Genomic DNA, 115,343 nt, shown 5'->3' with positions numbered 1-115,343 from the left:
CCCTATTGTCCCCGAAAACGTTGAGGTTTGGTGCTCTTGAACGGGGCGACGCTGCTTCGGCGCGTCAGGGCTCCTCCCGAGACTTGGACCACCAAGCTACTGCCTCACGGCCAGCTTGAAGGCCGCACGCTAGCCGATCCTTTTTTGTTTGTCACTCTTTTCGGCAACAAATGTCTAAAACATCGGCTGGGAGTAAATCATCGTTTCAAACGGTGGACCGATCGCGCCAAATCACAACTGGAGCGCGAAAATTCTACCAGAGCGGGTGCCGAGGCTCGGCGCCGTGGAAGAAAATTGCCGTCAAGGTCAGGCAGACTGCCTGACAGACGATCATCGTTGCGCGGGCGCCACGTTTCTCAACTTTATCGGGGTACCGAGCGGGGCGACACGGCCGAATCGGCCGGATGCGCTACCCGTGACGCCGGGTGCGTGCTAGCTCTGCGCGCGGGAGCGCAAGCACGCATGAGGTCCAAGCGGCATATCGGGGTCTGGACGGTCTGGACGGCCGTGTATGCCTTCATGCTCAATGCCTTTCTGGCGTCATTCCTGCTGGCCGCGACGCCGACGGCGCTTCTGGCCGACGACCATTCCCTCTGCCTGACCGCCAGCCATGCCGCCGATCAGGGGCAGGGCAGTGACACGGACACCGCAGAGCGTGTCACCACCCACTGCAAGCAGTGTTTTCCGGGCCTTGCCGCGGCGATCTTGCCGCCGATCGCGCCCCATGCTTTTCGGCGTATCGCCATCACCGAGTCGCGCGAGGCTGCGTTCGCGCTGCGGCTCAGGCAGTTCGCGCGATTTACCCAGACCAGTCCCAGAGGTCCTCCGGCCCAGACCTGACGGCACGCGCCGCGGCGCGTGAGCTCGCCTGTCGTCATGTCTGATTTTCGGAGTTCTCTTGATGTCGTCCGCATCACATCTGGCGCGCCTGTGGTTGGCGTTGCCAGTGACCTTGACCCTTGCTCCTTCCGTATCTGCCCAGACCGCGGCCGATCCGCTGCCGCCCGTCGTGGTCGAGACGGCGCGCCAGCGCCCGAAGCCGGCGCCCCGCGTCAAGCGGCGTGTGGCGAGCAGCACGCCCCGCGTTCAGCAGGCGCGACCGACCGCCGCCGTGCCGGCGGGGCAGGTCGCGAATGCCGATACCCAGGGCGCCGGCGGCCGCTATCCGGGCACGCCGCCGGCCGTGAGCCGCTACCAGCTGCCGCAGCAATCCTTCAGCACGACCGCGAAGCAGATCGAGGAGACGGTCAACCTCAAGGATCCGGAAGACGCGATCAAATACATGCCGAGCCTGTTCGTGCGCAAGCGCAACGACGGCGACAACCAGGCGGTGCTGGCGACCCGAACCTGGGGGCTGAATTCCAGCGCGCGCTCGCTGATCTATGCCGACGATGTTCTGATCTCGGCGCTGATCGCCAACAACAACACCAGCGGATCGCCGCACTGGAATCTGGTGTCGCCGGATTCGATCGCGCGGATCGATTTCCTCAATGGCCCATTCTCGGCGGCCTATCCCGGCAACTCGATCGGCGGCGTGCTGCTGATCACCTCTAAGATGCCGGATCGCCTCGTGGCGTCCGCCAAGGAGACGCTGTCGGTTCAGCCCTGGAACCAGTACGGCACGAAGGATACCTACCTCACCAGCCAGACCAGTGCGTCGGTCGGCGACCGCAATGGCAAGCTGTCGTGGCTGGCCAGCGCCAACTATCTCGACAGCTATCAGCAGCCGCTGACCTACACCACCAACGGCACCATTCCGGCCGGCACGACCGGGGCTTTTCCGGCGCTCAACAAGCAGGGGTTGCCGGCGAATGTCGTCGGCACCGGTGCGTTGGCGCATTCACAGCAGACGGCGATGAACCTTCGCTTTGCCTACGACCTCACACCGCTGGTCCAGGCGACGTATGCATTCGGTGTCTGGAACAACGTCCAGACCTCCAATCCGCAGACCTATCTGCGGTCCGCAGCGACCGGTGCGCCGACCTTCGCGGGCATTTCGTCGTTCGCCGGCAACAAATACACCTGGGACCAGACCCACCTCAGCAGTTCGATCGGGCTGAAGAGCGATACGCGCGGGATCTATGATTTCGACATCACCGCCTCGACCTACAACTATCTGCAGGACATCCAGGCCAGTCCCTACACCGTCGCAGCGACCGGCGTCGGCTATTCGCAGAACGGCAAGATCACCCGCAACGACGGCACCAACTGGCAGAACATCGATGCCAAGGGGATCTGGCGGCCATTCGGTTTCGATGGCCCGCACGAGCTCAGCTTCGGCCTGCATGGCGACCGCTACGAGCTGAACAACCCGACCTATGCCTCGGCCAACTGGTCGGCGACGCCGTCGACCGGGACCGGACAGCTCTATTCCGCCGGATATGGCGAGACGCGGACGGGGGCGCTGTGGATCCAGGATGCCTGGAAGATCATTCCCAGCCTCAAGCTGACCCTCGGCGGCCGGCTCGAAAGCTGGCAGGCCCTCGACGGCGTCAACGTCAACACCGTGGCCAACGCCGCCGGCGTCATCGCCTCGCGCGCCACCATCAACCAGCCGGGACTGAGCGCGACGAATTTTTCGCCGAAGGCATCGCTGTCGTTCGACCCAAACAAGGACTGGAACGTCACCGTCAACTTCGGCGAGGCCTATCGCTATCCGACGGTCGCCGAACTCTACCAGAACGTGACCGTCGGCGGCGTGGCGACGGTGGCTAATCCGTTCCTCGCTCCGGAGCAGGACTTCACCACCGAGATCAACGTCGAACGTCGCTGGAGCGATGGACGCATCCGCTTCACGCTGTTCGACGAGCGCACCAACAACGCCATCATCTCGCAGACCAACCTCGTCACCAACCCTTCGACCGGCGCACAGGTCCCGACCACGACCATCGGCAACGTCGCGGCGATCCGCATGACCGGCGCAGAAGTCTCCGCAGACAAGGACAATGTCCTGTTCCAGGGGCTGCAGCTGTTCGGCAGCATCACCTATGTCAACTCGCGCATCGTCTCGGATCCGACCTGGGCAGGGACCAACCCGCTGACCAACCTGCCGGACACGGTGGTCGGCAAGCGCGTGCCCTACGTCCCGGACTGGCGGGCCAAGTTCGGCGCGACCTACCGGCCGAACGAGCAGTGGGCGTACACCATCGCGGCGCGCTACAGTGGCAAGCAGTATTCGACGCTCGACAACACCGACATCGTGCCGCACGTCTACGGTGCGTTCGACAACACCTTCGTCGTCGACATGAAAGTGCACTATGCGGCGACCAGGAACTTTTCGTTCGATGTCGGCATCGACAATGTCTTCAACGCCCAGTACTTCCTGTTCCACCCATTCCCGGGGCGGACCTATGTGATGGCCTCGCGCTACACATTCTGAACGCACGGCCGTGCCAGTCGTCCGCCGCCGCCGGTAGCGTACCGGAGGAGGCGGGCGGGGCGCTCGGGCGCGGATTGCGCCTGGGGCGGCAAATCCGCCCGGATCACGCGAAATTAGTCCTCAAAACGCCCGCCTGGGCCGTCAAAACGCGGTTTTCCGGCCCCCAACGCTTGTGTTTTGGGCCCCGATCCGGTTTCACTGCCTCGATCCCGGTCCCAAACGATTCTTGAGTGTTCCCATGCGATTGTCGCGTTTCTTTCTGCCCATCCTCAAGGAGACGCCGAAGGAGGCGGAGATTGCATCGCACCGCCTGATGCTGCGCGCGGGCATGCTGCGCCAGCAGGCCGCGGGCATTTATTCCTGGCTGCCGCTCGGCCTGCGGGTGCTGACGAAGATCGAGCAGATCGTCCGCGAGGAGCAGAACCGGGCCGGCGCCATCGAGCTGCTGATGCCGACGCTGCAGCTCGCCGACCTCTGGCGTGAGAGCGGCCGCTATGATGCCTACGGTCCGGAGATGCTGCGCATCCAGGACCGCCACAAGCGCGAACTCCTCTATGGTCCGACCAATGAGGAGATGATCACCGAGATCTTCCGCAGCTATGTCCGCTCCTACAAGAGCCTGCCGCTGAATCTCTATCACATCCAGTGGAAATTCCGCGACGAGCAGCGCCCGCGCTTCGGCGTGATGCGTGGCCGCGAATTCCTGATGAAGGACGCCTATTCCTTCGACATCGACCAGGATGCGGCGCGGCTGTCCTACAACAAGATGTTCGTCGCCTACCTGCGCACGTTCTCGCGGATGGGACTGCAGGCGATTCCAATGCGGGCGGAGACCGGTCCGATCGGCGGCGACCTGTCGCACGAGTTCATCGTGCTCGCCGACACCGGCGAGTCCGGCGTCTACTGCAACAGCGATGTGCTCAAGCTGCCGGTGCCGGGCGAGGACGTCGACTACGGCGGCGACCTCACACCGATCATCCAGCAGTGGACCGAGCTCTATGCCGCGACCGAAGACGTCCACGACGCCGCGCGGTTCGACAGCGAGGTCCCCGAGCCCAAGCGGCTGCACACCCGCGGCATCGAGGTCGGCCAGATCTTCTATTTCGGCACCAAGTACTCCGAGACCATGAAGGCGCTGGTGATGGGCCCGGACGGCACCGAGCGGTCGATCCATGGCGGCTCCTATGGCGTCGGCGTGTCGCGCCTGCTTGGCGCGATCATTGAGGCCTTCCATGACGAGGCCGGCATCAAGTGGCCGGAGACGGTGGCGCCGTTCCGCGTTGCGCTGCTCAACCTCAAGCAGGGCGGCGGCGATACCGACGTCGCCTGCGACAGGCTCTATGCCGCACTGACCGCCAAGGGCATCGACGTGCTCTATGACGACCGCGAGGAGCGGCCGGGCGCCAAGTTCGCGACCGCGGACCTGATCGGTATTCCCTGGCAGGTCATGGTCGGCCCCAAGGGCCTCGCCGAAGGCAAGGTGGAGCTGAAGCGCCGCAGCGACGGCGAGCGCGAACTGCTGACACCGGACGACGTCATCGCCCGGCTGACCGCATGAGTTTTTCACCGCGTGCTGCGCGGTGCCGAGGGTGTGCGACCAGAATTAGCCCCAATCGTGTGAAATCCGTGCGATGGATACGCCGATGAGTGAGCCAGTCCGAACCGCCCCCTTCGCCGCTTTCGAGTGGATGCTGTCGATGCGCTACCTGCGGGCGCGTCGCAAGGAAGGATTCATCTCGGTCATCGCCGGGTTTTCCTTCCTCGGCATCATGCTCGGCGTCGCCACGCTGATCATCGTCATGGCGGTGATGAACGGTTTCCGCAAGGAGCTGCTCGACAAGATCCTCGGCCTCAACGGCCACATTGCGGTGACGCCGCAGGAATCGCCGCTGACCGACTGGAAAGAGGTCGCCGAGCGCATCAACACCTTGAACGGCATTCGCCTCGCCGCGCCCGTGGTCGATGGCCAGGCGCTGGCGTCATCGCCTTACGGCGCCGCCGGCGTATTCGTGCGTGGCATCCGCTCGAAGGACCTCGACAACGTCACGTCGATTGCCAAGAACATCAAGCAGGGCACCCTCGAAGGCTTCGATGACGGGCAGGGCATCGCCATCGGCCGTCGTCTCGCCGACCAGTTGTCCGTCCATGCCGGCGACAGCGTCACCCTGGTGGCGCCGCGCGGCGCCGTGACGCCGATGGGCACGACGCCGCGGATCAAGCCCTACAAGGTCGCGGCGGTGTTCGAGATCGGCATGTCCGAATACGACGCGACGTTCGTGTTCATGCCGCTCACGGAAGCGCAGGCCTATTTCAACCGCAACAACGACGTCACCGCGATCGAGATCTACACCGACAACCCCGACAAGGTCGAAGCCTATCGCAAGGCCGTGATCGAGGCGGCGGGGCGGCCGATCTATCTCATCGACTGGCGCAGTCGCAACGCCACCTTCTTCAATGCGTTGCAGGTCGAACGCAATGTCATGTTCCTGATCCTGACCCTGATCGTGCTGGTGGCGGCGCTGAACATCGTGTCCGGCCTGATCATGCTGGTGAAAGACAAAGGCAGCGACATTGCCATCCTGCGAACCATGGGGGCGTCGCAGGGGGCGGTGATGCGGGTGTTCCTGATCACCGGCGCCGCCATCGGCGTGGTCGGCACCCTGGTCGGCTTCCTGGTCGGGCTGCTGATCTGCCTGAACATCGAGTCGATCCGCCAGTTTCTGTCATGGCTGACCAACACCGAACTGTTCTCGCCCGAGCTGTATTTCCTGTCCAAGCTGCCCGCCCAGGTCGACGTGGCGGAAACCGTTGCGGTGGTGATCATGGCGCTGACACTGTCGTTCCTGGCGACGCTGTATCCGTCGTGGCGGGCGTCGCGGCTCGATCCCGTCGAAGCGCTTCGGTACGAATAGGGCGGCTGCGATGGCTCAGGGGGACGAACACGACGCACCGGTGATTTATCTGCACGACATCCGCCGGCAATACCGGCAGGGCGAGTCGGTGCTCACCATTCTCGACGGCGCTAAGCTGGCGCTGTGGCCGGGCCAGTCGGTGGCGCTGGTCGCGCCGTCCGGTTCGGGCAAGTCGACGTTGCTGCATATCGCGGGGCTGCTCGAAAGCCCGGATGAGGGCGAGGTCTATGTCGGCGGCAACGCCACCTCGACGCTGTCGGACGCCGACCGCACCCAGTTGCGCCGCACCGAGATCGGCTTCGTCTACCAGTCGCACCGGCTGCTACCGGAATTCACGGCGCTCGAGAACGTCATGCTGCCGCAGATGATCCGCGGCCTGAAGCGGAGCGAGACCGTCAACCGCGCCAAGGAGATCCTGGCGTATCTCGGGCTCGGCGAGCGCATCACCCACCGCCCGGCGGAATTGTCCGGCGGTGAGCAGCAGCGTGTCGCGATCGCCCGTGCGGTCGCCAACGCGCCGCGGGTGCTGTTTGCCGACGAGCCGACCGGCAACCTCGATCCGCACACCGCCGACCATGTCTTCCATGCGCTGATGCAGCTGGTGAAGGCGACGCGGGTGTCGATGCTGATCGCCACCCACAACATGGAGCTGGCCGGGCGCATGGACCGCCGGGTATCGCTGCAGGACGGCCACGTCGTCGAACTCGAGTAGGCGCGCGGCCGGGCGGTCGTGCCGGCGGCCTTCGGAAAATACCGTCAGATTGATTGCGGGAACGATCCGCTCGGTCATGGCGACGTGCGTGAGCTGCGGACGCCGCCGACGTCATGGTGCGGCTGCGCGTATGAGTTGTTTGCGCGTCACGCGCAGCGCCGCGGAGCAGCGGCCAGAATTGGCCCCAATCGTGTGAGATCCGTGCGATGGATGCGCCGATGAGTGAGCCAGTCCGAACCATTCCCTTCGCCGCCTTCGAGTGGATGCTGTCGATGCGCTATCTGCGGGCGCGTCGCAAGGAAGGATTCATCTCGGTCATTGCCGGGTTCTCCTTCCTCGGCATCATGCTCGGCGTCGCCACGCTGATCATCGTCATGGCAGTGATGAACGGCTTTCGGACGGAGCTGCTGGACAAGATCCTCGGCCTCAACGGCCATATTGCGGTCCAGCCGCAGGCCGCGCCGTTGACCGACTGGAAGGAGGTTGCCGAGCGGATCAGCGCCGTGAACGGCATTCGCCTCGCTGCGCCGGTGGTCGATGGCCAGGCGCTGGCATCCTCGCCCTCTCGCGCGAATGGTGTGTTCGTACGCGGCATTCGCGCAGGCGACCTTGGCAACGTCACCGCGGTCGCGGAGAACATCAGGCAGGGCACCCTTGAAGGGTTCGACGACGGGCAGGGCATCGCCATCGGGAGCAGGCTCGCAGACCAGCTCTCTGTGCGCGCCGGCGACAGCATCACCCTGGTGGCGCCGCGCGGCGCAGTAACGCCGATGGGAATGACGCCGCGGATCAAGCCCTACAAGGTCGCCGCGGTGTTCGAGGTCGGCATGTCCGAGTACGACGCCACGTTCGTCTTCATGCCGCTCACGGAAGCGCAGGCTTATTTCAACCGCAACAACGACGTCACTGCGATCGAGATCTATACCGACAACCCCGACAAGGTCGAAGCCTATCGCAAGGCGGTGATCGAGGCCGCGGGGCGCCCGATCTATCTCATCGACTGGCGCAGTCGTAACGCCACGTTCTTCAATGCGCTGGAGGTTCAGCGCAATGTCATGTTCCTGATCTTGACCCTGATCGTGCTGGTCGCGGCGCTGAACATCGTGTCCGGCCTGATCATGCTGGTGAAGGACAAGGGCAGCGACATTGCCATCCTGCGCACCATGGGGGCGTCGCAGGGGGCGGTGATGCGGGTGTTCCTGATTACGGGCGCGGCGATCGGCGTGGCGGGCACGGTGGCCGGCCTCCTCGTCGGCCTCGTGATCTGCAACAACATCGAGGCGATCCGCCAATTCCTGTCGTGGCTGACCAACACCCAGCTGTTTCCGTCCGACCTCTATTTCCTGTCCAAGATGCCCGCCGAAGTCGACGTGGCGGAGACTGCGGCGGTGGTGATCATGGCGCTGACGCTGTCGCTCCTGGCGACGCTGTATCCGTCGTGGCGCGCGTCGCGGCTCGATCCCGTCGAGGCGCTTCGGTACGGATAGGGCGATAGCGATCGCTCAGCGGCTAATCGGCCGGCATACCAACAGGGCGACGCGGCGCTTGCCGTTCTCGATGGTGCCAAGCTCGCGTTGGGATGCTGCACCCGGCCGCGATCAGCATTCGGGACGGGGCACGGATCAGTCGTGGCGGCGGGACCGGTGACGCCGCCGCGGCGGCGGCGGGCCGTCGTCGAAAGGATCGGCGGCGGGGCCGGCGATGCCGCGCGCACCGAATGGATAGGCGGGATTGTAGAGACAGGTCGCGCCGATGCCGGACGCGCTGGCATTGCACTGCGCCATCGAGACGAAGCGGCAGCTCACGAGGTCGTCACGCCAGTGCAGGCAGATGGGATAGACCGCCGGCTGTGCCGCGGCCGGCATCGCACCGAGTGCGCCGCCGAACACGACGGCCGCGGATGCGGCCCACACCATCGCGCGCATCGGGTGACCTCCCGGCTATCGGCTTAGTAGTACTCGCGATACCAGTGCTTGCGCTTGCCGCGCGGACGGGGCGCGGGCTCGTCAACATAGGCGGCGCGGCCGGCATAGGCCGGGTTGGCAAGACAGGTCGCGCCCAGACCCGAGGCAGAGGCGGCGCACTGGCTGAAATTGCTGTAGCGGCAGTCCATCCGCTCGTATGGGCCGAACTGGCATACCGGATAGCTGCCTGCGGCGGCCGGCGTAGCGGCCATCAGACTTGCACCGATCCCGACGGCGAGGGCGGACATCGCGCCCAACACAATGCTACGCATTTCAACCTCCTGCCGACTCGCGGCGCTTCGAACTGTCCATTTCACCAAGCCGCTCCCGCCGATCCGCGTCAAGACACGTTTGCGCGGGGAGCGATGGGAGCAACGCTCGCCCCGCAGATTTGTGCCGGCGACCGCCGCTTTCGTTCAATTGGCGGTGTGTTGGCGATGGCGTTGCGGCATTTCGGACTTGCGGTGATCGTTGCCTGCGACATATTGGGCGGATGGGACGCTCATTTCACGTCATGATGTTTGCAGCCACGGCGCTGTGCTGCGCGGTGTTCGTCGGCTTTCTCGCCCACGACGCCTTCGGGATTTCCGATCACCTGATCCGGCGCGATGCGCTGGAGGGAGCGATGTTCCTCGGGCTGGCGCTGGTCTGTGGCGTGCTGCTGCCGCAGGACCGCCGCTAGTCGCGCCTCCCAGGGCTGCGTCCCCAAGACGGCTTCCCCAAGACGGCTTTCCCAAGGCTGCATACTCAAGGCTGCATCCTCAAGGCTGCATCCTCAACACTGCTTCCCGTGCTGCCCGAAGGGCTGCCTGCCAGGGTTGCTCGCTGGTTCCAATGCGCGCGTCCAGCCCGGCCGTTAACCACTGTCGGGGCCTGAGCGGGACTGGTTGTGGTGGCCGCTTGACTCTTTGAACAAAAAGAGAACAATGTTCCTCATATGTTCTTGATGGCCAGTGGGGCGGTCGGGGACGAGCGTTAGAGATCAGATCAAAGAGGTCCGTCATGTTGAGAACATTTGTCGAGGAAGCCGCCGCGCTGACGTCGATCGTTCTGTTCGTGGGAATGGTCGCGATCTGGGCCCAGGTGCTGCCGCAGCTCTGAGCCGCCGTCGAGGATTGAGGGGGATCGGACGGCCGCTGCCGCGATCGGCCGTGGACAGCTGGACGTCGAGACTTCACGATCGGTCGCCGAGTCGGCACAACACCGCCTGCGATCGATCGCGGGCCGGACGTTCGCCGTACGGCCGGTCCCCCGCGGGGACGTTCTCCAACTGATCACAGTTCCCATGGCCTCTGCCGGTTTCGTCCATCTCCACGTCAATTCCGCCTATTCGCTGCTCCGCGGGGCAATGAAGATCGCCAAGCTCGCGGAACTGGCGAAGGCCGACCACCAGCCGGCGCTGGCGCTTACCGACACCGACAACATGTTCGGTGCGCTGGAATTTTCCGACAAGATGGCCGGGTCGGGCATCCAGCCGATCGTCGGCTGCGCACTCGCGATCGACTTCGGCGACGTCGAGCCGACCTCGCGCAGCGTGCTCGCGAACAGTCATGGTCGCCTGGTGCTGCTGGCGGCGCGTGAGGCCGGCTATCGCAGCCTGATGCGGCTGAACTCGCGGGCCTTCCTGGAGACGCCGGTCAATCACGCCCCGCACATCAAGTTCGACTGGCTGCACGGCGAGACCGAAGGGCTGATCGTGCTGACCGGCGGTCCCGACGGCCCGATCTCCCAGGCCATCGCCGCCGACCAGGCGGGGCTGGCGCTGGCGCGCTGCGAACGCCTTGCCGAGCTGTTCGGCGACCGTCTCTATGTCGAGCTGCAGCGTCATGGCCTCGACAAGGAGCGCCGGGCCGAGCCGACGCTGATCGACATCGCCTATGACAAGGGCCTGCCGCTGGTCGCGACCAACGAGCCGTATTTCGCCAGCGCCGACGACTACGAAGCCCATGATGCGCTGCTGTGCATTGCCGGCGGCCGGCTGATCGCCGAGGCCGAGCGCGATCAGCTGACGCCGGACCATCGTTTCAAGACGCGCGCCGAGATGGCGGTGCTGTTCGCAGACCTTCCCGAGGCGCTGGCGTCAACGGTGGAGATCGCCGAGCGCTGCGCCTACCGGCCGCTGACCCGCAAGCCCATTCTGCCGCGCTTCACGGTCGGCGCCAGCAGTGGCGGCGACGCTGCGGCGGAAGAGAACGCCGAAGTGCGGCGGCAGGCGGAGGAGGGACTCGCGGCCCGTCTTGCCGCGCACGGCATGGCGCCGGGTCTGGTGGAGGAGGACTACACCAAGCGGCTCAACTTCGAGCTCGACGTCATCACCCGCATGAACTACTCCGGCTACTTCCTGATCGTGTCGGACTTCATCAAGTGGGCGAAGTCGCAGGGCATTCCGGTCGGACCGGGCCGCGGCTCGGGCGCAGGCTCGCTGGTCGCCTATGCGCTCACCATCACCGACCTCGATCCGATGCGGTTCGCGCTGCTGTTCGAGCGCTTCCTCAATCCCGAGCGCGTGTCGATGCCGGACTTCGACATCGACTTCTGTCAGGATCGCCGCGACGAGGTGATCCGCTATGTGCAGGAGCGCTACGGCCGCGAGCAGGTGGCGCAGATCATCACCTTCGGTACGCTGCAGGCGCGCGGCGTTCTGCGCGACGTCGGCCGCGTGCTGCAGATGCCCTACGGCCAGGTCGACAAGCTGACCAAGCTGGTGCCGCAGAACCCGGCCGCGCCGATCACGCTCGCCGCCGCCATCGAGAGCGAGCCCAAGCTGCAGGCGGTGCGCGACGAGGACCCGGTGGTTGCGCGCGCCTTCGACATCGCACAGAAGCTCGAGGGCCTCAACCGCCACGCATCGACCCATGCCGCCGGCATCGTCATCGGCGACCGCCCGCTGAGCGAACTGGTCCCGATGTACCGCGATCCGAAATCGGACATGCCGGTCACCCAGTTCAACATGAAGTGGGTCGAGCCCGCCGGCCTCGTCAAGTTCGACTTCCTCGGCCTGAAGACGCTGACCACGCTCGACGTCGCGGTGAAACTGCTGCGCCAGCGCGGCGAGATCGTCGATCTCAGCCAGCTCAAGATCGACGATAGCGAGAGCTACGCCATGCTGGCGCGCGGCGAAGTGGTCGGCGTGTTCCAGGTTGAAAGCCAGGGCATGCGGCGCGCGCTGATCGACATGCGGCCCGACCGTTTCGAGGACATCGTCGCTCTCGTTGCGCTGTACCGGCCGGGCCCGATGGCCAACATCCCGACCTACTGCGCGCGCAAGCATGGCGACGAGCAGCCGGAATACCTGCACCCCATCCTGGAGCCGATCCTGAAGGAGACGTTCGGCGTCATCATCTACCAGGAACAGGTGATGCAGATCGCGCAGGCGATGTCGGGCTACTCGCTCGGCGAAGCCGACCTGCTGCGCCGCGCCATGGGCAAGAAGATCCGCGCCGAGATGGACAAGCAGCGCGTGCGCTTCGTGTCCGGCGCCGTCGAGAACGGCGTGCCGAAGGACCAGGCCGACACCATCTTCGACCTCCTGGCGAAGTTCGCCGACTACGGCTTCAACAAGAGCCATGCGGCGGCCTACGCGCTCGTGTCGTTCCAGACCGCCTACATGAAGGCGCACTATCCGGTCGAATTCCTGGCCGCGTCGATGACGCTCGAAATGAGCAACACCGACAAGCTCTCGGAATTCCGCGCCGAGGCGCAGCGTCTCAACATCAAGGTCGAGCCGCCGTCGGTCAATCGCTCGGGCGTCAATTTCGACGTGCGCGACGGCAAGATCCACTATGCGCTGGCCGCGCTCAAGGGCGTCGGCGCGCAGGCCGTGCAGCAGATCGTCGAGGCGCGCGGCGACAAGCCGTTCACCTCGATCGCCGATTTTGCCGCGCGCGTCAGTCCGCGCGCCGTCAACAAGCGCGTGCTGGAAAGTCTCGCCGCAGCCGGCGCGTTCGACGATCTTGAACCCAACCGCGCCAGCGTGTTCGGCGGCGCCGACGCCATCCTCGCGGCCTGCCAGCGCAGCCACGAGGCCGTGACGAGCGGACAGAACGACATGTTCGGTGGCCTTGCGGACGCCCCGTCCGTGATCCTGCCTGGGGTCGAGCCGTGGCTGCCGTCCGAACGGCTGCAGCGCGAATACGACGCCATCGGCTTCTTCCTGTCGGGCCACCCGCTCGACGATTACCGCACTGTGCTCAAGCGCCTCAACGTGCAATCGTGGGCGGAGTTCTCCCAGGCGGTCAAGAATGGCCGCACCGCGGGCAAGGTCGCCGCCACGGTGGTGTCGCGCATGGAGCGGCGCACCAAGACCGGCAACAAGATGGGCATCATCGGCCTCTCGGATCCCAGCGGCCACTTCGAGGCGGTGCTGTTCTCCGAGGCGCTCGGGCAATTCCGCGACATGCTGGAGCCGGGCCTCGCGGTGCTGCTGCAACTGGCGGCCGAACTCCAGGGTGAGGACGTGCGCGCGCGCATCAACAATGTCGAACTGCTCGACCAGGCCGCGGCGAAGACCTCGATGGCGCTGCGGGTGTTCGTGCGCGATACCAAGCCGCTGGAGTCGATTGCCAAGCGTCTTTCTGCCTCCGAGGCAGCCCCGGCCGCCGCATCGCGGCCGCCGGGGCCGGGTTCGCGTCCCACGGCGCGGGCCGGCAATGGCGACGGCGAGGTGACGCTGGTGATGATGCTCGACCTCGAGACCGAGGTCGACATGAAGCTGCCGGGCCGGTTCAAGGTGTCGCCGCAGATCGCCGGTGCGCTCAAGGCGGTCCCCGGGGTCGTGGACGTCCAGACGATCTGACGCCGGCCAGACCGGGCAGGGCGTTCGTCTGGCCGCGGCTGCCGTGCCGCCATGCGGGTTTGCGATGGCGGTGGTGCTTTTCGTTCAACTGGTGTTCAGTTTGCGCCTCGCTCAATGTGGGGATCGCAGACTCAAACCACCGGGAAGAAAAGCCATGCCGCTCGCCCGCGTCCTTTCCGTCGTCTCGGCCTGTCTCATCCTTGCGCTGGCGTGGCCGGGCCTGTCGCCGCCGGCCTTCGCCCAGCAACAGCAGAAGCGGATCGCGCTGGTGGTTGGCGACGGCGCCTATGCCCGTTCGCCGCTCGCGACCGCGGCCAACGATGCCGGCCTGATCGCCCAGACCCTGCAGGCTGCCGGCTTCGACGTGACCGGTGCGCGAGACCTCGACGGCGATACCCTGCGCAAGAGTTTCCGCGACTTCGTGCAGAAGGCGGAGACGTCCGGTCCGGACACGGTGGCGATGATCTATCTGGCCGGCTATGGCGTGCAACTCGCCGGCGAGAACTATTTCATCCCGGTCGATTCCAACGTCACGCGCGACACCGACATCCCGACCGAAGGCCTGCGCATCAGCGACTATGTGCGCCAGCTCGCGGCGTTGCCGCTCAAGGCCAACATCGTGGTGCTGGACCTCGCGCGGCAGCAGCCGTTCGTCGAGGGCGGCCAGCCGATCGCCAGCGGCCTTGCTTTGGTCGAGCCCGATCCCAACACCCTGATCGCGTTCAATGCTGCCCCTGGCACGGTCGCGCCGCCGGAGCAGGGCTCCTACGGCATCTACGCGCAGTCGCTCGCCGAGATGATCCGCACCGGCGGGCTGCCGCTGTCGGAGCTGTTCAACCGCCTGCGGCTGCGCGTCAACGAGGCGAGCAAGGGCGCGCAGGTGCCGTGGAATGCGCAGAAGGCCGATCTGCAGTTCTCCTTCTTCGATCGTGCTCCCGACGCGCCGGCCGCCGCGCCGCCGGATCAGGCGATGGCGATGCGCGACCGCCCGATCCGCGACCTCGGCGTGCAGGATGCCTATGCCGCCGCGCTCGAGCGTGACACGCTGCAGGGCTATGAAGACTTCCTCGCCGCCTATCCGACTGATCCGCTGGCGAAGCGGGTGAGGGCGATCGTCGCCGCGCGGCGCGAGGCCATCACGTGGCGGCGCAGCTACCGTGCCGATACGCCGGACGCGTACTGGTCGTATCTGCGGCGCTATCCGCGCGGGCCGCATGCCGGGGACGCGCGCCGCCGTCTCGCCATTCTCACCGCGCCGCTCGAGCCGCCGCAGACCTTCACGGTGATGGACTACGACGTGCCGCCGCCGCCGCCGGACGAGGTCGTCTATGTCGACCGGCCGGTGCTGATGTTCAGCGATCCGGTGTTCGATTTCGCGCCGCCGCCGCCGCCGCCGGTGTTCTTCCTGCCGCCGCCGCCGCCGGACTTCGTGGTGCTGCCGCCACCGCCGCCGCCGATCGGACTGTTCGTGCTGCCGCAGCCGTTCTTCGTGCCGATCCCGGTCTATGTCCGGCCGCCGGTGTATGTCGCGCCGCCGCCGAACAACATCATCTTCAACAACATCCACAACACCACGATCATCAACACCGTGATCAACAACCGTCCTGCGCCGGGGGCTCCCGGCGCGCCGCCTCCGGGGGCGCCTGTCGGCGCGCCTGGTGGCCCGGGCGGTCCGGGACAAGCTGCAGTTCGGCCTGGCCTCGGGCCGACGCTGCCGGGAGCGGCGATGCAGCGGGCTTCGCTGATCCAGCAGGGCAAGCTGCCGCCGCCGCCAAGTGCGTCGATCAATCCGGCCGCGCGTCCCGGCGGTCCGGGGACCGCGCCGCAGCCGACCAGCGCGCCGGGCGGCGTGCCCGCGGTGACGCCTAATGTGACGCCAAGCACGGCGTTGCCCAAGGCCAATGCCCTGCCGGTTCCCGGCACCAAGGGCGCGCCACCGCCGCCTCCGGGGACGGGTGGCCCGGCGGGTGGTGCGGCGATGCAGCATCCCAACGCGACCCTGCCGGCCCAGCAGGCTCACCCCGGACCGGGGCCGGGCCCGACACCGCCGGCCGGAGCGACGCCGCCCCATCCGCCGGCCACGGCCGGTGCTCCGCCCAGCGGAGAGCCTCGCCCGCCGGTTGCAGGGCGCCCGGGGGGGCAGGGTCCCGGACCGAAGCCGGCCGTGACTGCGCCGACGCCTGTCCGCCCGTCGGTGCAGGCACCGGTTCGGCCGCAGGCCCAGCCAAGGCCACAGGCTCAGCCGAGGCCGCAGGTCCAGCGACCGGCGCCACCACCACGTCCGGCCCCCCAGCGTGCCGCCCCGCCGCCGCGCCCTGCGCCGGTGGCCCGGCCGGCTCCGCCCCCCAGGCCGGCACCGCCGCCGCGGGTCGCTCCGCCGCCGCGTCCGGCGCCCCAGGTCGCCCGTCCGCCGGCACCGCGTCCAGCTCCGCCGCCGCGGCCCGCGCCCAAGAGGTGTCCGCCGAACCAGCCCAAGTGCTGACAAGCTGATCGCGTCCCCCCGGCCGGGTTCCCTCACGGGGATCCGGCCGGGCCGTTTCCGGGCCGGCCGGGCCCGATTGTGACGGGAAATCCTTGCGTTGCGGCGGAGGCGCCGCTATACAGCGCGCCATCTCACACGGAAACATGGCTTTGAAGGCCGTCCGGTGGCATCCGGGCCGCGAGGCTCGTTATGCTCACACGTTTCCGGAGGAACCAACCGGAGAATACCAAAATGTCGATTCCTGATTTCTCGATGCGTCAGCTGCTCGAAGCCGGCGTTCACTTTGGCCACCAGGCCCATCGCTGGAATCCGAAGATGCAGGATTACATCTTCGGCACCCGCAACAACATCCACATCATCGACCTCGCGCAGACCGTGCCGCTGCTGCACCGTGCGCTGCAGGCGGTGAGCGACACCGTCGCCCGCGGCGGCCGTATCCTGTTCGTCGGCACCAAGCGTTCGGCGCAGGACGGCGTTGCCGATGCCGCCAAGCGCTCGGCGCAGTACTTCGTCAACTCGCGCTGGCTCGGTGGCACGCTGACCAACTGGAAGACCATTTCCGGTTCGATCAAGCGCCTGCGTCATCTCGAGGAGATGCTCGCCTCGTCCGAGAGCCAGGCCTACACCAAGAAGGAGCGCCTCGACCTGCAGCGCGAGCGCGACAAGCTCGATCGCTCGCTCGGCGGCATCAAGGACATGGGCGGTCTGCCCGACCTGATCTTCGTGATCGATACCAACAAGGAAGACATCGCGATCCAGGAGGCCCAGCGCCTCAACATTCCGGTGGCGGCGATCGTCGACACCAACTGCGATCCGAAGGGCATCACCTACGTCGTTCCGGGTAACGACGACGCTGGCCGTGCCATCAGCCTGTACTGCGACCTGATCGCGCGCGCCGCGATCGACGGCATTTCCCGTGCGCAGGGCGATGCGGGCATCGACATCGGTGCGCTGGCCAATCCGGCCCAGGAAGAGCTGCCGGCCGCCGAGGGCGGTTTCCAGGGGCTGCCCGGTCCGCGCGGCGTTGCCGACGATCTCAAGAAGCTCACCGGCGTGTCCGGCGCGATCGAGAAGAAGCTCAACGACCTCGGCATCTTCCACTACTGGCAGCTCGCCGAGCTCGACCACGACACCGCTCACCACATTGGCGAGCAGGTTGGCCTGCCGGGTCGTGCCGACAGCTGGGTCGTCAAGGCCAAGGAACTGACCGCGGAAGCGGAGTAACGATCTCAAGCCGAAATCTCCGGGATGGCCCTGTGGCCATCCCGGATCGGCTTTGAAGCTGATTTCGCGGCCAGGACATACTGGCCGGCTAGTGTCCCGCTTCGCAGGTCCGCTGCATTTCCGATTCGGGACGTGACGTCGTTGATGGTCGCCGTCGGGCGGGCGGCGTTCGCAGACACAAGGATATTCAAGATGGCAACGATTACGGCTGCACTGGTCAAGGAGCTGCGCGACAAGACCGGCGCTGGCATGATGGACTGTAAGCAGGCACTCAACGAGACCGCTGGCGACATGGATGCGGCGGTCGACTGGCTGCGCAAGAAGGGCCTGTCGAAGGCTGCCAAGAAGGCTGGCCGCGTCGCGGCCGAGGGCCTGATCGGCGCGATCGTCGAGGGCACCAAGGGCGTGCTGGTCGAGGTGAATTCCGAGACCGACTTCGTCGCCCGTAACGACCAGTTCCAGGGCCTCGTCAAGATGATCGGCCAGGTCGCGCTTCATTCCGGCACCACCGACATCGAGGCGATCAAGGCCGCCAAGGTCGGCAGCGCCACCGTCGAGACGGCGATCGCCGACGCGATTGCGACCATCGGCGAGAACATGACGCTGCGCCGTGCCGCTGCGCTGTCCGTCGGGCAGGGCGTGGTGGCGAGCTACCTGCACAATGCCGTCACCGACGGTCTCGGCAAGCTCGGCGTGATTGTTGCGCTGGAGTCGCCCGGCCAGGCCGACGAGCTCTCCGCGCTCGGCCGCCAGATCGCGATGCACATCGCGGCGGCGAACCCGGCTGCGCTCGAGGCTGCCGGCCTCGATCCCGAGGTGGTGCGCCGTGAGAAGGACGTGCTCGCCGACAAGTACCGTCAGCAGGGCAAGCCGGACAACGTGATCGAGAAGATCGTCGAGTCGGGTCTGAAGACCTACTACAAGGAAGTCTGCCTGCTTGAGCAGGCCTTTATCCACGACACCGGCAAGTCGGTGGCGCAGGCGGTGAAGGAAGCGGAGGGCAAGGTCGGTGGACCGGTGAAAATCACCGGCTTCGTGCGCTATGCTCTGGGCGAGGGAATCGAGAAGCAGGAATCCGATTTCGCCGCCGAGGTCGCCGCAGCCGCCGGACAGAGCTGATCCCAGGGCAATGGCGGCCCCGCAAGGGCCGCCATTGTTGTTTGATGCAACGGCCTTGAATCGGACGCGTCGCTTTATCTAGTTGTTCGGGTAGGATGTTTTGCCGGCTTCGGCTGGATCCGCCCGAAGGGGAGCGCACCATGGGTGAGCCGGTTTATCGTCGTGTCGTGGTCAAGCTCTCCGGCGAGTATCTGGCCGGACCGCAGCCTTTCGGAATCGACCAGCCCACCATCGACCGTGTCGCCGGCGACCTGATCGCCGCCCGCGCGCTCGGCATCGAGATCGCCGTCGTGATCGGCGGCGGGAATATCTTCCGCGGCGTGGAAGTCTCGAACCGTGGCGTGTCGCGCCCCACCGGGGACACCATGGGCATGCTGGCGACCATGATGAACTGCCTCGCGCTCGAAGCGGCGCTGGAGCGCAAGGGGCAGGCGGCCCGGACACTGTCGGCGTTCGTGATGCCCGAAGTCAGCGAACTTTTTACCCGTGCCGCGGCCAATCTGGCGCTGTCCGAAGGCCGCATCGTGCTGCTCGGAGGCGGCACCGGCAATCCGTTCTTCACCACCGACACCACGGCCGTGCTGCGCGCCGGAGAGATCGGTGCGCAGGCCGTGCTCAAGGCCACCAACGTCGATGGCGTCTACAGCGCCGACCCCAAGACCGACCCCGCCGCCAAGCGTTTCGAGCGCCTGACGCATTCGCAGGCGCTGGAAGGCGGGTATAAGGTCATGGATGCGACGGCGTTCGCTCTTGCCCGCGAAACCGGGGTGCCTATCATCGTGTTCTCAATCGCCGAGCCCGGCTCCATCGGGGCGATTCTCAGCGGAGGCGGCCGGGGAACCATCGTCGCAGGCTAGGCGACGCTCGCATGGCCGCGCCTCGAGGTGCGGCCGGCTCGACGAATTTTCGATCAGAGGACAACGACCATGGCAACCGGGACTTTCGATCTCAACGAATTGAAGCGCCGCATGCAGGGCGCGACCCAATCGCTGAAGCACGAACTCGGCGGCTTGCGCACCGGCCGCGCTTCGGCGTCGATGCTGGAGCCTGTGCAGGTCGAGGCGTATGGCAGCCACATGCCGCTCAATCAGCTCGCGACCGTCAGCGTGCCCGAGCCGCGCCTTTTGTCGGTGCAGGTGTGGGACAAGTCCATGGTGCACGCGGTGGAGAAGGCGATCGTCAACTCCAACCTCGGCCTGTCGCCGGCCACCGAAGGCCAGGTGCTGCGCCTGCGCATTCCCGAGCTCAACCAGGAGCGCCGCAAGGAGCTCGTGAAGGTCGCCCACAAGTACGCCGAAGCCGCGCGCGTTGCCGTGCGCCACGTGCGCCGTGACGGCCTCGACACCGTCAAGAAGCTCGAGAAGAACCACGAAATCTCCGAGGACGATCAGGAGCGTTTCGGCAACGACATCCAGAAGGCGACGGATGCGACGATCGCGGAGATCGATCAGCTCCTTGCCACCAAGGAAAAGGAAATCCTCACGGTCTGAGGCTGCACGCGATGTCCAACGCCGTTTCGTCCCATTCCGATGAGCCGGCCCGGCAAGATGCGCCGCGGCACGTGGCGATCATCATGGATGGCAACGGCCGTTGGGCCGCGGCGCGCGGCCTGCCGCGCGGCGAGGGGCATCGCCGCGGCGTCGAGGCGCTGCGCCGCGTGGTTCGCGCCGCGAACGACCTCGGCATTTCCTATCTGACGATTTTTTCGTTCAGTTCCGAGAACTGGTCGCGGCCGGCGACCGAGATCGGCGACCTGTTCGGCCTGCTGCGCCGTTTCATCCGCAACGACCTCGCCTCGCTGCATCGCGATGGCGTGCGCGTGCGCGTGATCGGCGAGCGCGAGGGGCTCGAGCAGGACATTCGTGCGCTGCTCGCCGAAGCGGAGGAGCTGACCCGGGCCAATACCGCTCTGACGCTCGTCGTCGCGTTCAACTACGGCTCGCGGCATGAGATTGCGCGCGCGGCCCAGCGCCTCGCGCGCGAGGTGGCCGAGGGGCGCCGCAGCGTCGACAGCATCACCGAAGAGGCGATCACCCAGAACCTCGATGCGCCGGATCTGCCCGATCCCGACCTGATCATCCGCACCAGCGGCGAGCAGCGCCTGTCCAACTTCCTGATGTGGCAGGCCGCCTACAGCGAGCTGGTGTTCGTGCCGATCCACTGGCCCGATTTCGATCGTGCAGCGCTCGAAGGCGCCATCGCCGAATACGCCCGGCGCGAGCGGCGCTTCGGCGGCCTTGCCGCCAAGACCGGATCGTGAGCCGCGTGCCGAAGGACAACGTCGCGCCCGTGGCAGGCGGCGAGCAGGGCGGGCGCAATCTCCTGATGCGTGTCGCCGCCGCGGTCGTGCTGGCCCCGCTGACTGTCGGCATCGCCTATCTCGGCGGCTGGCTATGGGCCCTCCTGGTGCTGGCCGCAGCCGTTGGTCTCTATGTCGAATGGCTGACGATCGTCGGCGCGGCGCGCAACACGGCCGTGCTGGTCGCCGGCGTCGTGGCGCTGCTGGTCGGCGGCCTGTGCATGGTCCACTGGATTGCGGTCGCCGCGGCCGTGATGGCTGCGGGCCTCGTCGTCGTCGCCATTGCCGGCGGAGAACGGCGGGTGTGGGCGGCCACCGGCCTTGCCTATGCCGCCTGCGCGCTCGTCGCTTCGGATCTCGTCCGGGGCGATGCAGAGACGGGGTTTCTGGCGCTGATGTTCGTGCTGCTGGTGGTCTGGGTCACCGACATCGGCGGCTATTTCGCCGGGCGGGGAATCGGCGGGCCGAAGCTGTGGCCGCGGGTCAGCCCCAAGAAGACCTGGGCGGGCGCGATCGGCGGGCTCGTCGGCAGTCTTGTTGTCGCAGCTGTATTTGCGGTGCTGGGCCTTGGCCGCATGGGGCCGCTGCTGGCGCTCGCCAGTGTGCTCTCGGTGGTCTCGCAGCTTGGCGATCTGTTTGAATCGGCAGTCAAACGCACGTTCGGGGTGAAGGATTCCAGCCACATCATCCCGGGCCATGGCGGATTGCTTGACCGGCTCGACGGCTTTGTCGCGGCGATCGTTTTCGCAGCGCTGGTCGGGGCCTTGCGCGGCGGTATCGATGGCGTCGGCCGCGGTCTTATGGTTTGGTGAGGACGATGAGCGCGGTACCTTTGAAAACTCTCGATCAGACGCGGCCCCGGCGGGAGCGTGTGGTCACCGTCCTCGGGGCGACCGGATCGATCGGCGACAGCACCATGGACCTGCTGCGCCGTGGTCGCGACCGCTACCGCGTCGAGGCCGTCACGGCCCACAGCAATGTCGAGGCGCTGGCCAAGCTCGCCCGTGAGTTCGAGGTCGGCTTTGCCGCCATCGCCGACGAATCGAAGTTCGACGCGCTGAAGTCGGCGCTGTCCGGGACCGGCATCGCCTGCGGCGCAGGCGAGGGCGCGGTGATCGAGGCGGCGGCGCGGCCGGCCGACTGGGTGATGGCCGCCGTCAGCGGCGCGGCCGGCCTCAAGCCGGCGCTCGCGGCGGTCGACCGCGGCGCCACCGTCGCGCTGGCGAACAAGGAATGCCTGGTCTGTGCCGGCGAGATCTTCATGGAGCGCGCGGTGTCGGCGGGCGCCCAGGTGCTGCCGGCGGATTCCGAACACAACGCCCTGTTCCAGGCCCTGAGCTCGGGCAATCGCGAGGAACTCTCCCGCGTCATCATCACTGCGTCTGGCGGTCCGTTCCGCACGTGGACGGTCGAGGCCATCGAACAGGCGACGCTCGAGCAGGCGCTCAAGCATCCGAACTGGTCGATGGGCCAGAAGATCACGATCGATTCCGCCTCGATGATGAACAAGGGCCTCGAGGTGATCGAGGCTGCGCACCTGTTCGCGCTGACGCCCGACGAGATCGACGTGCTCGTCCATCCGCAGTCGATCATCCACGGCATGGTCGAGTTCGCCGACCGTTCGGTCGTGGCGCAGCTCGGTGCTCCCGACATGCGGACCCCGATCGCCCATTGCCTGGGTTGGCCGGACCGCATTCCCGGGCCGGCGGCGCGGCTCGACCTCGCGGCCATCGGCCAGCTGACGTTCGAGGTGCCTGATCTCAAGCGCTTTCCGGGACTGCGCCTGGCATTCGACGCGCTGCGGGCCGGGGGCGGGGCGCCGACGGTCTATAATGCCGCCAACGAGGTCGCGGTCGCCGCCTTCGTCGCGCGCAAGATCGAGTTCGGCATGATCGCCCGCCTGGTCGAGGCGACGCTTGAGAAGGCGCTGGCCGACGGTGCGGCGAAGGCACCGCGGACCGCTGACGACGCGCTCGCCGTTGACCATGGCGCGCGATATATCGCTGCCACCCTCTTGCCTCAAATTGCCGCAAAGGCATCCTAAAGGTTATGACGCGGAGCCCCTGCGTTCCGTGACGAGGATCGGATGATCGACACTTTAGTTAATAACTTCAATATGTTGAGCCACCTCGTCGTTGGCTATGTCATCCCGTTCCTGTTCGTCCTGACGATCGTCGTCTTCTTTCACGAGCTGGGCCATTTTCTGGTCGCTCGCTGGGCTGGCGTGAAGGTCCTGACCTTCTCACTCGGCTTCGGGCCGGAGATCGTCGGCTTCAACGACCGCCGCGGCACCCGCTGGAAAATCTCCGCGATTCCGCTTGGCGGCTACGTCAAGTTCTTCGGCGACGACAGTGAGGCGAGCACGCCGTCGCAAGCGACGCTGGCGACGATGTCCGAAGGCGAGCGCGCCCAGAGCTTCCATTTCAAGAAGGTCGGCCCCCGCGCAGCCATCGTCGCCGCCGGTCCGATCGCCAACTTCCTGCTGGCGATCGTGATTTTCTCCGTCCTGTTCATGACCTTCGGCAAGCCCTCGATTACCGCCGAGGTCGACACGGTCGAGCCGGGCAGCGCGGCCGCTGTCGCCGGGTTCCAGCATGGTGACGTCGTCACCGCGATCGACGGAACGACGATCGAGAGCTTTTCCGACATGCAGCGAATCGTCGCCACCAGTGCAGGCGTGCAGCTGAACTTCACCGTCCGCCGGGGTAACGAGACCGTCGTCCTCCAGGCCACCCCGCAGATGAAGGTGATCAAGGACAGTTTCGGCACCCACAGCCAAGGGCTGCTCGGGATCCAGCGGGCGCCGGCTCCGGCTGAGCTGACCGCCAAGCCCGTTGATCCACTGACGGCGGTGTCGCTGGGGGTCGATCAGACCTGGTTCATCGTCAAGCAGACGGTGTTCTACATCGGTCGTCTGTTCACCGGTCAGGAAGCGGCCGACCAGATTGGTGGGCCGCTGCGAATCGCCCAGATTTCGGGGAAGGTGGCGACGCTCGGCCTGCCGGCCCTGATCCATCTGGCAGGCGTGCTGTCCATTTCCATCGGCCTGCTGAACCTGTTTCCGGTGCCGCTGCTGGATGGTGGTCACCTTCTGTTCTATCTGATCGAGGCTGTGCGTGGTCGGCCGCTGTCGGAGCGGGCCCAGGAGATGGGATTCCGTTTTGGCCTGGCGATTGTGCTGATGCTGATGATTTTCACGTTCTATAACGACCTGGTCCACTTGCCAGGTTCATGACAGGTCCATGTGAAAGTTCTCCCGGCGTGGCCGTTGGGCAACGTATTGGTGAGAAATTGGAAAAGCGGCATCAAACGTCGTTTGCCAGCCGGTGAAAATTGGCTACAAGCGTCGTCGAATTGGGGAATCTCTCGGCCGGCTGGGGAGCAGGGTCGAGACTTGGAATGATAAGGTCACTTGGCGCATGAAAGTTGGTCTGCGAGTGCTGAGGCGGGGCATGTTGGCCGCCCTGGTCATGTTCGCTCTCCCGGTCACCGGTTCGGTGACGGGAATGCTCGTTTCCTCGCCAGCTCTGGCCCAGTCTGCTTCATCGATCGTCGTCGAGGGCAACCGGCGTGTGGAGGCGGATACCATCCGCTCCTACTTCAAGCCGGGGCCGGGTGGCCGGCTGGACAGCGGCCGGATCGATGATGCGCTCAAGGCGCTCTACGAGACCGGCCTGTTCCAGGACGTGAAGATCAATCAGGTCGGCGGTCGCGTCGTCGTCACCGTGGTGGAAAACCAGGTGATCGGCCGTGTCGCCTTCGAGGGCAACAAGAAGGTCAAGGACGACCAGCTCTCGGCCGAAATCCAGTCCAAGCCGCGTGGCACCTTCTCGCGCCCGATGGTGCAGTCGGACGCCCAGCGCATCTCCGAGATCTATCGCCGGTCGGGCCGCTATGACGTCCGTGTCGTGCCGCAGGTCATCGAGCAGCCCAACAACCGCGTCGATCTCGTGTTCGAGATCACGGAAGGCAACAAGACCGGCGTCAAGACCATCAACTTCGTCGGCAACAGTGCCTATTCGTCCTACCGCCTGCGCGACGTCATCAAGACGCGCGAATCGAACCTGCTCAGCTTCCTGGGCAATGGCGACATCTATGATCCGGATCGCGTCGAGGCCGACCGCGACCTGATTCGCCGCTTCTACCTCAAGAACGGCTATGCCGACGTGCAGGTGGTCGCCGCGCTGACCGAGTACGATCCGGACGGCAAGGGCTTCATCGTCACCTTCAAGATCGAGGAAGGCCAGCAGTACCGCGTCGGTTCGGTGAACTTCCGCTCCAGCGTTCCCTCGCTCGACGGCAATACGCTCGCGAGCCTGTCGCGCGTCAGCGTCGGCTCGGTCTACAACGCCGAAGCCATTGAAAAGTCGGTCGAGGAAATGTCGATCGAGGCGTCGCGCCGCGGCTATGCCTTCGCGGTCGTGCGTCCGAGCGGCGAGCGCAACTTCGAGGCGCGCACCGTGTCGATCACCTTCGCGATCGACGAGGGCCCGCGCACCTACATCGAGCGCATCAACGTTCGTGGCAACACCCGCACCCGCGACTACGTGATCCGCCGCGAGTTCGATATCTCCGAAGGTGACGCGTACAACCGCGCGCTGATCGATCGCGCCGAGCGCCGCCTGAAGAACCTCGACTACTTCAAGACCGTGAAGATCAGCAGCGAGCCTGGCTCGTCCAGCGACCGCGTGATCGTCAACGTCGATCTCGAAGAGAAGTCGACCGGCGAGTTCTCGGTGTCGGGTGGCTACTCGACCTCCGACGGCTTCCTCGGCGAGGTCAGCGTCTCCGAGCGCAACCTGCTGGGACGTGGTCTCTACGCCAAGGCGTCGGTGCAGTACGGCCAGTATGCCCGCGGCTACTCGTTCTCGTTCGTCGAGCCTTACCTGCTCGACTACCGTGTGGCGTTCGGCGTCGATGTCTATCAGCGCCAGCAGCTCGCCAACAGCTACGTGTCGTACAACACCAAGACGCTCGGCTTCAGCCCGCGGCTCGGCTTCCAGCTCCGTGAAGACCTCTCGCTGCAGCTGCGCTACTCGCTGTTCCAGCAGGAGATCTCGCTGCCGTCGCAGCTCGCGAACTGTAACAACAACCCGGCGAATCCGTTCCTGCCGTTCAACCCGACGCCGACCCCGGATCAGGTCGCGGCCGGCAACCTCGGCTGTTACGCGGACGGCGAAGCGTCGCTGCCGGTCAAGATCGAACTCGCGCAGGGCCGCACGCTGACCTCGGCGCTGGGCTACACGCTGACCTACAACACCCTCGACAACAACAAGAACCCGAACTCGGGCCTTCTGGTTGACTTCCGGCAGGATTTCGCCGGCGTGGGTGGCGACGTCAGCTACATGAAGACCACGGGCGACGTGAAGTACTACCAGCCGCTGGTGGCTGACATCGTCGGCCTGATCCATCTGCAGGGTGGCATCATGAACCAGCTCGGGGACAAGAGCATCCGTATGCTCGACCAGTTCCAGATGGGTCCGCAGCTGGTGCGTGGTTTCGCTCCGCAGGGTATCGGTCCGCGTGACATCACGCCCGGCACCACCAACGACGCCATCGGCGGCACCATGTACTGGGGTGCTTCGGCCGAACTGCAGGTGCCGTTCTGGTTCCTGCCCAAGGAAGTGGGTCTGAAGGGTGCGCTCTATGCGGACGCCGGCTCGCTCTGGGGCTATAAGGGACCGACAACTTGGGCTCAGACCCTCGAAACGATGACCTTCTCGGACCAGAATACGGTTCGGTCGTCGGTCGGTGTCGGTCTGATCTGGGCGTCGCCGTTCGGTCCGCTGCGCTTCGACTACGCGATCCCGATGAGCAAGGGTCCCAACGATCGTGTCCAGCAGTTCCGCTTCGGAGGCGGCACGACATTCTAAGTGTGACCACGAGCCGGGCTGCGGCAGGTGGAATGACAGACCTGACATTCTTCGCGCAGCCGGCCGGGGCGACCCTGGCCGAGATTGCGGACTTGACCGGCGCCCAGCTTCTGGACGCCGGTCGCGCCGCTCAGCGCATCCGTGCGCTGAGCCCGCTTGAGGGAGCCGGACCCGGCCACCTGACTTTCTGCGACAGCAAGAAATACGCCGGACAGCTCGCCGCGACCCACGCAGGGGCGTGCCTGGTGTCCGAACGCATGGAAGCGAGCGTGCCGTCGCATGTGGCGGTGCTCAAGGTGGCTGACCCGTACCGGGCTTTCGTTCGGATGGGGCGCCACTTCTATGCCGACAGCCTGCGGCCGCAGTCGTCGTTCGGCAACGACGGGATCTCGCCCTCGGCGGTGATCCATCCGACGGCGCACCTCGAGGACGGCGTCGTGGTCGATCCGCTGGCGGTCATCGGACCCGACGTCGAGATCGGCGCGGGAACCGTGATCGGTTCGAATGCGGTGATCGGGGCCGGGGTCAAGATCGGGCGCGACTGCAGCATCGGCATCGGCGTCTCGATCATCTGCACCCTGATCGGCAACAACGTCATCATCCATCCGGGCTGCCGGATCGGCCAGGACGGCTATGGCTTCGTCCCCGGTCCCGACGGCCATATGAAAATTCCCCAGACCGGACGCGTTCTGATCCAGAACGGCGTGGAGATCGGCGCTGGCACGACCATCGACCGCGGCGCCATGAGCGACACCGTGATCGGCGAGGGCACCAAGATCGACAATCTCGTCCAGATCGGCCACAACGTCGTGATCGGGCGGCACTGCATCGTGGTCAGCCAGAGCGGCGTCGCCGGCAGTTCGATTCTCGGCGACGGCGTGGTGCTGGCCGCGCGCATCGGCGTCAGTGACCATGCCGTGATCGGCGACGGCGCCCAGATCGCGGCCCGCAGCAGCGTGGTCGGCGAGGTCCCGCCGGGCGTCAAATGGGGCGGCTCACCGGCCAAGCCCATCAAGCAGTTTTTCCGCGAGTTGTTCGAAGTCGAGCGTCTGGGACGGGAAGGATCACCAAGTGCAAAGGCGTCCCGGGCAAGGACGTCGGGTGCCGACGACAAGGAAGGGCAGGGTTGATGGACGCACCGATTACGATTGAGGCTGTGGACATTGCCCAGATTCTCAAGACGCTGCCGCACCGCTTTCCGTTCCTGCTGATCGACCGCGTTCGCGACATCCGCAGCGACTTCAGCGGCGTCGGCATCAAGAACGTCACGATCAACGAGCCGCAGTTCACCGGGCATTTTCCGGGCCGGCCGATTTTCCCGGGCGTGCTGATGATCGAGGGCATGGCGCAGACCGCCGGCGTCATCGGCATGCTGTCGACGGGCGAGACCGACCGGCCGACCGCGGTCTATTTCCTCACGATCGACAAGTGCAAGTTCCGCAAGCCGGCGCTGCCCGGTGATACCATCGAGTATCACATGCGCCTGATCACCCGGAAAAAAGCGATGTGGTGGTTTCACGGCGATGCCAAGGTCAATGGCAACATCGTCGCCCAGGCCGATATCGGGGCGATGCTGGCCGATTGAGGCCGGGCCGTCATCGGACGTAACAATTGATGATTCCGCACCCGGCTGGTTTCATCGTAGGTCCGTGGCGACGCCGCTTTCTGGGCGGGACCACGACAGAGCGATTTCTGGATAGCTGATTGATGACCAAGATCGATTCCACCGCCCGTATCGCGGACGGCGCCGTCATTGGCGATGGCGCGACCATCGGGCCTTACTGCGTGATCGGACCCAACGTGACCATTGGTCCGGAATGCGAGCTGCTGTCGCAGGTCTCGGTGTCCGGCCACACCACGCTCGGCGCCGGCTGTGTCGTGCACCCGTTCGCGGCGCTTGGCGGCGCGCCGCAGGACACCGGCTATCGCGGCGAACCGACCCGTCTGGAGATCGGCGAGCGCTGCACCATCCGTGAATCCGTCACCATGAATGTCGGCACGGTGAAGGGCGGCGGCCTCACGAAGGTGGGCGCGCGTGGCTTCTTCATGGCCTACAGCCATGTCGGCCACGACTGCCAGGTCGGCAACGACGTCATTTTCGCCAATTCGGCAACGCTCGGCGGCCATTGCGAGGTCGGCGACTACGTCTATATCGGCGGACTGTCCGCCGCCCATCAGTTCGTCCGCATCGGCCCACAGGCGATGATCGGTGGCGTGTCGGGGCTGCGCGGCGACGTCATTCCCTACGCCATGGTGAGCGGCCAGTTCGCGCATCTCGAGGGGCTGAATGTCGTCGGCATGCGCCGTCGCAAGTTCACCCACGCCCGCCTGCAGCTGGTGCGTTCGTTCTACCACGACCTGTTCCACGCGCCGGGCGTGTTCGCCGAGCGGCTCGCCCGGGCGCAGTCGCGCGCGGGCGAGGATCCCGCGATTGCCGAGATCCTGGCCTTTATCGGCGACGGCAAGAAACGCCCGTTGTGCATGCCGTCCGAGGTCTATGGCACGTCGGGCAGCCGGACCAGCGCCGAGCCGCAATGAGCGCGACGCCGTCATCCGCGTCGGTCGGGGTGATCGCGGGAGCGGGCAGCCTGCCGTTTGCGGTGGCGGACTCGTTGCGTGGGCAGGGCCGCACGCCGGTGATCTACGCCATCCGCGGTTTCTGCGATGCCGCGCGCGTGACCGCCTACCGCCATCACTGGGTGGCGCTCGGCCAGGTCGGGCGCCTGACGCGGCTGCTGCGTGTCGAAGGCTGCGGTGACGTCGTGTTCATCGGCGCGCTGGTGCGCCCGGGACTGTCCGAAATCCGCCTCGACTGGGGCACGCTCAAGGTCATTCCGAGCATCGCCGCGGCGTTGCGCGGCGGTGACGACCATCTGTTGTCGGGCATCGCGCGCATCTTCGAGCAGCATGGCTTCCGTCTCGTCGGCGTGCAGGACGTTGCGCCGGATCTGCTGATGCCGGCGGGACAGCTTGCGCGTGCCGCACCGGATGCGGCGGCGCGCGCCGACATCGACAAGGGGCTGGCGGCGCTGCGCGCCATGAGCCCGTTCGACATCGGCCAGGCCCTTGTGGTGATCGACAGCCATGTCGTCGCGGTCGAGGACATCGAGGGCACCGACGGCCTGCTGGCGCGCGTGAAGCGGCTGCGCGAGCAGGGGCGCATCCGCGCCAAGGCCGGCACTGGAGTCCTCGTGAAGGCGTTCAAGAGCACCCAGGATCTGCGCTTCGACCTGCCCACCGTCGGCCCGCGCACCATCGAGGGGGCGGTCGCCGCCGGCCTGCGGGGCGTCGCGATTTCTGCCGGGCGCGCCATCGTCGCCGAGCCGCAATCCATGATCGCCATCGCCGACAAGGCCGGCCTGTTTATCACCGGCGTCAGCGCATGACGGCACGACGTCGCATTTTTCTGGTCGCCGCCGAGGAATCGGGCGATCGCCTCGGCGGTGCGCTGATGGCGGCGCTCAAGGCGCGCTGCGGCGATACGCTGGAGATGGTCGGCGTCGGCGGCCATGCCATGGCGCGGGAGGGCCTCACCTCGCTGTTTCCGATCGAGGCGCTGTCGATCATGGGGCTGCTGTCGATCCCGCGAAAGCTGCCGATGATCCTGCGCCGCATTCGCGAGACGTCAGACGCCGTGCTGGCGCAGCCGCCTGACGTACTCGTGATCATCGACAGTCCGGACTTCACCCACCGTGTAGCGCGGCGGGTGCGGGCGGCCAATCCGTCGATTCCGATCGTCGACTATGTCTCGCCGACGGTGTGGGCATGGCGGCCGGGTCGGGCGCGCGTCATGCGGCGCTATGTCGACCATGTGCTGGCGCTGCTGCCGTTCGAGCCGCAGGCGCACCGCGAGCTCGGCGGGCCGCCCTGCACCTATGTCGGGCATCCGCTGATCCAGCAGCTCGACAGCCTGCGGCCGAACGCCGACGAACAGCGCCGGCGCGAGGCGTCGCCGCCGGTGCTGCTGGTGCTGCCCGGCAGCCGGCGCGTCGAGATCCGCCATCACATGCAGGTGTTCGGCGAGACGCTGGCGCGGCTGCGCGCCGAAGGCGTTGCATTCGAGCCGGTGTTGCCGACCACGGCGCATCTGCGCGACGCCGTCACGGCCGCGCTCGCCGACTGGCCGGTGCAGCCGCGGCTGGTGATCGAGGAGGCCGACAAGCGCGCCGCTTTCCGTATCGCGCGCGCGGCGCTCGCCAAGTCCGGCACGGTGACGCTCGAGCTCGCACTCGCCGGGGTCCCCATGGTCACCGCCTACAAGGGCAGTGCGTTCGAAGCCTGGGTGGCGCGGCGCATGGTCCGTGTGCCGACGGTGATCCTCGCCAATCTCGTGATCGGCGAAAGCGTGGTGCCTGAATTCCTGCAGGACGACTGCGTGCCGGAACGGTTGCTGCCGGCGCTGCGCGAGGTGCTCGGCGATACCGGGATGCGTCGCCGCCAGGTCGAAGGTTTTGCCCGGCTCGACGCCATCATGGCGACCGGAGCGCAGTCGCCGAGCGAGCGCGCCGCCGACATCGTGCTGGCGAATCTGCGCGCCTCGCCCGCCGCCTGAGGGGGCCGGCGCTCCGCCTCAGGGGGGCGCACCATCAAGAGACCGGGTTGAGCAGCGCGCGGCATCGCCGCCGTGCCCGGCGGCAAATCTGATCGCGGCCAGACTCACGTGTGGTGGCGACAAAGCAAAACGGCCAGCGCAGGGCGCCGGCCGTTTGTCGTCGAACGTCCGGATCGGACGTCTGTTACTTGCGCTTGTCGAGCGCCACGTAGTCGCGGCTGGTGTTGCCGAGATAAAGCTGGCGCGGGCGCGAGATCTTGTAGTTCGGCTCCTGGATCATCTCGTTCCACTGGCTGATCCAGCCGACGGTACGGGCGACCGCGAACAGCACGGTGAACATCGAGGTGGGGAAGCCGATCGCCTTGAGGGTGATGCCCGAGTAGAAGTCGACGTTCGGATAAAGCTTACGCGAGATGAAGTACTCGTCGTTGAGCGCGATCTTCTCCAGCTCCATCGCCACCTTGAGCAGCGGATCGTCCTGATGGCCGGTTTCCTTGAGCACCTCGTGGCAGGTCTGCTGCATCAGCTTGGCGCGCGGATCGTAGTTCTTGTAGACGCGGTGGCCGAAGCCCATCAGGCGGATCTTGCTGTTCTTGTCCTTCACCTCTTTGATGAAGTCCGGGATGCGGTCGACGGTGCCGATCTCGGCGAGCATCTGCAGCGCAGCCTCGTTGGCGCCGCCATGGGCCGGGCCCCACAGGCAGGCGATGCCGGCGGCGATGCAGGCGAACGGGTTGGCGCCCGACGAGCCGGCGCTGCGCACCGTCGAGGTCGAGGCGTTCTGCTCATGGTCGGCGTGCAGGATGAAGATGCGGTCCAGCGCCTTCGACAGCACCGGGTTGACCTCGTACTCCTCGCACGGCACCGCGAAGCACATCCGCAGGAAGTTCGAGGCGTAGTCCAGCGAGTTCTTCGGGTACACGAAGGGCTGGCCGATGGTGTACTTATAGGCCATCGCGGCCAGCGTCGGCACCTTGGCGATCATGCGCATGGAGGCGATCATGCGCTGCTTCGGATCGTTGATGTCGGTGGAGTCGTGATAGAACGCGGCGAGGGCGCCGACGGAGGCCACCATCACGGCCATCGGGTGAGCGTCGCGACGGAAGCCCTGGAAGAAGCGGGCCATCTGCTCGTGAACCATGGTGTGGTTCGTGACGCGATGATCGAAGTCCTTCTTCTGCGCCGGGGTCGGCAGCTCGCCGTACAGCAGCAGATAGCAGGTCTCCAGGAAGTCGCCCTGGGCGAGCTGCTCGATCGGGTAGCCGCGGTACAGCAGCACGCCGGCGTCGCCGTCGATGTAGGTGATCTTGGATTCGCAGCTCGCCGTCGAGGTGAAGCCGGGGTCGTAGGTGAACATCCCGGTCTGGGCGTAGAGCTTGCTGATGTCGATCACATCCGGTCCGACCGAGCCGCCGTAGACCGGGAATTCGAAGCTCTTGTCGTCGACGGTGAGCTTGGCCTGCTTTGTATTTTTTGCATCCATCGTGATTGTCCCCGGATGTGATCGTGAGAAACGCGACAAGCTCGGGGGCTTCAGAACGGAGCACGGCGAGCTGGCCATATTGCCGGGATGAATGGGTAGCTTATTGCTGTGTGCACCGCAAGATGCGGACAAATGCGCTGCGTTACACCTTAAGTTGAGCCTGATCTGCCAGTCTTTCCAGGCACTCCGCCTGTCCCAGCACGGCCAGGACGTCGAAAATGCCCGGCGAGGTTGTCCGGCCGGTCAGGGCGGCGCGCAGCGGCTGGGCGATGGCACCGAGCTTCAGACCGCGCGCCTCGGCGAACGTCCGCACGGCGGCCTCCGTGGCCTCCGCTGTCCACGGCGCGACCGCTGCAAAAGCATCGCGCAATGCGCCCAGCAGCGTCCGCGCCTCCGGCGTCAGCAGCGCAGCGGCCTTCGGCTCGAGCGGCAGCGGCCTTTCCGCGAACAGGAAGGCGGCGCTGTCGACCAGTTCCACCAGCGTCTTGGCACGCTCCTTGAGCCCGGGCATCGCCTGCAGCAGCTGGGCGCGGGTCGCCTGGTTGAGCTTGGCCTTGGTGGCGGCGCCGTCCGGCACGTAGTCCAGCACGTCCTCGAACGCGGTCAGCAGCGTTTGATCGTCGCTGTTGCGGATGTAGTAACCATTGAGGTTTTCGAGCTTGGCGAAATCGAAGCGTGCCGCCGAACGGCCGATCGCCGGCAGGTCGAACAGCTCGATCATGTCCTGCGTCGAGAAAATCTCCTGGTCGCCGTGGCTCCAGCCAAGGCGCACGAGGTAGTTGCGCAGCGCCGCCGGCAGGTAGCCCATCGCCCGGTAGGCATCGACGCCCAGCGCGCCATGGCGCTTGGACAGCTTGGAGCCGTCCGGGCCATGGATCAGCGGGATGTGCGACATGCTCGGCGTGTCCCATCCCAGCGCATCGTAGATCTGCTTCTGGCGCGCGGCGTTGATGAGGTGGTCGTCGCCGCGGATGACATGCGTGACGCCCATGTCGTGGTCGTCCACCACCACCGCCAGCATATAGGTGGGGTTGCCGTCGCTGCGCAGCAGCACCAGGTCGTCGAGGTTCTCGTTTTGCCAGACGACGCGGCCCTGGACCTGGTCCTCGATCACGGTCTCGCCGGACAGCGGCGCCTTGAGGCGGATCGTCGGCTTCATGCCGGCGGGCGCCTCGGAGGGATCGCGGTCGCGCCAGCGGCCGTCGTAGAGCTTGGCGCGGCCTTCGGCGCGCGCCTTCTCCCGCATCTCGGCGAGCTCTTCAGTCGTCGCGTAGCAGCGATACGCATTGCCGCTGGCCAGCAGCTGCTCGGCGACCTCGCGGTGCCGCGCCGCGCGGGCAAACTGGTAGACGGTGTCGCCGTCCCATTCGATGCCCAGCCACTTGAGGCCGTCGAGGATTGCCGCGATCGCCGGCTCGGTGGAGCGTTCGCGATCGGTATCCTCGATTCGCAGCAGCATCTTGCCGCCACGTCCGCGCGCGTAGAGCCAGTTGAACAGGGCGGTGCGCGCGCCGCCGATGTGCAGGAAGCCGGTCGGCGAGGGGGCGAAGCGGGTGACGATGGGTGCGGTCATTTCGGCGCTGGGTTGGTCTCGGAACACGGGGATTTGGGGCGCATGTACCACAACGATTCCCCGCTGTCTCAGGGCGTTTGGCCGTTGTCCCGGCGGCGGCCGGGGATGGCGGCGCGCCGCTCCCGGGCGCCTCGCCGCCGGCCGAAGCGCCGTGTTCCCGGCCCCGGCGGTGGCCGCCCGCGCTGGCCGGCACGGCTCCCTGGTTCAGCCCTTGGCGCGGGGCCGCCGATTTGGCACATAGGTCGGAGATTGAAAGGGATACGATGACGGACGAAACGGGATCTGAAGCCGGCCGCGATTTCATCCGCGACATTGTCGCCGATGACCTTGCGTCCGGGACGACCACGGGGGTGGTGACGCGCTTCCCGCCGGAGCCCAACGGCTACCTCCACCTCGGGCATGCCAAGTCGATCTGCCTGAACTTCGGCATTGCCGAGGAGTTCGGCGGGCGCTGCCACCTGCGCTTCGACGATACCAACCCGACCAAGGAGGAGCAGGAGTACATCGACGCCATCCAGCGCGACGTGCGCTGGCTCGGCTTCGACTGGGGCACGCACCTGCACTTCGCGTCCGACTATTTCGAGCAGCTCTACGCCTGGGCGCAGGACCTGATCCGTGCCGGCAAGGCCTATGTCGACGACCAGTCGCAGGAGGAGATCCGCGTCAGCCGCGGCACGCTCACCGAACCCGGCCGCAACAGTCCTTACCGTGACCGCTCGGTGGCGGAGAACCTCGACCTGTTCGCGCGCATGCGCGCCGGCGAGTTCCCGAACGGAGCGCGGGTGCTGCGCGCCAAGATCGACATGAGCTCGGGCAACATCAACCTGCGCGATCCCGTGCTGTACCGCATCCTGCACGCTCACCACCCGCGCACCGGCACGGCCTGGAGCATCTATCCGAGCTACGACTTCGCCCATGGCCAGTCGGACGCGATCGAGCACATCACCCACTCGATCTGCACGCTGGAGTTCGAGGACCATCGCCCGCTCTACGACTGGTGCCTCGACAACCTGCCGGTGCCATCGCGGCCGCGGCAGTACGAGTTTGCGCGCCTCAACGTCACTCACACGCTGCTGTCCAAGCGCGTGCTGACAGAGCTGGTGCGCAGCGGCCATGTCTCCGGCTGGGACGATCCGCGCATGCCGACGCTCGCCGGCCTGCAGCGCCGCGGCGTGCCGGCGGCTGCGCTGCGCGAGTTCGTCAAGCGCATCGGGGTGGCCAAGGCCAACAGCACCGTCGACATCGGCATGTTCGATTTCGCCGTGCGCGAGACGCTCAACAAGAGCGCGCTGCGACGCATGGCGGTGCTGCGGCCCCTCAAGGTGGTGATCGAGAACTATCCGGAGGGGCAGACCGAGGAGGTCGAGGCCGTCAATCATCCGGACGACGCCGCCCAGGGCAGCCGCCGCATCACCTTCGGCCGCGAGCTCTACATCGAGCGCGACGACTTCATGGAAGATCCGCCCAAGAAGTTCTTCCGTCTCGCGCCGGGCCGCGAGGTGCGGCTGCGCTATGGCTACTTCATCACCTGCCGCGAGGTCATCAAGGACGCGAACGGTGAGGTCGTCGAGCTGCGCTGCACCTACGATCCGCAGACGCGCGGCGGCAACGCACCGGATGGCCGCAAGGTCAAGGCGACCATCCATTGGGTCAGCGCCGCCGAGGCGGTGCCGGCGGAGGTGCGGCTCTACAACCTGCTGTTCAGCGATCCGGCGCCGGAGGCTGCGAACTTCGCCGCCCAGATCAATCCGGAGTCGCTGGAGGTGCTGCAGGGCTGCATGGTGGAGCGAGCGCTCGCCGCCGACAATGCCCATGACGCCGTGCAGTTCGAGCGTCAGGGTTACTTCGTGCGCGACCGCGATTCCACGCCCGGCAAGCCGGTGTTCAATCGCACCGTCGGCCTGAAGGACACCTGGGCCAAGGTGGCGGGCGGCGCGGCATAAGGCGCTCGCGCTTCGGGCCAGCCTGCCTTCAGGCGCGAACAAGGCTGGCGCACCCGCTGCGGTTGTGTAGCATGCGCCCCCGGACCAGCGTATCGGGGGCCGGTGATCATGGCGCCGCAACGGGGCAGGGGACGCAGCCGCGCGGAAGTCTGGCCGGTGCCGGTGGGCCCGGCCGTTCCTGCCGTCGCGACCGCTGGCGGTCTGCCCGGCGCCCTGCACTGGACGGCTTGGGGCGGCCAGCTTGTCGCGCTCGTCCGGGCGGAGGCTGGACCCGGCCGCCTGCTGCCATGGGTGCCGGTGGCGTTCGGCGCCGGCATCGCGCTGTATTTTTCGGCCGATCACGAACCGGTGCTGTGGATCGCGGCGATGGCTGCGATGGGGGCCGGCATCGCAGGCGTGCTGCTGCGCCGCTCCCGGGCGTTTGCGCCGCAGGTGCTGCTGGCGGCGTTTGCCGCGGGCTTCGCTACCGCCACCTGGAAAACCGCGCGCATCGCTCATCCGGTGCTGTCGCGGCCGACATCGGCCGTCAGCCTCAAGGGCTTCGTCGAGACCTATGAGGTGCGCGAGCGCACCGACCGCTTCGTGCTGCGCGTGACCGAGATGGAGACGCCACGCCATGAGCCGACGCTCACGCGAGTGCGGCTGTCGGTGCGAAAGGGGACGGGGCCGGCGGTCGGCAGTTTCGTCGAATTGAAAGCGCGGCTGTCGCCGCCGATCACACCGCTGCGGCCGGGCTCCTATGATTTCGCCCGCGACCTGTATTTCCAGGGCATCGGCGCGTCCGGCTTCGTGATGGGCGCGGTCACGGTGGCGCAGGCGCCGCCGCAGGGCGGCGGGCTGTGGCTGCGCTATGCGGCGGCACTGCAGGGCATGCGCGACGCGATCGACGCGCGCATCCGCGCGACCCTGAGCGGAGATTCCCGCGCCATCGCGACCGCGCTGCTGACCGGACGGCGCGACGCGATCACGACGCCGGTCAACGACGCGATGTTCATCTCGGGACTCGGCCACGTGCTGTCGATCTCGGGCTATCACATGGCGGTGGTCGCCGGCGCGGTGTTCGCGATCGTGCGGGCGCTGCTGGCGCTGATCCCGCCGCTTGCGACGCGTTATCCGATCAAGAAGTGGGCGGCGGCCGCAGCGCTCGCGGGGGCGGCGTTCTATCTCGTGCTGTCGGGATCGGAGGTCGCCACGCAGAGATCCTTTTTGATGACCGCGGTGGTGCTGATCGCGATCATGGTCGATCGCCGCGCCATCACGTTTCGCACGCTGGCGATCGCGGCAATGGTGGTGCTGGTCATTGCGCCCGAAGCTTTGGTGCATCCGAGCTTCCAGATGTCGTTCGCCGCGACGCTCGGCCTCGTCGCGCTCGTCGCCCACGGCATGCCCAGACTGTTCGCGACGCCCGACAACTCCCGCGTCGCGCGGCTCGCGCTGTGGGGCGGCCGCGAGGCGGTCGTGCTGCTGCTCGCCTCGCTGGTCGCGGGCCTTGCGACGACGCCCTATGCCGCCTTCCACTTCCATCGCATCACGCCCTATGGCGTGCTCGCCAATCTCGCTGCCATGCCGGTGGTGTCGGGCCTCGTGATGCCGGCGGGCCTGCTTGGCCTCGTCGCGATGCCGTTTGGGCTCGACGGCATCTTCTGGTCGCTGATGGACGCGGGCATCGCCTGGATGGTGATCGTGGCGCAGTGGGTGACGGCGCTGCCCGGCGCGGTCGGCCGCATGCCGGCGTTCGGCGCCGGGCCTCTGCTGCTGGCGAGCGCGGGCATGCTGGTTCTGGCGATGTGCCGCACGCTGCTGCGCTGGAGCGGTCTTGCGGTGGTCGTTGTGGCAACGGTGTGGGCGCTGATGACGCCGCAGCCCGACGTGCTGGTGTCGTCCGACGGGCAGAACGTCGCGGTGCGGGGCAGGGACGGCCGCCTGCATATGATGCGGCTCGGCAAGGACGCGTTTCTGCTGAAGGAGTGGCTGGCGGCGGATGGCGACGCGCGCACACCGGCCGACGGCTCGCTTGGCGAAGGCGTGTCCTGCGATGTCACGGGGTGTATCGCGGGCCTGCCCGACGGCGCCCTGGTGGCACTGTCGATCCGGCCCGATGGCTGGGCCGACGATTGTGCGAAAGCAATTCTGATGATCACGCGCGGCCGACCGCCGCCGTCCTGCGCGGCGCAGGTTATCGATCAGGCAAGGGTGAGGCGGTTCGGCGCGATGGCGCTGCGGCGGGTCGACGGTATCTTTGTCGTCGACGCCCAGAAGCCGAAGGGGCGGGACCGGCCGTGGTCGCCGGCGATGCCCGGCGACGAAGATGCCTTGAGCCCGGCCGGCAGCGGGCGTGGTCCGGTCGATGCGACGCCGGTCGAGGCCGACCGGCTGGGCGACGACTGAGCGGCGCCCACCGCGGGGCGTGTCAGTAGCGGCGGTAGAGGCTGATCAGCTTGCCCTGGATGCGCACGCGGTTGGGCGGCAGGATGCGCACCTCGTAGGCGGCGTTCGCCGGCTCCAGCGCGATCGACGCGCCGCGGCGGCGGAAACGCTTCAGCGTCGCTTCTTCCTCGTCGATCAGGGCGACGACGATGTCGCCGGTGTCGGCGTTCTCGGTGCGCTGGATCAGCGCCATGTCGCCGTCGAGAATGCCGGCCTCGACCATCGAGTCGCCGCGTACCTCGAGGGCATAATGCTCACCGGAGCCCAGCATTTCCGGCGGCACGCTGATGGTGTGGCTGCGGGTCTGCAGCGCCTCGATCGGGGTGCCGGCCGCGATGCGGCCCATCACCGGGATCGCGACGGGACGGCCGCCCTCATCTTCGGAAGCGGTGCGCACGACGCGGCCGAGATTGCCCTCGATGACGCTGGGGGTGAAGCCGCGGCGCCCGCCGCCGCCGGACGCGGCCTGCTCGGGCATCTTGATGACTTCGATGGCGCGCGCCCGATTCGGCAGGCGGCGGATGAAGCCGCGCTCTTCCAGCGCTGTGATCAGGCGATGGATGCCCGACTTGGAGCGCAGGTCGAGCGCATCCTTCATCTCGTCGAACGAGGGCGGTACTCCGGCTTCCTTCAGCCGCTCATTGATGAAGCGGAGAAGTTCATACTGTTTGCGCGTGAGCATCTTAACCAATCCCCCAAATACGGTGCTGCGAACGCTGACCGTCAGACGTCTCGGGCGGTAAGGACTCGCTCGAAACAAATCATGAACGGACCCTATATGTTCGATATGTGTTCCGCAACCTCTTAATTTGACGTCAACAAAACACCGGCGGCCTAGAGGGGAAGCTTAAGGATGACGCACGCCGAGCCCGCCGGGGCGGCTTGCGCGAACGGCGGGCGCACGATCAGGGCGCCGGCGGCCGCGAGGTGGCCGAGGAGCGAACTATCCTGTTGGCGCACCGCCGTGGCCACGGGAGGGCCATCGGCGCGCAGTTCGAGGCGGGCGCGCAGGTAATCCTGGCGCTGGTCGTTGGCCGGCAGGTCGGAACCGAGCACTGCCGGTTCCAGCGGCGTGTGCAACTCGCTGCGGCCGGCGAGGGCGCGCAGCAGCGGCGCGACGAACAGGAAGCCGCAGACATAGGACGACACCGGGTTTCCGGGCAGGCCGAGCAGGCGCATGCCGCCGAGCCGGCCGTGCATCATCGGCTTGCCGGGGCGCAGCGCGATCTTCCAGAACGCGATGTCGACGCCTTCGGCGTCGAGCGCGCGCTTGACCACGTCATGGTCGCCGACCGAGGCGCCGCCGGTGGTGACGAGCACGTCGGCGCCGCTGTCACGGGCCTGCCGGATCGCCGCGCGGGTCGCCTCCATCGTGTCGCCGACGACGCCGAGGTCGAGGACGTCGGCGCCTTCGGCGCGGACCAGGGCGCGCAGCGCATAACCGTTGGAGTAGACGATCTGGCCGGGGCCGGGCTGGCCGCCGGGCATCACCAGTTCGTCGCCGGTCGCCACCAGCGCGACCTTCGGCCGGCGGCGCACCGGCAGCGCGGTGTGGTTCATGGAAGCCGCCAGCGACAGGGCGCGGTCGGTGAGGCGGGTCCCGGCGCGCAGCAGCACGTCGCCTTCGCGAAAGTCGACGCCCGCCGGGCGGATGTGGCGGCCGGCCACCGCAGCCTCCTGGACGGTGACGGTGTCGCCGTCGCGTGCGGTGTCTTCCTGGATGACGATGGCGTCGGCCCCATCGGGCACCACGCCGCCGGTGAAGATGCGCAGCGCCTCGCCCGGACCCAACCGACCTGCGAACGGCCGTCCGGCGGCGATCTCGCCCGTCACGGTCAGGCGCGCCGGCACGCTCGCGGCATCGGCCGCGCGCACGGCGTAGCCGTCCATGGCCGACATCGCAGCCGGCGGCTGGGTGCGCAGCGCGACGACATCGCGCGCCAGCACGCGGTGATAGGCGTCGTCGAGCGTGACGGTTTCCTCGGGCAGCGGCTCGACACCGGACACCACCGCCGCGAGCGCGTCCGCAACCGGCATCAGCGCCATCGTTCCATCTCCCTCGTGGGTGAGGCGACCACTGCCGCCGATCTGATCGGGCTGCGGGCGCGCCAGTTTCGGGTCCGGCGCGGATCAGGTCCGGCTGAACGGATCGTGGCCGAACTCGTCGTGACCAAACTAGTCGTGACCAAACTAGTCGTGGCCAGATTTGTAATGCCCGGACTTGCCGCCCTGCTTTTCGATCAAGCGGATGGCGTCGATCCGCGCGCCCCGCTCGACCGCCTTGATCATGTCATAGATCGTCAGGCAGGCAACCGAAACCGCGGTCAGCGCCTCCATCTCGACGCCGGTCGGGCCGGTGACCTTCACCGTCGCGGTGACGCGGCAGCCGGGCAGCGCGGCGTCGGGTTCGATGTCCACCGTCACCTTGGACAGCGCCAGCGGATGGCACAGCGGAATCAACTCCGATGTGCGCTTGGCGGCCATGATGCCAGCGATGCGGGCGGTGCCGAGCACGTCGCCTTTCTTCGCCTGGCCGGACATCACCAGATCGAGCGTCGCCTCCGACATCACGACGCAGCCCTCGGCAACCGCGAGACGCTCGGTCGCCGGCTTGTCCGAGACGTCGACCATGCGCGCCTCGCCCCTGGCGTCGATGTGGGTGAGGGTGGATTTGGGCGGCGTCGCCATCGGTGCGGACCGTCAGTGCGCGGCGGCGTGCGCCGCGCCGTCGCGCGCGAGCAGGGTGCGCGTCGCCGCGGTGACGTCGTCCTGGCGCATCAGGCTCTCGCCGACCAGGAAGGCCTCCATGCCGACACGGGCGAGACGCGACAGGTCCGCGGGCGTGAAGATGCCGCTCTCGCCGACGGCGATGCGGTTGCCGGGAATCAGCGGGGCGAGCGTCTCGCTGGTCGCGAGCGTCGTCTCGAAGGTGCGCAGGTTGCGGTTGTTGACGCCGAGCAAGGGGGAGCGCAGCTTCAGCGCGCGATCGAGTTCGGCACGGTCGTGGACTTCGAGCAGCACGTCCATGCCGAGCGCGAGCGCCGTGTCCTCGATGTCGCGCGCGGCCGCGTCGTCGAGCGCCGCGAGAATGATCAGGATGCAATCGGCGCCATGGGCGCGGGCCTCGACCACCTGGTAGGTGTCGAACATGAAGTCCTTGCGCAGCACCGGCAGCTGTGTCGCGGCGCGTGCCGCCACCATGAAGTCGAGATGGCCCTGGAACGAGGGCGTGTCGGTCAGCACCGACAGGCAGGCGGCGCCGCCGGCCTCGTAGGCACGGGCGAGCGCCGGCGGATCGAAGTCGGGGCGGATCAGGCCCTTGGAGGGCGAAGCCTTCTTGACCTCGGCGATCAGGGCATAGTCGCCGCGCGCGAGCTTGCGGCGGATCGCGTCAGCGAAGCCGCGTGGCGCAGGCGCGGCCCTGGCCGCGGCCTCGATCTCGGCGAGCGGCCGGGCGCGCCTGGCGGCGGCGATCTCTTCGCGCTTGTAGGTCTCGATCTTGGTCAGGATGTCGGACATCGGCGGCGTCACGCGTTGGAAACGGCGATGAGATGCTCGAGCTTGCGCAGCGCCGCACCGCTGTCGAGCGACTGCTTGCCCAGCACGACGCCGTCGGCCAGCGTCGGGGCGCGTCCGGCCACCACCAGTGTCGCCGCGGCATTGAGCAGCGCGACATCGCGGTAGGCGCCGGGCTTGCCGTCGAGCACCGCCTGCAGCGCCTCGGCATTGGCCTCGGCCTGGCCGCCCTTCAGCGCGGCGGGATCGACACGGGTGAGGCCGACCTCCTCAGGCGTGATCTCGAAGGTGCGGATCTCGCCGTTCTCGAGCGCGGCGACGAAGGTCGGACCGGTGAGGGTGATTTCGTCGAGGCCGTCGGAGCCGTGCACCACCCAGGCCGCTTCCGAGCCGAGGTTCTTGAGCACCTGCGCCAGCGGCTGCACCCAATGGCGCGAGAACACGCCGACCAGCTGGCGCTTGACGCCGGCAGGGTTCGACAGCGGTCCCAGCAGGTTGAAGATGGTGCGCGTGGCGAGTTCGGTGCGCGTCGGGTTGACGTTCTTGGTCGCCGGATGATGGGTCGGCGCGAACATGAAGCCGATGCCGGCTTCAGCGATACAGCGGCCGACATCGTCGGGCGTCAGGTCGATGCGCACGCCGAGCGCGGCAAGGCAATCGGCCGCGCCGGACTTCGACGACAGCGCTCGGTTGCCGTGCTTGGCGACGGGCGTGCCCGTGCCGGCGACGATGAACGAGGCGCAGGTCGAGACGTTGACCGAGCCCGAGCCGTCTCCGCCGGTGCCGACGACGTCGACGGCATTCGGCGGAGCCTTGACGCGCAGCATCTTGGCGCGCATCGCGGAGACCGCGCCGGTGATCTCGTCGACGGTCTCGCCGCGAACCCGCAGCGCCATCAGGAGGCCGCCCATCTGTGAGGGCGTCGCCTCGCCGGACATCATCCGGTCGAAGGCGACGGCCGCTTCCTGCTGCGACAGCGTGGCGCCGGTCGCCACCTTGCCGATGATCGCTTTGAAATCATCCATGGGATCAATTGTTGCTGCTGGCTGCGCCGGTCGCCACAGCGAACGCGGTCGGATTGATGGTGACGCCGAGGTCGGTCTTGAGCTTGGTGATGTACTGGCCGATCTGTTCGTCGCCGAGCGTCTGGCGCAGGCCGTCCTTCATCTTCTTCGCGTCGTCCGCCGTGGCATCGAGGGTCGGCACCTCGATCCTGGTCACGCGATAGACGATGATCTCGGTCGACGACGCGCCCGGCGCCTGGCCGTAGCCGTCCTTGGCGGTGCGGAACGCGGCCTCCGTCAGCGCCGCGGACACGCTGTCGCTGCGGCTGTCGCGCTTCAGCGGGGCGGAGGTTTCGACCTTGACGCCGGCGGCGGTCGCCTCGGCGGCGAGAGTGGCGCCGCCGTCCAGCTTGGCGACCATGTCCTTGGCCTTGTCGCGCAGGCGGTTCGCGATCTGGTCGTCCTTCCAGCGGGTCTCGACCTCTGCCTTGACCTCGTCAAGAGTCCGTTCGCGCGACGGCGTGACGTCGAGCACCTCGTACCAGAGGTAGCCGCCATTGTATTGCTGCGGGTCGGTTTCAACGTTGACGTTGCTGTTGAAGGCCGCGCTGACGAGATCGAAGCCCTGCGGCAGGCCCTGAACCTGATTGCCGGCAGGGTCGCGTCCGGAGCGGTCGACCGCGGCGATGGTGGTCGCCTTGAGGCCGGCTTTCTGAGCGGCGTCGACGACCGTGGCGCCACCGCCACGCTCGTCCTCCATCTTGTTGTAGAGGCTGCTGATCGAGGCCTTGGCCTGCTCGACGGCGAGGTCGCGCTTGAGCTTGGGGGCCACCAGTTCGTAAGTCGGCGTGGTGCCCGGCTCGATCTTGCCGACCTTGACCAGGGCGACGCCGAAGCGGCCCTGCACCGGCTGGCTGATCTCGTCGGCCTTGAGCGCGAACGCTGAGTCGGCGATGGCGCTGTCGATGATCGCGGACTTCGACACCAGACCGAGGTCGACGTCGGCCGCGCTGAGCTTGCGCTCCCTGGCGAGGTCGTCGAACGACAGGCCGCCGGCCATGCGCTCGCGCGCCGCCTTCGCCTCGTCGGCGGTCGGGAACACGATCTGCGACACCTGGCGCTTCTCCGGCGTCGACAGGCTGTCGAGGCGCTCGTTGTAGGCCTTCCTGGCATCCTCGTCGGACACCACCGTCCACTTGGCGAGTTCGTCCGGGGTGGCGAAGACCACGGCGATCTTGCGATACTCCGGCGCGCGGAATGCGGCCTTGTGTTCGTCGAAGTAGCTCGCCAGCGCCTCGGGCGAGGGCGCTTCGACGGCGCCGGCCTGCGGCGCGGCGAGGCGCACGAAGTCCACCGTGCGCTGCTCGTTCTGATAGCGGTTCACGATGTCGAGCTGGGTCTTGGCCGGCTCGAGGTCGGCGCTGAAGGTCCCGGCGATCTGCCGGCGCAGCGACACCTTGCGCTGCTCGGCGATATAGCGCTGCTCGGTGTAGCCGAACTGGCGAATGATCTGGGCGAAACGGCCGGGATCGAAGCTGCCGGTCGCGCCTTTGAAATTCGGGTCGTTCTGGATGCTGCGCAGCACCTCGGCGTCGGACTGGCCAAGACCCATGCGGCGGGCGCCCTCGTCGAGGGCGGCCTCGGCGATGGTCTGCTCCAGCAACTGGCGGTCGAGGCCGAAGGCGCGGGCCTGCTCCGAGGTCAGCGGGCGGCCGAACTGGCGGCCGATCTGCTGCAGCTTGTCGGTATAGAGCTGGCGGAACTGCTCGGTCGAGATCTCGACGCTGCCGATCTGGGCAAGTTTCGACTGGCCGAAGCCGCGGAAGATGTCGGCGATGCCCCAGACACCAAAGCTGATGATCAGCACACCCATGACCGTGGCCATAATGGTCTTGCCGAGCCAATTGGATGAGGCTTTTCGCATTCCTCGAAGCATCGCAACCGTCTTGTCTGGAGAACAGGGAACCGGGCGCGCCTTATACGCGCCACCGTGTTGTTTTGCATCATAAAGACGGCCTTTACCCCCCGCAACCTCATGCCGCCGATCCGAAGCGGCCCTGTGTCGCGCCCGGCGGGGCGTCCCCCGCCATGGCGGATTGAAATGCGGCACGGAAATCATGGCTTTGGTCGTGCCTTACGACCCCAGGGCGGCGGCCGCGGTCCGCCGGCGGCGCGAGGTTCGTGGACGACGGCCGGGCCGCTCTGGCGCGGTGGGGGTGTGTCTGCTAGCTGACAACCGCAACAAGATGGGAGCCGCCATGACCGCCACGCTGCGTCCGCTGATCGCGGGAAACTGGAAGATGAACGGGCTGAAGGCGTCGGCCGTGGAACTGGCGGCGATCGCGCAGGGGGCCGACGACCTCGGCCGCAAGGTCGACCTGATGATCTGTCCGCCGGCGACGCTGCTGTCGCGTGCCGCGGGTGTGGTGGCCAATTCCAGGGCGGCGCTCGGTGGTCAGGACTGTCACACGGCGGCATCAGGCGCCCATACCGGCGACGTCTCGGCGGAGATGCTGGCGGATGCCGGGGCGACCGCGGTGATCGTCGGCCACTCCGAGCGCCGCACCGACCATGGCGAGAGCGATGCGGTGGTCCAGGCCAAGGCGCAGGCCGCCTGGCGAGCTGGCCTCGTCGCGATCGTCTGCGTCGGTGAGACGCGGGAGCAGCGCGACGCCGGCGAGGCGCTCGCGGTGGTCGGCGCCCAGCTCGCTGGATCGGTGCCGGACGGCGCCACCGCCGGGAACCTGATCATCGCCTATGAACCGGTCTGGGCGATCGGGACGGGGCTGACCCCGACGGTGAAGGATGTCGAGGAAGTTCATGGCTTTATCCGTAAAAAGCTCAACGAACGCCTGAGTAAGGAAGGGGCTGGTGTCCGCATCCTCTATGGCGGCTCGGTCAAGCCCTCGAACGCGGCCGAGCTGATGGCGGTCGCGAACGTCAATGGCGCGCTGGTCGGGGGCGCGAGCCTCAAGGCTGCCGATTTCCTTGCGATCGCAAAAGCCTGTCCCTAGATGAGGGGCGGCGGAAAACCGCTGGCCACCGCCCGCGTTTCGCGCGTGAGGGGTGGCCATCCCGGCTTCCATCGTGTAGACACCGCGCAACCTCAACTCCCGCAAGCGCTTCTGATCGCCGACGTCACGGCGGAGAATCGTGTGTGACGGAAGGATCAGATGCAGACCGTCATTATCGTCATTCATCTCATGATCGTGGCTGCCCTGATCGGGGCGGTGCTGCTGCAGCGCTCGGAAGGCGGCGGGCTCGGGATCGGCAGCGGCGGCGGTTTCATGACCAGCCGGGGCACGGCGAATCTTCTGACCCGGACCACGGCGATCCTGGCGGCCGGGTTTTTCCTGACCAGCCTGTTCCTGTCGTGGCTCGCGAGCTACGAGCGCAAGCCGGCCTCGATCCTCAATCCCGGCCCGGCGCCGATTTCGGCGCCCGGATCGGCGACGCCGGTGGCGCCGTCGACGAGCGGCGGCATTCTCGATCAGCTCCAGAAGCAGGAGCCTGCGCAGGCCCCGTCGGCACCGCAACCGCCGCGCTCGCAATAACGCATTGCAGCCATCGGCTGTCCTGGTTCCGGGCGATCTGAAAAGGTCGCCCGAACTACTTGAAATGACTTCGTTTTCGAAGTCACCCACAGCTTAGAATTCTGGTCACGGCAAAGCGCGATTCGTTTTGCGAATCGCGCGCGGAGCGTTAAAGGTAAGGTCCCATGGCGCGGTACATCTTCATCACCGGCGGCGTGGTTTCCTCGCTCGGAAAAGGCCTGGCATCGGCGGCGCTCGGCGCCCTGCTGCAGGCGCGAGGCTACAAGGTCCGCCTTCGCAAGCTCGACCCCTATCTCAACCTTGATCCCGGAACGATGTCGCCGTATCAGCACGGCGAAGTGTTCGTGACCGACGACGGCGCGGAGACCGATCTCGACCTCGGTCACTATGAGCGCTTCACGGGCCGTCCGGCGAGCAAGCAGGACAACATCACCACCGGCCGCATCTACCAGGACATCCTGACCAAGGAGCGCCGCGGCGACTATCTCGGCGCCACCATCCAGGTGGTGCCGCATGTCACCAACGCCATCAAGGATTTCATCCGCAGCGGCAACGACGACTACGACTTCGTGCTGTGCGAGATCGGCGGCACGGTCGGCGACATCGAGGGATTGCCGTTCTTCGAGGCGATCCGCCAGATCAAGAACGACCTGCCGCGCGATCAGGCGATCTACATCCACCTGACGCTGTTGCCCTACATCCCGAGCGCCGGCGAGCTGAAGACCAAGCCGACTCAGCACTCGGTCAAGGAGCTGCGTTCGATCGGCATCCAGCCGGACATCCTGCTGTGCCGGACCGACCGCGAGATTCCGAAGGAAGAGCGCCGCAAGCTCGGCCTGTTCTGCAACGTGCGCGAGAGCGCCGTGATCGAGGCCCGCGACGTCGACAACATCTATGCGGTGCCCGAGGCCTACCACGCCGCCGGCCTCGACGACGAGGTGCTCGCCGCCTTCCACATGACGCCGAAGAGCGCGCCGGTGCTCGACAGCTGGCACGAGATCAACGGGCGTGTCCGCAATCCCGAAGGCCAGGTGACGATCGCCATCGTCGGCAAGTACACCGGCATGAAGGACGCCTACAAATCCCTGATCGAGGCGCTGGCCCACGGCGGAATCGCCAACAAGGTCAAGGTCAATCTCGACTGGATCGAGAGCGAGGTGTTCGAGAACGAGGATCCGGCGCCGTTCCTCGAACACGTCAATGGCATCCTGGTGCCCGGCGGCTTCGGCCAGCGCGGCGCCGAGGGCAAGATCCGCGCGGCGCAGTTCGCGCGCGAGCGCCATGTGCCGTATTTCGGCATCTGCTTCGGCATGCAGATGGCGGTGATCGAGGCGGCCCGCAATCTCGGCGGCATCGAGGCGGCGAACTCCACCGAGTTCGGTCCGACCTCCGAGCCGGTGGTCGGCCTGATGACCGAATGGCTGCGCGGTAACGAGCTCGAGAAGCGCCACACGGCTGGCGATCTCGGCGGAACCATGCGGCTCGGCGCCTATCCGGCGTCGCTGGTGCGCGGCAGCCGGGTGTCGGGGATCTATGACAATGCGCTGGAGATTTCCGAGCGCCATCGCCACCGCTACGAGGTCAACACCGCCTACAAGGATCGCCTCGAGCAGCACGGTCTGCGGTTCTCGGGCCTGTCGCCCGACGGCCTGCTGCCGGAGATCGTCGAGTATGAGGACCATCCCTGGTTCATCGGCGTTCAGTTCCACCCCGAGCTGAAGTCGCGGCCGTTCGAGCCGCATCCGCTGTTCGCCTCGTTCATCCAGGCGGCGGTGGTGCAGAGCCGCCTGGTCTGACGGCTGCCCCGCTGCGGCCGGCTTTGACGGTTCCGCGGATTGCTGCGACAACAGCGCGCCTGCGCCGGATGGTCCGGCGCCGCATGCATGGTCCTCCAACCATCAGAACAAGGGGAAAAGCCCGATGATCTACGAAATGCGTACCTATCACTGCGTGCCCGGTCGTCTGCCGGCGCTGCTCAAGCGTTTCGAGACCATCACGCTGAAGCTGTTCGAGAAGCACGGCATTCGCCAGGCTGGTTTCTTCACCACGCTGATTGGCGAATCCAACCAGACGCTGACCTATCTGCTCGCCTGGGACTCGCTTGCCGATCGCGAGAAGCGCTGGAATGCGTTTGTCGCCGATCCGGAGTGGACGACCGCCCGCGCCGAAACCGAGAAGGACGGCCAGATCGTCGATCGCATCGCCAACCAGTTCCTGGCGCCGACCGCGTTCTCGGCGGTGAAGTAAGCGCCGCCCGCGCAACGTGAGCCCGTACCCCCGAAAGGATCGCCCGTGACCGCCAACGTTTCCGCAGCTCCGGACGTCGCCGTCGGGGCGGTCCGTTTCGGCAACGCCCTGCCTCTGTCGATCATCGCCGGCCCGTGTCAGCTGGAAAGCCGCGCGCATGCGCTCGAGGTCGCGTCGGCGCTCAAGGAGATCGCGGTGCGGCTTGGCGTCGGCCTCGTCTACAAGACCTCGTTCGACAAGGCCAACCGTACCAGCGTGTCCGGTGCCCGTGGCATCGGCCTCGACCAGGCGCTGCCAGTGTTCGCCGAGATCCGCTCCTCGCTCGGCCTGCCGGTACTGACCGACGTGCATGAGATCGAGCAGTGCGCCCGCGTCGCGCAGGCCGTGGACGTGCTGCAGATCCCGGCGTTTCTGTGCCGCCAGACCGACCTGCTGCTGGCCGCCGCGGCCACCGGCAAGGTGGTGAACGTCAAGAAGGGCCAGTTCCTGGCGCCATGGGACATGAGCAATGTCGTGGCCAAGCTGACCAGCGGCGGCAACCGCAACGTCATGGTCACCGAGCGCGGCGCGTCCTTCGGCTACAACACGCTGGTGTCCGACATGCGGGCGCTGCCGATCCTCGCCCGCACCACCGGCGCCCCGGTGATCTTCGACGCCACCCATTCGGTGCAGCAGCCCGGCGGGAAGGGTGGATCCTCGGGCGGCGAGCGCGAGTTCGTGCCAGTGCTGGCGCGGGCCGCCGTCGCGGTCGGCGTTGCCGGCGTGTTCATCGAGACCCACCCCGATCCCGACCATGCCCCCTCCGACGGCCCCAACATGGTGCCGCTGAAAGAGTTCGAAGGGCTGGTCAGGACGCTGATGGCGTTCGACCAGCTTGCCAAGTCGGACACCCGGACGGGCGCGATCTAAGAGACTGATGTCAGGCCATGTTTAAATAACAGCCTGTTCCAACTTTCTCTGCCATGGCCGGGCTCGTCCCGGCCATCCCGCTCAGGGATGTAGTGCCTCCCTTGCCGGGGTCGCCGGGACAAGCCCGGCGACGACAAAAATTTGGGTCGGCGTTGGCGTTTTCAATCAGACTTCAAGGCCCGCTTGGAGCGGCCGCGGGTCAGCCGCGGCCGCGATAGGGCGTGACGCCCTGGTCCGGCAGCCACAGCCCCTTGGGCAGCTTGCCGGTCTGCCAGAACACGTCGATCGGAATGCCGCCGCGCGGGTACCAGTAGCCCCCGATCCGCAGGAACTTGGGCTTGATCTCCTTCACCAGCCGCTTGCCGATCGCCACCGTGCAGTCCTCGTGGAAGGCGCCGTGGTTGCGGAAGCTGAGCAGGTACAGCTTCAGCGATTTGGATTCGACCAGAAACGGGCCAGGCGCCATGTCGATGACGATATGCGCGAAGTCGGGCTGTCCGGTGACCGGGCAGATCGATGTGAATTCGGGCGTGGTGAAGCGCACCAGGTAGTCGGTGTCGGCCTGGGGATTGGGAATGCGGTCGAGCCTGGCCTCGTCCGGGGAGTTGGGCAGGTGGGTTTCCCGGCCGAGCTGCAGGGGCGCAGAGGCGGGCGCGGGGGCGGCTGAACGTGGCTTGCGTGGCATCATATGGTCTCCGTAAAGCCCTGATACCTAATCCAAACGCCCGGGTCACGCGGGACCGTGGCCGGCGGCCTTTTCCGCCCGCGGCGCTTCCTGTAGAAGCACCTGCGTTTTCCGACCTGCAGCTCCAAAGGGATCTCCATGACCGCCATTATTGACATCATCGGCCGCGAAATTCTCGACAGCCGCGGCAATCCGACCGTCGAAGTCGACGTGGTGCTGGAGGATGGCTCGCTCGGGCGGGCTGCGGTGCCGTCGGGCGCCTCGACCGGCGCCCACGAGGCGGTGGAACTGCGCGACGGCGACAAGGCCCGCTATCTCGGCAAGGGCGTGCAGAAGGCGGTCGCGGCGGTCAACGGCGAGATCCTCGAGGCCATCGGCGGCATGGACGCCGAGGAGCAGGTGCTGATCGACGAGACCCTGATCGCCCTCGACGGCACACCCAACAAGAGCCGGCTCGGCGCCAACGCCATCCTCGGCGTGTCGCTGGCGGTCGCCAAGGCCGCGGCGGAAGCCAGCGCCCTGCCGCTCTACCGCTATGTCGGCGGCACCTCGGCGCGCACCCTGCCGGTGCCGATGATGAACATCATCAATGGCGGCGTCCACGCCGACAATCCTATCGACTTCCAGGAATTCATGATCATGCCCGTCGGCGCCAAGAGCTTCGCCGAGGCCCTGCGCTGCGGCGCCGAGATCTTCCACACGCTCAAGGGCGAGCTGAAGAAAGCCGGCCACAACACCAATGTCGGTGACGAAGGCGGCTTCGCGCCGAACCTGCCGTCGGCAGACGCAGCCCTCGAGTTCGTGATGAGTGCGATCGGCAAGGCCGGCTACAAGGCCGGCGAGGACGTCATGCTGGCGCTCGACTGCGCCTCGACCGAGTTCTTCAAGGACGGCAAATACGTCTATGGCGGCGAGGGCAAGACCCGCACGCGGTCCGAGCAGGCGCAGTATCTCGCCGATCTCGTCGCGCGCTATCCGATCGTGTCGATCGAGGACGGCATGTCCGAGGACGACATGGACGGCTGGAAGGAGCTCACCGACATCGTCGGCAGCAAGTGCCAGCTGGTCGGCGACGACCTGTTCGTCACCAACGTCACGCGTCTTGCCGACGGCATCAAGCATGGCCGCGCCAACTCGATCCTGGTCAAGGTCAACCAGATTGGTACGCTGACCGAGACGCTGGCGGCGATCGAGATGGCCTACAAGGCCGCCTACACCGCGGTGATGTCGCACCGCTCCGGCGAGACCGAGGATTCCACCATCGCCGACCTCGCCGTCGCCACCGGCTGCGGCCAGATCAAGACCGGCTCTCTGGCGCGCTCCGACCGCACTGCCAAGTACAACCAGTTGCTGCGCATCGAGCAGGAGCTGGGAACCCAGGCGCGCTACGGTGGCCTCGCCGCGATCAAGGGCGCGGCGGCCCGCTTCGGCAAGAACTGAACATGAACTGAAGCAGAATCTGCCGGGCAAGCCCGGCGGCCGGATGATGCAGATGACGGTGGTCGTGCGATCCGCACGGCCGCCGTTTTGCTTTTCACGGGGCTCTTCAGAGAACGTTAACTGCGTCGCGGCATCGTACCGCCATGGTTTCCCGCAGCCGCCTCAAAGCGATCATGACCGGGCTCGCCCTCTATGCGATGGCGGCGGCGATGATCGCATATTTCGGCATCAACGCCTACACAGGCCGTTACGGCCTGACCGCGCGCGTCGAGCTCGACCAGGAAATCGTCGCGCTCACCAACGAGCTCGCGCGCCTGAAGAAGGAGCGGGCGGACGCCGAGCATCGCGTCTCGCTGCTGCGCTCCGATCGCCTCGATCCCGACATGCTGGACGAGCGCGCGCGCTATCAGCTCGACTTCGCCAATCCGCGCGATGTCGTGCGCATGGTCGCGCACTGATACGCCAGCGTCCCGGCGAGACTCGCCTGTCGCGCATGACAGCTCTGACCTGCGACAGGAATTTTCCGATCGCGTGAGATTCTGTTTCATATGCGCGCGAACGATCGCGCGTGCCCGGCAGACTGCGTCGCCTCACCGCAGTGTCGTGCGTTAAATTTCAAAATGCGATCGAATTGCTTGCACAAATTTCGTGCGCGCCGCTGTGATCGTCGCTGCAGTGCGAGATGAGTTGTTCGCGTGGCGGCATACACGGCTTTCACGTCCGTTGGAGTTAAGGTAGACAGAACCACCCACAGTCTTCTTCTCTCATCCGGATTGATCATGGCCGCTGCCAAGAAAAGCGTCGCTCAGGAGGCGGGGAATGGCGCCCGCCCCATCGCAAATCTCAAGTTCACCAAGGAGCAGGAACTCAGCGCGCTGCGCGAGATGTTGCTGATCCGGCGCTTCGAAGAGAAGGCGGGTCAGCTCTACGGCATGGGCGCCATCGGTGGTTTCTGCCATCTCTACATCGGCCAGGAAGCGGTCGTCGTCGGCGTGCAGATGGCGCTGAAGGAAGGCGACCAGATCATCACGGGATATCGTGATCACGGCCACATGCTGGCTTGCGGCATGGACGCCAACGGCGTCATGGCGGAGTTGACCGGCCGGCGCGGCGGCTACTCCAAGGGCAAGGGCGGCTCCATGCACATGTTCAGCAAGGAGAAGAATTTCTACGGCGGTCATGGCATCGTCGGCGCCCAGGTGTCGCTCGGCACCGGTCTCGCCTTCGCCAATCGTTACCGTGGCAACGATAATGTCGCGGTCGCCTATTTCGGCGACGGCGCGGCCAACCAGGGCCAGGTCTACGAGAGCTTCAACATGGCGGAGCTCTGGAAGCTGCCGGTGATCTACGTCATCGAGAACAACCGCTACGCCATGGGCACCTCGGTGTCGCGCTCCTCCGCGCAGCAGGACTTCTCCAAGCGCGGCGTGTCGTTCAACATTCCCGGCGAGCAGGTCGACGGCATGGACGTGCGCGCGGTCAAGGCCGCGGCCGACGCCGCGGTGCAGTGGTGCCGCGAGGGCAAGGGCCCGTACATTCTCGAGATGCAGACCTACCGCTACCGCGGTCACTCGATGTCGGATCCCGCGAAGTACCGTACGCGTGAAGAGGTCGAGAAGGTCCGTCACGACCAGGACCCGATCGAGCAGGTGCGCAGCCGTCTGCTCGAGCTGAAGGTCAGCGAGCAGGAGCTGAAGGCGATCGACGCCGAGGTGCGCGAGATCGTCAACGCCTCCGCCGACTTCGCGCAGTCCGATCCGGAGCCGGATGCGTCCGAGCTCTACACCGACGTCTATCGCTGATCAGCCCGCACGAGAGCACCATGCCGATTCAAGTTCTGATGCCTGCACTCTCGCCGACGATGGAGAAGGGCAACCTCTCCAAGTGGCTGAAGAAGGAAGGCGAGACCATCAAGTCCGGCGACGTCATCGCCGAGATCGAGACCGACAAGGCGACCATGGAGGTCGAGGCGACCGACGAAGGGACCCTCGGCAAGATCCTGGTGCCCGAAGGCACCGCCGATGTCGCCGTGAATACGCCGATCGCCACCATCCTCGGTGACGGCGAGAGCGCCGACGATCTCGCCAAAGCTCCGGCGGCTGCGCCGCCGGCCAAGGCCGAGGCTCCCGCCGCCGGCAAGCCGGCGCCTGCGCCGGCCACCCACGCACCGGCGGCGCCGGCCGCGGTGGTCGCCTCCGATCCGGACATTCCGGCGGGCACCGAGATGGTGACCATGACGGTGCGCGAAGCGCTGCGTGATGCCATGGCCGAAGAGATGCGTCGCGATGGCGATGTCTTCGTGATGGGTGAAGAGGTCGCCGAGTATCAGGGCGCCTACAAGATCACCCAGGGCCTGCTGCAGGAGTTCGGCGACCGCCGCGTGATCGATACGCCGATCACCGAGCATGGTTTTGCCGGCATCGGCGTCGGCGCTGCATTCGCCGGCCTCAAGCCGATCGTCGAGTTCATGACCTTCAACTTCGCCATGCAGGCGATGGACCAGATCATCAACTCGGCGGCCAAGACGCTGTACATGTCCGGCGGCCAGATGGGCTCCTCGATCGTGTTCCGCGGCCCCAACGGTGCCGCCGCCCGCGTCGCGGCCCAGCACAGCCAGGACTATTCGGCCTGGTTCTCGAACATTCCCGGCCTCAAGGTGATCGCGCCGTATTCCGCAGCCGACGCCAAGGGCCTGCTGAAGGCTGCGATCCGTGATCCCAATCCGGTGATCTTCCTCGAGAACGAGATCCTGTACGGCCACAGCGGCGAAGTGCCCAAGCTCGACGACTTCGTGCTCCCGATCGGCAAGGCGCGCATCGCGCGGGCCGGTCAGCATGTCACGATCATTTCGTGGTCGAATGGCATGACCTACGCCCTCAAGGCGGCCGAGCAGCTTGCCAAGGACGGCATCGAGGCCGAGGTCATCGATCTGCGCACGCTGCGTCCTCTCGACACCGAGACCCTCGTCGCATCGGTCAAGAAGACTGGCCGCGCCGTGACGGTCGAGGAAGGCTGGCAGCAGAGCGGCGTCGGCGCCGAGATCGCCGCGCGGCTGATGGAGCATGCCTTCGACTATCTCGATGCCCCGGTGGCGCGCGTGTCCGGCAAGGACGTGCCGATGCCGTACGCGGCCAATCTCGAGAAGCTGGCGCTGCCGTCGGTCGACGATGTCGTCCAGGCTGCCAAGGCCGTTTGTTACCGCTGAGAGAGCAGGGCTTATCCCATGCCGATCAATATTCTGATGCCCGCTCTTTCGCCGACCATGGAAAAGGGCAACCTCGCCAAGTGGCTCAAGAAAGAGGGCGACAAGGTGAAGTCCGGCGATGTCATCGCCGAGATCGAAACCGACAAGGCGACGATGGAAGTCGAGGCGGTGGACGAAGGGACCCTCGCCAAGATCCTGGTGCCGGAAGGCACCGCCGACGTGCCGGTGAACAACGTGATCGCCGTGCTTGCCGGCGAGGGCGAGGACGTCAAGGCGGCAGCATCCGGTGCTGCGGCCGCGCCCGCCGCCAAGGCCGAAGCCCCGAAGGCGGAGGCGAAGGTTGAAGCGCCGAAGCCGGCGGCCCCGGCCGCTGCGCCGACGCCCGCTGCTGCACCGCAGGCCGCGGCTGCGGCGGCGCAGGCGGCCGCTGCTCCGGCCACCGGCCAGCGCGTGTTCTCCTCGCCGCTGGCGCGTCGCCTCGCCAAGGAGTTCGGCATCGATCTGTCGCGGGTGCTCGGCAGCGGTCCGCATGGCCGTGTCGTCGCGCGCGATATCGACGCGGCGAAGTCCGGCCAGGGCCTCAAGCCGGCGGTTGCACCGGCTGCCGGCGTCTCCGCGCCGCCCGCGGGGCCGACCGACCAGCAGGTCCGCGCGCTGTTCGCCGAGGGCAGCTACGAGGTCATCCCGCATGACAACATGCGCAAGGTGATCGCCCAGCGCCTGACCGCAGCCAAGCGCGACATCCCGCACTATTACCTCACCACCGACTGCGATATCGGCAAGCTCGTCGCCGCGCGTGAGGAGATCAACGCAGCCGCGCCGAAGGACAAGGACGGCAAGCCGGCCTACAAGCTCTCGGTCAACGACTTCGTCATCAAGGCGCTGGCGGTGGCCCTGCAGCGCGTGCCGGATGCCAACGTCACCTTCACCGACGGCGCCATGCTGCGTCACAAGGTGTCCGACGTCAGCGTCGCGGTGTCGATCCCGAGCGGCCTGATCACGCCGGTGATCCGCAACGCGCACATCAAGCCGGTGTCGGTGATCTCCGCCGAGATGAAGGACATGGCGGCGCGCGCCCGCGCGCGCAAGCTGAAGCCGGAAGAGTACCAGGGTGGCACCACGTCGGTGTCCAACCTTGGCATGTACGGCATCAAGGACTTCACCGCCGTGATCAACCCGCCGCAGTCGACCATTCTCGCAGTCGGCGCCGGCGAGGAGCGGGCGGTGGTGCGCAACGGCAAGATCGAGATTGCGACCATCATGAGCGTCACGCTGTCGTGCGATCACCGCGCGATGGACGGCGCGCTCGGCGCGCAGCTCGTCGCGGCCTTCAAGGCGCTGATCGAAAACCCGATCATGATGGTGGTATGAGCCCGCTTCGGCGGGTTCTCTCCCCCTCAGACCTTCCTGCCTTCAGACCTTTCTGACCAAGATCCAGCCAGACAGAGATCCAGAGAATGGCCGATACATCCTTCGACGTCGTCATCATCGGCTCGGGGCCGGGCGGGTATGTGGCGGCCATCCGCGCCGCGCAGCTCGGCTTCAAGACCGCGATCGTCGAGAAGCAGTACCTCGGCGGCATCTGCCTGAACTGGGGCTGCATCCCGACCAAGGCGCTGCTGCGCTCGGCCGAGATCTACCACTACATGAAGCACGCCAAGGACTATGGCCTGTCGGCGGACAATGTCGCCTACGATCCCAAGGCCGTGGTGCAGCGTTCGCGCGGGGTGTCGAAGCAGCTCAATGACGGCGTCGGCTTCCTGATGAAGAAGAACAAGGTCACCGTGATCTGGGGCGAGGCTGTCATCGACGCGCCCGGCAAGTTCACGGTGAAGGCGTCGTCGGTCGCAGCCCCCAAGGGCGCGCTTGGCGCCGGCAGCTATGACGCCAAGCACATCATCGTCGCCACCGGCGCGCGGCCGCGCGTGCTGCCGGGCCTCGAGCCCGACAAGAAGCTGGTGTGGACCTACTTCGAGGCCATGGTGCCGGAGAAGATGCCGAAGTCGCTGCTGGTGGTCGGCTCCGGCGCGATCGGTGTCGAGTTCGCCTCGTTCTACCGCACCATGGGCGCCGAGGTGACCATCGTCGAAGTGCTGCCGCAGATCCTCCCGGTCGAGGATGCCGAGATCGCGACCTTCGCGCGCAAGGCGTTCGAGAAGCAGGGCATCAAGATCCGCGCCAATACCAAGGTCACCCGGCTCGACAAGAAGAGCGACAGTGTGGTTGCGACCCTCGATGACGGCAAGGGCAAGACCGAAACCATCGAGGTCGATCGTGTCATCTCCGCCGTCGGCGTCGTCGGCAACATCGAGGGCCTCGGGCTCGAGAAGCTCGGCGTCAAGACCGACCGCGGCTGCATCGTCATCGACGGCCACGGCAAGACCAACGTGCCGGGCATCTACGCCATCGGCGACGTCGCCGGTCCGCCGATGCTGGCGCACAAGGCCGAGCACGAGGGCGTGATCTGTGTCGAGGCGATCAAGGGTCTGCACCCGCACGCAATGGACAAGAACATGATCCCGGGCTGCACCTACTGCCACCCGCAGATCGCGTCCGTCGGCCTCACCGAAGCGAAGGCCAAGGAAGGCGGCCGCGAGATCCGTGTCGGCCGTTTCCCGTTCATCGGCAACGGCAAGGCGATCGCGCTCGGCGAGGATCAGGGCCTCGTGAAGGTGATCTTCGACAAGAAGACGGGACAGCTGCTCGGCGCCCACATGGTCGGCGCCGAGGTCACGGAGCTGATCCAGGGCTATGTCGTGGCGATGAACCTCGAGACCACCGAGGAAGAGCTGATGCACACCGTCTTCCCGCATCCGACCCTGTCGGAGATGATGAAGGAAGCGGTGCTCGACGCCTACGGCCGCGTGCTGAATATGTAGCCGTCGGGCTCGCCTGACTGCAAAATCATCAAGCCGTTCACGTTCGCGTCAAGGATGCCGCGAACGTCGCCGTGTCGCATGCCATGCGGCGATTGTAGCTCCTATCTGTCGGACGAGCGCGCAGGACAAGTCCGCTGCGTGGCTGCCTGCGCGCCGGGCGCAGGTGACAGGGTGGAGATTCTCCATGGCGTACAGGTCTTTTACGGTTCTTTCGGCTGCGGCGTTGCTGATCGCGGCGGCGCATTCTGCCACGGCGGGCGATCGTGGCGATGCGCGCAGGACGCGTGGCGACGTGACAACAGAGTCTCAGCAGCGTTCGCCGAGCGCCCGCACGCGGGACGCCTACGATGCGTGGCGGCCGGCGGTGCCGGCGGCGGCGCTCGACGAGGCTGCGCGCTATCGCGGCACCGTTCCGCAGATCGCGGGACACTGAACGGCGCGCTCCTCTTGGGGAGGCGCGCTGTGCCTCAGCGGCGCAGCACGAACAGGTTGCCGGCCAGAACGAAGGCTGCGCCCACGAGGATGCGTGTGTCGAGGTGCAAGCCCTCGAACAGCGCCGACAATCCCAGCGCGATCACCGGAACGACGGCGAGGGCGTAGGCGGCCTGACCCGGCCCGGTGCGCCGCACCAGCTCGAAGTACAGCATGAAGGCGACGCACGACCCCGCGACGGTGAGGTAGGCGAGGCTCGCCAGATACCGAAGCGAGCCGTCGAGCAGGAGCGGCGTGCCGTTGGCGAGCGCGAACGCCGCGCTCGTGGCCGCGCCAACCAGCGCGGCCCAGCCGAGCACGGCGACCGGCGGCAGTCCGGCGCGCTGGTTGCGTGCGCCGGTGACCGTGCCGCCCGCGGTCGCGATCGCGGCGGCGAGGGCCCACAGATACCCCGCGGCGTCGCCGGTGTCGGCACCGTGGATCTGCGGCGCGGCGATGATGGCGACGCCGGCGACCCCGCACCCGGCGCCCCACAGGAAGCCGGGCGTCAGCGGCGAGCCGAGCACGACCCGCCCCAGCAGCGCGGCGAACAGCGACGACAGCGACAGGATCACGGCAGCGAGGCCGCTGGGAATGTGGTGCACGGCCTCATAGAAGGCGACGAAGGCGAGCGAGAAGAACAGCGCGCCCTGCAGCGCCACATAGACACGATCGCGGCCCGGGATGCCGAGCGACAGGCCGCGCAGCCGGCCGTAGCCGAGCAGCAGCATGCCGGCGAGCGCCATGCGCAGGGCGACCGACCAGGGGGCCGGCGTGATGCCGGCCTGCATGGCCGTCGCTAGCGCGCCGCCGCCCCATAGCAGGGCGGTGATGGCGAACAGGAGACTGGTCATCGCCGGCCTGTGCGCTGCGCCAGCGCCTGCCAGCCGTCGGTCTCGATGCGTCGGCTGGTCTGCTCGAGCTTGTCCAGCGCGCGGTCCAGACTGTCACGTTCGCTGGTCGTCAGCGGCGCCAGCAGATCGGCCTCGATCGCGTGGCCGAGCGCCGCGATCTCGGCAAAGGCGCTGCGGCCACGCGCGGTGATGCGCAGGCTGGCGACACGGCGGTCGCGCCCGGCACTGCCACGGGTCGCGAAGCGAAGTTCGACCAGTTGCGCGATGCCGCGGCTGACCGCGAATGCATCGAGGCCACATGCGCGGCCGATGTCGGCGGCGCTCGCGCCGTCGTGGTCGGCGATGGCCGCCAGGATCCGCCAGCCGCCCTGACTGAGCCCGAAGCGTTCGCCATAGAATGCGGCGAGGGGGCGGGCGATCTGCGCGGCGACGATGAACAGGCGATAAGGCAGCCACGCGCCGAGGCGCAGCGGCAGGTCGGGCCGGGGGCGAGCCGGATGGCGGGCAGCCGGGCGCGTCATGAGTCTCTGCATAATGCTTGCATTGTGCAAATATACATCAGGCAACAAGCGTCCCGCGAGACCAAAATACAGGCGGTGGCAACACCCGGTCGGCGTCGGCGCGACCATCGTGACACGGCTTCGGTGGTGGGAAGGGCGGCGTCGGCCGGCCGTGCGATCGTCAGGCCGTCACGGTCAGCACCGGGCGGCCGATCAGCACGAACGGCGCCCACGCCAGCGCGTCGGCGACCGTCGCGGCTGGTGCCTCGTCGTCGAGCGGGCCGAGCGACAGGTCGCGCCCGTTGCGGCGCTGGCCGCGTTCGCTGGCGCCGGCCATCCATTGGCGCAGGGCGGCGCGGGCTCCATCCATCGCCGCGACGAGGTCGATCGCGCCGTGGTCGCGCTGCCGCAGGATGATCGCATACAGCTCCGTCATGAAGTGCTCGGCGACCGCGTCCTCGACCGGCCACAGGCAGGCAATGATGCTGGAGACGCCGGCCTCGGCGGCGGCGCCGGCGACGCCGGTCAGTTCGTGGCCATGCAGCGGACCGGCCAGGGCGGTGCTGCAGCCCGACAGCACCGCGAGACGGATCGAGACGTCGCGGGTGAACAGCTCATGCAGGCCGACCCAGCGCGGACCGTCGGCCTCGGCCAGCAGCACGCTGGCGCGGGCGCCGCGCCGGGCATCGCCCCGTCCGTGCAGGGCGAGATGCAGCAACTGATGATGGCCCGCCTTGAGGCGGGCGCGGATGTTGATGGCGCTGCAGTCGCCGCCGACCAGCGGCTCGGTTTTCAGCAGGTCGGCGATGGCCGCACACTCGCGCGCGGCGTGGGGCAGGTCGTGGCGGGAGTCGCCGCCGACCGTGGTGAGATCGCGCGGCGAGATGTCTCTTGCCGCGTACTGCAGCACGCCGATCGCCGGGATGGTGCTGATGGCAAAGCGTTCGCACCATGGCCGGCCGTCGAGCGGCACGAGATGTAGCGGGAGGTTGACGAGGAAGCTCGATGCCGACAGCAGGACGCGGCAGCGCTCGGGCAGCGCGGCGGCAATGGCGCCGACAAACGCGCGGAGGTCCGGGTCCTCGAGGCAATACTGCACCAGACGACGTGGACGCTCGTTGATGTCGCCGCGATCGGCTTGGTGGCCGGCCGCGACATTGGCGGCCACATGCACGGCGCGCACCCCGACCGCATCGACGAGATAGGCGGTCAGGCCATCCTTTTCGACCGTCAGCTCGGCGAAGACGGTCGGTGCGGTGCCGCCGAGGTCGGCGAGCAGGCTGATCGCGTCGGCGACACGGGGAAGCGTCTCGGATGCCGCTCCGGCGCGCTTGGCGGCGGCTTCGCCGACCCGCCGCGCCTTGATGGCCTGCAGGGTTTCGAACGCCTGGTCCGGCTGGCCTGCAAGGCGTAGCAGACGTGCAAGCTTGGGAAACACATCGGCATGGCCGCGCGCCACGTCGGAGCGGCCATCGCCGATCAGCACCTGCTGCTTGAGCGCCTCCGCCGCCGCGCAGGCGTCGCGGAAGTGCCGGATCGCCCGCGGCGGATTGCTGTCGGTGTAGTGATCGCCCAGCATGCGCTGGGCGACGAGGCGACCGCGGATGGTCATCTCGCCCTGTTGCTGCAGCGTCTCGATCTCGTCGGCGGCCTGCTGCGCGACCGTGCTCTGACCCGATGCGCGGGCCGCCGCCCACAGGCCGGCGAGACGGTTGGGCAGCTCGAACGGAATTGTCGGACGCTTGCCCTGCGCGAACTGGACCATCGTCTGGTAATTCTTCCGGGCGATCGGAATCGCCTCCTGGAAGAACTGCATGGCGAGGTCGTCGGCGTGATGTTCGGCGGCCATCTTGGCGAGCTGGGCGGCGACCGCGCCGGAATCTGCGGTTTCGAGCAGACGTGTCGGGGCATCGACGGGATATTCGGCGACAATCCGGACATGGGTTTCATGCAGCACCTTCGCGCGGGCGTAAAGTCCAAGCGGGCCGAGCGGATCGGATGCGTCGGCGCCGCCGAGCAGGATCGACGCCAGCGTGCCCGTCGCCATCATCTCGGAGCGGGCGAGGCCGAGCTGGCTCGCCTCGGTGCGGATCCGCTGGATCAGCTCCAGCGCCGGGCCGAGCCGGTTTCTGTCTGACAGCATGGCGGCTTCGTTGGCCATGAAGCGCAAGGCGAGGGCGACATCGCCGGCAACCCGTGCATCCCGTGCGCCGCGCTGGAAGGCCGCTCTGCTCTCTTCCCAGCGGTCGGTGTCCTTGGTGATGACGCCGGCGAAGAACAGGCTGTGGATCGGATGCCCGTCGGCCAGCCGCTGCTTGAGCGCGCGGGCAAAGCCACGGCGGTAGTGCGCGACGTCGATCGATTGCTGCGCGGCGGTCATATAGAGATCATAGGCGGTGCCGAACCAGGTCGCCGCCGCCGGGCGATCATCCAGAGTGACGTTGATGTTCGACAGGCTGAGCGCGTTGACGGCGCGCTGGTCCGGTGGGCCGTCGCGCAGCAGCACTTCCGCGCGTATCAGCAACGCCTTGGCCGTGGCGTGGTCGCCGAGGCGCGACAGCGCCATGGCGGCGTTGTCGAGCGCGATCGGCAGTTCGGGGCCTCCGCCGATCTCATCGAGATCGTCCACCTGCTGGCGCAAGACATTGGCGGCCAGCCGCAATTCGCCGATGTCGCCGAGCACGCGGGCATCGTTGGACCGAATGATGCGGCGGATCCGCGGATCGGTTTCGTGCGCGAGCGCCTCGCGATAACTGGCGCGCGCCGCGTCGAAATCGCCGAGATCCGCGAGAATGTTGCCGAGATTGTCGTGGGCGATGGAAATCGCCTTGTGCTCGCCGGCTGCTCCCGCCAGTGCACTCGCCTCGCGGTAGAGCAAGGCCGCGCCGCGCAGGTCGCCCGACTGCCGCCTCATGATGGCGGTCGCGAGGACAGTACGGACTTTCGCATCCTCGCGTTGCACGGCCATGACGACTCCGTTCGGAAACGACAGTGTTCGGAAACAAGAGTGTTCGGAAACGACAGTGCAAAGTGCTTTCCCGCGTGCGGGGAAGGCTGTACTCTACTCCTGGCTGTGGGGCATGGGAAGCATCCCGTGCAGTGCGGGTGGTGGTGCAGGGATGGCGAGGGCGTTGTACGCACTGCTGGTCGGCATCGACAAGTATCGCGGGCCGGTCTCGCAGCTCGATGGCTGCGTCAATGATATCGAATGTGTCGAGACGTTGCTGCGTGGTCTCGCAGGACGCGGCGACTTCGATTTGCGTCTCGTCCGCCTGACCAACGAGCAGGCGCTGCGCGCCGCCGTCATCCGCCAGTTTCGTGAGCACCTCGGACAGGCCGGCGCGGACGATGTCGCGCTGTTCTATTACTGCGGCCATGGTTCGCAGGAGAAAGCCCCGCCTGAGCTGTGGCATCTCGAGCCGGATCGCCTCAACGAAACGCTGGTTTGTCACGACAGCCGCGGCGGCGACAACTGGGATCTCGCCGATAAGGAACTGGCGTTTCTGATCAGCGATGTTGCGCGCACGGGCTGTCACGCTCTGTGCGTATTCGACTGCTGTCATTCCGGCAGCGGCACGCGCGATGCGGCGGATGAGCAGCATGGCATTCGCCATGCCCCGGCCCATCTGCGCGAGCGTCCGCTCGCGACGTTTCTCGATGGCGATCTGGCGGCCCGGCTGCAGCAGGGCGACGCGGCGGCGCCCGGCAGTTGGATCGCATGGCCGACCGGCCGTCACATCCTGCTCGCGGCGTGCCGCGCGGACGAGACGGCCAAGGAAGTGATCGCGGGCGGAGTGCCGCGCGGCGCCTTCACGGTCGCGCTCCTTGCCGCGCTCGAACAGGCGCAGGGCCGCATCAGCTATCACGACCTCATCAAGCGCGTGGAGAGCGAGGTTCGGCGCGTGGCCAGCCAGCAGGTGCCGCGGGCCGAGGCGACCGATCCGGCCGACCTGCTCAAGGGGTTCCTCGGCAATCCGGCCGCGGCGGACCGGCTTGCGTTCACACTGCGCTATGACACGCGAATGGGATGGGTCGTCGACGCCGGCGCCATCCATGGTTTGACCTGGCCGCATGGCGCGGACACCGCATGGTTCGCGATCACGGCGATCGCGGCTGACGCCGCCGTGTCCCCGGGCGTTCAGGCCTATGCGCGGGTGACAGCGGTGCGGCCCGAGCTGAGCCAGGTCGAGATCGCGCAAAGGCCGCCCCCCGGCCTGCCGACGGCGCAGGCGGGCGATGGCACGCTCGATCCCGGCACGACCTATCATGCGGCGCTGGTATCGACGCCACGGCCGCCGGTGGCGGTCCGGATCGGCGGTGATGCGGAAGCCGTCGCTGCGCTGCGCGCCGCGCTTGCGACGCGCGATGACTGGTCGGCGATGATCCGCGAGGGCGAGGCCGCCGATGCCACCATCGAGGCAACGGCGGCAGGCGGGGTCTATCGCATCCGCCACGTCTCGCCGCGCCGGTCGGCCGCGGCCAACGATGATGTTGCGGAGGTGGCGGATGCGGCACGTGCCGCGGCGCTGATCGCCCATCTCGCACGCTGGGAGCTGGTCGCCGGGATCGACAATCCCGGCAGCCTGCTCGGTCCGCAGGCGGTGCAGATCGTGGTCCATCTGCCGGTCGCGGCGAATGGCGCCGAGAGCTGGAGCGAGGCGGATGTCACGGGCGGCCTGCGGCTGGTCTATCGGCAGTTCGGCGGCAGCTGGCAGAAGCCGCGGCTGCGCCTTGCGTTGCGCAACGACACCGACCACGACCTGTATTGCGCGCTGGTGTGGCTCGGCGAGGATCATTCCATCAGTTCGATCCTGATGCCGGGCGGCGCCGAATTCATTCCGGCGAAGCGGCTGTTCGCCCTGCATAACGGACGCGACATCTACGCCTCCATTCCAGACGACAAGTGGCAGGCCGGACGCACGGAAGTGCGCGATGTGCTCAAGCTGTTCGTCAGCACCGAGCCGTTCGATCCGACGCTGTTCGACCAGCCGGCGTGGCGGAGCGTGGCGGCGCGCGGAGCGGGGCGGCCGCCGCGCAACGTGTTGGGCTGGCTGACGGCGCGCACGCGGGCGTTTTCGCTGACGCCGACGGAGACATTTCCGGAATGGGCGACGCGCGAGCTGCGCGCCGCCGTGATGCGACCGGCGGAGGGGGCGGATGCCCGGCCGGGCGGACGCGATGGACAGGAGACGATGCCTTGACCCAGACGATTGCCGAATGCCTTGCGCGCCTGTCACCCGATCCCTGGCGCACTGCGACGCCGTTCAGCCAGGAAATGGTGGAGGCGAACGAAAAGCTGTACGCCGCTCGCGACGAGGCCGAGGCGATCGCGGCGCTGCGCATCTGGCTCGGCAAATTCCAGCCCTGCCTGTTTGGCCGCATCGCTGCCAAGACCAGTCTTCTCAGCTACTGCATCCTGACCGAACAGGACCTGCAGTCGGACGACGAGACGATCCGCGGCAAGATCCAGGCGGCCCGCCAGCGCTGGACCCGTGAGGGCTATGAGGGCAAGAAGAGCGGCTTTGTCGTGCTGGCGGTGTCGCGCCGTCTCGCCGAGGCCGAGCCGGACAAGGCGATGCAGGATTTCGCGCTGCGGCTGTGCGAACTCTATCTGCTGGACGAGTTCACCACCGACACCATTCTGCTCGACCAGATCTTCCTGGAGAAGCCGGGCAAGGAGCGGGCGACGTGGATGTGGCGCACGGGGGTCAACGTGTTTGCCGCCGCCGCCGACAAGCGATGGTGGCAGGACCACCGCATTCCCGGAGGTCTTGGGTTTTCGGTCAATTCGGTTGGCCACATGGTGAAGTCGGGGCGGCTGGCGGAAGCGACCAAGGCGCTCGATGCGGCGTTCGACGACAACAGCGAGCCGTTCGCGCAGGGCACCGTCGATACCCTGGAGAAGGCGCTGGAGTTTGCGATGCGCACCATCGCCAACGCCTCGCCCGCGGTGTCCGGCAAGGCGACCGAACTGCTGCCGCGGTCCGATGGGCTGCCGGCCTGTCCAGTGGCGCTGCCGGCTTTCCTCGCCGACAAGAACCACTGCGCCTACACCGGCTTCTATCACACCGACATCACCGTGCCGTCGGACTACTTCCGGCCGGATGTGGAGCGGCCGACGGATGTGCCGCGCATTCCGCTCGATTTCACCTATCTGTTCAATTCCCATGTCGACAATCCGGCCTATCGGACCATGGGGACCGGGACCCGCATCCGTGGCGAGGCCGCGCCGACCAAGCTCACCCGTGCCGAGCCGCAGAGCGTTCCGATCGACACGCAGGAGCGTCTGGCGCGCGCGCTCGCCGCTGACCCGGGCTGACGGTCGCGGCGATAGCGGTACTGCTGTCCGTCGGTCGGACGCTGCGGCGCTGAACCTTTCGCCGGGTCCGCGGACGTATCTGAGGATGCCGCGGAGGGGTTGCGTAAGGTTGCTCGGCGGCAACGGATGTTGCGCGCCTGCCACACTCTTTGGACATTTAACCCTGGCCGCATGTGACGCTTGTGTCCGCCGCGATTTAGCCACACCCCTCCATGAAGCGTAAGTTGCAGGCCAAACGCTGCGACAACAACAAGCGTCGTGGAAGATCCTCCTTCGGGAGCGTTCCAGCGGGTGGCCGGGGAAACAGGCGTGATGGACGCGAAGACCGACATCAAGGGCCGGCTGCCCAGCCGCCATGTCACCGAGGGGCCGGAGCGCGCCCCCCATCGGTCTTACCTCTACGCCATGGGCCTGACGACGGCCCAGATCCACCAGCCTTTCGTCGGCGTTGCGTCCTGCTGGAACGAGGCCGCGCCCTGCAACATCGCCCTGATGCGCCAAGCCCAGGCGGTCAAGAAGGGCGTCGCCGCCGGGGGCGGCACGCCGCGCGAGTTCTGCACCATCACCGTGACCGACGGCATCGCCATGGGCCACGACGGCATGCGCTCGTCGCTGCCGTCGCGCGAGTGCATCGCCGATTCCGTCGAGCTGACCATGCGCGGCCACGCCTACGACGCCCTTGTCGGGCTCGCCGGCTGCGACAAGTCGCTGCCGGGCATGATGATGGCCATGGTCCGTCTCAATGTGCCGTCGATCTTCATCTACGGCGGCTCGATCCTGCCGGGCACCTTCCGCGGCCAGCAGGTCACCGTGCAGGATATGTTCGAGGCCGTCGGCAAGCATTCGGTCGGCGCGATGTCGGACGCCGACCTCGACGAGATCGAGCGCGTCGCCTGTCCGTCCGCCGGCGCCTGCGGCGCCCAGTTCACCGCCAACACCATGGCGACCGTCTCCGAGGCGATCGGCCTCGCGCTGCCGTACTCGGCCGGCGCGCCGGCGCCCTACGAGATCCGGGATTCCTTCTGCATGGCCGCCGGCGAGCAGGTGATGCAGCTGATCGCGGCGAACCTCCGCCCGCGGGACATCGTCACCCGCAAGTCGCTGGAGAATGCCGCCGCCGTCGTCGCCGCGTCCGGCGGATCGACCAACGCGGCGCTGCACCTGCCGGCGATCGCCCATGAAGCGGGCATCGCATTCAATCTGTTCGACGTTGCCGAAATCTTCAAAAAGACACCGTATGTCGCTGATTTGAAGCCCGGCGGCCGTTATGTCGCCAAAGATCTGTTTGAAGTTGGTGGCATACCGCTCCTGATGAAAACGCTGCTGGATCACGGCTATCTTCATGGCGACTGCATGACCGTCACCGGTCGGACGATCGCCGAAAACCTGAAGTCCGTGAAATGGAATGCCGATCAGGACGTGGTGCGTTCGGCTGACGCACCGATCACCGTGACCGGTGGCGTCGTCGGCCTGCAGGGTAATCTCGCTCCAGAAGGAGCGATCGTGAAGGTTGCGGGTATGGCCAACCTGAAGTTCTCCGGACCGGCGCGCTGCTTCGACCGCGAAGAGGATGCGTTCGCCGCCGTGAAGGGCCGTACCTACCGCGAAGGCGAAGTGATCGTGATCCGCTATGAGGGGCCGCGCGGCGGCCCCGGCATGCGCGAGATGCTGCAGACCACCGCGGCGCTGACCGGGCAGGGCATGGGCGGCAAGATCGCCCTCATCACCGACGGACGTTTCTCGGGTGCGACGCGCGGCTTCTGCATCGGCCATGTCGGGCCGGAGGCTGCCATCGGCGGCCCGATCGCGCTCATCGAGGACGGCGACATCATCGACATCGACGCTGTGGCGGGCACGCTGAACGTGCGGTTGTCCGACCAGGAACTCACGAACCGCAAGGCGAAGTGGGCGCCGCGGGCGACCAGCCACACCTCCGGCGTGCTCTGGAAATATGCCCAGCAGGTGGGACCGGCCGTGAGCGGCGCCGTGACGCATCCCGGCGGCGCCGCAGAGAAGCAGCAATATGCGGACATCTGACCATATCGCCGCCGTCGCGCTGATTTCGGCCGCGCTATTCGCCGCGCCGGCACTGGCGTTCGAGGGCACCGCGGTGAGCGGCGCCGATGCCGCCCTTCCGGTGGTCGCAGCGCAGCCGAATGGCGCCGCGGGCCTCAAGAAGGCGGTTGCGCCGGTGACCCAGTCGACCGCGCTGTCGTCACTGCAGTACGCCGCCGAGGGTGGCCATCCGGTGGCGCAGTGGAAGCTCGGTCAGATGTATGCCACGGGCGACGGCGTCGCCCAGGACGACCTGCGCGCGTTCGACTATTTCAGCAAGATCGCCAACGCCCATGCCGAAGACAGCCCGTCGATGCCGCAGGCGGGGATCGTCGCCAACGCCTTCGTGGCGCTCGGCCGCTACTATCTCGACGGCATTCCCAATACCCGCGTGAAGGCCGATCCGGAGCGGGCACGGGAGATGTTCTCCTATGCCGCGTCGTACTTCGGCAATGCCGATGCCCAGTACAATCTGGCGCGGCTCTATCTCGACGGTGTCGGCATCCCCCGGGATCCGAAATACGGTGTGCGCTGGCTCGGCCTTGCGGCCCAGAAGGGTCAGCATCAGGCCCAGGCCCTGCTGGGGCAGATGCTGTTCAACGGCGTCAACCTGCAGCGCCAGGCCGCGCGCGGCCTGATGTGGCTGACGCTCGCCCGCGACAGCGCCACGACGGACGAGGCCTGGATCAAGGAAAGCTACAACGCGGCGATCGCCAAGGCCTCGGAGAACGACCGCGCCATGGCGCTGCAGATGCTCGAGCGCTGGGTCCAGGGCCGTCGCGACTGACGGGCGGTTTGGCGTTGCCGACGGCTTTGCGTCAGTCGAACGGAGACTGCCGATGTTGACTGCCATCGCCATTCTCGTGACCATTGTGTCGATGCACCTGTCGGCCGGCATGGCCCGGCGGCGCGGCCGCTCGGTGCGCGCTTGGATGGTGGTTGCGGCCATCGTCGGCCCCCTTGGGCTGCCGTTGCTGTGGCTGTTGCCGGCCCGTTCCGCCGCCGCGCACATCTGTGCCTGAGCCCGCTCGCCGGGCTGACGCCTGGCAACCCGACCATCGCTGGGGCGTCGGTCGAGCGCGTCTGATCGCTGCGACCTGTTGACGCGGTCAGGCTGGATCGAGGTCGAGATCGATCCACACCGGCACGTGGTCCGACGGCTTCTCCCACGCCCTGACATGGCGATCGATGCCGACCGCGGTGAGGCGGTCGCTGGCCTGCGGCGACAGCAGCAGGTGGTCGATGCGGATGCCGTTGTTTTTCTGCCAGGCGCCGGCCTGGTAGTCCCAGAAGGTGTACTGGCCCGCTTCGTCGGTCACGGCGCGCAGGGCGTCGGTGAGGCCGAGGTCGAGGAGAGCCTGAAAGCGTTCGCGCGTGGTCGGCAGGAACAACGCGTCCGAGGCCCATGCCGCCGGGTTGTGGACGTCGCGGGGCTGCGGAATGACGTTAAAGTCGCCTGCGAGGATGAACTGCTCTTCTGCTTGAAGATGCTTCTTCGAATAATCAAGAAGCCGAGACATCCATTTGAGTTTATAGGGATATTTCTCCGTATTCGGCGGGTTGCCGTTGGGCAGGTAGAGGCATGCGACGCGCAGGCTGCCGCCTTTCACCGAGACGATGCCTTCGAGGAAACGGGCATGGACGTCGTCGGGGTCGCCGGCAAGGCCTGGCTGTGTCTCGTCGAACGGCAGGCGCGACAGCAGCGCCACGCCGTTGAAGGTCTTCTGGCCGTGGGTGACGACGTTGTAGCCGAGCGCCTCGATCGGCTCGCGCGGAAACGCGTCGTCGACGCACTTGATCTCCTGCAGGCAGACGATGTCGGGCGAGGTTTCCTTGAGCCAGGTCAGCAGGTGGTCGAGCCGCTGGCGGATCGAATTGACGTTCCAGGTGGCTATCCGCATGGGTCCCCGCACTGTCTCGTGCACGATGAATGACAGGTCCGTGGCGTACCACGACTGAAACGGATGTGATAAGCCGGGCGCCGCAGTTCGCGGGGACGCGGCCGTGATTTCTGCGGATAACAACAATGTGGGGGCGTCGGACGAGCCGCGGAACGCGACCGGCCGAACGGACAATAAGAAAAGCCAGAGAATGAAGACACGTCATCTGCTGATTGCGGTGGGCCTGATCGGTGTGGTCGGGGTCGGCGCGATGTTTACCCGTGGTTCCTGGTCGGGCACGGGCGAGCGGGCCCAGGGGCCGGCGAGGGTCCGGAGCGTTTCCGTCGAGACCGCGAAGGCCGAGCGCCGTTCCGTGCCGGTCGACGTCGACGCCATCGGCACGGTGACGCCGATCGCCAGCGTCGCGTTGAAGTCGCGGCTGGAGACCACCATCGTCGGGGTCCACTTCGAGGACGGTGCGCTGGTCAAGGAAGGTGACCTGCTGTTCACCCTCGACGCCCGTCAGCTCGACGCCCAGATCGCCCAGGCCGAGGGCACGCTCGCCCGTGACCAGGCCCAGCTTGCCGGCGCCGAGCGCGACCTGCGCCGCTACACCGACCTCGTCGCCAAGGGGGCGACCACCCAGGTCAACCTCGACAACGCCAAGACCCAGGTCGACGTCCTGCAGGCGACCATCCAGGCCGACCAGTCGGCTCTCGACAACCTCCGCGTCCAGAAGACCTTCACGCTGATCCGCGCGCCGATCACCGGTCGCGTCAGCGCCGCCGCGGTCAAGGCCGGGAACTTCGTGCGTCCGGCTGATGTCGCCGCGCTCGCGACCATCAACCAGATCGCGCCGGTCTACGTCACCTTTGCGGTTCCGCAGCGTGTGCTCGGCGAGCTGCGCGACGGCATGGATGCGGGTGGCGCGCGCGTGGTCGCGACTGTTCCAGGCACCCAGCGCTCCGAGACCGGCAAGGTCGCGATGGTGGAGAACACCGTCGACGCCACCACCGGCATGATCACGGTGCGCGGGGTGATGGACAACACCAGCGAGACGCTGTGGCCGGGCACGCTGGTGTCGAGCAAGCTGATCGTGCGCACTGAGCACGCCGTGGTGGTGCCGTCGGTCGCGATCCAGCGCAGCCAGGCCGGCAACTTCGTCTTTGTCATCAAGGACGGCGCGGCGCGGGTGCAGCCGGTCAAGGTGCTGCGCACGTCGCAGGGGCTGTCGGTGGTCGAGACAGGCCTCGCCGGCGGCGAGGACGTGGTGATCGACGGCCAGTTGCTGCTGTCCGACGGCACGCGGGTCGAGATCCGGCCGCGCCGCGCGGGAGCCTGACGCCATGAACCTGTCGGAGCTGTCCATCCGTCGCCCGGTCATGACGACGCTGCTGACGGCGTCGATCATCGCCTTCGGCGTGTTCGCCTTCCGCCTGCTGCCGGTGTCGGCGCTGCCGAAGGTCGATTTTCCGACCATCGCGGTCACCGCGACGCTGCCCGGCGCCAGCGCCGATACCATGGCAGCCTCGGTGGCCGGTCCGATCGAGCGGCAACTCTCGACCATCGCCGGCATCTCGTCGATGTCGTCGTCGTCGTCCCAGGGCGCGACCTCGATCACCATCCAGTTCGACCTCAACCGCAACATCGATGCGGCCTCGCTCGACGTGCAGACCGCGCTGACCATCGCCCAGCGCCGCCTGCCGGTCGAGATGATCACGCCGCCGAGCTTCCGGAAGGTCAACCCGGCCGACTTCCCGGTGCTGTTCGTCTCGCTGGGGTCCGACACGCTGCCGCTGTCGACCGTCAACGAGTACGGCGACATCACCATGGCGCAGGCGCTGTCGCAGATCCCGGGCGTCGCCCAGGTGCTGATCTACGGCAGCCAGAAGTTCGCCATCCGCGTCCAGGCCGATCCCGAGGCCGCGGCCGCGCGCGGCCTGTCGCTGGAGGACATCCGCGCCGCCGTGCAGCGCGCCAACTCCTCGACGCCGGTCGGCACGCTCAACGGCCCGCACCAGGATATCGCGCTGCAGGCCTCCGGCCAGCTCGACAAAGCGCGCGACTACAGCCAGGTGGTGGTCGCCTGGCGCAACGGCTCGCCGGTCAAGCTCGAGGAAGTGGCGCGGGTCTACGACAGCGTCGAGAACGACAAGATCGCGACCTGGCTGGACGGCAAGCGCGCCGTCGTGCTCGCCATCCAGAAGCAGCCCGACGCCAACACCGTCGCCGTGGTCGACGCGGTGAGGGCGCGGCTGCCGGCGCTGCGGGCGCAGATTCCGCCGTCAGTCGAGGTCAACGTGATGATGGACCGCTCGGTCTCCATCCGCCAGGCGGTGACCGACGTCGAGGAGACGCTGCTGATCGCCATCGCGCTGGTGATCCTGGTGATCTTCCTGTTCCTGCGCTCCGCGTCGGCGACCTTCATTCCCGCGCTGGCGGTGCCGATCTCGCTGGTCGGCACCTTCGCGGCCATGTACCTGCTCGACTTCTCGATCAACAACATGACGCTGCTGGCGCTGACGCTGTCGGTGGGGTTCGTGGTCGACGACGCCATCGTCATGCTCGAAAATATCGTGCGCCATATCGAGGAGGGCATGCGGCCGTACGAGGCCGCGCTCAAGGGCGCGCGCGAGATCGGCTTCACCATTCTCTCGATCACTTTCTCGCTCATCGCCGTGTTCATCCCGGTGCTGCTGATGGGCGGCATCGTCGGGCGCGTGTTCCGCGAGTTCGCCGTCACCATTTCGATGGCGATCATCGTCTCAGGCTTCGTGTCGCTGACGCTTACGCCGATGCTTTGCGCCCGTCTGCTCAAGCCGCACGATCCGGCGGAGCGGCCCAATGTCGTGCTGCGGGCCTTCGAGGCGGCGTTCGCGCAGTGGCTGCGGGCCTATGAATGGGCGCTCGACCGCGTGCTGGCGCACAAGTTCGCGATGCTGCTGGTGACCTTCGCGACCCTTGCAGGCACCGTATGGCTCTACACCGCGGTGCCCAAGGGCTTCTTCCCGCAGGAGGACACCGGCTTCCTCACCGGCATCACCGAGGCGGCGACCGACACCTCGTTCGAGGCGATGTCGGCACGCCAGCAGGTGCTCGCCGGCCTGATCAAGCAGGATCCGGCGGTCGAGTACGTCAACAGCACGGTGGGCTCGGGCGGCCCCAACAGCACCGCCAACTACGGCCGTTTGTTCGTGGCGCTGAAGCCGCTGGGCCAGCGTGAGCCGGCGCCGGTGGTGATGGCGCGCCTGCGCCAGACTGCGACCCAGGTGCCCGGGCTGCGGGCGTTCTTCCAGGGCATCCAGAACCTCAATATCGGCGGCCGGGTGTCCAAGGGACAGTACCAGTACGTGATGCAGAGCAGCGACACCGAGGCGCTGTATCGCCTCGCGCCGGAGATGCGCGACAGGATCGCCAGGATCCCCGGGCTGCTCGACGTCAACGACGACCTCTACATCAAGAACCCGCAGATGACGGTCGACATCGACCGCGAGAAGGCCGCGGTCTACGGCGTCACGGCGGATCAGGTGCGCAACCAGCTGTTCAATGCCTACGGCGCGCGGCAGGTCGGCACCATCTACATGCCGACGAACGACTACCAGATCATCCTCGAGGTCCAGCCCCAGTTCCGGATCGATCCGACGGATCTGTCCAAGCTCTACATGAAGACCGCCGACAACCGGGTCATTCCGCTCGATGCGGTGGCACGGCTGGTGCCGACGGTCGGGCCGCTGCAGATCAACCACCAGGGCCAGCAGCCTGCGGCGACGATTTCGTTCAACCTGCCGCCGGGCGTATCGCTGGGCTATGCGGTCGACAAGATCACCGAGCTCGAACAGGCGTCGAACCTGCCGCTGACCATCGCCACCGGATTTTCCGGCACCGCGCAGGTGTTCCAGGAATCGCTGCGCGGGCAAGGCGTGCTGATCCTCGCCGCGGTGTTCGCAGCCTTCGTCATTCTCGGCATCCTCTACGAGAGCTTCATCCATCCGATCACCATCATCTCGGGTCTGCCGTCGGCCGGCATCGGCGCGCTGCTGACACTGATGGCGTTCAACATGGATCTGTCGGTGATCGCGATGATCGGCATCGTCATGCTGGTCGGCATCGTCAAGAAGAACGCCATCATGATGGTCGACTTCGCGCTGGAACGCCGCCGCGCCGGTCTCAGTGCCGAGCATGCCATCCGCGAGGCAGCGCTGCTTCGGTTCCGGCCGATCATGATGACGACATTCGCGGCGATCTTCGGCACGTTGCCGATCGCGCTCGGTGCCGGCGCGGGCGCCGAACTGCGTCAGCCGCTCGGTGTCGCGGTGGTCGGTGGTCTGTGCCTGTCGCAGATCCTGACGCTGTTCATCACGCCGGTGGTCTACATCTACCTTGATCGCATCGATCGTCGTCTCAAGCGGCGTCTCGATCCGGAACTGCAGGACGCCACGGACACGGAACGACCGCGCATCGTCGCGGCGGAATGAGCGTCGCCTCGCTCCCGGGCTTGCTGTATACTCGCGCCCATCCGTAACGGCAGACGGAGCCGAGCATGGCGACGATCGAGCGCGAGTTCTACCGGGAAGCGCGGGGACCGGCCCCCGGAGACATCGACACCTGGCGGCTGATCTTCGACCAGTCGTCCGCGCGTCTCCTTGTCTGTCACGAGTGGCAGACCGAGCGGCATGCCGGTGTCGACGAGTTCGCGATCGATGATTTCCTGGCGGAGAAGGGCGCCGCGCCGCAGGCGCTGAAGGTGCTGCTGTTCGGCGAGGCGACGGTCGACGTCTGAGCAGGCACCCGCGCCCCCGACGCATCAAGGACGCGCGACGTCCGCCGCTGCCCGCGCCGGACCGGATCAGATCGCAGGATCGATCAGATCGAGAAGCTGGTGCCGCAGCCGCATGACGCCGTGGCGTTCGGATTGTTGACGCGGAACGAGGCGCCGATCAGGTCGTCGACGAAATCGACCTCCGAGCCCGACAGGAAGTTTACCGAGGTCGGATCGACCAGCACGACCGCGCTGTCACGGGCGATCACAAGATCATCGTCCGCCTGGTCGCGGGCGATGTCGAACTTGTACTGGAAGCCCGAACAGCCGCCGCCCTCGACACTGATCCGCAGCATCGCGCCTGCGCCTTCGGATTTCAGAATCTCTCCGATTCGCTTTGCGGCCCGCTCGGAAATGGTCACGTTGCCGGTCATCCGGTGCTCCGTCATCATCGCGCGGGGATTGGAATGGCAAGGTTTGAATCTCCCGCAACTCATAGTTAAGTGCGGAACGAGCCGGAATCAAATGCTGGAAAAGGGGAAAAACCGTGTCCGTCGGAATGGCTGCCCCCCGCGCGGCTTATGCCTGCGACCCCGATGCCAGCCGTGGCCGGCTGCACGAGGAGCCGCCGAGCCGCACCCGCAGCCCGTTCCGGCGTGATTGCGACCGCGTCATCCATGCCAATGCCTTTCGCCGGCTCAAGCACAAGACCCAGGTCTTCGTCTTCCATGAAGGCGATCATTTCCGGACCCGTCTGACCCACTCGCTGGAGGTCGCCCAGATCGCCCGGGCGATCGCCCGCCAGCTCGGCGTCGACGAGGACCTTACCGAGGCGCTGGCGCTCGCCCATGATCTCGGCCATCCGCCGTTCGGCCATGCCGGCGAGCGCGCCCTCGACGCCTGCCTGGAGGCCCATGGCGGCTTCGATCATAACGCCCAGGCGCTGCGGGTGGTGACGCGGCTCGAGCACCGCTATCCGCTGTTCGATGGTCTCAACCTGACCTGGGAGGCCCTCGAAGGCATCGTCAAGCACAACGGGCCACTGACCGACCGCGACGGCCGGCCGGTCGGACGCTACCGCGAGCAGGGCATCCCGCGGGACATCGCCAACTATGTGGCGGGGCACGATCTGGAGCTGTGGAGCTTCGCCTCCGTGGAGGCCCAGATCGCGGCGGTCGCCGACGATATCGCCTACAACGCCCACGACATCGATGACGGCTTGCGCGCCGGGCTGTTCCTGGTCGACGACCTCCGCGCCATCGCCGCGACCGCCGAGATGATCGCGCCGATCGACGAGCGCTACCCCGGGCTCGACGAGGGCCGGCGCGGGGCGGAACTGGTGCGCGAGCTGATTTCCTTCCAGATCGAGTCCGTGGTCGCCGAGGCGCGTCGGCGGATCGGGGAGGCGCGTCCGGCGTCAGCCCAGGAGGTGCGGAACCAGCCGGCCGCGCTGGTCGCCTTCGGAGCGGCGGCGGCTGCCGCCGACGCGGCGATCAAGGGCTTCCTCTATGAGCGAATGTACCGCCATGCCCGGGTGATGCGGATCATGGGCGACGCCGAGGACATCGTCTGCGAGCTGTTCGCCCGCTACCAGAAGACCCCGCGGGACCTGCCGCCGGAGTGGCTGGCCTTCGCCGGGGCGGTCGGGGAGGCCGACCGCACCCGCCGAATTGCCGATTTCATTGCCGGAATGACCGACCGTTTCGCCATGGTCGAACATGCCCGTCTCTTTGACTCGACCCCGGATTTGCGTTAGGCGGCCCCTCGTCGGCCTCGTGGATCTGGCATTCACGCCCCGCTTGTCGCGGGCGCGCAACGCGAATGGCGGATCCGGTACTCCATTGCTGTGGCCGAAGGGATCACGGACGACATGACCACTTCCACCGTTCACATTTTCGCCGACGTGCTGGCGCGGGTGCATGACATCTGCCGCGCCCTGATTGCCGAGGGTACGCTGCCGGAGACGGTCGACCTGTCGCGCGTGGTGGTCGAGCCGCCGCGCGATGCCAGCCACGGCGACATGGCGACCAACGTCGCCATGGTGCTGGCCAAGGACGCCAGGGCGAAGCCGCGCGACCTCGCCGAAAAGGTGGCGGAGCGGCTGCGTGCCGATGCGCTGGTCGAGGCCGTCGAGATCGCGGGGCCCGGATTCATCAACCTGACGCTGAAGCCGTCGGCCTGGACCGATGCGCTGCGCGCCGTGCTCGCCGCCGGCCGCGGCTATGGCCGCAGCGGGATTGGCGCGAAGGAAAAGATCAACGTCGAGTACGTCTCGGCCAATCCGACCGGCCCGATGCATGTCGGCCACTGCCGTGGCGCGGTGTTCGGCGATGCGCTGGCGAGCCTGCTCGACTTCGCCGGCTACGACGTCACGCGCGAGTACTACATCAACGACGCCGGCGCCCAGGTCGACGTGCTGGCGCGCTCGGCGTTCCTGCGCTACCGCGAGGCGCTCGGCGAGGCCATCGGCGAGATTCCGGAAGGTCTCTATCCCGGCGACTATCTCAAGCCGGTCGGCGAGGCGCTGGCACGGGAATATGGCGACCGCCTCACGAAGCAGTCGGAAGCTGAATGGCTGCCGGTGGTGCGCGACAAGGCCATCGCCATGATGATGGACGAGATTCGCCTGGATCTCGCCGCGCTCAACGTGCGCCATGACCTGTTCTTCTCCGAACGCTCGCTGCAGGGCGCGGGCGGCGGCGAAGTCGCGGCTGTGATCGATAAGCTGCGCGCCCAGGGCGACGTCTATGAAGGCCGCCTGCCGCCGCCGAAGGGCGCGCCGGTCGAGGACTATGAGGATCGCGAGCAGACGCTGTTCCGCGCCACCGCGTTCGGCGACGACGTCGACCGTCCCCTGAAGAAGTCGGACGGCAGTTTTACGTATTTCGCCTCTGACATCGCCTATCACAAGAACAAGTTCGACCGCGGCTTTGCCAACATGGTCGACGTCTGGGGCGCCGATCACGGCGGCTACATCAAGCGGGTGCAGGCGGCGATCGCCGCGGTCACCGGCGGCAAGGGCACGCTCGACGTCAAGATCGTGCAGCTCGTGCGGTTGCTGCGCAACGGCGAGCCGGTCAAGATGGCGAAGCGCGCCGGCAATTTCGTCACGCTCCGTGCAGTGGTGGACGAGGTCGGCTGCGACGCCGTCCGTTTCATGATGCTGTTCCGCAAGAATGACGCGCTGCTGGATTTCGATCTTGCCAAGGTGATCGAGCAGTCCAAGGACAACGCGGTGTTCTACGTGCAGTACGGCCACGCCCGCGGCCACTCGATCTTCCGCAACGCGCGCGAAGCGCTGCCCGACTTCCCGGAGGACGAGGCGGCGCGGGGGGCGCTGCTGCAGGGCGCCAGTCTCGGCCGGCTGTCGGACGCCGCCGAGCTCGGCCTGATGCGGCGCCTGGCGCTCTATCCGCGGATCGTGGAGGCGGCGGCGCTTGCGCATGAACCCCACCGAATCGCATTTTACCTGTATGATCTGGCCAGCGAATTTCACGCGCTCTGGACCAGGGGTCGTGATTTGCCTCATTTACGCTTCATTATAACTAATGATGCAGAAATCACGCTTGCGCGACTGGCTCTGGTTCAGGGCGTCGTCTCGGTGCTGGCATCAGGTCTCGCCGTGCTCGGCGTCCAGGCACCGGACGAGATGCGATAAGCGAGGGGGATACGCCGGTCACAAGGGGACTGTGATGGCGGTCAGCGGCAACCGCTCTTGGCTCAACAAGAACTGACTCGAGAAGAATTGGCTCAAGCAGACTTTCTTGAATGGCGATCGGCGGTTTGCCCGAAGGATACGCGACATCACGATGGCGGATCGATACCAGGGTAACAGGTCATATCGTGCGGACGACGGCTACGACCGCGCCCGCAACCAGGCAGCGCCGCAGGCGGCCGAGAGTGATCCGCTCGCCGAGCTGGCTCGCCTGATCGGTCAGACCGATCCGTTCTCGACCTTCGCGCGCGACGGGCGCGCGGCAGCCGCGCAGCCGGCAGCAGGTTACGAGGACCAGCAGCACGACGAAGCTCATGAGGAGCGCTCGGCCGACTTCGACGTCCGGCCGGGGCGTCCGTCATGGATGCAGCGGGTGGCGCAGCGTGACGTGCATCATTCCGACGAGCATGACGATCGGGCGCCCGCGGTTCAGCCGCACGTCGACCCCTACGCGCAGGCACAGACCCAGGCCGCCAATCCTTATCCGGCGCATTACCAGCAGGGCGACGGCTATCCGCAGGATGACGGTTATCAGCAGGTGGCGCCGCATCAAGGTTACGCCGCCGCGGATCATGGCCACCAAGGCTATGACGGGCAGGTCGATCCGTCGCGCTATGACGACGTGCTCTATGGTCCGGGTGACGATCAGCAGGCCCAGCACGATGGGCCGGACGGCGGGTACGCCGACGACGGTTATGGCCAGGGCTACGACGAGGAGACTCCCACGCCCGTGAAGAGGCGGGGCGGTCTGGTGACTGTGGTCGTGGTCGCCGCACTCGGCATTGTCGGTACGGCTGCCGCCTATGCCTATCGCACCTATTCGGGGTCGCCGCGCAGCGGCGAGGTTCCGATCATCAAGGCCGATACCAGCCCGAACAAGATCGTGCCGCCGGCGCAGCAGGCGGCCGACAGTGCCAGCAAGCCGATCCAGGATCGGATCGGCGGCGCGCCGGGCACCGAGCGGATCGTGTCGCGCGAAGAGCAGCCCGTCGACGTCAACGCCGCCAAGGCCACCGGCCCGCGGGTGGTGTTTCCGGCACTGACCCAGAATCCGAATCCCAACCCCGCCGGAGCTTCGTCGCCGGCGATGCCGCCGGCGCGCCCCGCAGCGGGTCCGGCCAGCGGCAGTCTCGCCGGTGACGAGCCGCGCAAGGTCCGTACGCTGTCGATCCGGCCGGATCAGCCGGACAGCGGCGCGCCGCCGCGCCCGGCGCCGACCCGGGCCGCCGCACCCGCGCCGGTGAGCGCGCCCGCGGCTGCCAACGCGCCGATGGCACTGACGCCGCAGGCGCCGACCCGCACCGCGTCCAATGCGGTCGCCTCGACCGGCAGCACCGGCCTATCCGGCGGCTACGTGGTGCAAATCTCGTCCCAGCGCAGCGAGGCGGATGCCCAGGCGTCCTACCGGGCGCTGCAGACCAAGTTCCCGAACGTGCTGGGATCCCGTGCGCCCCTGATCAAGCGGGCGGATCTCGGCGACAAAGGCGTCTACTACCGTGCCATGGTCGGGCCCTTCGGGAGCTCCGATGAGGCGGGACAGTTCTGCGGCAGCCTGAAAAGTGCCGGCGGACAGTGCGTCGTCCAAAGGAATTAATCGCGGTTTCCTTGACCCTGACGGCCGGTGCGGGCTAATCGCCCGACTATGAGTTCGCGCGCCTTCATCACAGGGGTTTCCGGCCTCGTCCTGACCGCGGACGAGCGCGCGTTTCTACGCGCCGAGCGGCCGTGGGGCTTTATTCTCTTCAAGAGAAACATCGATACGCCGTCGCAAGTCGCTGACTTGGTGAGCGAATTGCGGCGGTGTGTGGACGACGGCGATGCCCCGGTCCTGATCGATCAGGAGGGGGGCCGGGTGCAGCGGCTGGGGCCGCCGCACTGGCCGGTGTATCCGGCAGGCGCCGCCTTCGCGTCGCTCTATGGCGCCGATTCTGCTGCCGCGACACGGGCTGCGTTCCTCGCCAGCCGTCTGATCGCCGCAGATCTCGGCGACCTCGGCATCACGGTCGATTGCCTGCCGCTGGCCGACGTTCCGGTCGCGGGCGCCGACGCGGTGATCGGCAACCGGGCGTACGGCACGACGCCGGACCAGGTCGCGGTGATCGCCCGGGCCGTGACCGATGGCCTCGCGCACGGCGGGGTGCTGCCGGTGCTCAAGCATATCCCCGGACATGGCCGGGCGACGGCCGATTCCCACCACCGCCTGCCGGTGGTGGACACCCCCGCGGACGAGCTCGACCGCACCGATTTCGCTGCGTTCCGGCCGCTGGCCGATCTGGCCATGGCCATGACTGCACATGTTGTGTTTAGCGCCCTGGACGCCGCCCAACCGGCGACGACTTCTGCGACAATGATCGAACGGGTGATTCGCGGCTCGATCGGGTTCCAGGGTTTGTTAATGAGTGATGACGTGTCGATGAACGCGCTTCAGGGAACCATCGCGCAGCGTACCCGAGCCGCGCTTGCCGCCGGATGCGACATCGCCCTGCATTGCAACGGCAATATGGATGAGATGCGCGCCGTCGCGGCCGAGGCGCCGCTGCTGGCGGGCCTGCCGCTCGGGCGCGCGGATGCGGCGCGTGCGGCACGCAAGCCGGCGCAGCCGTTCGACCGGATCGCCGGGCGCGCGGAGCTCAACGAACTCCTCGCCCGGGCACAAGGATTGAGCGCATGACCGCAGAAATCCTGTCGTTCGAGACCGGCCTGCCGGCCGCTGAAAACGCCTCCGACGAGCCGGCGCTGGTCGTCGATGTCGAAGGCTATGAGGGCCCGCTCGACCTGCTGCTCGCGCTGGCGCGGCAGCAGAAGGTGGACCTCTCCAAGATGTCCATCCTGGCGCTGGCCGACCAGTACCTGTCGTTCATCGAGGCAGCCCGCAAGATCCGCCTGGAACTTGCCGCCGACTACCTGGTGATGGCGGCATGGCTCGCATTCCTGAAATCGCGCCTGCTGCTGCCCGAGCCAGCCAGCACCGAGGGGGGCGGCCCGTCCGCCGAGGAGATGGCGGCGGCGCTCGCCGGGCGGCTGCGCCGCCTGGAGCTGATCCGCGAGGCGTCGAACCAGTTGATGGGCCGGCCGCAGCTGATGCGCGATATCTTTCCGCGTGGACAGCCTGAAGAGATCGCCGAGATCAAGAAGCCGAAGTTCACCGCGACGCTGTTCGACCTGCTGTCGGCCTATGCGGTCCAGCGTCAGCAGCGGGTGCTGGCGTCGGTGCACCTCGCCAAGCGCACGGTGTGGTCGCTGGCCGAGGCGCGCGCCACCATCGAGCGCCTCGTCGGCATGGCCGAGGACTGGAGCTGCCTCGATGAATATCTGATCGGCTATGTCGCCGATCCGACCCAGCGCGCCACCGTGTTCGCGTCGAGCTTCGCTGCGGCGCTCGAACTCGTCCGCGAGGGCGAGGTCGAGATCAATCAGAAGCAAGCTTTCGCCCCAATCTATTTTCGCAAGCGCCGCGTCGAGGTCGCCGCCGACACCATGGCGGCGCCGGACGTTTCGGCAGAGTAAGTGGAAGAAGGAGACCGAGCCATGCCGAGCCTGGCGGAACGACGCATCGTCGAGATCGACGAGCCTTCCGAGCCCGTTTCTTCCACGCAGCTCAAGCATGCGTCGCCGCGACCTGTTTCGGTCGAGGCGGTGCCGGACGTTTCTGCCGACGAAGCCGAGGCGAGCGAGGCCAGGGTGAGCCACGAGGACGCCGGGGCCGGGGAGGCTGCGCTCCAGGCCGATGCAGAGGCGGTGGTCGATGCGGCCGACGAGGACGTCGACGCCGAACTGGCGGACGCGGACATGGTCGAGGCGGAGGCCGTCGAAGCCGAGGTGACCGAGGCCGAGGTCGACGACGAAGCCACTGACACCGGTGAGCTCGAGGCCGAGAGTGTCGAGGCCGAGGACGCCGATCTGGTCGAGGCGGAGGCGGTCGAGGCCGCCGCCGACGAAAATGATCAGGACGACGAAGACGACCAGGACGACGAGGACGAAGCGGCTGACGACGACACCGTCGACGAGGCGGAAGCCGAGGACGAAGACGAGGACGAGGACGAGGACGACGAAGAAGACGGTGAGGATGACGACCAGGCCGACGGCGAGGACGCCGATGCCGGGGAGGTCACCGAGACCGACGATGCAATCGTCGCCGAGGCGCCGGCGCTCGCCGGCGACGCCGAGCCGCTCGTGGCGGTTGCCGCGACTGACGAGCCCTCGAGCGAGCCTGTCGCCATTGGCACCGCCGAGGCGGAAGCCGAGCCTGCCGAGGCCACCGCGACCGCCGCCAGCCGTCCCGAGGAGCTGCGGCTGCTCGAAGCGCTGCTGTTCGCGGCCTCCGAGCCGCTCGAACAGTCGGCGCTGGCCAAGCGCATGCCTCAGGGCGTGAACGTCAAGGTCGCTCTGGAGCAGCTGCAGGCCGACTACGCGATGCGGGGCGTCAACCTGATCCGTGTCGGCAACAAGTGGAGCTTCCGCACCGCCAGCGACCTGTCATGGCTGATGACGCGCGAAACCCACGAAACCCGCAAGCTGTCGCGTGCGGCGGTCGAGGTGCTGGCGATCATTGCCTATCACCAGCCCGTGACCCGCGCCGAGATCGAGGACATCCGTGGTGTCGTCACCTCCAAGGGCACGATCGACGTGCTGCTGGAGACGGGCTGGATCCGTCCCCGTGGCCGTCGCAAGACCCCGGGCCGGCCGTTGACCTTCGGCACCACCGAAGCGTTCCTGTCACAATTCAGCCTCGAGGCGCTCACCGACCTGCCGGGCCTGGAAGAGCTCAAGGGAACAGGCCTGCTCGATACCCGCCTGCCATCCGGTTTCAGCGTGCCGTCGCCGTCGGACGACCCGGCGCTGCGCGAGGACGAGGACCCGCTGGAGCCCGGCGATCTCGACCTGGCGCTGGCCCCCCCGGTCGAGCCCGAGCCGGAACCCGCACCGGCGCCGAAGGCCGAGAGCACCGGCGAGGAAGAAGGCTGAGAACCGGCCGGTCCTGCGGTATCGCGGGCGCCGGCTGCCATGGATTAACGCTCGCGCGCAATGCGTCGCTTGACCCACTGCGCGACCGCGTTAAGTCCTTGTTTTTGACACCTCTGCAGCCTAGTTTCAGGATGACGAAGGGCCGGTTTGGCCGGCGTGCGCGTGGCCTGCGGAACGCTTTGATCGTGCTGCAGGACCGGGTGCTCGGGACAATATCTTCGGTCGGCGCGGCCTGTGGCCTCGATCGACCCAGTGGAGGTTTGCAGGATGGGTTCGTTGAGCGTTTGGCACTGGATCGTGGTGATCGCGGTGGTCCTGCTGCTGTTCGGTCGCGGCAAGATTTCGGATCTGATGGGCGACGTCGCGCAGGGCATCAAGGCCTTCAAGAAGGGCATGAAGGACGACGACGTGGCCGACACCAAGTCGGAGCCGGTCAAGTCGATCGAGAGTGCGAGCCCCCAGGCGGCCCCCCGTTCGGATGTGGGCAGCAAGGCGGTCTGAGGATCGCGGCCGACGATTGCTGAGGGCGCAGCCACGGCTCGCGTGAGCGGATTTTTTCATGTTCGACATCGGCTGGGGCGAGATGGTCGTGATCGGCGTGGTTGCGCTGGTTGTGATCGGCCCCAAGGAGCTTCCTGGGGTGCTGCGCGCCGTCGGCCGGATGGTCGGCAAGGCGCGCCGTATGGCATCTGAATTCCAGGGCCAGTTCAACGAGGCCCTCCGCGAGGCCGAGATGGCCGACCTGAAGAAATCCTTCGACGAGGTGTCGGAGGCCGCCAAGGGCTTTTCCAGCGGCAATGTGTTGTCCGCGGTGACGCGCGATGTCGAGGATGCGCTGCGCGTCGACCCGCCGGTCACGACGCCGACGCCTCCCGCGACGCCTGCGCCGGAGGCCGTCGTCGAGGCCGAGACGCACATGCCCGCGACGCACACGCCCGAGCTCGCTCCGCCGGTGGTGCCGCATGACGGGCCCGAGAGCGGGAAGGCGCCATGAGCCAGGAAGACATCGACGCCACCAAGGCGCCGCTGATGGAGCACCTGATCGAGCTGCGCGGCCGCCTGATCAAGGCGCTGCTCGGCTTCGGCGTCGCGTTCATTTTCTGCTTCTTCTTCGCCAAGCAGATCTACAACGTGCTGGTGTGGCCTTTCGTGTGGGTCGCAGGCCCGGAGAATTCGAAGTTCATCTACACCGCGCTGCTCGAATATTTCGTCACCCAGCTCAAGCTGGCGATGTTCGGTGCCGGCTTCATTTCGTTCCCGATCGTCGCCACCCAGATCTACAAGTTCGTCGCGCCGGGGCTTTATCGCAACGAGCGGCAGGCCTTCCTGCCTTACCTGATCGCCACGCCGTTCTTCTTCGTGCTCGGTGCGCTGCTGGTCTATTTCGTCGTGCTGCCGATGCTGGTGCGGTTCTCGCTGGGCATGCAGCAGGCCGGCGGCGCCGAGACCGCCCAGATCGCGCTGCTGCCCAAGGTCGGCGAATATCTGTCGCTGATGATGTCGCTGATCTTTGCGTTCGGCGTCGCGTTTCAGCTCCCTGTGGTGCTGACGCTGCTCGGGCGGATCGGCATCATCACCGCCAAGCAGCTGCGCGAGAAGCGGCGCTATTTCATCGTCGTGGCGTTCGTCATCGCCGCGGTGCTGACGCCGCCGGACGTGATCAGCCAGGCATCGCTGGCGATCCCGCTGCTGGCGCTCTACGAGGGGTCGATCATCGCGGTCGCCATCGTGGAGAAGAAAGCCGCCGCTGCGGCCCAGAACTCCACGACCCCGCCGGCAGACACCTCGGACGCCTCGTCGGCATCCTGACACGGCCGTTCGTGCCGTCTGCTAAATTACTCAGATTGCGGCGATTCTCGCCGCGACGCGGGACGGTTGGCCGCCCTGCGGCGTTGGCGGTTTCAATCGCCGCGGGTTCGCGGTACTTGATGCCCGCTCGCGGATGAACTCGTTGGGACAGCTTGCCATGCACGACATCAAATCGATCCGGGACAATGCCGCCGCGTTCGACGCCGCGCTGAAACGGCGCGGGCTCGCGCCCGCAGCGGCGTCGCTGCTTGCCATCGACGATCGCCGCCGTGCCGCTATCACCGAGGCCGAGCGCACCCAGGCGCGCCGCAATGCCGCCTCGAAGGAGATCGGCGATGCCAAGAAGGCCAAGGATGACGCCCGTGCGTCGGCGCTCATGGCCGAGGTCGGCGAACTCAAGAGCCGCCTGCCGGAGCTCGAGGCCGCGGCCAAGCTCGCCGAGGCCGAGCTGTTCGAGGCGCTGAGCGCCATTCCCAACCTGCCGCTCGACGAGGTGCCGGAAGGCTCCGACGAGCATGGCAATGTCGAGCACCATCAGTTCGGCGCGAAGCGCAATTACGCCTTTGCGCCGAAGCCGCATTTCGAGCTCGGCGAGGCGCTCGGCTTCATGGACTTCGAGGCGGCGGCGAAGCTGTCGGGCGCGCGCTTCGTGGTGCTGAAGAAGGGGCTGGCGCGGCTCGAACGGGCGATCGGCCAGTTCATGCTGGACCTGCACACCACCGCCCACGGCTACACCGAGATCAACCCGCCGCTGCTGGTCAAGGACGACGCCATGTTCGGCACCGGCCAGCTGCCGAAATTCCGCGACGACCAGTTCGGCGCGGCACCGCCGGTCAGCAAGGTCGAGGTCTACGAGCAGATCCGCGCCAAGGCCGTCGACATGGCGGTGCGCGAGCTCAACAAGCCGGCGGCCGAGCTGCAGCTCGACGACCTCTTCGTATTCGAGATGCGGGTCCTCGACGACCTGCCGCCCGAGGTCAACTACTGGCTCATTCCCACAGCCGAGGTGCCGCTGACGAACCTCGTGCGCGAGTCCATCCTCGACGAGAAGGAGCTGCCGCTGCGGCTCACCGCGCTGACGCCGTGCTTCCGCGCCGAGGCCGGCGCCGCCGGACGCGACACCCGCGGCATGATCCGGCAGCACCAGTTCACCAAGGTCGAGCTGGTCTCGGTGACCACGCCGGAGGCGAGCCGTGACGAGCACGAGCGCATGCTCGCCTGCGCCGAGGAGGTGCTGCGCAAGCTCGACCTGCACTACCGTGTGATGACGCTGTGCACCGGCGACATGGGCTTCACCTCGCAGAAGACCTACGACATCGAGGTGTGGATGCCGGGGCAGGGCGAGGGCGGCATGTACCGCGAGATTTCGTCGTGCTCGGTGTGCGGCGATTTCCAGGCCCGCCGCATGGATGCGCGCTCGCGTGGTCCGGATGGCAAGCCGCGTTTCGTCCACACGCTGAACGGTTCGGGCACCGCTGTCGGCCGTGCGCTGATTGCGGTGATGGAAACCTATCAGCAGGACAATGGCGCGATTGCCGTGCCGGACGTGCTGCAGCCCTATGTGGGCGGACTGAAGATCATCGAGAAGGGCATGTAAGGCGATGCGCATCCTCTGCACCAATGACGACGGCATTCATGCCTACGGCCTCAAGATCGTCGAGGAGATCGCGCGTGAGCTGTCCGACGACGTCTGGGTGGTGGCGCCCGAACTCGACCAGTCCGGCGTGTCGCACTCGCTGTCGCTGAACGATCCGCTGCGCCTGCGCGAAGTCGGCCCGCGCCACTTCGCCGTGCGCGGCACGCCGACTGACTGCGTCATCATGGGCGCGCGTCACATTCTCGGCGACAAGAAGCCGGACCTCGTGCTGTCCGGCGTCAACAAGGGGCGCAACGTCGCTGAGGACGTCATCTATTCCGGCACCATCGCCGGCGCGATGGAAGGCGTCATTCTTGGCATTCCCTCGTTCGCGCTGTCGCAGGAGTTCGGTGTCGACAGCCGCCGCAACCCGCACTGGGACACCGGCCGCAAGCTCGGCCCCGACATCATCCGCAAGGTGCTGGCTGCGGGCGTTCCCGCCGACACCGTGATCAACATCAACTTCCCGAACTGCGCGGCGGAAGAGGTCGCGGGCGTCGTCGTTGCCCGCCAGGGCAAGCGCAACCAGGGCTTCCTCAAGATCGACGAGCGCCGCGATGGTCGCGGCAATCCTTATTACTGGATCGGGTTCGAGCGTCTCGCCAACATCGATCCGCCAGGTGAGGGCACCGACCTCGCGGCGCTGGCAAGCCGACAGGTCTCGGTGACGCCGTTGCATCTCGACATGACATCGACCGCGTTTTCGGGGCGGCTCACCGAGGTGCTGAAGTAACGCGACGTGCTGCCTCGTGCCGTTGGTTTGCACGAGGCGGTATGGGGTTGCACGGGGCAGCATCTCTCGCGTCGAGGTGAAGCCCGGTCGTCGGACCTGGGTTATCAGACGCGGCCGCCGGTGGCGCGTTTGGGCTAGCCGGCCCGGTTGTGCAGGGCGTTCTCGATGGCTTCCTGCAGCGTCTCGATCTTGAACGGCTTCTGCAGGGCGGGGTAGTCGCGATACTTCTCCGGCAACCCTTCAGCGCCATAGCCGGTCGCGAACACCAGCGGCAGGTTGCGCAGCGAAACAACCTCGGCGACCGGCGAAATGTTCTTGCCGTTGACGTTGACGTCGAGAATCGCCAGGTCGAACTTGGCGGATTGCGCCAGCCTGATCGCCTGATCGAGATCGCCGGCTTCGGCGGCGACGATGTATCCGAGATCCGACAGCATATCGGACACGAGCATCCGGATCATGGTCTCGTCTTCGACCAGAAAGACCGAGCCGCGCGATGCCGCCGGTGCCGTCATCGTTGGAATGTTCCCGCTGCCACGAAACCCGCTCCGACTATGTCGGCGCGTCGGCATATTGGCAATAAGCATTATTGCGAGCGCCGATCTCGGACCGGGCAACGGGCCGAACATCAAGCCGGCATCGCCCCCCGAACATCTCGTCGAGGCGTCCGATGGAGCATCGGACTGTCGCGTTTGACAGCTGTCCGGATGGCTTCGGCCTTGCAAGGTGGGGGCTGTTCGGGTTTTCGTGTCCCGGGGCACGGGACCGATGAACACCACACGACACACGCCACACGAGAAAATGGCCTTTCAGCTGACGCTTCGGCGTCGTGGCATCAGCGATCAGGCGATTTTGCGCGCCATGGAGGAAATTCCGCGAGAGGCTTTCGTCGAGGCGGGCGACGAATGGCAGGCCTATCGTGACGCCGCACTGCCGATCGCATGCGGGCAGACCATCAGCCAGCCCTTCGTCGTCGCGTACATGACCGAGCAGTTGCAGTTGAAGAGCTATCATCGGGTTCTGGAGATCGGAACCGGGTCTGGCTATCAGGCAGCCGTCCTGTCCCGCCTGGCGCGCGACGTCGTGACCCTGGAGCGCTTCCGCTCCCTCGCCGAGCGTGCCCGGTCGCGGCTCGAGAGGCTGGGGTGCAACAACGTCGACGTGCAGATCGGCGACGGGTTCGATGTCGCGGACGCCGTCGGTCTGTTCGACCGGATCATCGTCACCGCGGCGATGGACACCGTTCCGGAGAACCTGCTGCGGCACCTGGAGCCGGAAGGGCTCCTGATCGTTCCGGTCGGGCCGCGATCGGGTAGCCAGACGCTGGTCAGGCTGCATCGCACCGACGAGGGCGTCGACCGGACCGACCTGATCGCGGTGCGCTTCGTGCCGGCGCTGCCGGGGGTCGCCCGGGAAATGTAGCAAAACGATGGTGCTGCGCACGCGGTCGAAACGGGCGCGACAGCGCCCGCGGCCGGCCATTTGACCCCACTGGTGTTGCCTCAGCATTGCAGCGTGCGGTCGGGCGGAGCGCCGGGTGGTGGCGAAAAGCGCGCTGGAATCACGCATTTGGCGAGTTGCGCCATGATCGTTGCTTGTCAATAAGCCGCTGCGTCCGCACGCAAACTTCCAGCCGTCGCGCGCCGCTTAAGCGGTTGTTTACTGGAAATGTGTTTACTCAATTTCATGTGAGTTGCGTACCGAGTGAGTAACCATGTCCCGCGTTGTTGAGTTGCTTCGCTCGCGCCGTGTGCCCCAGATCGCGGCATTGGCGCTGGTTTCAGTTGGATTTGCCGGATGTAGCGCGGACACGTCGTCGCGCTTTTCACAGAGTGGATTCGGCTGGCGCGGGCAGGAGGCCACGGGCTCCGTTCCGCAGCAGTACGCACAGCCACAGCCCCAGTATCAGCAGCCGCAATATGGCCAGCCGCAGTACGCGCCGGGGCCGGTCGAGAGCCGGCCGCTGCCGCAGTACACCCGGCCGCAATACTCGCAGGCTCCGATGCCGCCGATCTCGGCGCCGCAGTCTTACCCGACCAGCGGTGTGTCGTCCGGCGGTGGCGGACACGGCATGGCATCCTATACCCCGCCTGCGGCTTATACGCCTCCGCCGGCAAGGCCGATCGAGACCACGGCGACTGTGGCGCCGCGTTCGGTGGCCGCCGCGCCTGCTGCCGGAACGGCGATCATCGTCGGCACCAGCGACACCGTCGATGTGCTTGCGCGCCGCTACAACGTATCTCCTGCGGCGATCCTGCAGGCCAATCGCCTGTCGGGCCCGCGCGCTCTCCAGCCCGGCCAGCGGCTGATCATTCCGCATCCGACCGTCGCGGCGGCGGCAGCGCCGCCCCCGGCGCTGGCGCCTGCGCCGGCCACCCGCGCGGCGACGGTCCCCGGAACGGTGCATGTGGTCAATCGCGGCGACACGCTGATGAGCATCGCCCGGCGCAACAACGTGCCGCTGTCGCAGCTCGCCAAGGCGAACAACCTGCCGGCGAACTCGCAGCTCAAGGTCGGCATGAAAATCAACGTGCCGGCGCGCACCGCGGAGGCGGCCCCGGTCGCCGCGCAGCCGGCAGCACCGGCCGTGGCCGACGCAAGGCCGGTGGCGGCGCCTGCGGCGGCGCCCGCCAAGGTCGCCTCTGTCGAGCCGACCCAGAAGGCGCTGCTCGCCAATCCGACGGCGCCGGTCGCCGAAGCCGAGCCTGTGAAGGCCGCGGACGCCACCAGCGGGCTGCCCTCGTTCCGCTGGCCGGTGCGCGGGCGGGTCATCACCGCCTATGGCGCGAAGAACAACGGCAAGCAGAATGACGGCATCAATGTCGCCGTCCCCGAAGGCACGCCGATCAAGGCGGCCGAAGATGGCGTCGTGGCCTATTCGGGCAGCGAGCTGAAAGGCTACGGCAACCTCGTCCTGGTGCGGCACTCCAACGGCTATGTGACGGCCTACGCCCATGCCAGCGAATTGATGGTGAAGCGCGGCGAGACCATCAAGCGTGGTCAGGTCATCGCCAAGTCGGGCCAGACTGGCGAAGTCGGCTCGCCGCAACTCCACTTCGAGATCCGCAAGGGATCGTCCCCGGTCGATCCGCTGCAGTTCCTGAACGGCGCCTGACAGCCCCCCTTCGCGTCGTTCAACAAGCGAAAGAGCCCCGGTCCGTGAGGACCGGGGCTCTTGCGTCATCAGCAGGGGCGATGAGACGCCGCCAGGCTTTACGCCGGCGCTCGGGCGTCGAGCCGCACGCCCTTGCGGCCGGCGATGTCCTGGACGAACTGCCAGGCGACGCGGCCGGAACGCGAGCCGCGGGTGGTCGACCATTCCAGCGCCTCGCGCTCGAGTTCCTGGTCGTCGACCGCGATGCCGAAATGGCTGCAGTAGCCGCGGACCATCGCCAGGTAGTCGTCCTGGTTGCACTTGTGGAAGCCGAGCCACAGCCCGAAGCGATCGGACAGCGAAACTTTTTCTTCCACTGCTTCGCCGGGATTGATCGAAGTCGAGCGCTCGTTCTCGATCATGTCGCGCGCCAGCAGGTGGCGGCGGTTCGATGTGGCATAGAGGATGACGTTGTCCGGGCGGCCCTCGATGCCGCCGTCGAGCACCGCCTTCAGCGATTTGTAGGAGGCATCGTTGCCGTCGAACGACAGGTCGTCGCAGAACACGATGAAGCGCAGCTCGGAGGCCCGCAACCGCGTCATCAGCACTGGCAGGCTCTCGATGTCCTCGCGATGGATCTCGATCAGCTTGAGGCGGCCGTCGACGTCCGGCCGGGCGTTGACACTGGCGTGCGCCGCCTTGACCAGCGACGACTTGCCCATGCCGCGCGCGCCCCACAACAAGGCGTTGTTGGCGGGCAGTCCGGTTGCGAACCGTTCGGTGTTCTCGATCAGGATGTCGCGCATCCGGTCGACCCCCTTGAGCAGGCCGAGGTCGACCCTGCTGACCCGGGGAACCGGCGCGAGGTGACCATCCGGGTGCCAGACAAACGCGTCGGCCTCGGTCAGGGAATCGCTGTTCGCGGGCTTGGGGGCCGCTGCGGCAAGGCTTGCCGCGATGGCCTCCAGCGCGGTGACGATCCGTTGATCGAAACCGTCGCGGGCAGGCTGTCGCGGACGTTTTGTCGCGCTGCGGGACCTGGGGGTGGGATTCGCTTTGGATGCCTTGCGAGGGCCTGTTTTATTGGGTTTTTTTGCCATCTTGCGCCTTTCTGCGGGCGCACCCTAATCGAGGGGAACGGACCGCTGCAAGGCGCGTCCGGGGAGGGCGCAGCAGCGTTGCAATTGGGCCGTTGCCCGCTATAGTCCCGCCCGAATTTGCCCGGATCGGGCCTTTTCCGGGCCCTTCCGCGGGGTCTGGCCGCCCGACCCGCTGACACGCCCTCCCGACCCATTGAGGATCGTTCGAATGCTGATTACCCCTGCCTATGCCCAGGCTGCCGCCGGTGGCGACACCAACAGCATGCTGATGTCGCTGCTGCCGTTCGCCCTGATCTTCGTGATCATGTACTTCCTGGTGCTCCGGCCGCAGCAGAAGAAGGTCAAGGACCACAACGAACTGGTGAAGAACCTGCGCCGGGGTGACACGGTCGTGACCAGCGGCGGACTCGTCGGCAAGGTCACCAAGGTGGTCGACGACGATCAGGTCGAGGTCGAGATCGCCGATGGCGTGCGGGTGCGCCAGATGCGCCAGATGGTCTCCGGCGTGCGCACCAAGGGCGAGCCGGCCAAGGACGACAGCTCGGCGGCGAGCTGAGCGGGCTTCGCCCCGATCGCCGTCCCCAAGCCCTATCTGACAGGTCGAACCGATGTTGTACTTCACGCGGTGGAAAGCGCTGGCCATCCTGCTCACGGCGCTGGTCGTGTGCCTCTGCGCCGTGCCGAACTTCTTCTCCGAGGCCACCGTCAAGACCTGGCCGAAATGGGCGCAGCGTCATCTCGTGCTCGGTCTCGACCTGCAGGGTGGCTCGCACATCCTGCTCGAGGTCGACGGCAACGCGGTCCGCAAGGACAAGCTGAACCAGGTCGCCGACGATGCGCGCCGCACGATGCGTGAGGCCCGTATCCGTTTCATCGGCGGCATCAGCGTGCGCGGCGACAACGTCGAGGTGCGCGTGGCCGAGACCGATACCCAGGCGGCGCTGACCAAGCTGCGCGAACTGTCGCAGCCGCTCGGCGGCCTGCTGGGATCGACCGGGCAGCGCTCGGTCGAGATCGCCGATGCCGGCGGCGGCCTGATTCGGCTCAGCGTGCCGCAGGCCGCGGTCACCGAGCGCATGCGCCAGGCGGTCGAGCAGTCGATCCAGATCATCGAAAAGCGCGTCAATGAGCTCGGCACCGTCGAACCGCTGATCCAGCGCCAGGGCGTCGATCGCATCCTCGTGCAGGTGCCGGGCCTCCAGGACCCGAGCCATCTGAAGGAGATTCTCGGCAAGACCGCGAAGATGGACTTCCGGATGGTCGACACTTCGGTGTCGCCCGACCAGGCGGCGCAGGGACGGGTGCCGCCGGATTCCGAGGTCCTGATGAGCGCTCAGTCGCCCAAGGTTCCTTATGTCATCAAGAAGCAGGTGCTGGTGTCCGGCGCGGACCTCACCGATGCACAGCCCGGCTTCGACCAGCGCTCGGGCGAGCCGATCGTCAGCTTCCGCTTCAACACCTCCGGCGCGCGCAAGTTCGCGCAGGCGACATCGGAGAACGTCGGCCAGCCGTTCGCCATCGTGCTCGACAACGAGGTGATCTCGGCCCCGGTGATCCGCGAGCCGATCACCGGCGGTTCGGGCCAGATCTCCGGCGGCTTCTCGGTGCAGCAGGCCAACGATCTCGCCATCCTGCTGCGCGCCGGCGCGCTGCCGGCGCCGCTGACCATCATCGAGGAGCGCACCGTCGGCCCTGGCCTCGGCCAGGATTCGATCGCCGCCGGCGAGCTGGCATCCTATGTCGGCTCGATCCTGGTGATCGTGTTCATGACGCTGACCTACCGCCTGTTTGGCCTGTTCGCCAACATCGCGGTGGCGATCAACGTCGCCATGATCTTCGGCATCCTGTCGCTGCTCAATGCCACGCTGACGCTGCCCGGCATCGCCGGCATCGTGCTCACGGTGGGCATCGCTGTCGACTCCAACGTGCTGATCTACGAGCGCATCCGCGAGGAGCTGCGCGGCGGGCGCAACGCCATCTCGGCGATCGACGCCGGCTTCAGCCGCGCGCTCGCCACCATCCTGGACTCCAACATCACCACCTTCATCGCCGCCGCCGTGCTGTTCTACATCGGCACCGGCCCGGTGCGCGGCTTTGCCGTCACGCTGGGCATCGGCATCGTCACCACGGTATTCACCGCCTTCACCGTGACCCGCCTGATCGTGGCGTGGTGGGTGAGGTGGAAGCGGCCGCAGGCCGTGCCGATTTGAGATAGAGAGTTGCGGCCGTGACCCATTGGATCATCATTTCGCTGGCGGTATTGATCGTGGTGCTGACGGTGCTCAGCGTCTACGGCGTCATTCCGTCGCTGCGTATCGTGCCTGACGACACGAAGTTCGACTTCATCCGCTTCCGGCGCATCAGCTTTCCGATTTCGGCGGCGCTGTCGATTCTCGCCATTGTGCTGTATTTTACCCACGGGCTGAATTTCGGCATCGACTTCCGCGGTGGCACGCTGCTCGAGATCCAGAACAAGGCGGGTCCTGCGGACATCGCGAAGCTGCGGACGCAGCTGGGATCGCTCGGTCTCGGCGACGTGCAGCTGCAGCAGTTCGGCGGTCCGGCCGACGTGTTGATCCGCATCGCCGAGCAGCCCGGCGGCGACCAGGCGCAGCAGGCGGCCGTGCAGAAGGTGCGCGCGACGCTCGGCGACGGCGTCGACTATCGCCGCGTCGAGGTGGTCGGTCCGCGTGTCTCCGGTGAACTGCTCGCCAAGGGCATCATCGGCCTGATGATGGCGATCGTCGGCATCCTGATCTATCTCTGGTTCCGGTTCGAATGGCAGTTCGCGCTCGGCGCCATGATCGCCAACGTCCACGACATCGTGCTGACGCTCGGCTTCATGTCGGTGACGCAGATCGATTTCGATCTCACCAGCATCGCCGCGCTGCTGACAATCCTCGGCTACTCGCTCAACGACACCGTCGTCATCTACGACCGCATCCGCGAAATGCTTCGGCGCTACAAGAAGATGCCGATGCCTGAGCTGCTCAACGCCTCGATCAACTCGACGCTGTCGCGCTCCATCATCACCCACGTCACGGTGACGCTGGCGCTGTTCGCCCTGCTGCTGTTCGGCGGCAAGGCGATCCACAGCTTCACCGCGACCATGATGTTCGGCGTCGTGCTGGTCGGCACCTATACGTCGATCTTCATCGCCGCTCCGATCCTGATCTATCTCGGGGTTGGCGCGAACCGTCATGGCGACGACGACGAGGACGAAGAGGCGGACAAGCCGGCCACCAAGCCCGGCAAGTCGGACAAGCCCTCGAAGCGCTGATGGCCGGCGCAACGGACGCCCCGCATCTTCCGAGGTCCGCGCCGATCGACGCTTACGGCAACGGCGGCTTTCGCTTCGCCGACATGTCGCACCGCGGCTCGCTGCTGTGCCTTCCGGATTCGATCTGGGCCTGGTCGGTGACCAGCCCGGCGCAGATCGACCGCTATGCGCTGCAGCGCGTCTTCGACCAGGCCAACGCGATCGATACGCTGCTGATCGGCACCGGCACAGAGGTGTGGTTGCCACCGACAGCGCTGCGCGAGGCGTTGCGGGCGCACCATGTCGGCATCGACGCCATGATGACCGGCCCGGCGATCCGCACCTTCAACATCATGATCGGCGAGCGGCGGCGGGTCGCTGCAGCCCTGATCGCGGTGCCATGAGCGCTGCTGCACCGCCCGTCGACGCGGCGGCGATCTGCGCCGGCGACGTGCGAACCCACGACTTCGGCCGCTATGCCGCGACGCTGTTCGCCGCGCCGGCACAGCGCCGGGCGCTTCTCGCCCTGCAGGCGTTCAGCGGCGAGGTGACGCGCGTGCGCGACCACATCTCCCAGCCCTTGCCCGGCGAGATTCGGCTGCAGTGGTGGAGCGATACGCTGGCCGGGGCCGGTCATGGCGGGGTCGAAGGCCATCCGGTCGCGGCCGAGTTGCTGGCCGCGATGGCGGCTTACGATCTCGCGGTTGTGGATCTCGAGCGGATCGTCGAGGCGCATCGCTTCGATCTCTACGACGACGCCATGCCGACGATGGAAACGCTGGAGACCTACCTGCGCGACACCGCGGCGACGATGTTCTCGCTGGCGGCGCGGATCTGCGGCGCCGATGCGCCGGAGGCCCTGGCTCATCACGCCGGCCTTGCCGCCGGGCTTGTGCGTGTCATTGCGCTGCTGCCCGTGCATGCGGCGCGGCGCCAGTTGTTTCTGCCGCAGCAGCTGCTCGACCTCAACGGCGTCGACAGCGCCGATGTCTTCGCCGGCAAGGCGACGCCGCAGCTGCGCACCGTGCTCGCCTATCTCGGACGCGAGGCGAGCGGTCATCTCGATCTCGCGCTGCAGGCGCTGGCCGCGGCGCCGCGGCAGCTTGGTCCGGCCTTCCTCGAACTGGCGCTTGTCGCGCGGGCGCTGCGACGGATCGGGCAGGACGACTGGGATCCATTCCGCCCCGAGGCGTCGTCGCGCCTTGCAGTGCTGTGGACGCTGTGGCGGGCAACGCGCCGCGCGCCCTGGCGCGGCTGATGCCGGCGCGCGCCACGAAATCCGGCGCGCGCATGTTCTCAAAACTGCAATTCGTGATAGACTGCGCGGGCTCGATTGTTTGATCGACCGCCGCGCATTTTCGTTTTGATCACGCCGTTTCTTTGACGCCGCGCGGAAGCCGTTGTTGTGCCGCTGATTTTGTCCGCTCCTCACCGGGAGGCCATTGCTCATGGACGATTGCGCGATCTGCACGCCGAAATCGCTGCCGGGACATCTGCTCGAACGCGCCGCCAAGACCGCGATCGAGATCAATCCGCTGAACGCTGCGCCGGTCCATCGGCTGTCAGGGCTCGTCGCCAACGGGCCTCCGATGCTCGCCTATATCTCGGTGCTGACCAGCAAATTCTGGCACACCAAGGGCGTGCGTCTGACGGTCGGATTCCTCGACAATCCGCCGCCGGAGCTGCGCGCGCGAATCCTGCTGCACATGAACGCGTGGTCGACGCGGCTGAACGTCGCTTTTGTCGAGAGCAACCTGTCGCCGATGGTTCGCATCGCGCGCGCCGAGAAGCATGGCTACTCGTCCTATGTCGGCACCGATATCCTGCACATTCCCGCGGGCGAGCCGACGATGAATCTCGAGGCGTTCACCATGAACACGCGGGAGTCGGAGTTCGTGCGGGTGGTGCGCCACGAGACCGGGCATACGCTCGGATGCCCGCACGAGCACATGCGCCGCGAACTGGTGGAGCGGATCGACCGCCAGAAAGCCATCGCGTTTTTCCAGGCGACGCAGGGCTGGTCGGAGGAGGGCGTGATCCAGCAGGTGCTGACGCCGATCGAAGAGAGCTCGCTGTGGGGCACCGGTCACTCCGACCCGAATTCGATCATGTGCTACCAGATCCCCGGCGCGATCACCAAGGACGGCAAGCCGATCCCCGGCGGCGTCGACATCGACGAGCAGGACTTCGCGTTCATGGAAAAGATCTATCCGAAGACGCTGACGGTCGCCGGTCGTTCGGACGGCGACGACGGCGCGCGGGTGAGCGCCGCCGCGGCAGCGCTCGATATCGACTATCCGGCAGAGATCGCGCGGCTCGAGCGCGAGAACAGCGTTCTCAAGCAGGCCATCGGCATTTTCGCCCGTGACCTGATCTGAACCGAGACGCCTCAGAAACTGAAGCGATCGCGCAGGTTCTTGCGCTGGTCGAGGATGCTCTTCATGAACGAGCGGTCATCGGCGCTGGTCAGCAACGGTTCGATCAGGTCGATCTGGTTCATGGCGACGAGCTGCAGGATCTCCGTCCGCACCGTGCCGGCCGCATCGCGCGGCAGCGCAGGGACCACCTGGATGTGCTCGGGCGGTTTCGGCAGGCCGCGCGCGCTGTTCAGCGACGACGACAGCTCGGTTTCGATCGCAGGCGCATCGGCCTCGACGAAGGCGTAGAGGCCGACACCGGTGCGGCGGTCGGCGAAGGCAACGATCGCGGCGTCGCGCACCTCCGGATGCGTCTTGATGCGATCCACCAGCACCGGCGCGTCGTTGACCAGCCGCCGGCCGCCGCCCTCGCGGTCGGTGAAGTTGAACAGCCCGCGGGTGATGGCGCGGTAGACTTTCTTGCCGGTCATCAGCCAGATCCGTGCCGGCAGCGACTTGCGTGCCAGAATCTTCACTTCCTTCGGCGTCAGCGTTTCCGGCGCATAGCGGCGCTTGTGCTTGAGCAGGTGGCGCAGGTCTTCATAGGCCGCGACACGAAACAGGCGGCTGCGGCGGCTGAAGCAGTGAGCGAGCTGGAAGTCGATCAGGTAGGCCTTGCCGTCAGCGCCGCGCAGCCAGTTCTGCTCCTTGGCAAGATCATTGTGGCAGATGCCGGCGCGATGCATCCGCCGCAGCGCCAGCTTGGCGGAAGCGAAGTAGGCCGCGTCGCCGAACGGCCGCGCCAGATGCAGCGCCACGCCATTGATGAAGCCGCGCACCAGCAGCTTGTCGCCAGCCCACAGCAGCGGCGGACCGATGCCGAGATCGCGGGTGCGCAGCAGCGCCGCGCGCTCGCGCCTGAACAGATGGCGCGCCAGCGGATACGACCACCACGGCACCTGGTCGAGCCGGCGCAACACGGCGCCGGCCTCGCCGTCGGGCGTGCGGAAGCGGCCACGCTCGACGGTCGAGAACACGTCGCGTTTCAGCAGGACCCCGTCGATCCAGTGGTCGGACAGGGCGGTGATGTCCTGTTTCGGTAGGGCCATCCGTGATCCAATGACAGAAAACGATGCAGCGTCGGAACGACGCGTTCAGGCAGCCGCCGGGGTGCGCCGTGTCTCGGCGATCCAGCGGTCGATGTCGGCGAGCGCACGGGCGCACAGCGCCTGCTTCTTGGCGACACTTTTCTCGTTGCCGCGCAGCCGCGTGCCGTCGCTCTTGCGGGTTGGCGGCGAAGCCAGCGGCGGGAACAAGCCGAAATTGATGTTCATCGGCTGGAACGAGCGCGGGCCGGCGTCGATGGTCTCGATATGGCCGCCGGTGATGTGGCCGAGCAGCGCGCCGAGCGCCGTGGTCGGCGGCGGCGAGGACAGGTTCTCGCCGCGCACCTCGGCGGCGGCGAACAGGCCCGCGAGCAGACCGATGCTGGCGGATTCGACATATCCCTCGCAACCGGTGATCTGGCCGGCGAAGCGCAGGCGCGGCTGGGCCTTCAGCCGTAGCTGGCCGTCGAGCAGTTTCGGCGAGTTGAGGAAGGTGTTGCGATGCAGGCCGCCGAGGCGGGCGAATTCCGCCTGGCCGAGGCCGGGGATGGTGCGGAAAATGCGGCTCTGCTCGCCATGCTTCAGCTTGGTCTGGAAGCCGACGATGTTGTAGAGCGTGCCGAGCTTGTTGTCCTGGCGCAGCTGGATGATGGCGTAGGGCTTGACCGTCGGGTTGTTGGGATCGGTCAGGCCGACCGGCTTCATCGGGCCGTGGCGCAGGGTTTCGCGGCCTCGCTCGGCCATGACTTCGATCGGCAGACAGCCGTCGAAGTAGGGCGTGTTGGTCTCCCACTCCTTGAAGTCGGTCTTCTCGCCGGCGATCAGCTGATCGACGAAGGCATCGTACTGCTCGCGGGTGAGCGGGCAGTTGATGTAGTCGGCGCCGGTGCCGCCCGGACCGACCTTGTCGTAGCGCGACTGGAACCAGGCGATGGTCATGTCGATGGAATCGCGATGCACGATCGGCGCGATGGCATCGAAGAAGGCCAGCGAGTCTTCGCCAGTCGTGGCGCGGATCGCCTCGGCAAGCGGCGCCGAGGTCAGCGGGCCGGTGGCGACGATGACATGGGTCCAGTCCTGCGGCGGCAGCCCGGCGACCTCGCCGCGGCGGATCTCGATCCGGGGGTGGTTGGCGAGGGCGTTGCTCACGGCTGCGGAAAAGCCGTCGCGGTCCACCGCGAGCGCGCCGCCGGCGGGCACTTGGTTGGCGTCGGCGGAGCGCATGATCAGCGACCCGAGCCGACGCAGCTCGGCGTGCAGCAGGCCGACCGCATTGTTCTGCGCGTCGTCCGACCGGAACGAGTTCGAGCACACGAGCTCGGCGAGGCCGTCAGTACGATGGGCGTCGGTCATCCGCATGGGGCGCATCTCGTGCAGCACCACGCGCAGGCCGGCCTCGGCGATCTGCCAGGCGGCCTCGGAACCGGCAAGGCCGGCGCCGATGATGTGAATAGGTTCCAGATTGTCGTGTGCGCTCGTCATGGGCTCACACCTAGAACCTGACCGACGGCAAGGCAACCTCGGCGGTGGATGACTGCGAGGTCTGCCGGCAGGGGCGTGGAAGCGCATCGCACCCGGGGCCTTGGCTCGTCGCGACGGGACCCAAAAAAACGAAAACGCCCGCCGATTGAGCGGGCGTTGTCCGGTCTTCGATCAGATCGAAGAGGTCAGCCGTTGTAGGACCCAGCAGCAACCCGCGGAATGTCCGAACGATCGAGGCCGATGTCGGCCAGTTCGCGATCGCTCAAGCGGGACAGCTCGTTCAGGTTGCGCTGATAATCCCGAAACGCCTGGATAGCGCGGATCAGTGACATCAACATTGCTTTAGTCTCCTTCAATATCCGGATTCAGCCCTTGGAGGGAAGCCGCTCCGTTGCTGAGGAATATAGGCTACGAATCTGCGGTGCAGCATAGCTTATGTTGCGATGCAGCTAAGCGATATACGCATATCTTAGGCAAGGACTGATTAAATATTCGCCACCTGCCTCAATCCAGAATAAGGCCTCCAAGTATGGTTCCGGATAGCATATTAGACCAGCAATATCATTCATGTAGTCATCGTTCTGTCATGCTTCTGCTGCGCGGTCGCCGTGGTGATTGCCTTGGCGAATTCATTGCCAAGACCAAAATATCGGCAGCTTAGAACCATGATTTTTCGCATGGAACGATGAAGTAGTGATTTTTAATTCTCTTTTTGATCCGGAGTGAATGGATCTTCCATGGCGGTCGTCGTCCCGGGGCTGGCGAGGGCGGCGCGCCGGCCACGCGGTCGATGGACGGCGCGGCCGGCCCGTGGCATAGCCAAGGCCATGCTGAGGCACGCCATGTCGCGACGTCTGCCGGTTTTCGCCCTGATCTACGCCCTGGCGCTGCAGGGGATTGCCGCGGGCTGGTTCGGCGCGGGTCACGGCATGCCGGGTCTTCAGGGGGCCCTGGGCGAGTTCGGGGTGCTCTGCCGCCAGATCGCACGGGCCGCCGAGCGTCCCGATGGCCTCGGCCCCACGTCGCCGGCACATGATCACGACTGCGCACAGGCCTGTCTGACGGCGGTCGGCGGGGGTGTGCTGGCCGAGGCAGCCGGCCCGGCACCGCGCCGCATGGCGATCGCCGGTGCGCCATCGCCGAACGCCAGTCCTTTTGCTCACCTTCCTGCCGTCGCCGCGGCATTTGCCGCACGCGCGCCTCCGCTCGCGGTCTGATCCGCCGTCGTCACGTCATTCAGATCATATCGCAGAGGACCATCCCATGACCGATCTTTCGCGCGGCTGCTTTCGGCCGCTTCTCGGCCTGTCCGGCGCGGCGCTGGCGCTCGCCGTCTCGCACACTGCCGCCTTCGCCCATGTCACGCTGGCGACGTCGCAGGCGCAGCCCAACAGCTACTACAAGGCCGTGCTGCAGGTGCCTCACGGCTGCGGCAGCGAGGCGACACAGACGCTGCGGGTGCAGATTCCCGACGGCGTCTATGGAGTGAAGCCGATGCCCAAGGCCGGCTGGACGCTCGCCACCACGCGCGGCGAGTACGCCAAGCCCTACCAGAGCCACGGCGAGACGATGAAGGAAGGCGTCAAGGAGATCGTCTGGTCCGGCGGCAGCCTGTCCAGCGACAACTACGACGAGTTCGTGTTCGTCAGCTTCCTCAGTGGCGATCTCAAGCCGGGCCAGGCGATCTACTTCCCGACGGTGCAGCAGTGCGCCAAGGGCGAGGCGCGCTGGGTCGACGTGCCCGCGGACCAGCAGTCGCCGCATGATCTCAAGACGCCCGCGCCGCAACTGCGCATCGTCGCCGATACCACGACGGCCCAGGCGCAGATGGACCACAGCGGTCATGCCGGCATGGACATGTCGACGCCCGCGACCACCGGCAACGACATCTACAAGGCCGGCGATCTCACCATCACGGCGCCGTGGACACGCGCCACGCCCGGCGGCGCCAAGATCGGGGGCGGCTATCTCAAGATCACCAACAACGGCAAGTCGGTGGACCGCTTCGTGGGCGGCAGCGCGCCGTTCGCGGGCCGTGTCGAGATTCACGAAATGTCGATGACCGATGGCGTGATGAAGATGCGGCCGCTGCCGAACGGCCTCGAGATCAAGCCCGGCGAGACGGTCGAGCTCAAGCCCGGCGGCTTCCATGTGATGTTCATGGACCTCAAGCAGCCGTTCAAGCAGGGCGACAGCCTGAAGACGACGCTGGAGTTCGAGAAGGCCGGCAAGGTCGACGTCAACTTCAGCGTCAACGGTGTCGGCGCGGGCGCCGGTCAGCAACACCAGCACTGAGTCGAGGCTGTGCCGTGGCCCGGTCGGTCCGGGCCACGGCACAATCCGCCTCGGATGAATCGATCAGGGCGCCTCGAGTTGCGTGGCGAAATAGCCGACCGTCCTGGCGTAGACCGTGCTCTTATTCCACTGCTGGATCACGGCGAAGTTGTCGGTGCCCGGATCCCAGGGCTGGCCGCGCTTCCAGCCATAGCTCGATAGATAGTTTGCGGTCGACGCCAGCACGTCGGGGGTGCTGTGAATCAGGTCACGGCGACCGTTGTCGTCGAAGTCGACGGCGTATTTTATCCATGACGACGGCATGAACTGGGTCTGGCCGATCTCGCCGGCCCAGGCGCCGCGCATTTCAGCGGGCGCGAGGTCGCCGCGGTCGACGATGCGCAAGGCATCCATCAGTTCGCCCCTGAACATCTCGGCGCGCCGGCAGTCATAGGCCAGCGTCGCGATCGCGCGGATGGTCTGGAATTTTCCGGTGTTGACGCCGAAGTCGGTCTCCAGTCCCCAGATCGCCACCAGCACCGAGCCCGGCACGCCGTAGCGCTGCTCGATGCGCGACAGCACCGAGCCGTACTGCTTCATCAGGTTGCGCCCGCGCGTCAGCCGCGGCGGCACCATGCGGCCGGAAAACTCCTCGAAGCTCTGCTGGAAAACCTTCTGGCCACGGTCGCGCGACAGGACGCTCTGGTCCGGCGTCACGCCGCCGAGGCCGGAATCGAGCGCATGCTGGGAGATGCCTTGCGCGGCGGCATCGCGTCTGAAGTCCGTGAGCCAGGTATCGAAATTGCCGGTGCCGCAGGCGGCAGCGGCATGGGCCGCCGACAGCGGGGCGAGCAGCAACGAAGCGAGCAGGGCGGCGGACAGCGGCGATCGAACGGTCATTGCGATCCTTCATGGCGACACGCCCGGGAGCCGGTGCGACTCACGGACCACAGCGCATTGCACTTCAAATCATCAGGTTCCGGCAAATCATCATGCCCTGGATCGTGAAAATTTTGATGGCAAGCGCGGCCAAAACAAGGCGCGGCTGGCTCGGCTCATGGCTTGTGCGCGTGAAGAAAGGCCTCGCCGTCCCTGCAGCCGAGTTCGAAGGCACGGCGAATGCCGTCCGGGTCGGTAATGTCGAACTGACTGACCGCGATCTTTTCCGAAGGCTGGACGTAGAGGCGGTTGGCGACCGACGGCAGTGTCCGGTAGCGGCGGGTCAGCAGCACCAGCGTGCGGCCGCCGGCGGCCTCGATCTCCTGCAGCGGCTCGACCGGGACGTTGTCGACGAGGCCGCCGTCGAAGGCGGGACGATCGCCGACCGTCGTGACCGGCATGAATGGCGGCACGCCGCCGCTCGCGATCAGCGCGTCGCGCATCTGCTGCGGGTCGCTGAGATGGCGCGCGGCGACGAACTCGCTGCGAAAGCCCAGTGCCCGGCCGAAACGCGGATGCACGGGATGAAACAGATGCTTTTCGATCTGGTAGGCGCCGATCCCGACCGCCGCGCCGACGGCCGGCGACAGGCCGCGCGGCAGGCGCGCCACCGCGATGCGGAAGTCGGTCAGGGCGTTGATGCGGGCGAGCGCGGCGGCATCCACGGTCTCGGCCAGCAGGGTCTGATACATCGGTCCGACCGGGCACAGCGGCTCGCCGCGGCGCCAGGCGGCCATATCGAAATTCCGCAGATGAGGCCCGCAGGCGCCGATCACGCCGCTACGGACCTGCGGGCCGATGCCGAGCAGGCTGTAGGTCGCCGCGAAGGCGCCGGCGCTGGCGCCGACCACGAGGCGAGGCTTGAGGCCGAGGCCGTCAGCGACAGTCTCATAGAAGCCGCCTTGCCAGTAACACCGGTTGCCGCCACCGGCGAATGTGATCGCATCGAACATGAAGCCGCGCTGGTTGTGGGTCCAACGCGGCTTCCTTGCCAAACCGGAGCGCAGCGATCAACCCGCGGCGCGCGTCTTCACGACGGATCCTTCTCCTGGCTCGATGGATCCCTTTCCCGGGTCCATGGCAGCAGGTTGGCCGGAAAATCAGCGGCGTAGCGCCGGCCCTGGCGTGGCGGCTGGGTTGGTTCGCGGTAGGGATTGGGATCAGGCTCCAGGACCTTGCGGTAGAGATGCCAGGTGGCGTGGCCGAGCACCGGCACGACGACCGCAAGGCCAAGGAACGCGGGGATCGAGCCGATTACCAGCAGCACTGCGACGATCAGGCCCCAGATCGCGATCGGCACGGGGTTCGCGGCCGCGACCCGCAACGAGGTCAGGATGGCGTCCGTGGCGGACGAGTGGCGGTCCAGCATCAGGGGGAAGGAGACCACGCTGACGCACAGGGCGGCCAATGCGAACAGGAAGCCGACGCCGCAGCCGACCACGATCAGCGTCCAACCCTGCGGAGTGGTGAGGATGCGCGAGACGAAGTCGGGGATGCCGGCGGCGGGGGCGTAGCCGAAGGTCGCGACATAGATCGCCTGCGCAGTCGCCACCCATACGACGAAAAGCGTCAACAGCAGCGTGCCGAGGCCGAGCATCGCGCCGAACGAGGGCGAGCGCAGCACCGCCAGTGCCTGCGAAGCGGAGACATCTTCATCGTTCTCGCGGCGGCGGCTCAGTTCGTAGAGGCCGACGGCGGCAAACGGACCGAGCAGTGCGAAGCCGGCGGCGAGCGGAAACAGCAGCGGCAGCACCGAGTAGCCGAGTACCAGGCGGGCGATGACGAGGCCAAGCACCGGATAGATCAGGCACAGCATCACCGCGTGGCTCGGTACAGCCTTGAAGTCGTCCCAGCCGTGTTGCAGGACGTCACCGAGATCCGAGACGCTGATCTTGCGGACGACCGGCGCCGCCGCTGCGCCCCCTGTCACCTGTGCAGGCGCATGGCCTGGATACGGAATGCCCATGAGCGTTCTCCCTTGGTGCGCGAGGGGCGGGCACATGCCCGCCGCGCGCGTGCCGGCTTTCGCCGGAGCGATCACGATCAAGCCGATGCCGGCGGATCAGCTTCGCGGACCAAAGGCAACAACACCAAGTGCAACGAGAAAAGCTCTGCCGGGCAGGACTTGTCGCAACCTGTCGCAACAGACTAACGCCGGTGGAACCAAAAGGTTCTCACGGTTCGGTGATTTTGTTTATGTGCACGCGCAGCATGATGCGTGCGAAGCGGTCGCCGCGGATGTCTTCCAACGGCGCTGTGCCGGCGTCACAGGACTGTAACATCTGCCTGTGATTGCGCGGTTTTCGGTCATTGCAACAGCCGCGCGACAGCGGCCGCCAGGAACTTCGCCGGTGCGTAGTTTCGCACATTGGCAAGTCATTGGGGCGCGTCTAGAGTTGCCGCCGTCGGACGCGATGCTCGCCGAAAGCGGCCTCTCGTGTCCGATCGAGCGATCCGGTTCAAAGTGATTTGGGAGCGACATCATGAGCATCTTTGGAAAGATTATGGGCGCCATTTTCGGCACCAAGGCCGAAGCCGCGCCGGCGGCCCCGGGCGCCGCGCCGACCGATGCGGCGCCGGCCACGGCTCCGGCAGCAGGCGGTGGCGCTGCCGCGCCCGCACAGACGGTGGATGTTGCCGCCATTCTCGACAAGGCGGTCGCCGCGCAGAAGGAAAAGCTGGAGTGGCGCACGTCGATCGTCGATCTCATGAAGGCACTCAATCTCGACTCCAGCCTCGCCGCGCGCAAGGAGCTCGCCAAGGAGCTGCACTACGACGGCGACACCAACGACTCGGCCAAGATGAATATCTGGCTGCACAAGCAGGTCATCACCAAGCTCGCCGAGAACGGCGGCAAGGTGCCGGATGATCTGAAAACCTGAACCGCTCGCTCTTCCATCAAATACCGATTGCAGGGGCCCGCACGCGGGCCCTTGTGCGTTGTGGTGCATGCGCCGTGGGGCGTGGCGCATGCGCGCCTTGCCCGCACGATCTCGCTGCGGCGCCGTGGGCTGGTGGCTGGCGCGCTTTGGTGCTCAACTGCGGTCGTGGGCGATGCAAACGGGCGATGGATGGCGGGGCAGATGATGAGAGGGCGATGGGCTGTGGCCATGGCGCTATGGTTCGCGATGGCCTGCCTGCTGTCGCCCGCGCAGGGCGCGTCGTTGAAAATCCTCACCGCCGGGGCGTTCAGGCAGGTGCTGGTGGTCGGCGAACCGCAGCTCGCCGCCGCGGCCGGCGCATCGGTCGAGATCGCAGCCGATACTGTCGGCGGACTGATCCGGCGCGTGTCTGCCGGTGAGCCTTTCGATGTGCTGATCGCCTCGCCCGAGGCGCTGGAGGCCCTCCGGTCGAGCGGCGCGATCGCCGGGCAGATTGTCGATCTCGCGCGGGTCGGTGTCGGCGTCGGCGTCAGGGACGGCGCCGAGCGGCCGGCGCTGGACAGCGTCGCGGATTTTCGCGAGGCGCTGCTCAAGGCGCGGGCGGTGGCCTACGTCGACCCGGCCGCCGGCGGCACCAGCGGGGTCTATCTGTCGATCCTGTTCGACCAACTCGGCATCGGGCCGCAGATGCGGGCGAAGGCGGTGCTGGTCAGGGGCGGCAACGCTGCGGACCGGGTCGTCAGCGGCGAAGCCGATCTTGCCTTGCAGCAGATCAGCGAGATCCTGCCCGTCAAAGGCGTCGTGCTTGCGGGCCCTTTGCCGGCCGAGATCCAGCGCTACACGACCTATTCCGTGGTGGTCGCGCGGACGGCCGCGCAGCTCACGGCGGCGCAGGCGGCGATCACCTGGCTGCGCGGCGCGGAGGCCGCAGACATCATCCGTGCCCGCGGCATGGAGCCGGTGCCGCCGGCGACGACGCGATGAAACCATCCGACAACATGCGATCGAACGCAGGGAGAAGATTCATTATGATACCCGACCGCAGGACTGTTCTCGCCGCGGGTGCGGCGACGCTGGCGGGCGTTGCCGCACCTGCCGCATCCGCCGTCGCCGAGAGCGGCGCGAGGCCTTTGTTCGATCTTGCGGCGGTGACAATTCCGGTTGCCGGCGAGAACGCGGTCTTTCCGGTGCGGCGCATCTATTGCATCGGCCGCAACTACGCCGCGCACGCCATTGAGCGCGGCTCCGATCCCAATCGTGAACCGCCGTTCTTCTTCCAGAAGCCGACCGACGCGATCCAGAACGTGCAGGTCGGCGTCGTGGCGGATCATCCTTATCCATCGCTGACCACGAACTATCATCATGAAGTGGAGCTCGTGGCGGCGTTGAAATCCGGCGGCAGCAACATTCCGGTCGAGCGCGCACTCGATCACGTCTATGGCTATGCGCTCGGCCTCGACATGACACGCCGCGATCTGCAGAACGCCATGGCGGCCGAGAAGAAGCCGTGGGAGATCGGCAAGAGCTTCGACCATGCCGCCGTGCTTGGGCCGCTTCATCCGGCGGTCCGCACCGGGCACTTCACCAAGGGGGCGATCTCGCTCGCCGTCAACGGCACGGTGCGGCAGAGCTCGGACCTTACGAAGATGATCTGGAGCGTCGCGGAGCAGATCGCCAAGCTGTCGGAGGCGTTCGAGCTCAAGGCCGGCGACATCATCTATTCCGGAACGCCGGAAAACGTCGGTCCGGTGGTCAAGGGCGATGTGCTGCTGTGCAGGCTCGACGGCCTGCCGGACGTGTCGATCCGGATTGTCTGAGCCGAGCGGATTCGAACGCACCGGCAGGCCACTGCGACCAACACGGGTTGCTGGGCCGGAGCGTTCGAATGCTGCGAAAGATGGCGATGGTTGCCGTGGTTGCGCTTCCCGGGCTGGTGCTCGGAGGCGCGGCAGTGCGCTCGTTGTCATCGCCGTCGGCCATCGGCTGGCCGGTCACGCTGCCGGACGATGCGGCGCTGATTACCAACTGGCGTGCCCATCGCAGCACGTTCGCGCAACTCGTCGCGATGCTGCAGCAGGACGAACGATTGCAACGGCTCGGCGAAACATGGATCGAGCCGGCCGATCCGGTGAATGCCGGGCTGACGCCTGAACGTCTCGCTGTCTATCGCAGATTGATGCGGGACGCTGGCCTTGTCGGGGTGGCGCGCCATGGCGCGCGGTTCGAGTTCACCGCATTCGCGAGCGGCCTTGCGGTCAGCGGCGCGGCCAAGGGCTACACCTTCGGCGCGCTTCCGCTCCCTGCCGACGAAATGTCGGGCGATCTCGACACGGATGGAGCGGGACCGCGCCGCATGTTGCTGTACCGCAAGTTCGCACCGGGCTGGTGGCTGTGTCTGGAGCGCTCCTGACCCGGTGCGGCAGGGCAGCTGCTTACTGGGCCCGCGTCCAGCGGATATCGCCGAGGTCCTCGCGGAACGAGAAACGCTTGAGGTGTTCGACCACGACGCCTTCCATCCGGTCCAGCGTGGCCGAGTCCGCGGCCTCGATGCGCATGGTCAGCGTGTCGTCGGTTGCCTCGAGCAGGGCGGTGCGGTCGTCGGCGAACGGGATGCGACCCTTTTCCGGCGTGAACTCGACGGCGAACTTGTGGCTCCAGTGCTTGCAGAGTTGCTGGAGGTAGCGGCTGGCGGAGGCGGTGGCGACCCGCGCTTCGGTTGACAACATGCTCGATGTCCTTTGGCTGCGCAGCGCCGGTTCGGCGCGCGACGGGAAATGGCCTCGCCTAGGTGGGGGCTTTCCGTGCTCACCGCAAGCGCGGGCAGGAGCGGCAGCGACCGGTTTGGAGGCATTCCAGTCGGATCGGCCTGTCGGAGGCCGCGGGGCCGTCCCCTTTATGCCTCGAGCGCACGCCACTCCGGGTGGCGGCGCAGATAGTCGACCACGAAGCTACAGCCCGCGACCACCTTCTGGTTCCGCGCCGCGATGAGGTGCAGCGCGCCCTCGACGAGCTGCGAGGCGACGCCGTGGCCGCGCAGCGCCGGCGGCGTTTCGGTATGGGTGATGACGACGGCGTCACCGGCGATCCGGTAGTTGGCGAAGGCGACGGCGTTGCCGGCGTCCATCTCGAAACGCCGCAAGGCGGCATTGTCGCGGACGGCGCCGGAGGGCGGGCGGGAGGCGTTGTCGGTCATGGCGGCGTGGATGATGTGGTCAGGCCAGCAGATCGGATTCGTCCGGATGTTTCTCGATATAGGCCCGCACGAACGGGCATTGCGGCACCACCTTGAGACCATCCCGGCGCACCTGGTCGAGCGCGCCCTTCACCAGGCGCGAGCCGACGCCCTTGCCGCCGAGCTCCTTGGCCACTTCGGTATGGGTGAACGTGATCACGCCCGGCGCCAGTGTGTAATACGTGGCGGCCAGGTACCCCTCGACCGTGAGCTCGAAGCGGTGTTTTTCGGTATTGTTGACGACGTCGCTCATGCGGTCTCCTGCGGTTCGGACGACATCAAACCACGGGCGCCGACGTCTTGCAAAGCCGCGCCGGCCGCCTATGTCCTTAACTGGACATACGTGTGCGGTTCTGGCCGGCCCAGCGACATCGGCAACCGTTCGCAAGTCTCGATCCGCTGGGGCTGTTCGTTCCGACGTATGCCGCTTCCGAAAAGGAGGAGGCAAACATGCTGAACTCGCGTCTCTTCGGACCCCATCGCGCCTGGGAGGACTGGCTCGGCATGCTAGCCGGCCTCCTGATCGCGCTGTCGCCCTGGTTCGCAGGCCAGACCGACCTGCGCATCGCCGTCGCCAATGCCTTTGTCGTCGGCGTCCTTGTGTTCTTCCTCGCACAGCTCGAATACGTCGTTCTGCAGCGCTGGGAGGAGGTGGCGGAAGCCGGCCTCGGCATCTGGCTGATCGTGTCGCCTTACATGTTCGGCTATGCCGGCGAGGGTGTTTTGCGGTACTGGCACTCGAGCCTCGGCGGCGTCGTGATCCTGCTGGCGGCGCTCAAGCTGTGGCAGGACTGGGAGCTCAGCGACGACGAGCTCGCACGGCACGGGCAGTAGCCACCAGCCGGGCAATCGTGGTGAGGCCGATCTAGTCTGTGCGGTCGCGACGCGACCGCGCCACCGACAGGTCGTCGGGATGCGGTGCCGCCGCTGCCGATGCCGGCAGCGGGTTCAGGGCCTCGAACATCGCCTTCTGGCGCATCTTGAGATCGCAGAACGTCTGGAGCTTGCCGGTCGGATCGGGCACCGTTGCCGGATTGCCGGTGAGGAATTCCGAGAGCGTCGCCTGCTCCTGCTTCATCCGCCCGCCGATGTGGCGGAAGCCCGCATGGGCAGGATCGGTCTCGTCGGCCTTGCGGCCGGTTTCGGCGGCGTGGCAGCCATTGCAGGTCAGCATCGCGAAATTGTGCCGCAGCACATTGTTGGCGATGGCCATCGCCGGCCAGCGGAAGGCGGGATCGGGAATATCGGCGTTGCCGCCGAGAAAGCCGCCGGGAAGATCGTGGCCGCGGTTGTCGTTGACGAAGGCGGATAGCGCGTCAGGCGCGGCGGTCAGGCTGAGATGCGGCGTGTTGCTGACGGGCGCATTGACCAGCAGGCCGCTGTCGGGAGCGCGATGGTATTCCCGAAGCTGCCAGGGCTGCGACAGGCCGTCATTGGTGCGCAGCCGCACGGTGGCGGGGGCAGCCCGTCCGTCGAAGGCGTCGGTGATCGCCTGCAGCGCGGCGTTGTAAGCCTCGCCGTGGGGCAGCCGCCCGAGGCCATGCCAGCGCTCGGCCCAGGCCTTGACCTGGTCGCGATCGGTGGCGGGCAGGGCGTATTCGAAGATCAGCGTGAACGGCAGCGGTGGCGCCCTGTCGGGATCGGCGACCTCAGCGAGATCGAGCGCTGTGAACACCAGGCGGGCCTCGCCGGCATTGGCGATCGCGCCGTCGCGACTGACGATACCAAGGTCCGGGCGATAGACGATCGCCAGCAGGCGGAAGGGGGCGTGGGCAAGATCGGGAGTCCAGCTCGCGAACGATGTCGCGCCATCCATCGCCATCCAAGGTGCCACCAAGCGGGCATGGACTGCTGCGCGTGCCGGCAGCGCAAAGCCGTTGACGACGCCGGCGCTGTCCCAGGTCGCCAGCCAGGCCTTGACCGCGGCGCCGGCTTGTCGGCCCGCGGCAAGGCGCGTGATCAGGGTGCCGAACGACCAGGCGCCGGTGGAGCCGGACGCCCGGGCGTCGTTGACCACCGACAGATCGGTGATCATCAGCTCGCGGCCGATGTCGATGTCCGGCGGCGTCTTGAAGCCGCAGTCCTCGGCACGGGCCGGCAACAGCGCGGCCATCGCCAGCACGGTGGCGACGAAGAGCCGGATTGACTGGCGGCGATGAAGGGAGCGAACCATCTCCGATCAAACAGCCCCGGGTCCGGAAAATTCCCGCCGTGGTGACCGCGGGGGGAGGATTACTCCGCGGCCTCGCCGGCAAGATCGTCGCTCGCCTTGGTGGCCGCCTTGCGGCGCCGCGGCTTGTTGGCTTTGGCCAGCACCGGCGCCAGGAACTTGCCGGTGTAGCTGCGCGGCGCCTTGACGATGTCCTCTGGCGGTCCCCAGGCGACGATCTCGCCGCCGCCGTCGCCGCCCTCGGGGCCGAGGTCGATGACCCAGTCCGCGGTCTTGATGACCTCGAGGTTGTGCTCGATCACCACCACCGTGTTGCCTTGGCTGACCAGCTCGTGCAGCACCTCCAGCAGCTTGGCGACGTCGTGGAAGTGCAGGCCGGTGGTCGGCTCGTCGAGGATGTAGAGCGTGCGGCCGGTGGCGCGCTTCGACAGCTCCTTGGCGAGCTTGACGCGTTGCGCCTCGCCGCCGGACAGCGTCGTCGCCTGCTGGCCGACATGGATGTAGTCGAGGCCGACGCGATGCAGCGTCTTGAAGGTCTCGCGCACCCGCGGTACCGCCTTGAAGAACTCGGCGGCTTCCTCGACCGTCATGTCGAGCACGTCGGCGATCGACTTGCCCTTGAACAGCACCTCGAGGGTTTCGCGGTTGTAGCGCTTGCCCTTGCAGGTGTCGCAGGTGACGTAGACGTCGGGGAGGAAGTGCATCTCGATCTTGATGACGCCGTCGCCCTGGCAGGCCTCGCAGCGGCCGCCCTTGACGTTGAACGAGAAGCGGCCGGGCTCGTAGCCGCGCGCCTTGGCTTCCGGCAGGCCGGCGAACCACTCGCGGATCGGCGTGAACGCGCCGGTGTAGGTCGCGGGGTTGGAGCGTGGCGTGCGGCCGATCGGCGACTGGTCGATCTCGATGATCTTGTCGATGTGCTCGAGACCCTCGATGCGATCGTGCGGCGCCGGGCCCTCGCTCGCGTTGTTGAGCTTGCGCGCGATCGCCTTGTAGAGGGTGTCGATCAGCAGCGTCGACTTGCCGCCGCCGGACACGCCGGTGACGCAGGTGAACAGCCCCAGCGGAATTTCCGCCGAGACGTTCTTGAGGTTGTTGCCCGACGCATTGATCACCTTGATGGTGCGGCGGTGGTTGGGTGGCCGCCGTTCGGGAACCTCGACCGCCATCTCGCCGGTGAGGTACTTGCCGGTCAGCGACTTCGGGTTGCTCATCACCTCGGCGGGCGTGCCCTTGGCGACGATCTGGCCGCCATGGATGCCGGCGCCGGGACCGACGTCGACGACATAGTCGGCGAGGCGGATGGCGTCCTCGTCATGCTCGACCACGATGACGGTGTTGCCGAGGTCGCGCAGCCGCTTGAGCGTATCGAGCAGGCGGGCGTTGTCGCGCTGGTGCAGGCCGATCGACGGCTCGTCCAGCACGTAGAGCACGCCGGTGAGGCCCGAGCCGATCTGCGAGGCGAGGCGGATGCGCTGGCTCTCGCCGCCGGACAGCGTGCCTGACGAGCGTGACAGCGTCAGGTAGTTGAGGCCGACGTCGATCAGGAACGACAGCCGCTCGCGGATCTCCTTGAGAACGCGCACCGCGATCTCGTTCTGCTGGGTGTTGAGCAGCGACGGCACGTTCTCGAACCACTCGCCGGCCTTCTTCACCGAGAGCTCGGAGATTTCGCCGATGTGCTTGCCGCCAATCTTGACGCACAGCGCCTCGGGCTTCAGCCGGTAGCCGTGGCAGCCCTTGCAGGGGATGTCGCTGAAGTACTTGCCGAGCTCCTCGCGCGCCCACTCGCTCTCGGTCTCGCGGAAGCGGCGCTCGATATTGGTGACCACGCCCTCGAACGGCTTCTTGGTCTCGTAGGAGCGCACGCCGTCCTCGTAGGCGAACTTGATCTCATCGTCGCCGGAGCCAAAGAGAATGGCGTTCTGGGTTTTTTTCGGCAGGTCCTTCCACTTGGTGTCGAGGGTGAATTTGTAGAACTTGCCGAGCGCCTGCAGGGTCTGCACGTAATAGGGCGACGACGACTTCGCCCATGGTGCGATGGCGCCCTTGCGCAGCGTCGCGTCCTTGTCGGGAATGACAAGGTCGGCGTCGATGTGCTGCTCGACGCCGAGGCCGCCGCACTCAGGACAGGCGCCATAGGGGTTGTTGAAGGAGAACAGCCGCGGCTCGACCTCGGGGATGGTGAAGCCGGACACCGGGCAGGCGAATTTTTCCGAGAACAGCAGCCGCTCGGGGCCGCTCTTGTCATGGATCTTGGCGGTCTTCTTGTCGGACTTCTTCTCGGGTTCCGCCGGCGCGTCCGCGAATTCCACCACGGCGAGGCCTTCGGCGAGCTTCAGCGCGGTCTCGAACGATTCCGCGAGGCGCTGGGCGATGTCGGGGCGCACCACGATGCGGTCGACGACGACATCGATGTCGTGGGGAAACTTCTTGTCGAGCGCCGGCGCCTCGGCGAGCTCATGGAACGCGCCGTCGATCTTGACCCGCTGAAAGCCCTTCTTGAGGTATTCGGCGAGCTCCTTGCGGTACTCGCCCTTGCGGCCACGCACCACCGGCGCCAGCAGATAGAGGCGGGTGCCCTCGGGCAGCGCCAGCACGCGGTCGACCATCTGCGACACGGTCTGGCTCTCGATCGGCAGGCCGGTCGCCGGCGAATAGGGCACGCCGACACGCGCCCACAACAGGCGCATGTAGTCATAGATCTCGGTGACGGTGCCGACGGTCGAGCGCGGGTTCTTCGAGGTCGTCTTCTGCTCGATGGAGATGGCCGGGGACAGGCCGTCGATCTGGTCGACGTCCGGCTTTTGCATCATTTCCAGGAACTGGCGGGCGTAGGCCGACAGCGACTCGACATAGCGGCGCTGGCCCTCGGCGTAGATGGTGTCGAATGCCAGCGACGACTTGCCGGAGCCGGAGAGGCCCGTGAGCACCACCAGCTTGTCGCGCGGGATTTCCAGATTGACGTTCTTGAGATTGTGCTCGCGCGCGCCGCGGACACTGATCACGCGGCTGTTGGCGCCATTCTGTTTGCGGCTGGCCTTGAGAACTTCATCCATGAAAGCATTCCCAGCGCGTCGGCCGCGCGGTTGTCGGGTTGTTGGTTGTCGCAGCGCCTGCGAGCCAGGACGGCACCTTTGCCTCCGGCGGTCCGCGCGACGCCGCGTCGCTCGTTACGTGTCCGTCGGTCAAGCACGATCTGCCGGAAAGCTCGGGGGCTTTCCGTTATCGTACACCGGGGGCAGAGCGCCGGAAGGCCGGGGACTCAGAACGACCGATTTGTCCACGGAACATATCAGGAACGGTGCTGGGCTTCCAGTCCCAGCGCGGGGCGAACGGCCCGGACCGGCGAAAACCGATACGGCTGATCGCCATGTGGGCGTGGATCGGCCGCCCGGCAAGGGTGCCATGGTGCAATCGCTGCGCCTCAAAAAGCGAAAAGCCCGGCTTGCGCCGGGCTTTTGCTGGAACCTGAAATCAGGTTCCGGATCGTTCTGAGTACTTAGTCTCAGTACTTGGCGACGACCGGGCCACCCCAGTTGAAGCGGTAGTTGATACCGGCCTTCACGGTGTGGACGT

At 66.9% G+C, this 115,343-nt stretch carries 100 protein-coding genes; 71 read left to right on the top strand and 29 right to left on the bottom strand.

The genetic code is table 11. The features are described 5' to 3' along the window. Positions 1-462 precede the first annotated feature (462 nt). The 6 genes from JQ639_RS19050 to JQ639_RS19025 all read left to right on the top strand — a co-directional run bounded on the left by JQ639_RS19050 (position 463) and on the right by JQ639_RS19025 (position 8,490). A complete protein-coding gene (locus JQ639_RS19050) occupies positions 463-840 on the top strand; it encodes a DUF2946 family protein (RefSeq protein WP_211970546.1) in 378 nt (125 codons plus the stop codon). A 61-nt stretch (positions 841-901) separates the two neighbouring features. Next, positions 902-3,379, top strand: coding sequence for a TonB-dependent receptor (locus tag JQ639_RS19045; protein ID WP_211970545.1), 2,478 nt, complete (start codon positions 902-904; stop codon positions 3,377-3,379). Between the two features lie 238 nt (positions 3,380-3,617). After that, positions 3,618-4,937 (top strand): proline--tRNA ligase, encoded by a 1,320-nt coding sequence (gene proS / locus JQ639_RS19040; RefSeq protein ID WP_211970544.1) that lies wholly within the window; start codon positions 3,618-3,620, stop codon positions 4,935-4,937. 73 nt (positions 4,938-5,010) lie between these two features. After that, complete coding sequence (locus tag JQ639_RS19035; protein ID WP_211970543.1) at positions 5,011-6,291, top strand: lipoprotein-releasing ABC transporter permease subunit; 1,281 nt, start codon at positions 5,011-5,013, stop codon at positions 6,289-6,291. A 10-nt stretch (positions 6,292-6,301) separates the two neighbouring features. Continuing rightward, positions 6,302-7,003 carry an ABC transporter ATP-binding protein gene (locus JQ639_RS19030; RefSeq protein ID WP_211970542.1) on the top strand — a complete coding sequence of 234 codons (702 nt, stop codon included), beginning with the start codon at positions 6,302-6,304 and terminating at the stop codon, positions 7,001-7,003. Between the two features lie 206 nt (positions 7,004-7,209). Further along, positions 7,210-8,490: a lipoprotein-releasing ABC transporter permease subunit gene (locus tag JQ639_RS19025; RefSeq protein WP_211970541.1), complete on the top strand. Its 1,281-nt coding sequence runs from the start codon at positions 7,210-7,212 to the stop codon at positions 8,488-8,490. A 135-nt stretch (positions 8,491-8,625) separates the two neighbouring features. Here the strand turns inward: JQ639_RS19025 and JQ639_RS19020 are convergent, their stop codons facing one another. Further along, positions 8,626-8,928: a DUF3551 domain-containing protein gene (locus JQ639_RS19020; protein ID WP_249123697.1), complete on the bottom strand. Its 303-nt coding sequence runs from the start codon at positions 8,926-8,928 to the stop codon at positions 8,626-8,628. 23 nt (positions 8,929-8,951) lie between these two features. After that, positions 8,952-9,239 carry a DUF3551 domain-containing protein gene (locus JQ639_RS19015; protein WP_211970540.1) on the bottom strand — a complete coding sequence of 96 codons (288 nt, stop codon included), beginning with the start codon at positions 9,237-9,239 and terminating at the stop codon, positions 8,952-8,954. A gap of 242 nt (positions 9,240-9,481) precedes the next feature. Between JQ639_RS19015 and JQ639_RS19010 the strand changes: the two genes are divergently transcribed. The 17 genes from JQ639_RS19010 to lpxB all read left to right on the top strand — a co-directional run bounded on the left by JQ639_RS19010 (position 9,482) and on the right by lpxB (position 31,311). Beyond that, the gene (locus JQ639_RS19010; protein ID WP_211970539.1) at positions 9,482-9,649 is read left to right on the top strand and encodes a hypothetical protein; all 168 of its coding nucleotides are present in this window, start codon (positions 9,482-9,484) and stop codon (positions 9,647-9,649) included. 603 nt (positions 9,650-10,252) lie between these two features. Beyond that, on the top strand, positions 10,253-13,762 hold the full coding sequence (gene dnaE, locus JQ639_RS19005) for a DNA polymerase III subunit alpha (RefSeq protein ID WP_211970538.1): 3,510 nt from the start codon (positions 10,253-10,255) through the stop codon (positions 13,760-13,762). Between the two features lie 154 nt (positions 13,763-13,916). After that, the gene (locus JQ639_RS19000; protein WP_211970537.1) at positions 13,917-16,244 is read left to right on the top strand and encodes a caspase family protein; all 2,328 of its coding nucleotides are present in this window, start codon (positions 13,917-13,919) and stop codon (positions 16,242-16,244) included. A gap of 231 nt (positions 16,245-16,475) precedes the next feature. Beyond that, positions 16,476-17,468, top strand: a complete 993-nt coding sequence (locus tag JQ639_RS18995) for a 30S ribosomal protein S2 (protein WP_211970536.1) — start codon at positions 16,476-16,478, stop codon at positions 17,466-17,468. A 192-nt stretch (positions 17,469-17,660) separates the two neighbouring features. Beyond that, positions 17,661-18,587 (top strand): translation elongation factor Ts, encoded by a 927-nt coding sequence (tsf, locus tag JQ639_RS18990; RefSeq protein WP_211970535.1) that lies wholly within the window; start codon positions 17,661-17,663, stop codon positions 18,585-18,587. Positions 18,588-18,727: 140 nt separating this feature from the next. After that, a complete protein-coding gene (gene pyrH, locus JQ639_RS18985; RefSeq protein ID WP_211970534.1) occupies positions 18,728-19,444 on the top strand; it encodes a UMP kinase in 717 nt (238 codons plus the stop codon). A gap of 69 nt (positions 19,445-19,513) precedes the next feature. Then, entirely contained in the window at positions 19,514-20,077 is a 564-nt protein-coding gene (gene frr / locus JQ639_RS18980) for a ribosome recycling factor (protein ID WP_211970533.1), read from the top strand. Positions 20,078-20,088: 11 nt separating this feature from the next. Next, positions 20,089-20,847, top strand: coding sequence for an isoprenyl transferase (locus tag JQ639_RS18975; protein WP_211970532.1), 759 nt, complete (start codon positions 20,089-20,091; stop codon positions 20,845-20,847). Positions 20,848-20,852: 5 nt separating this feature from the next. After that, on the top strand, positions 20,853-21,698 hold the full coding sequence (locus JQ639_RS18970) for a phosphatidate cytidylyltransferase (protein ID WP_371745188.1): 846 nt from the start codon (positions 20,853-20,855) through the stop codon (positions 21,696-21,698). Between the two features lie 5 nt (positions 21,699-21,703). Next, on the top strand, positions 21,704-22,930 hold the full coding sequence (gene dxr, locus JQ639_RS18965; RefSeq protein WP_211970531.1) for a 1-deoxy-D-xylulose-5-phosphate reductoisomerase: 1,227 nt from the start codon (positions 21,704-21,706) through the stop codon (positions 22,928-22,930). Positions 22,931-22,972: 42 nt separating this feature from the next. After that, a complete protein-coding gene (rseP, locus tag JQ639_RS18960; protein ID WP_211970530.1) occupies positions 22,973-24,121 on the top strand; it encodes an RIP metalloprotease RseP in 1,149 nt (382 codons plus the stop codon). Between the two features lie 184 nt (positions 24,122-24,305). Beyond that, a complete protein-coding gene (bamA, locus tag JQ639_RS18955; protein ID WP_211970529.1) occupies positions 24,306-26,759 on the top strand; it encodes an outer membrane protein assembly factor BamA in 2,454 nt (817 codons plus the stop codon). Between the two features lie 32 nt (positions 26,760-26,791). Then, positions 26,792-27,889, top strand: a complete 1,098-nt coding sequence (gene lpxD / locus JQ639_RS18950; RefSeq protein WP_211970528.1) for a UDP-3-O-(3-hydroxymyristoyl)glucosamine N-acyltransferase — start codon at positions 26,792-26,794, stop codon at positions 27,887-27,889. Further along, positions 27,889-28,344, top strand: a complete 456-nt coding sequence (gene fabZ / locus JQ639_RS18945) for a 3-hydroxyacyl-ACP dehydratase FabZ (protein ID WP_211970527.1) — start codon at positions 27,889-27,891, stop codon at positions 28,342-28,344. The genes lpxD and fabZ overlap by 1 nt, the downstream gene beginning before the upstream one ends. A gap of 122 nt (positions 28,345-28,466) precedes the next feature. After that, complete coding sequence (gene lpxA / locus JQ639_RS18940) at positions 28,467-29,297, top strand: acyl-ACP--UDP-N-acetylglucosamine O-acyltransferase (protein ID WP_211970526.1); 831 nt, start codon at positions 28,467-28,469, stop codon at positions 29,295-29,297. Then, positions 29,294-30,145, top strand: a complete 852-nt coding sequence (locus JQ639_RS18935) for an LpxI family protein (protein WP_211970525.1) — start codon at positions 29,294-29,296, stop codon at positions 30,143-30,145. The genes lpxA and JQ639_RS18935 overlap by 4 nt, the downstream gene beginning before the upstream one ends. Then, on the top strand, positions 30,142-31,311 hold the full coding sequence (lpxB, locus tag JQ639_RS18930) for a lipid-A-disaccharide synthase (protein ID WP_211970524.1): 1,170 nt from the start codon (positions 30,142-30,144) through the stop codon (positions 31,309-31,311). The genes JQ639_RS18935 and lpxB overlap by 4 nt, the downstream gene beginning before the upstream one ends. A 184-nt stretch (positions 31,312-31,495) precedes the next feature. On the opposite strand, the gene gltA is transcribed toward lpxB, so the two are convergent. After that, complete coding sequence (gene gltA, locus JQ639_RS18925) at positions 31,496-32,794, bottom strand: citrate synthase (RefSeq protein ID WP_211970523.1); 1,299 nt, start codon at positions 32,792-32,794, stop codon at positions 31,496-31,498. 142 nt (positions 32,795-32,936) lie between these two features. Beyond that, on the bottom strand, positions 32,937-34,367 hold the full coding sequence (gene gltX / locus JQ639_RS18920) for a glutamate--tRNA ligase (RefSeq protein WP_211970522.1): 1,431 nt from the start codon (positions 34,365-34,367) through the stop codon (positions 32,937-32,939). Positions 34,368-34,630: 263 nt separating this feature from the next. Here gltX and JQ639_RS18915 point away from each other — a divergent pair, with 263 nt between their 5' ends. Together JQ639_RS18915 and JQ639_RS18910 are read left to right on the top strand one after the other, a co-directional pair. After that, positions 34,631-36,310, top strand: coding sequence for a glutamine--tRNA ligase/YqeY domain fusion protein (locus JQ639_RS18915; RefSeq protein WP_211970521.1), 1,680 nt, complete (start codon positions 34,631-34,633; stop codon positions 36,308-36,310). 108 nt (positions 36,311-36,418) lie between these two features. After that, positions 36,419-38,698 carry a ComEC/Rec2 family competence protein gene (locus JQ639_RS18910; protein WP_211970520.1) on the top strand — a complete coding sequence of 760 codons (2,280 nt, stop codon included), beginning with the start codon at positions 36,419-36,421 and terminating at the stop codon, positions 38,696-38,698. A 22-nt stretch (positions 38,699-38,720) separates the two neighbouring features. Here the strand turns inward: JQ639_RS18910 and lexA are convergent, their stop codons facing one another. The 6 genes from lexA to JQ639_RS18880 all read right to left on the bottom strand — a co-directional run bounded on the left by lexA (position 38,721) and on the right by JQ639_RS18880 (position 45,193). Then, on the bottom strand, positions 38,721-39,419 hold the full coding sequence (lexA, locus tag JQ639_RS18905; protein WP_211970519.1) for a transcriptional repressor LexA: 699 nt from the start codon (positions 39,417-39,419) through the stop codon (positions 38,721-38,723). A 152-nt stretch (positions 39,420-39,571) separates the two neighbouring features. Then, entirely contained in the window at positions 39,572-40,783 is a 1,212-nt protein-coding gene (locus JQ639_RS18900) for a molybdopterin molybdotransferase MoeA (RefSeq protein ID WP_211970518.1), read from the bottom strand. Positions 40,784-40,927: 144 nt separating this feature from the next. Further along, complete coding sequence (gene moaC / locus JQ639_RS18895; RefSeq protein WP_211970517.1) at positions 40,928-41,425, bottom strand: cyclic pyranopterin monophosphate synthase MoaC; 498 nt, start codon at positions 41,423-41,425, stop codon at positions 40,928-40,930. A 12-nt stretch (positions 41,426-41,437) separates the two neighbouring features. Beyond that, the gene (gene trpC / locus JQ639_RS18890; RefSeq protein ID WP_211970516.1) at positions 41,438-42,256 is read right to left on the bottom strand and encodes an indole-3-glycerol phosphate synthase TrpC; all 819 of its coding nucleotides are present in this window, start codon (positions 42,254-42,256) and stop codon (positions 41,438-41,440) included. A gap of 8 nt (positions 42,257-42,264) precedes the next feature. Continuing rightward, on the bottom strand, positions 42,265-43,278 hold the full coding sequence (gene trpD, locus JQ639_RS18885; RefSeq protein WP_211970515.1) for an anthranilate phosphoribosyltransferase: 1,014 nt from the start codon (positions 43,276-43,278) through the stop codon (positions 42,265-42,267). A 4-nt stretch (positions 43,279-43,282) separates the two neighbouring features. Beyond that, positions 43,283-45,193: a peptidylprolyl isomerase gene (locus tag JQ639_RS18880; protein WP_211970514.1), complete on the bottom strand. Its 1,911-nt coding sequence runs from the start codon at positions 45,191-45,193 to the stop codon at positions 43,283-43,285. A gap of 322 nt (positions 45,194-45,515) precedes the next feature. Here JQ639_RS18880 and tpiA point away from each other — a divergent pair, with 322 nt between their 5' ends. The 5 genes from tpiA (at position 45,516) to kdsA (ending at position 49,967) form a co-directional block, all read left to right on the top strand. Further along, positions 45,516-46,271, top strand: coding sequence for a triose-phosphate isomerase (gene tpiA, locus JQ639_RS18875; protein ID WP_211970513.1), 756 nt, complete (start codon positions 45,516-45,518; stop codon positions 46,269-46,271). A 159-nt stretch (positions 46,272-46,430) separates the two neighbouring features. After that, on the top strand, positions 46,431-46,811 hold the full coding sequence (secG, locus tag JQ639_RS18870; RefSeq protein WP_211970512.1) for a preprotein translocase subunit SecG: 381 nt from the start codon (positions 46,431-46,433) through the stop codon (positions 46,809-46,811). A 164-nt stretch (positions 46,812-46,975) separates the two neighbouring features. Then, complete coding sequence (pyrG, locus tag JQ639_RS18865) at positions 46,976-48,607, top strand: CTP synthase (protein WP_211970511.1); 1,632 nt, start codon at positions 46,976-46,978, stop codon at positions 48,605-48,607. A gap of 124 nt (positions 48,608-48,731) precedes the next feature. After that, entirely contained in the window at positions 48,732-49,058 is a 327-nt protein-coding gene (locus tag JQ639_RS18860; protein ID WP_211970510.1) for an NIPSNAP family protein, read from the top strand. Positions 49,059-49,103: 45 nt separating this feature from the next. After that, positions 49,104-49,967, top strand: a complete 864-nt coding sequence (kdsA, locus tag JQ639_RS18855; RefSeq protein ID WP_211970509.1) for a 3-deoxy-8-phosphooctulonate synthase — start codon at positions 49,104-49,106, stop codon at positions 49,965-49,967. A 199-nt stretch (positions 49,968-50,166) separates the two neighbouring features. On the opposite strand, the gene queF is transcribed toward kdsA, so the two are convergent. Continuing rightward, positions 50,167-50,652 carry a preQ(1) synthase gene (gene queF / locus JQ639_RS18850; protein ID WP_211970508.1) on the bottom strand — a complete coding sequence of 162 codons (486 nt, stop codon included), beginning with the start codon at positions 50,650-50,652 and terminating at the stop codon, positions 50,167-50,169. Positions 50,653-50,790: 138 nt separating this feature from the next. Between queF and eno the strand changes: the two genes are divergently transcribed. The 7 genes from eno (at position 50,791) to JQ639_RS18815 (ending at position 58,609) form a co-directional block, all read left to right on the top strand. Continuing rightward, complete coding sequence (gene eno / locus JQ639_RS18845) at positions 50,791-52,092, top strand: phosphopyruvate hydratase (protein WP_211970507.1); 1,302 nt, start codon at positions 50,791-50,793, stop codon at positions 52,090-52,092. Between the two features lie 143 nt (positions 52,093-52,235). Beyond that, a complete protein-coding gene (locus JQ639_RS18840) occupies positions 52,236-52,550 on the top strand; it encodes a septum formation initiator family protein (RefSeq protein WP_211970506.1) in 315 nt (104 codons plus the stop codon). A gap of 321 nt (positions 52,551-52,871) precedes the next feature. Beyond that, on the top strand, positions 52,872-53,894 hold the full coding sequence (gene pdhA, locus JQ639_RS18835; RefSeq protein WP_211970505.1) for a pyruvate dehydrogenase (acetyl-transferring) E1 component subunit alpha: 1,023 nt from the start codon (positions 52,872-52,874) through the stop codon (positions 53,892-53,894). Between the two features lie 20 nt (positions 53,895-53,914). Then, on the top strand, positions 53,915-55,297 hold the full coding sequence (locus JQ639_RS18830) for a pyruvate dehydrogenase complex E1 component subunit beta (RefSeq protein ID WP_211970504.1): 1,383 nt from the start codon (positions 53,915-53,917) through the stop codon (positions 55,295-55,297). An 18-nt stretch (positions 55,298-55,315) separates the two neighbouring features. Beyond that, a complete protein-coding gene (locus tag JQ639_RS18825) occupies positions 55,316-56,668 on the top strand; it encodes a pyruvate dehydrogenase complex dihydrolipoamide acetyltransferase (protein WP_211970503.1) in 1,353 nt (450 codons plus the stop codon). Positions 56,669-56,754: 86 nt separating this feature from the next. Beyond that, on the top strand, positions 56,755-58,176 hold the full coding sequence (lpdA, locus tag JQ639_RS18820; RefSeq protein WP_211970502.1) for a dihydrolipoyl dehydrogenase: 1,422 nt from the start codon (positions 56,755-56,757) through the stop codon (positions 58,174-58,176). Positions 58,177-58,360: 184 nt separating this feature from the next. After that, a complete protein-coding gene (locus JQ639_RS18815) occupies positions 58,361-58,609 on the top strand; it encodes a hypothetical protein (protein ID WP_211970501.1) in 249 nt (82 codons plus the stop codon). A gap of 34 nt (positions 58,610-58,643) precedes the next feature. Here the strand turns inward: JQ639_RS18815 and JQ639_RS18810 are convergent, their stop codons facing one another. From JQ639_RS18810 to JQ639_RS18800, 3 genes are all read right to left on the bottom strand, one after another. Continuing rightward, positions 58,644-59,501, bottom strand: a complete 858-nt coding sequence (locus JQ639_RS18810) for a DMT family transporter (RefSeq protein ID WP_211970500.1) — start codon at positions 59,499-59,501, stop codon at positions 58,644-58,646. After that, positions 59,498-60,022, bottom strand: coding sequence for a MarR family winged helix-turn-helix transcriptional regulator (locus tag JQ639_RS18805; RefSeq protein ID WP_211970499.1), 525 nt, complete (start codon positions 60,020-60,022; stop codon positions 59,498-59,500). The genes JQ639_RS18810 and JQ639_RS18805 overlap by 4 nt, the downstream gene beginning before the upstream one ends. Before the next feature lie 160 nt (positions 60,023-60,182). Then, the gene (locus JQ639_RS18800; RefSeq protein WP_211970498.1) at positions 60,183-62,969 is read right to left on the bottom strand and encodes a CHAT domain-containing protein; all 2,787 of its coding nucleotides are present in this window, start codon (positions 62,967-62,969) and stop codon (positions 60,183-60,185) included. Positions 62,970-63,120: 151 nt separating this feature from the next. On the opposite strand from JQ639_RS18800, the gene JQ639_RS18795 reads away from it, so the two are divergent. The 5 genes from JQ639_RS18795 to JQ639_RS18775 all read left to right on the top strand — a co-directional run bounded on the left by JQ639_RS18795 (position 63,121) and on the right by JQ639_RS18775 (position 69,397). After that, positions 63,121-65,202, top strand: coding sequence for a caspase family protein (locus tag JQ639_RS18795; RefSeq protein WP_211970497.1), 2,082 nt, complete (start codon positions 63,121-63,123; stop codon positions 65,200-65,202). Then, positions 65,199-66,320: a hypothetical protein gene (locus JQ639_RS18790; protein ID WP_211970496.1), complete on the top strand. Its 1,122-nt coding sequence runs from the start codon at positions 65,199-65,201 to the stop codon at positions 66,318-66,320. Before JQ639_RS18795 ends, JQ639_RS18790 begins: the two co-directional genes overlap by 4 nt. A 312-nt stretch (positions 66,321-66,632) precedes the next feature. Further along, the gene (ilvD, locus tag JQ639_RS18785) at positions 66,633-68,357 is read left to right on the top strand and encodes a dihydroxy-acid dehydratase (RefSeq protein ID WP_211970495.1); all 1,725 of its coding nucleotides are present in this window, start codon (positions 66,633-66,635) and stop codon (positions 68,355-68,357) included. Continuing rightward, on the top strand, positions 68,344-69,162 hold the full coding sequence (locus JQ639_RS18780) for a tetratricopeptide repeat protein (RefSeq protein WP_211970494.1): 819 nt from the start codon (positions 68,344-68,346) through the stop codon (positions 69,160-69,162). Before ilvD ends, JQ639_RS18780 begins: the two co-directional genes overlap by 14 nt. A 52-nt stretch (positions 69,163-69,214) precedes the next feature. After that, complete coding sequence (locus JQ639_RS18775; protein ID WP_211970493.1) at positions 69,215-69,397, top strand: hypothetical protein; 183 nt, start codon at positions 69,215-69,217, stop codon at positions 69,395-69,397. 87 nt (positions 69,398-69,484) lie between these two features. Here the strand turns inward: JQ639_RS18775 and xth are convergent, their stop codons facing one another. Next, complete coding sequence (gene xth / locus JQ639_RS18770; RefSeq protein WP_211970492.1) at positions 69,485-70,276, bottom strand: exodeoxyribonuclease III; 792 nt, start codon at positions 70,274-70,276, stop codon at positions 69,485-69,487. Positions 70,277-70,466: 190 nt separating this feature from the next. On the opposite strand from xth, the gene JQ639_RS18765 reads away from it, so the two are divergent. From JQ639_RS18765 to JQ639_RS18755, 3 genes are all read left to right on the top strand, one after another. Further along, positions 70,467-71,597, top strand: a complete 1,131-nt coding sequence (locus JQ639_RS18765) for an efflux RND transporter periplasmic adaptor subunit (RefSeq protein ID WP_211970491.1) — start codon at positions 70,467-70,469, stop codon at positions 71,595-71,597. Between the two features lie 4 nt (positions 71,598-71,601). Next, complete coding sequence (locus tag JQ639_RS18760) at positions 71,602-74,730, top strand: efflux RND transporter permease subunit (RefSeq protein WP_211970490.1); 3,129 nt, start codon at positions 71,602-71,604, stop codon at positions 74,728-74,730. A 65-nt stretch (positions 74,731-74,795) separates the two neighbouring features. Beyond that, positions 74,796-75,035 (top strand): hypothetical protein, encoded by a 240-nt coding sequence (locus JQ639_RS18755; RefSeq protein ID WP_211970489.1) that lies wholly within the window; start codon positions 74,796-74,798, stop codon positions 75,033-75,035. Positions 75,036-75,118: 83 nt separating this feature from the next. Here JQ639_RS18755 and erpA read toward each other — a convergent pair whose 3' ends face one another. Next, positions 75,119-75,448, bottom strand: a complete 330-nt coding sequence (gene erpA / locus JQ639_RS18750; protein WP_371745186.1) for an iron-sulfur cluster insertion protein ErpA — start codon at positions 75,446-75,448, stop codon at positions 75,119-75,121. A 113-nt stretch (positions 75,449-75,561) separates the two neighbouring features. On the opposite strand from erpA, the gene JQ639_RS18745 reads away from it, so the two are divergent. The 11 genes from JQ639_RS18745 to surE all read left to right on the top strand — a co-directional run bounded on the left by JQ639_RS18745 (position 75,562) and on the right by surE (position 87,872). Then, positions 75,562-76,770: a deoxyguanosinetriphosphate triphosphohydrolase gene (locus JQ639_RS18745; RefSeq protein ID WP_211970487.1), complete on the top strand. Its 1,209-nt coding sequence runs from the start codon at positions 75,562-75,564 to the stop codon at positions 76,768-76,770. A gap of 114 nt (positions 76,771-76,884) precedes the next feature. Next, positions 76,885-78,672: an arginine--tRNA ligase gene (gene argS / locus JQ639_RS18740; RefSeq protein WP_211970486.1), complete on the top strand. Its 1,788-nt coding sequence runs from the start codon at positions 76,885-76,887 to the stop codon at positions 78,670-78,672. Between the two features lie 151 nt (positions 78,673-78,823). After that, positions 78,824-80,323, top strand: coding sequence for an SPOR domain-containing protein (locus JQ639_RS18735; RefSeq protein WP_211970485.1), 1,500 nt, complete (start codon positions 78,824-78,826; stop codon positions 80,321-80,323). 48 nt (positions 80,324-80,371) lie between these two features. Then, positions 80,372-81,400 (top strand): beta-N-acetylhexosaminidase, encoded by a 1,029-nt coding sequence (nagZ, locus tag JQ639_RS18730; RefSeq protein WP_211970484.1) that lies wholly within the window; start codon positions 80,372-80,374, stop codon positions 81,398-81,400. Further along, the gene (locus JQ639_RS18725) at positions 81,397-82,236 is read left to right on the top strand and encodes a segregation and condensation protein A (RefSeq protein ID WP_211970483.1); all 840 of its coding nucleotides are present in this window, start codon (positions 81,397-81,399) and stop codon (positions 82,234-82,236) included. Before nagZ ends, JQ639_RS18725 begins: the two co-directional genes overlap by 4 nt. Before the next feature lie 711 nt (positions 82,237-82,947). Next, on the top strand, positions 82,948-83,694 hold the full coding sequence (gene scpB / locus JQ639_RS18720; protein ID WP_211970675.1) for an SMC-Scp complex subunit ScpB: 747 nt from the start codon (positions 82,948-82,950) through the stop codon (positions 83,692-83,694). A gap of 267 nt (positions 83,695-83,961) precedes the next feature. After that, on the top strand, positions 83,962-84,195 hold the full coding sequence (locus JQ639_RS18715) for a twin-arginine translocase TatA/TatE family subunit (protein WP_211970482.1): 234 nt from the start codon (positions 83,962-83,964) through the stop codon (positions 84,193-84,195). A 58-nt stretch (positions 84,196-84,253) separates the two neighbouring features. Then, positions 84,254-84,688: a Sec-independent protein translocase protein TatB gene (gene tatB, locus JQ639_RS18710; protein ID WP_211970481.1), complete on the top strand. Its 435-nt coding sequence runs from the start codon at positions 84,254-84,256 to the stop codon at positions 84,686-84,688. Then, positions 84,685-85,503 carry a twin-arginine translocase subunit TatC gene (gene tatC, locus JQ639_RS18705; protein WP_211970480.1) on the top strand — a complete coding sequence of 273 codons (819 nt, stop codon included), beginning with the start codon at positions 84,685-84,687 and terminating at the stop codon, positions 85,501-85,503. Before tatB ends, tatC begins: the two co-directional genes overlap by 4 nt. Positions 85,504-85,660: 157 nt before the next feature. After that, positions 85,661-87,100: a serine--tRNA ligase gene (serS, locus tag JQ639_RS18700; protein WP_211970479.1), complete on the top strand. Its 1,440-nt coding sequence runs from the start codon at positions 85,661-85,663 to the stop codon at positions 87,098-87,100. 4 nt (positions 87,101-87,104) lie between these two features. After that, positions 87,105-87,872 carry a 5'/3'-nucleotidase SurE gene (surE, locus tag JQ639_RS18695; protein WP_211970478.1) on the top strand — a complete coding sequence of 256 codons (768 nt, stop codon included), beginning with the start codon at positions 87,105-87,107 and terminating at the stop codon, positions 87,870-87,872. Between the two features lie 134 nt (positions 87,873-88,006). Here the strand turns inward: surE and JQ639_RS18690 are convergent, their stop codons facing one another. After that, positions 88,007-88,384: a response regulator gene (locus JQ639_RS18690; protein WP_211970477.1), complete on the bottom strand. Its 378-nt coding sequence runs from the start codon at positions 88,382-88,384 to the stop codon at positions 88,007-88,009. 253 nt (positions 88,385-88,637) lie between these two features. On the opposite strand from JQ639_RS18690, the gene JQ639_RS18685 reads away from it, so the two are divergent. Beyond that, the gene (locus JQ639_RS18685) at positions 88,638-89,291 is read left to right on the top strand and encodes a protein-L-isoaspartate(D-aspartate) O-methyltransferase (RefSeq protein WP_211970476.1); all 654 of its coding nucleotides are present in this window, start codon (positions 88,638-88,640) and stop codon (positions 89,289-89,291) included. Positions 89,292-89,583: 292 nt separating this feature from the next. Next, positions 89,584-90,984: a peptidoglycan DD-metalloendopeptidase family protein gene (locus JQ639_RS18680; RefSeq protein ID WP_211970475.1), complete on the top strand. Its 1,401-nt coding sequence runs from the start codon at positions 89,584-89,586 to the stop codon at positions 90,982-90,984. A 98-nt stretch (positions 90,985-91,082) separates the two neighbouring features. Here JQ639_RS18680 and JQ639_RS18675 read toward each other — a convergent pair whose 3' ends face one another. After that, a complete protein-coding gene (locus JQ639_RS18675) occupies positions 91,083-92,063 on the bottom strand; it encodes an ATP-binding protein (RefSeq protein WP_211970474.1) in 981 nt (326 codons plus the stop codon). A gap of 208 nt (positions 92,064-92,271) precedes the next feature. Here JQ639_RS18675 and yajC point away from each other — a divergent pair, with 208 nt between their 5' ends. From yajC to JQ639_RS18645, 6 genes are all read left to right on the top strand, one after another. Beyond that, positions 92,272-92,619 (top strand): preprotein translocase subunit YajC, encoded by a 348-nt coding sequence (gene yajC, locus JQ639_RS18670; protein ID WP_211970473.1) that lies wholly within the window; start codon positions 92,272-92,274, stop codon positions 92,617-92,619. Positions 92,620-92,671: 52 nt separating this feature from the next. Further along, complete coding sequence (gene secD / locus JQ639_RS18665) at positions 92,672-94,273, top strand: protein translocase subunit SecD (RefSeq protein ID WP_211970472.1); 1,602 nt, start codon at positions 92,672-92,674, stop codon at positions 94,271-94,273. A gap of 17 nt (positions 94,274-94,290) precedes the next feature. Continuing rightward, the gene (gene secF / locus JQ639_RS18660; RefSeq protein WP_211970471.1) at positions 94,291-95,343 is read left to right on the top strand and encodes a protein translocase subunit SecF; all 1,053 of its coding nucleotides are present in this window, start codon (positions 94,291-94,293) and stop codon (positions 95,341-95,343) included. After that, complete coding sequence (locus JQ639_RS18655; RefSeq protein ID WP_211970470.1) at positions 95,343-95,726, top strand: Mth938-like domain-containing protein; 384 nt, start codon at positions 95,343-95,345, stop codon at positions 95,724-95,726. The genes secF and JQ639_RS18655 overlap by 1 nt, the downstream gene beginning before the upstream one ends. Continuing rightward, positions 95,723-96,580, top strand: a complete 858-nt coding sequence (locus JQ639_RS18650) for a phytoene/squalene synthase family protein (RefSeq protein ID WP_211970469.1) — start codon at positions 95,723-95,725, stop codon at positions 96,578-96,580. Before JQ639_RS18655 ends, JQ639_RS18650 begins: the two co-directional genes overlap by 4 nt. A 190-nt stretch (positions 96,581-96,770) precedes the next feature. Next, entirely contained in the window at positions 96,771-97,700 is a 930-nt protein-coding gene (locus JQ639_RS18645) for a M12 family metallopeptidase (RefSeq protein ID WP_211970468.1), read from the top strand. Positions 97,701-97,711: 11 nt separating this feature from the next. On the opposite strand, the gene JQ639_RS18640 is transcribed toward JQ639_RS18645, so the two are convergent. The 3 genes from JQ639_RS18640 to JQ639_RS18630 all read right to left on the bottom strand — a co-directional run bounded on the left by JQ639_RS18640 (position 97,712) and on the right by JQ639_RS18630 (position 100,605). Further along, positions 97,712-98,788, bottom strand: coding sequence for an AMP-binding enzyme (locus JQ639_RS18640; RefSeq protein WP_211970467.1), 1,077 nt, complete (start codon positions 98,786-98,788; stop codon positions 97,712-97,714). Between the two features lie 45 nt (positions 98,789-98,833). Further along, positions 98,834-100,267 carry a methylenetetrahydrofolate--tRNA-(uracil(54)-C(5))-methyltransferase (FADH(2)-oxidizing) TrmFO gene (gene trmFO / locus JQ639_RS18635; RefSeq protein WP_211970466.1) on the bottom strand — a complete coding sequence of 478 codons (1,434 nt, stop codon included), beginning with the start codon at positions 100,265-100,267 and terminating at the stop codon, positions 98,834-98,836. Between the two features lie 185 nt (positions 100,268-100,452). Continuing rightward, positions 100,453-100,605 (bottom strand): DUF1127 domain-containing protein, encoded by a 153-nt coding sequence (locus JQ639_RS18630; RefSeq protein ID WP_211970465.1) that lies wholly within the window; start codon positions 100,603-100,605, stop codon positions 100,453-100,455. A gap of 504 nt (positions 100,606-101,109) precedes the next feature. Here JQ639_RS18630 and JQ639_RS18625 point away from each other — a divergent pair. Together JQ639_RS18625 and JQ639_RS18620 are read left to right on the top strand one after the other, a co-directional pair. After that, positions 101,110-101,484: a hypothetical protein gene (locus tag JQ639_RS18625; RefSeq protein ID WP_211970464.1), complete on the top strand. Its 375-nt coding sequence runs from the start codon at positions 101,110-101,112 to the stop codon at positions 101,482-101,484. Between the two features lie 46 nt (positions 101,485-101,530). Beyond that, positions 101,531-102,562: a DUF1775 domain-containing protein gene (locus tag JQ639_RS18620; protein WP_211970463.1), complete on the top strand. Its 1,032-nt coding sequence runs from the start codon at positions 101,531-101,533 to the stop codon at positions 102,560-102,562. 63 nt (positions 102,563-102,625) lie between these two features. Here JQ639_RS18620 and JQ639_RS18615 read toward each other — a convergent pair whose 3' ends face one another. From JQ639_RS18615 to JQ639_RS18605, 3 genes are all read right to left on the bottom strand, one after another. After that, positions 102,626-103,441: a lytic murein transglycosylase gene (locus JQ639_RS18615; RefSeq protein ID WP_211970462.1), complete on the bottom strand. Its 816-nt coding sequence runs from the start codon at positions 103,439-103,441 to the stop codon at positions 102,626-102,628. Between the two features lie 155 nt (positions 103,442-103,596). Next, entirely contained in the window at positions 103,597-104,433 is an 837-nt protein-coding gene (locus JQ639_RS18610) for a patatin-like phospholipase family protein (RefSeq protein WP_211970461.1), read from the bottom strand. A gap of 77 nt (positions 104,434-104,510) precedes the next feature. Further along, entirely contained in the window at positions 104,511-105,446 is a 936-nt protein-coding gene (locus tag JQ639_RS18605; RefSeq protein WP_211970460.1) for a DUF2189 domain-containing protein, read from the bottom strand. 517 nt (positions 105,447-105,963) lie between these two features. Between JQ639_RS18605 and JQ639_RS18600 the strand changes: the two genes are divergently transcribed. The 4 genes from JQ639_RS18600 to JQ639_RS18585 all read left to right on the top strand — a co-directional run bounded on the left by JQ639_RS18600 (position 105,964) and on the right by JQ639_RS18585 (position 108,772). After that, on the top strand, positions 105,964-106,362 hold the full coding sequence (locus tag JQ639_RS18600) for a DUF3597 domain-containing protein (RefSeq protein WP_211970459.1): 399 nt from the start codon (positions 105,964-105,966) through the stop codon (positions 106,360-106,362). A 60-nt stretch (positions 106,363-106,422) separates the two neighbouring features. Next, positions 106,423-107,346 (top strand): molybdate ABC transporter substrate-binding protein, encoded by a 924-nt coding sequence (locus JQ639_RS18595; protein ID WP_349644695.1) that lies wholly within the window; start codon positions 106,423-106,425, stop codon positions 107,344-107,346. Positions 107,347-107,390: 44 nt separating this feature from the next. Beyond that, positions 107,391-108,179, top strand: a complete 789-nt coding sequence (locus tag JQ639_RS18590; RefSeq protein ID WP_211970457.1) for a fumarylacetoacetate hydrolase family protein — start codon at positions 107,391-107,393, stop codon at positions 108,177-108,179. 68 nt (positions 108,180-108,247) lie between these two features. Further along, positions 108,248-108,772: a hypothetical protein gene (locus JQ639_RS18585; RefSeq protein ID WP_211970456.1), complete on the top strand. Its 525-nt coding sequence runs from the start codon at positions 108,248-108,250 to the stop codon at positions 108,770-108,772. Between the two features lie 22 nt (positions 108,773-108,794). On the opposite strand, the gene JQ639_RS18580 is transcribed toward JQ639_RS18585, so the two are convergent. The 3 genes from JQ639_RS18580 to JQ639_RS18570 form a co-directional block, all read right to left on the bottom strand. Next, a complete protein-coding gene (locus tag JQ639_RS18580; RefSeq protein WP_211970455.1) occupies positions 108,795-109,088 on the bottom strand; it encodes a DUF2218 domain-containing protein in 294 nt (97 codons plus the stop codon). Between the two features lie 167 nt (positions 109,089-109,255). Beyond that, positions 109,256-109,555 (bottom strand): GNAT family N-acetyltransferase, encoded by a 300-nt coding sequence (locus JQ639_RS18575; protein WP_211970454.1) that lies wholly within the window; start codon positions 109,553-109,555, stop codon positions 109,256-109,258. A gap of 19 nt (positions 109,556-109,574) precedes the next feature. Next, complete coding sequence (locus JQ639_RS18570; RefSeq protein ID WP_211970453.1) at positions 109,575-109,847, bottom strand: GNAT family N-acetyltransferase; 273 nt, start codon at positions 109,845-109,847, stop codon at positions 109,575-109,577. Between the two features lie 197 nt (positions 109,848-110,044). Here JQ639_RS18570 and JQ639_RS18565 point away from each other — a divergent pair, with 197 nt between their 5' ends. Continuing rightward, positions 110,045-110,428 (top strand): SPW repeat protein, encoded by a 384-nt coding sequence (locus JQ639_RS18565; protein WP_211970452.1) that lies wholly within the window; start codon positions 110,045-110,047, stop codon positions 110,426-110,428. 31 nt (positions 110,429-110,459) lie between these two features. Here JQ639_RS18565 and JQ639_RS18560 read toward each other — a convergent pair whose 3' ends face one another. Both JQ639_RS18560 and uvrA read right to left on the bottom strand, forming a co-directional pair. Next, a complete protein-coding gene (locus JQ639_RS18560; protein ID WP_211970451.1) occupies positions 110,460-111,767 on the bottom strand; it encodes a hypothetical protein in 1,308 nt (435 codons plus the stop codon). 59 nt (positions 111,768-111,826) lie between these two features. After that, entirely contained in the window at positions 111,827-114,823 is a 2,997-nt protein-coding gene (gene uvrA, locus JQ639_RS18555; protein ID WP_211970450.1) for an excinuclease ABC subunit UvrA, read from the bottom strand. Positions 114,824-115,343 lie beyond the last annotated feature (520 nt).

The sequence above is a fragment of the Bradyrhizobium sp. U87765 SZCCT0048 genome, from assembly GCF_018131225.1.
Lineage (GTDB): Bacteria > Pseudomonadota > Alphaproteobacteria > Rhizobiales > Xanthobacteraceae > Bradyrhizobium_A.
This window is presented reverse-complemented; position numbering and strand designations above follow the sequence as displayed.

Bases quoted from the DNA above. Each gene is read 5' to 3' on its own strand.
- JQ639_RS18580 (WP_211970455.1), bottom strand. From the start codon at position 109,088: ATGTTGTCAACCGAAGCGCGGGTCGCCACCGCCTCCGCCAGCCGCTAC.
- tsf (WP_211970535.1), top strand. From the start codon at position 17,661: ATGGCAACGATTACGGCTGCACTGGTCAAGGAGCTGCGCGACAAGACC.
- JQ639_RS18645 (WP_211970468.1), top strand. From the start codon at position 96,771: ATGGACGATTGCGCGATCTGCACGCCGAAATCGCTGCCGGGACATCTG.
- pdhA (WP_211970505.1), top strand. From the start codon at position 52,872: ATGGCCGCTGCCAAGAAAAGCGTCGCTCAGGAGGCGGGGAATGGCGCC.
- JQ639_RS18570 (WP_211970453.1), bottom strand. From the start codon at position 109,847: ATGAGCGACGTCGTCAACAATACCGAAAAACACCGCTTCGAGCTCACG.
- JQ639_RS18975 (WP_211970532.1), top strand. From the start codon at position 20,089: ATGTCCAACGCCGTTTCGTCCCATTCCGATGAGCCGGCCCGGCAAGAT.
- nagZ (WP_211970484.1), top strand. From the start codon at position 80,372: ATGAGTTCGCGCGCCTTCATCACAGGGGTTTCCGGCCTCGTCCTGACC.
- proS (WP_211970544.1), top strand. From the start codon at position 3,618: ATGCGATTGTCGCGTTTCTTTCTGCCCATCCTCAAGGAGACGCCGAAG.
- eno (WP_211970507.1), top strand. From the start codon at position 50,791: ATGACCGCCATTATTGACATCATCGGCCGCGAAATTCTCGACAGCCGC.
- lpxB (WP_211970524.1), top strand. From the start codon at position 30,142: ATGACGGCACGACGTCGCATTTTTCTGGTCGCCGCCGAGGAATCGGGC.
- pyrG (WP_211970511.1), top strand. From the start codon at position 46,976: ATGGCGCGGTACATCTTCATCACCGGCGGCGTGGTTTCCTCGCTCGGA.
- JQ639_RS18650 (WP_211970469.1), top strand. From the start codon at position 95,723: ATGAGCGCTGCTGCACCGCCCGTCGACGCGGCGGCGATCTGCGCCGGC.
- JQ639_RS18640 (WP_211970467.1), bottom strand. From the start codon at position 98,788: ATGGCCCTACCGAAACAGGACATCACCGCCCTGTCCGACCACTGGATC.
- JQ639_RS18830 (WP_211970504.1), top strand. From the start codon at position 53,915: ATGCCGATTCAAGTTCTGATGCCTGCACTCTCGCCGACGATGGAGAAG.
- JQ639_RS18860 (WP_211970510.1), top strand. From the start codon at position 48,732: ATGATCTACGAAATGCGTACCTATCACTGCGTGCCCGGTCGTCTGCCG.
- JQ639_RS18825 (WP_211970503.1), top strand. From the start codon at position 55,316: ATGCCGATCAATATTCTGATGCCCGCTCTTTCGCCGACCATGGAAAAG.
- JQ639_RS18725 (WP_211970483.1), top strand. From the start codon at position 81,397: ATGACCGCAGAAATCCTGTCGTTCGAGACCGGCCTGCCGGCCGCTGAA.
- JQ639_RS18610 (WP_211970461.1), bottom strand. From the start codon at position 104,433: ATGTTCGATGCGATCACATTCGCCGGTGGCGGCAACCGGTGTTACTGG.
- JQ639_RS18600 (WP_211970459.1), top strand. From the start codon at position 105,964: ATGAGCATCTTTGGAAAGATTATGGGCGCCATTTTCGGCACCAAGGCC.
- moaC (WP_211970517.1), bottom strand. From the start codon at position 41,425: ATGGCGACGCCGCCCAAATCCACCCTCACCCACATCGACGCCAGGGGC.
- JQ639_RS18795 (WP_211970497.1), top strand. From the start codon at position 63,121: ATGGCGAGGGCGTTGTACGCACTGCTGGTCGGCATCGACAAGTATCGC.
- JQ639_RS18560 (WP_211970451.1), bottom strand. From the start codon at position 111,767: ATGGTTCGCTCCCTTCATCGCCGCCAGTCAATCCGGCTCTTCGTCGCC.
- xth (WP_211970492.1), bottom strand. From the start codon at position 70,276: ATGCGGATAGCCACCTGGAACGTCAATTCGATCCGCCAGCGGCTCGAC.
- tatC (WP_211970480.1), top strand. From the start codon at position 84,685: ATGAGCCAGGAAGACATCGACGCCACCAAGGCGCCGCTGATGGAGCAC.
- argS (WP_211970486.1), top strand. From the start codon at position 76,885: ATGACCACTTCCACCGTTCACATTTTCGCCGACGTGCTGGCGCGGGTG.
- JQ639_RS18765 (WP_211970491.1), top strand. From the start codon at position 70,467: ATGAAGACACGTCATCTGCTGATTGCGGTGGGCCTGATCGGTGTGGTC.
- secD (WP_211970472.1), top strand. From the start codon at position 92,672: ATGTTGTACTTCACGCGGTGGAAAGCGCTGGCCATCCTGCTCACGGCG.
- JQ639_RS18690 (WP_211970477.1), bottom strand. From the start codon at position 88,384: ATGACGGCACCGGCGGCATCGCGCGGCTCGGTCTTTCTGGTCGAAGAC.
- JQ639_RS18655 (WP_211970470.1), top strand. From the start codon at position 95,343: ATGGCCGGCGCAACGGACGCCCCGCATCTTCCGAGGTCCGCGCCGATC.
- JQ639_RS18780 (WP_211970494.1), top strand. From the start codon at position 68,344: ATGCGGACATCTGACCATATCGCCGCCGTCGCGCTGATTTCGGCCGCG.
- trmFO (WP_211970466.1), bottom strand. From the start codon at position 100,267: ATGACGAGCGCACACGACAATCTGGAACCTATTCACATCATCGGCGCC.
- lpdA (WP_211970502.1), top strand. From the start codon at position 56,755: ATGGCCGATACATCCTTCGACGTCGTCATCATCGGCTCGGGGCCGGGC.
- lpxD (WP_211970528.1), top strand. From the start codon at position 26,792: ATGACAGACCTGACATTCTTCGCGCAGCCGGCCGGGGCGACCCTGGCC.
- JQ639_RS18630 (WP_211970465.1), bottom strand. From the start codon at position 100,605: ATGTTGATGTCACTGATCCGCGCTATCCAGGCGTTTCGGGATTATCAG.
- JQ639_RS19045 (WP_211970545.1), top strand. From the start codon at position 902: ATGTCGTCCGCATCACATCTGGCGCGCCTGTGGTTGGCGTTGCCAGTG.
- JQ639_RS19020 (WP_249123697.1), bottom strand. From the start codon at position 8,928: ATGCGCGCGATGGTGTGGGCCGCATCCGCGGCCGTCGTGTTCGGCGGC.
- JQ639_RS18915 (WP_211970521.1), top strand. From the start codon at position 34,631: ATGACGGACGAAACGGGATCTGAAGCCGGCCGCGATTTCATCCGCGAC.
- uvrA (WP_211970450.1), bottom strand. From the start codon at position 114,823: ATGGATGAAGTTCTCAAGGCCAGCCGCAAACAGAATGGCGCCAACAGC.
- JQ639_RS18840 (WP_211970506.1), top strand. From the start codon at position 52,236: ATGGTTTCCCGCAGCCGCCTCAAAGCGATCATGACCGGGCTCGCCCTC.
- JQ639_RS18605 (WP_211970460.1), bottom strand. From the start codon at position 105,446: ATGGGCATTCCGTATCCAGGCCATGCGCCTGCACAGGTGACAGGGGGC.
- JQ639_RS18685 (WP_211970476.1), top strand. From the start codon at position 88,638: ATGAACACCACACGACACACGCCACACGAGAAAATGGCCTTTCAGCTG.
- JQ639_RS18590 (WP_211970457.1), top strand. From the start codon at position 107,391: ATGATACCCGACCGCAGGACTGTTCTCGCCGCGGGTGCGGCGACGCTG.
- queF (WP_211970508.1), bottom strand. From the start codon at position 50,652: ATGCCACGCAAGCCACGTTCAGCCGCCCCCGCGCCCGCCTCTGCGCCC.
- JQ639_RS18675 (WP_211970474.1), bottom strand. From the start codon at position 92,063: ATGGCAAAAAAACCCAATAAAACAGGCCCTCGCAAGGCATCCAAAGCG.
- gltA (WP_211970523.1), bottom strand. From the start codon at position 32,794: ATGGATGCAAAAAATACAAAGCAGGCCAAGCTCACCGTCGACGACAAG.
- JQ639_RS18715 (WP_211970482.1), top strand. From the start codon at position 83,962: ATGGGTTCGTTGAGCGTTTGGCACTGGATCGTGGTGATCGCGGTGGTC.
- JQ639_RS18735 (WP_211970485.1), top strand. From the start codon at position 78,824: ATGGCGGATCGATACCAGGGTAACAGGTCATATCGTGCGGACGACGGC.
- rseP (WP_211970530.1), top strand. From the start codon at position 22,973: ATGATCGACACTTTAGTTAATAACTTCAATATGTTGAGCCACCTCGTC.
- tpiA (WP_211970513.1), top strand. From the start codon at position 45,516: ATGACCGCCACGCTGCGTCCGCTGATCGCGGGAAACTGGAAGATGAAC.
- JQ639_RS18775 (WP_211970493.1), top strand. From the start codon at position 69,215: ATGTTGACTGCCATCGCCATTCTCGTGACCATTGTGTCGATGCACCTG.
- JQ639_RS18810 (WP_211970500.1), bottom strand. From the start codon at position 59,501: ATGACCAGTCTCCTGTTCGCCATCACCGCCCTGCTATGGGGCGGCGGC.
- gltX (WP_211970522.1), bottom strand. From the start codon at position 34,367: ATGACCGCACCCATCGTCACCCGCTTCGCCCCCTCGCCGACCGGCTTC.
- JQ639_RS19035 (WP_211970543.1), top strand. From the start codon at position 5,011: ATGGATACGCCGATGAGTGAGCCAGTCCGAACCGCCCCCTTCGCCGCT.
- JQ639_RS19000 (WP_211970537.1), top strand. From the start codon at position 13,917: ATGCCGCTCGCCCGCGTCCTTTCCGTCGTCTCGGCCTGTCTCATCCTT.
- JQ639_RS18620 (WP_211970463.1), top strand. From the start codon at position 101,531: ATGACCGATCTTTCGCGCGGCTGCTTTCGGCCGCTTCTCGGCCTGTCC.
- lpxA (WP_211970526.1), top strand. From the start codon at position 28,467: ATGACCAAGATCGATTCCACCGCCCGTATCGCGGACGGCGCCGTCATT.
- JQ639_RS19010 (WP_211970539.1), top strand. From the start codon at position 9,482: ATGATGTTTGCAGCCACGGCGCTGTGCTGCGCGGTGTTCGTCGGCTTT.
- surE (WP_211970478.1), top strand. From the start codon at position 87,105: ATGCGCATCCTCTGCACCAATGACGACGGCATTCATGCCTACGGCCTC.
- JQ639_RS18815 (WP_211970501.1), top strand. From the start codon at position 58,361: ATGGCGTACAGGTCTTTTACGGTTCTTTCGGCTGCGGCGTTGCTGATC.
- JQ639_RS18680 (WP_211970475.1), top strand. From the start codon at position 89,584: ATGTCCCGCGTTGTTGAGTTGCTTCGCTCGCGCCGTGTGCCCCAGATC.
- fabZ (WP_211970527.1), top strand. From the start codon at position 27,889: ATGGACGCACCGATTACGATTGAGGCTGTGGACATTGCCCAGATTCTC.
- JQ639_RS18880 (WP_211970514.1), bottom strand. From the start codon at position 45,193: ATGCTTCGAGGAATGCGAAAAGCCTCATCCAATTGGCTCGGCAAGACC.
- pyrH (WP_211970534.1), top strand. From the start codon at position 18,728: ATGGGTGAGCCGGTTTATCGTCGTGTCGTGGTCAAGCTCTCCGGCGAG.
- JQ639_RS19025 (WP_211970541.1), top strand. From the start codon at position 7,210: ATGGATGCGCCGATGAGTGAGCCAGTCCGAACCATTCCCTTCGCCGCC.
- erpA (WP_371745186.1), bottom strand. From the start codon at position 75,448: ATGACCGGCAACGTGACCATTTCCGAGCGGGCCGCAAAGCGAATCGGA.
- JQ639_RS18585 (WP_211970456.1), top strand. From the start codon at position 108,248: ATGCTGCGAAAGATGGCGATGGTTGCCGTGGTTGCGCTTCCCGGGCTG.
- JQ639_RS18755 (WP_211970489.1), top strand. From the start codon at position 74,796: ATGGCGACGATCGAGCGCGAGTTCTACCGGGAAGCGCGGGGACCGGCC.
- yajC (WP_211970473.1), top strand. From the start codon at position 92,272: ATGCTGATTACCCCTGCCTATGCCCAGGCTGCCGCCGGTGGCGACACC.
- ilvD (WP_211970495.1), top strand. From the start codon at position 66,633: ATGGACGCGAAGACCGACATCAAGGGCCGGCTGCCCAGCCGCCATGTC.
- JQ639_RS18995 (WP_211970536.1), top strand. From the start codon at position 16,476: ATGTCGATTCCTGATTTCTCGATGCGTCAGCTGCTCGAAGCCGGCGTT.
- secG (WP_211970512.1), top strand. From the start codon at position 46,431: ATGCAGACCGTCATTATCGTCATTCATCTCATGATCGTGGCTGCCCTG.
- JQ639_RS18935 (WP_211970525.1), top strand. From the start codon at position 29,294: ATGAGCGCGACGCCGTCATCCGCGTCGGTCGGGGTGATCGCGGGAGCG.
- dxr (WP_211970531.1), top strand. From the start codon at position 21,704: ATGAGCGCGGTACCTTTGAAAACTCTCGATCAGACGCGGCCCCGGCGG.
- JQ639_RS19015 (WP_211970540.1), bottom strand. From the start codon at position 9,239: ATGCGTAGCATTGTGTTGGGCGCGATGTCCGCCCTCGCCGTCGGGATC.
- JQ639_RS18615 (WP_211970462.1), bottom strand. From the start codon at position 103,441: ATGACCGTTCGATCGCCGCTGTCCGCCGCCCTGCTCGCTTCGTTGCTG.
- tatB (WP_211970481.1), top strand. From the start codon at position 84,254: ATGTTCGACATCGGCTGGGGCGAGATGGTCGTGATCGGCGTGGTTGCG.
- serS (WP_211970479.1), top strand. From the start codon at position 85,661: ATGCACGACATCAAATCGATCCGGGACAATGCCGCCGCGTTCGACGCC.
- dnaE (WP_211970538.1), top strand. From the start codon at position 10,253: ATGGCCTCTGCCGGTTTCGTCCATCTCCACGTCAATTCCGCCTATTCG.
- JQ639_RS18760 (WP_211970490.1), top strand. From the start codon at position 71,602: ATGAACCTGTCGGAGCTGTCCATCCGTCGCCCGGTCATGACGACGCTG.
- JQ639_RS19050 (WP_211970546.1), top strand. From the start codon at position 463: ATGAGGTCCAAGCGGCATATCGGGGTCTGGACGGTCTGGACGGCCGTG.
- JQ639_RS18575 (WP_211970454.1), bottom strand. From the start codon at position 109,555: ATGACCGACAACGCCTCCCGCCCGCCCTCCGGCGCCGTCCGCGACAAT.
- JQ639_RS19030 (WP_211970542.1), top strand. From the start codon at position 6,302: ATGGCTCAGGGGGACGAACACGACGCACCGGTGATTTATCTGCACGAC.
- JQ639_RS18625 (WP_211970464.1), top strand. From the start codon at position 101,110: ATGTCGCGACGTCTGCCGGTTTTCGCCCTGATCTACGCCCTGGCGCTG.
- JQ639_RS18565 (WP_211970452.1), top strand. From the start codon at position 110,045: ATGCTGAACTCGCGTCTCTTCGGACCCCATCGCGCCTGGGAGGACTGG.
- JQ639_RS18910 (WP_211970520.1), top strand. From the start codon at position 36,419: ATGGCGCCGCAACGGGGCAGGGGACGCAGCCGCGCGGAAGTCTGGCCG.
- trpD (WP_211970515.1), bottom strand. From the start codon at position 43,278: ATGGATGATTTCAAAGCGATCATCGGCAAGGTGGCGACCGGCGCCACG.
- trpC (WP_211970516.1), bottom strand. From the start codon at position 42,256: ATGTCCGACATCCTGACCAAGATCGAGACCTACAAGCGCGAAGAGATC.
- JQ639_RS18805 (WP_211970499.1), bottom strand. From the start codon at position 60,022: ATGACGCGCCCGGCTGCCCGCCATCCGGCTCGCCCCCGGCCCGACCTG.
- frr (WP_211970533.1), top strand. From the start codon at position 19,514: ATGGCAACCGGGACTTTCGATCTCAACGAATTGAAGCGCCGCATGCAG.
- JQ639_RS18900 (WP_211970518.1), bottom strand. From the start codon at position 40,783: ATGGCGCTGATGCCGGTTGCGGACGCGCTCGCGGCGGTGGTGTCCGGT.
- bamA (WP_211970529.1), top strand. From the start codon at position 24,306: ATGAAAGTTGGTCTGCGAGTGCTGAGGCGGGGCATGTTGGCCGCCCTG.
- lexA (WP_211970519.1), bottom strand. From the start codon at position 39,419: ATGCTCACGCGCAAACAGTATGAACTTCTCCGCTTCATCAATGAGCGG.
- JQ639_RS18800 (WP_211970498.1), bottom strand. From the start codon at position 62,969: ATGGCCGTGCAACGCGAGGATGCGAAAGTCCGTACTGTCCTCGCGACC.